General features: G+C 39.2%; 151 protein-coding genes (1 of these 151 cut by a window edge). 53 read left to right on the forward strand and 98 right to left on the reverse strand.

Features of this window, described 5'->3' with window-relative positions:
• Positions 1–92: 92 nt before the first annotated feature.
• Positions 93–287 carry a hypothetical protein gene (locus KNP96_RS13785; protein ID WP_214771191.1) on the reverse strand — a complete coding sequence of 65 codons (195 nt, stop codon included), beginning with the start codon at positions 285–287 and terminating at the stop codon, positions 93–95.
• A gap of 1 nt (position 288) precedes the next feature.
• Positions 289–828 (reverse strand): AAA family ATPase, encoded by a 540-nt coding sequence (locus KNP96_RS13790; RefSeq protein ID WP_214771194.1) that lies wholly within the window; start codon positions 826–828, stop codon positions 289–291.
• Positions 829–1,339: 511 nt separating this feature from the next.
• Here KNP96_RS13790 and KNP96_RS13795 point away from each other — a divergent pair.
• Positions 1,340–2,581, forward strand: coding sequence for a hypothetical protein (locus KNP96_RS13795; protein ID WP_214771196.1), 1,242 nt, complete (start codon positions 1,340–1,342; stop codon positions 2,579–2,581).
• Here KNP96_RS13795 and KNP96_RS13800 read toward each other — a convergent pair.
• Positions 2,484–3,482 (reverse strand): tyrosine-type recombinase/integrase, encoded by a 999-nt coding sequence (locus tag KNP96_RS13800; RefSeq protein ID WP_214771198.1) that lies wholly within the window; start codon positions 3,480–3,482, stop codon positions 2,484–2,486. The two genes, KNP96_RS13795 and KNP96_RS13800, sit on opposite strands and share 98 nt — an antisense overlap.
• A 139-nt stretch (positions 3,483–3,621) precedes the next feature.
• On the opposite strand from KNP96_RS13800, the gene KNP96_RS13805 reads away from it, so the two are divergent.
• From KNP96_RS13805 to KNP96_RS13985, 38 genes are all read left to right on the forward strand, one after another.
• A complete protein-coding gene (locus KNP96_RS13805) occupies positions 3,622–5,850 on the forward strand; it encodes an AAA family ATPase (RefSeq protein WP_214771200.1) in 2,229 nt (742 codons plus the stop codon).
• A 183-nt stretch (positions 5,851–6,033) separates the two neighbouring features.
• A complete protein-coding gene (locus KNP96_RS13810; RefSeq protein ID WP_214771202.1) occupies positions 6,034–7,593 on the forward strand; it encodes a hypothetical protein in 1,560 nt (519 codons plus the stop codon).
• A gap of 132 nt (positions 7,594–7,725) precedes the next feature.
• Positions 7,726–8,031, forward strand: coding sequence for an HU family DNA-binding protein (locus KNP96_RS13815; protein ID WP_214771204.1), 306 nt, complete (start codon positions 7,726–7,728; stop codon positions 8,029–8,031).
• Positions 8,028–9,239 (forward strand): PhoH family protein, encoded by a 1,212-nt coding sequence (locus tag KNP96_RS13820; protein ID WP_214771206.1) that lies wholly within the window; start codon positions 8,028–8,030, stop codon positions 9,237–9,239. Before KNP96_RS13815 ends, KNP96_RS13820 begins: the two co-directional genes overlap by 4 nt.
• Positions 9,240–9,258: 19 nt before the next feature.
• Positions 9,259–9,540, forward strand: coding sequence for a hypothetical protein (locus tag KNP96_RS13825; protein WP_214771208.1), 282 nt, complete (start codon positions 9,259–9,261; stop codon positions 9,538–9,540).
• Positions 9,541–11,201: 1,661 nt separating this feature from the next.
• Entirely contained in the window at positions 11,202–11,402 is a 201-nt protein-coding gene (locus tag KNP96_RS13830) for a hypothetical protein (protein WP_214771211.1), read from the forward strand.
• Positions 11,402–11,596: a YonK family protein gene (locus KNP96_RS13835; protein WP_214771214.1), complete on the forward strand. Its 195-nt coding sequence runs from the start codon at positions 11,402–11,404 to the stop codon at positions 11,594–11,596. Before KNP96_RS13830 ends, KNP96_RS13835 begins: the two co-directional genes overlap by 1 nt.
• A gap of 4 nt (positions 11,597–11,600) precedes the next feature.
• Positions 11,601–12,785 carry a metallophosphoesterase gene (locus KNP96_RS13840; RefSeq protein ID WP_214771218.1) on the forward strand — a complete coding sequence of 395 codons (1,185 nt, stop codon included), beginning with the start codon at positions 11,601–11,603 and terminating at the stop codon, positions 12,783–12,785.
• A gap of 14 nt (positions 12,786–12,799) precedes the next feature.
• On the forward strand, positions 12,800–13,663 hold the full coding sequence (locus tag KNP96_RS13845; protein WP_214771221.1) for a hypothetical protein: 864 nt from the start codon (positions 12,800–12,802) through the stop codon (positions 13,661–13,663).
• On the forward strand, positions 13,663–13,974 hold the full coding sequence (locus KNP96_RS13850) for a hypothetical protein (protein ID WP_214771224.1): 312 nt from the start codon (positions 13,663–13,665) through the stop codon (positions 13,972–13,974). Before KNP96_RS13845 ends, KNP96_RS13850 begins: the two co-directional genes overlap by 1 nt.
• 254 nt (positions 13,975–14,228) lie before the next feature.
• Positions 14,229–14,564: a terminase large subunit domain-containing protein gene (locus KNP96_RS16970; protein WP_353048366.1), complete on the forward strand. Its 336-nt coding sequence runs from the start codon at positions 14,229–14,231 to the stop codon at positions 14,562–14,564.
• Positions 14,565–14,849: 285 nt separating this feature from the next.
• Entirely contained in the window at positions 14,850–16,091 is a 1,242-nt protein-coding gene (locus KNP96_RS13855; protein WP_214771227.1) for a hypothetical protein, read from the forward strand.
• A gap of 15 nt (positions 16,092–16,106) precedes the next feature.
• Positions 16,107–17,651 (forward strand): hypothetical protein, encoded by a 1,545-nt coding sequence (locus KNP96_RS13860; protein ID WP_214771230.1) that lies wholly within the window; start codon positions 16,107–16,109, stop codon positions 17,649–17,651.
• Between the two features lie 19 nt (positions 17,652–17,670).
• Positions 17,671–18,834 (forward strand): hypothetical protein, encoded by a 1,164-nt coding sequence (locus tag KNP96_RS13865; RefSeq protein ID WP_214771233.1) that lies wholly within the window; start codon positions 17,671–17,673, stop codon positions 18,832–18,834.
• 17 nt (positions 18,835–18,851) lie between these two features.
• Positions 18,852–19,310 (forward strand): hypothetical protein, encoded by a 459-nt coding sequence (locus KNP96_RS13870; protein ID WP_214771236.1) that lies wholly within the window; start codon positions 18,852–18,854, stop codon positions 19,308–19,310.
• A 20-nt stretch (positions 19,311–19,330) separates the two neighbouring features.
• On the forward strand, positions 19,331–20,422 hold the full coding sequence (locus KNP96_RS13875) for a hypothetical protein (RefSeq protein WP_214771239.1): 1,092 nt from the start codon (positions 19,331–19,333) through the stop codon (positions 20,420–20,422).
• Positions 20,423–20,473: 51 nt separating this feature from the next.
• A complete protein-coding gene (locus KNP96_RS13880; protein WP_214771241.1) occupies positions 20,474–20,944 on the forward strand; it encodes a hypothetical protein in 471 nt (156 codons plus the stop codon).
• A 16-nt stretch (positions 20,945–20,960) separates the two neighbouring features.
• A complete protein-coding gene (locus tag KNP96_RS13885) occupies positions 20,961–21,350 on the forward strand; it encodes a hypothetical protein (RefSeq protein ID WP_214771243.1) in 390 nt (129 codons plus the stop codon).
• Positions 21,350–22,054, forward strand: coding sequence for a hypothetical protein (locus KNP96_RS13890; protein ID WP_214771245.1), 705 nt, complete (start codon positions 21,350–21,352; stop codon positions 22,052–22,054). Before KNP96_RS13885 ends, KNP96_RS13890 begins: the two co-directional genes overlap by 1 nt.
• Before the next feature lie 10 nt (positions 22,055–22,064).
• Positions 22,065–22,379: a hypothetical protein gene (locus KNP96_RS13895; protein WP_214771247.1), complete on the forward strand. Its 315-nt coding sequence runs from the start codon at positions 22,065–22,067 to the stop codon at positions 22,377–22,379.
• Entirely contained in the window at positions 22,379–22,924 is a 546-nt protein-coding gene (locus KNP96_RS13900) for a hypothetical protein (RefSeq protein WP_214771249.1), read from the forward strand. Before KNP96_RS13895 ends, KNP96_RS13900 begins: the two co-directional genes overlap by 1 nt.
• Positions 22,921–23,688 carry a hypothetical protein gene (locus tag KNP96_RS13905; RefSeq protein ID WP_214771251.1) on the forward strand — a complete coding sequence of 256 codons (768 nt, stop codon included), beginning with the start codon at positions 22,921–22,923 and terminating at the stop codon, positions 23,686–23,688. The genes KNP96_RS13900 and KNP96_RS13905 overlap by 4 nt, the downstream gene beginning before the upstream one ends.
• A 3-nt stretch (positions 23,689–23,691) precedes the next feature.
• Positions 23,692–24,516, forward strand: coding sequence for a hypothetical protein (locus tag KNP96_RS13910; protein WP_214771253.1), 825 nt, complete (start codon positions 23,692–23,694; stop codon positions 24,514–24,516).
• A 77-nt stretch (positions 24,517–24,593) separates the two neighbouring features.
• Positions 24,594–25,121, forward strand: coding sequence for a hypothetical protein (locus KNP96_RS13915; protein ID WP_214771256.1), 528 nt, complete (start codon positions 24,594–24,596; stop codon positions 25,119–25,121).
• The gene (locus tag KNP96_RS13920; protein WP_214771258.1) at positions 25,114–25,629 is read left to right on the forward strand and encodes a hypothetical protein; all 516 of its coding nucleotides are present in this window, start codon (positions 25,114–25,116) and stop codon (positions 25,627–25,629) included. Before KNP96_RS13915 ends, KNP96_RS13920 begins: the two co-directional genes overlap by 8 nt.
• 32 nt (positions 25,630–25,661) lie before the next feature.
• Positions 25,662–26,627, forward strand: a complete 966-nt coding sequence (locus tag KNP96_RS13925) for a tyrosine-type recombinase/integrase (protein ID WP_214771260.1) — start codon at positions 25,662–25,664, stop codon at positions 26,625–26,627.
• 12 nt (positions 26,628–26,639) lie between these two features.
• On the forward strand, positions 26,640–27,077 hold the full coding sequence (locus KNP96_RS13930) for a hypothetical protein (protein WP_214771262.1): 438 nt from the start codon (positions 26,640–26,642) through the stop codon (positions 27,075–27,077).
• 92 nt (positions 27,078–27,169) lie between these two features.
• Entirely contained in the window at positions 27,170–27,877 is a 708-nt protein-coding gene (locus KNP96_RS13935) for a hypothetical protein (protein ID WP_214771264.1), read from the forward strand.
• A gap of 83 nt (positions 27,878–27,960) precedes the next feature.
• Positions 27,961–30,609, forward strand: coding sequence for a phage tail tape measure protein (locus KNP96_RS13940; RefSeq protein WP_214771266.1), 2,649 nt, complete (start codon positions 27,961–27,963; stop codon positions 30,607–30,609).
• A gap of 301 nt (positions 30,610–30,910) precedes the next feature.
• The gene (locus KNP96_RS13945; protein ID WP_214771268.1) at positions 30,911–31,126 is read left to right on the forward strand and encodes a phage tail tape measure protein; all 216 of its coding nucleotides are present in this window, start codon (positions 30,911–30,913) and stop codon (positions 31,124–31,126) included.
• Between the two features lie 289 nt (positions 31,127–31,415).
• On the forward strand, positions 31,416–38,261 hold the full coding sequence (locus KNP96_RS16875; RefSeq protein WP_285801463.1) for a peptidoglycan DD-metalloendopeptidase family protein: 6,846 nt from the start codon (positions 31,416–31,418) through the stop codon (positions 38,259–38,261).
• Positions 38,262–38,329: 68 nt separating this feature from the next.
• A complete protein-coding gene (locus KNP96_RS13955; protein ID WP_214771272.1) occupies positions 38,330–39,082 on the forward strand; it encodes a phage tail family protein in 753 nt (250 codons plus the stop codon).
• Positions 39,083–39,114: 32 nt separating this feature from the next.
• Positions 39,115–41,313, forward strand: coding sequence for a hypothetical protein (locus KNP96_RS13960; RefSeq protein ID WP_214771274.1), 2,199 nt, complete (start codon positions 39,115–39,117; stop codon positions 41,311–41,313).
• Positions 41,314–41,536: 223 nt separating this feature from the next.
• The gene (locus KNP96_RS13965; RefSeq protein ID WP_214771276.1) at positions 41,537–41,683 is read left to right on the forward strand and encodes a hypothetical protein; all 147 of its coding nucleotides are present in this window, start codon (positions 41,537–41,539) and stop codon (positions 41,681–41,683) included.
• A 269-nt stretch (positions 41,684–41,952) separates the two neighbouring features.
• Positions 41,953–45,414: a phage tail protein gene (locus KNP96_RS13970; RefSeq protein WP_214771278.1), complete on the forward strand. Its 3,462-nt coding sequence runs from the start codon at positions 41,953–41,955 to the stop codon at positions 45,412–45,414.
• Positions 45,415–45,503: 89 nt separating this feature from the next.
• Positions 45,504–46,391, forward strand: coding sequence for a M15 family metallopeptidase (locus tag KNP96_RS13975; protein ID WP_214771280.1), 888 nt, complete (start codon positions 45,504–45,506; stop codon positions 46,389–46,391).
• Positions 46,392–46,396: 5 nt separating this feature from the next.
• A complete protein-coding gene (locus tag KNP96_RS13980) occupies positions 46,397–47,014 on the forward strand; it encodes a phage holin family protein (protein ID WP_214771282.1) in 618 nt (205 codons plus the stop codon).
• A gap of 2 nt (positions 47,015–47,016) precedes the next feature.
• Complete coding sequence (locus KNP96_RS13985; RefSeq protein WP_214771285.1) at positions 47,017–47,343, forward strand: hypothetical protein; 327 nt, start codon at positions 47,017–47,019, stop codon at positions 47,341–47,343.
• 52 nt (positions 47,344–47,395) lie between these two features.
• Here KNP96_RS13985 and KNP96_RS13990 read toward each other — a convergent pair whose 3' ends face one another.
• Positions 47,396–48,391: a hypothetical protein gene (locus KNP96_RS13990; RefSeq protein ID WP_214771287.1), complete on the reverse strand. Its 996-nt coding sequence runs from the start codon at positions 48,389–48,391 to the stop codon at positions 47,396–47,398.
• Positions 48,392–48,922: 531 nt separating this feature from the next.
• On the opposite strand from KNP96_RS13990, the gene KNP96_RS13995 reads away from it, so the two are divergent.
• The 4 genes from KNP96_RS13995 to KNP96_RS14010 all read left to right on the forward strand — a co-directional run bounded on the left by KNP96_RS13995 (position 48,923) and on the right by KNP96_RS14010 (position 52,247).
• On the forward strand, positions 48,923–50,254 hold the full coding sequence (locus KNP96_RS13995; RefSeq protein WP_214771290.1) for a recombinase family protein: 1,332 nt from the start codon (positions 48,923–48,925) through the stop codon (positions 50,252–50,254).
• Between the two features lie 131 nt (positions 50,255–50,385).
• Positions 50,386–51,222 carry a ParA family protein gene (locus KNP96_RS14000; RefSeq protein ID WP_214771292.1) on the forward strand — a complete coding sequence of 279 codons (837 nt, stop codon included), beginning with the start codon at positions 50,386–50,388 and terminating at the stop codon, positions 51,220–51,222.
• On the forward strand, positions 51,215–51,751 hold the full coding sequence (locus KNP96_RS14005) for a BrnA antitoxin family protein (protein WP_214771296.1): 537 nt from the start codon (positions 51,215–51,217) through the stop codon (positions 51,749–51,751). Before KNP96_RS14000 ends, KNP96_RS14005 begins: the two co-directional genes overlap by 8 nt.
• Before the next feature lie 205 nt (positions 51,752–51,956).
• A complete protein-coding gene (locus tag KNP96_RS14010) occupies positions 51,957–52,247 on the forward strand; it encodes a hypothetical protein (RefSeq protein ID WP_214771299.1) in 291 nt (96 codons plus the stop codon).
• Positions 52,248–52,262: 15 nt separating this feature from the next.
• Here the strand turns inward: KNP96_RS14010 and KNP96_RS14015 are convergent, their stop codons facing one another.
• From KNP96_RS14015 to KNP96_RS14195, 37 genes are all read right to left on the reverse strand, one after another.
• Complete coding sequence (locus tag KNP96_RS14015; RefSeq protein WP_214771302.1) at positions 52,263–52,697, reverse strand: DUF1064 domain-containing protein; 435 nt, start codon at positions 52,695–52,697, stop codon at positions 52,263–52,265.
• On the reverse strand, positions 52,694–55,891 hold the full coding sequence (locus tag KNP96_RS14020; RefSeq protein ID WP_214771305.1) for a PHP domain-containing protein: 3,198 nt from the start codon (positions 55,889–55,891) through the stop codon (positions 52,694–52,696). Before KNP96_RS14020 ends, KNP96_RS14015 begins: the two co-directional genes overlap by 4 nt.
• Positions 55,892–55,903: 12 nt before the next feature.
• Positions 55,904–56,590, reverse strand: coding sequence for a hypothetical protein (locus tag KNP96_RS14025; protein WP_214771308.1), 687 nt, complete (start codon positions 56,588–56,590; stop codon positions 55,904–55,906).
• A gap of 30 nt (positions 56,591–56,620) precedes the next feature.
• The gene (locus tag KNP96_RS14030; protein WP_214771311.1) at positions 56,621–57,118 is read right to left on the reverse strand and encodes a dihydrofolate reductase; all 498 of its coding nucleotides are present in this window, start codon (positions 57,116–57,118) and stop codon (positions 56,621–56,623) included.
• Positions 57,108–57,278, reverse strand: a complete 171-nt coding sequence (locus KNP96_RS14035; RefSeq protein ID WP_214771315.1) for a hypothetical protein — start codon at positions 57,276–57,278, stop codon at positions 57,108–57,110. Before KNP96_RS14035 ends, KNP96_RS14030 begins: the two co-directional genes overlap by 11 nt.
• The gene (locus tag KNP96_RS14040) at positions 57,275–57,538 is read right to left on the reverse strand and encodes a hypothetical protein (RefSeq protein ID WP_214771317.1); all 264 of its coding nucleotides are present in this window, start codon (positions 57,536–57,538) and stop codon (positions 57,275–57,277) included. Before KNP96_RS14040 ends, KNP96_RS14035 begins: the two co-directional genes overlap by 4 nt.
• Positions 57,539–57,664: 126 nt before the next feature.
• Positions 57,665–57,895, reverse strand: coding sequence for a hypothetical protein (locus KNP96_RS14045; RefSeq protein WP_214771320.1), 231 nt, complete (start codon positions 57,893–57,895; stop codon positions 57,665–57,667).
• Positions 57,896–58,391: 496 nt separating this feature from the next.
• Entirely contained in the window at positions 58,392–59,564 is a 1,173-nt protein-coding gene (locus tag KNP96_RS14050) for an RNA ligase (RefSeq protein ID WP_214771323.1), read from the reverse strand.
• A 44-nt stretch (positions 59,565–59,608) separates the two neighbouring features.
• Positions 59,609–60,061 carry a hypothetical protein gene (locus KNP96_RS14055; protein ID WP_214771326.1) on the reverse strand — a complete coding sequence of 151 codons (453 nt, stop codon included), beginning with the start codon at positions 60,059–60,061 and terminating at the stop codon, positions 59,609–59,611.
• Positions 60,058–60,345 carry a hypothetical protein gene (locus KNP96_RS14060; protein ID WP_214771329.1) on the reverse strand — a complete coding sequence of 96 codons (288 nt, stop codon included), beginning with the start codon at positions 60,343–60,345 and terminating at the stop codon, positions 60,058–60,060. The genes KNP96_RS14055 and KNP96_RS14060 overlap by 4 nt, the downstream gene beginning before the upstream one ends.
• 18 nt (positions 60,346–60,363) lie before the next feature.
• Entirely contained in the window at positions 60,364–60,792 is a 429-nt protein-coding gene (locus KNP96_RS14065) for a hypothetical protein (protein WP_214771332.1), read from the reverse strand.
• Between the two features lie 27 nt (positions 60,793–60,819).
• Positions 60,820–61,260: a YopX family protein gene (locus KNP96_RS14070; protein ID WP_214771335.1), complete on the reverse strand. Its 441-nt coding sequence runs from the start codon at positions 61,258–61,260 to the stop codon at positions 60,820–60,822.
• A gap of 282 nt (positions 61,261–61,542) precedes the next feature.
• Positions 61,543–61,866, reverse strand: a complete 324-nt coding sequence (locus KNP96_RS14075) for a hypothetical protein (protein WP_214771338.1) — start codon at positions 61,864–61,866, stop codon at positions 61,543–61,545.
• 13 nt (positions 61,867–61,879) lie between these two features.
• Positions 61,880–62,140, reverse strand: a complete 261-nt coding sequence (locus tag KNP96_RS14080) for a hypothetical protein (RefSeq protein ID WP_214771340.1) — start codon at positions 62,138–62,140, stop codon at positions 61,880–61,882.
• A gap of 18 nt (positions 62,141–62,158) precedes the next feature.
• Positions 62,159–62,362, reverse strand: coding sequence for a hypothetical protein (locus KNP96_RS14085; RefSeq protein WP_214771342.1), 204 nt, complete (start codon positions 62,360–62,362; stop codon positions 62,159–62,161).
• Positions 62,363–62,532: 170 nt separating this feature from the next.
• Positions 62,533–62,745, reverse strand: coding sequence for a hypothetical protein (locus tag KNP96_RS14090; RefSeq protein ID WP_214771344.1), 213 nt, complete (start codon positions 62,743–62,745; stop codon positions 62,533–62,535).
• A gap of 42 nt (positions 62,746–62,787) precedes the next feature.
• Positions 62,788–63,126: a hypothetical protein gene (locus KNP96_RS14095; protein ID WP_214771347.1), complete on the reverse strand. Its 339-nt coding sequence runs from the start codon at positions 63,124–63,126 to the stop codon at positions 62,788–62,790.
• Between the two features lie 18 nt (positions 63,127–63,144).
• Positions 63,145–63,471: a hypothetical protein gene (locus KNP96_RS14100; protein ID WP_214771350.1), complete on the reverse strand. Its 327-nt coding sequence runs from the start codon at positions 63,469–63,471 to the stop codon at positions 63,145–63,147.
• Positions 63,472–63,674: 203 nt separating this feature from the next.
• Entirely contained in the window at positions 63,675–64,001 is a 327-nt protein-coding gene (locus KNP96_RS14105) for a hypothetical protein (protein ID WP_214771352.1), read from the reverse strand.
• 238 nt (positions 64,002–64,239) lie between these two features.
• On the reverse strand, positions 64,240–65,100 hold the full coding sequence (gene thyA / locus KNP96_RS14110) for a thymidylate synthase (RefSeq protein ID WP_214771354.1): 861 nt from the start codon (positions 65,098–65,100) through the stop codon (positions 64,240–64,242).
• Complete coding sequence (locus KNP96_RS14115) at positions 65,093–65,326, reverse strand: hypothetical protein (RefSeq protein WP_214771356.1); 234 nt, start codon at positions 65,324–65,326, stop codon at positions 65,093–65,095. Before KNP96_RS14115 ends, thyA begins: the two co-directional genes overlap by 8 nt.
• A 107-nt stretch (positions 65,327–65,433) precedes the next feature.
• Positions 65,434–66,459, reverse strand: a complete 1,026-nt coding sequence (locus KNP96_RS14120) for a ribonucleotide-diphosphate reductase subunit beta (protein ID WP_214771358.1) — start codon at positions 66,457–66,459, stop codon at positions 65,434–65,436.
• Positions 66,443–66,901 carry a flavodoxin domain-containing protein gene (locus KNP96_RS14125; RefSeq protein WP_214771359.1) on the reverse strand — a complete coding sequence of 153 codons (459 nt, stop codon included), beginning with the start codon at positions 66,899–66,901 and terminating at the stop codon, positions 66,443–66,445. The genes KNP96_RS14120 and KNP96_RS14125 overlap by 17 nt, the downstream gene beginning before the upstream one ends.
• Positions 66,901–69,204, reverse strand: coding sequence for a ribonucleoside-diphosphate reductase subunit alpha (locus KNP96_RS14130; RefSeq protein WP_214771361.1), 2,304 nt, complete (start codon positions 69,202–69,204; stop codon positions 66,901–66,903). Before KNP96_RS14130 ends, KNP96_RS14125 begins: the two co-directional genes overlap by 1 nt.
• 26 nt (positions 69,205–69,230) lie before the next feature.
• On the reverse strand, positions 69,231–69,689 hold the full coding sequence (locus KNP96_RS14135; protein ID WP_353048369.1) for a dCTP deaminase/dUTPase family protein: 459 nt from the start codon (positions 69,687–69,689) through the stop codon (positions 69,231–69,233).
• Between the two features lie 9 nt (positions 69,690–69,698).
• On the reverse strand, positions 69,699–70,016 hold the full coding sequence (locus tag KNP96_RS14140) for a hypothetical protein (RefSeq protein ID WP_214771364.1): 318 nt from the start codon (positions 70,014–70,016) through the stop codon (positions 69,699–69,701).
• Complete coding sequence (locus KNP96_RS14145) at positions 70,013–70,354, reverse strand: hypothetical protein (RefSeq protein WP_214771366.1); 342 nt, start codon at positions 70,352–70,354, stop codon at positions 70,013–70,015. The genes KNP96_RS14140 and KNP96_RS14145 overlap by 4 nt, the downstream gene beginning before the upstream one ends.
• Positions 70,355–70,588: 234 nt before the next feature.
• On the reverse strand, positions 70,589–70,831 hold the full coding sequence (locus tag KNP96_RS14150; RefSeq protein WP_214771368.1) for a hypothetical protein: 243 nt from the start codon (positions 70,829–70,831) through the stop codon (positions 70,589–70,591).
• 34 nt (positions 70,832–70,865) lie between these two features.
• A complete protein-coding gene (locus tag KNP96_RS14155) occupies positions 70,866–71,138 on the reverse strand; it encodes a hypothetical protein (RefSeq protein WP_214771370.1) in 273 nt (90 codons plus the stop codon).
• Positions 71,139–71,226: 88 nt separating this feature from the next.
• Positions 71,227–71,826: a class I SAM-dependent methyltransferase gene (locus KNP96_RS14160; protein ID WP_214771371.1), complete on the reverse strand. Its 600-nt coding sequence runs from the start codon at positions 71,824–71,826 to the stop codon at positions 71,227–71,229.
• On the reverse strand, positions 71,807–72,298 hold the full coding sequence (locus KNP96_RS14165; protein ID WP_214771372.1) for a hypothetical protein: 492 nt from the start codon (positions 72,296–72,298) through the stop codon (positions 71,807–71,809). The genes KNP96_RS14160 and KNP96_RS14165 overlap by 20 nt, the downstream gene beginning before the upstream one ends.
• A 22-nt stretch (positions 72,299–72,320) precedes the next feature.
• Complete coding sequence (locus KNP96_RS14170) at positions 72,321–72,512, reverse strand: hypothetical protein (protein WP_214771373.1); 192 nt, start codon at positions 72,510–72,512, stop codon at positions 72,321–72,323.
• Positions 72,509–72,970 (reverse strand): hypothetical protein, encoded by a 462-nt coding sequence (locus tag KNP96_RS14175; RefSeq protein WP_214771376.1) that lies wholly within the window; start codon positions 72,968–72,970, stop codon positions 72,509–72,511. The genes KNP96_RS14170 and KNP96_RS14175 overlap by 4 nt, the downstream gene beginning before the upstream one ends.
• Positions 72,971–73,220: 250 nt before the next feature.
• Complete coding sequence (gene rnhA / locus KNP96_RS14180; protein WP_214771379.1) at positions 73,221–73,685, reverse strand: ribonuclease HI; 465 nt, start codon at positions 73,683–73,685, stop codon at positions 73,221–73,223.
• A gap of 206 nt (positions 73,686–73,891) precedes the next feature.
• Positions 73,892–74,125: a hypothetical protein gene (locus KNP96_RS14185; protein WP_214771382.1), complete on the reverse strand. Its 234-nt coding sequence runs from the start codon at positions 74,123–74,125 to the stop codon at positions 73,892–73,894.
• Positions 74,126–74,155: 30 nt separating this feature from the next.
• Positions 74,156–74,380, reverse strand: a complete 225-nt coding sequence (locus KNP96_RS14190; RefSeq protein ID WP_214771385.1) for a hypothetical protein — start codon at positions 74,378–74,380, stop codon at positions 74,156–74,158.
• A 37-nt stretch (positions 74,381–74,417) separates the two neighbouring features.
• Positions 74,418–75,107, reverse strand: a complete 690-nt coding sequence (locus KNP96_RS14195) for a hypothetical protein (RefSeq protein WP_214771388.1) — start codon at positions 75,105–75,107, stop codon at positions 74,418–74,420.
• A 186-nt stretch (positions 75,108–75,293) separates the two neighbouring features.
• Here KNP96_RS14195 and KNP96_RS14200 point away from each other — a divergent pair, with 186 nt between their 5' ends.
• Entirely contained in the window at positions 75,294–76,061 is a 768-nt protein-coding gene (locus KNP96_RS14200) for a hypothetical protein (RefSeq protein ID WP_214771390.1), read from the forward strand.
• A 28-nt stretch (positions 76,062–76,089) separates the two neighbouring features.
• Here KNP96_RS14200 and KNP96_RS14205 read toward each other — a convergent pair whose 3' ends face one another.
• From KNP96_RS14205 to KNP96_RS14315, 24 genes are all read right to left on the reverse strand, one after another.
• Positions 76,090–76,506: a hypothetical protein gene (locus KNP96_RS14205; protein ID WP_214771392.1), complete on the reverse strand. Its 417-nt coding sequence runs from the start codon at positions 76,504–76,506 to the stop codon at positions 76,090–76,092.
• Between the two features lie 18 nt (positions 76,507–76,524).
• Positions 76,525–77,190, reverse strand: a complete 666-nt coding sequence (locus KNP96_RS14210) for a hypothetical protein (RefSeq protein ID WP_214771394.1) — start codon at positions 77,188–77,190, stop codon at positions 76,525–76,527.
• A gap of 32 nt (positions 77,191–77,222) precedes the next feature.
• Entirely contained in the window at positions 77,223–77,567 is a 345-nt protein-coding gene (locus KNP96_RS14215; protein WP_214771396.1) for a hypothetical protein, read from the reverse strand.
• A 29-nt stretch (positions 77,568–77,596) separates the two neighbouring features.
• A complete protein-coding gene (locus KNP96_RS14220) occupies positions 77,597–77,815 on the reverse strand; it encodes a hypothetical protein (RefSeq protein WP_214771398.1) in 219 nt (72 codons plus the stop codon).
• A gap of 15 nt (positions 77,816–77,830) precedes the next feature.
• Positions 77,831–78,226: a hypothetical protein gene (locus KNP96_RS14225; protein ID WP_214771400.1), complete on the reverse strand. Its 396-nt coding sequence runs from the start codon at positions 78,224–78,226 to the stop codon at positions 77,831–77,833.
• Between the two features lie 34 nt (positions 78,227–78,260).
• Positions 78,261–78,455, reverse strand: a complete 195-nt coding sequence (locus KNP96_RS14230; protein ID WP_214771403.1) for a hypothetical protein — start codon at positions 78,453–78,455, stop codon at positions 78,261–78,263.
• Positions 78,456–78,600: 145 nt separating this feature from the next.
• The gene (locus KNP96_RS14235) at positions 78,601–78,861 is read right to left on the reverse strand and encodes a hypothetical protein (protein WP_214771406.1); all 261 of its coding nucleotides are present in this window, start codon (positions 78,859–78,861) and stop codon (positions 78,601–78,603) included.
• A gap of 15 nt (positions 78,862–78,876) precedes the next feature.
• Positions 78,877–79,122: a helix-turn-helix domain-containing protein gene (locus tag KNP96_RS14240; protein ID WP_214771409.1), complete on the reverse strand. Its 246-nt coding sequence runs from the start codon at positions 79,120–79,122 to the stop codon at positions 78,877–78,879.
• A 29-nt stretch (positions 79,123–79,151) separates the two neighbouring features.
• Positions 79,152–79,388, reverse strand: coding sequence for a hypothetical protein (locus tag KNP96_RS14245; protein WP_214771412.1), 237 nt, complete (start codon positions 79,386–79,388; stop codon positions 79,152–79,154).
• Between the two features lie 23 nt (positions 79,389–79,411).
• Complete coding sequence (locus KNP96_RS14250; RefSeq protein WP_214771415.1) at positions 79,412–79,678, reverse strand: hypothetical protein; 267 nt, start codon at positions 79,676–79,678, stop codon at positions 79,412–79,414.
• Between the two features lie 24 nt (positions 79,679–79,702).
• A complete protein-coding gene (locus KNP96_RS16880) occupies positions 79,703–79,837 on the reverse strand; it encodes a hypothetical protein (protein WP_285801461.1) in 135 nt (44 codons plus the stop codon).
• A 43-nt stretch (positions 79,838–79,880) separates the two neighbouring features.
• The gene (locus KNP96_RS14255) at positions 79,881–80,120 is read right to left on the reverse strand and encodes a hypothetical protein (protein WP_214771418.1); all 240 of its coding nucleotides are present in this window, start codon (positions 80,118–80,120) and stop codon (positions 79,881–79,883) included.
• A gap of 35 nt (positions 80,121–80,155) precedes the next feature.
• Positions 80,156–80,515, reverse strand: coding sequence for a YopX family protein (locus KNP96_RS14260; protein ID WP_214771421.1), 360 nt, complete (start codon positions 80,513–80,515; stop codon positions 80,156–80,158).
• Between the two features lie 27 nt (positions 80,516–80,542).
• The gene (locus KNP96_RS14265; protein ID WP_214771424.1) at positions 80,543–80,719 is read right to left on the reverse strand and encodes a hypothetical protein; all 177 of its coding nucleotides are present in this window, start codon (positions 80,717–80,719) and stop codon (positions 80,543–80,545) included.
• Positions 80,720–80,744: 25 nt separating this feature from the next.
• The gene (locus tag KNP96_RS14270; RefSeq protein ID WP_214771426.1) at positions 80,745–81,017 is read right to left on the reverse strand and encodes a hypothetical protein; all 273 of its coding nucleotides are present in this window, start codon (positions 81,015–81,017) and stop codon (positions 80,745–80,747) included.
• On the reverse strand, positions 81,010–81,213 hold the full coding sequence (locus KNP96_RS14275; RefSeq protein ID WP_214771429.1) for a hypothetical protein: 204 nt from the start codon (positions 81,211–81,213) through the stop codon (positions 81,010–81,012). The genes KNP96_RS14270 and KNP96_RS14275 overlap by 8 nt, the downstream gene beginning before the upstream one ends.
• Positions 81,213–81,413, reverse strand: a complete 201-nt coding sequence (locus KNP96_RS14280; protein ID WP_214771431.1) for a hypothetical protein — start codon at positions 81,411–81,413, stop codon at positions 81,213–81,215. The genes KNP96_RS14275 and KNP96_RS14280 overlap by 1 nt, the downstream gene beginning before the upstream one ends.
• Before the next feature lie 13 nt (positions 81,414–81,426).
• Entirely contained in the window at positions 81,427–81,918 is a 492-nt protein-coding gene (locus KNP96_RS14285; protein ID WP_214771434.1) for a macro domain-containing protein, read from the reverse strand.
• Entirely contained in the window at positions 81,905–82,048 is a 144-nt protein-coding gene (locus KNP96_RS14290; RefSeq protein WP_214771439.1) for a hypothetical protein, read from the reverse strand. Before KNP96_RS14290 ends, KNP96_RS14285 begins: the two co-directional genes overlap by 14 nt.
• A gap of 50 nt (positions 82,049–82,098) precedes the next feature.
• The gene (locus tag KNP96_RS14295) at positions 82,099–82,278 is read right to left on the reverse strand and encodes a hypothetical protein (protein WP_214771441.1); all 180 of its coding nucleotides are present in this window, start codon (positions 82,276–82,278) and stop codon (positions 82,099–82,101) included.
• A gap of 41 nt (positions 82,279–82,319) precedes the next feature.
• Positions 82,320–82,544: a hypothetical protein gene (locus KNP96_RS14300; RefSeq protein WP_214771443.1), complete on the reverse strand. Its 225-nt coding sequence runs from the start codon at positions 82,542–82,544 to the stop codon at positions 82,320–82,322.
• Between the two features lie 108 nt (positions 82,545–82,652).
• Positions 82,653–83,117, reverse strand: a complete 465-nt coding sequence (locus tag KNP96_RS14305; protein WP_214771445.1) for a hypothetical protein — start codon at positions 83,115–83,117, stop codon at positions 82,653–82,655.
• 13 nt (positions 83,118–83,130) lie between these two features.
• Positions 83,131–83,316, reverse strand: coding sequence for a hypothetical protein (locus tag KNP96_RS14310; RefSeq protein ID WP_214771447.1), 186 nt, complete (start codon positions 83,314–83,316; stop codon positions 83,131–83,133).
• Positions 83,317–83,495: 179 nt separating this feature from the next.
• Positions 83,496–83,999, reverse strand: coding sequence for a hypothetical protein (locus KNP96_RS14315; protein WP_214771449.1), 504 nt, complete (start codon positions 83,997–83,999; stop codon positions 83,496–83,498).
• A gap of 100 nt (positions 84,000–84,099) precedes the next feature.
• On the opposite strand from KNP96_RS14315, the gene KNP96_RS14320 reads away from it, so the two are divergent.
• Positions 84,100–84,420, forward strand: a complete 321-nt coding sequence (locus KNP96_RS14320; protein ID WP_214771451.1) for a hypothetical protein — start codon at positions 84,100–84,102, stop codon at positions 84,418–84,420.
• Positions 84,421–84,506: 86 nt separating this feature from the next.
• Here KNP96_RS14320 and KNP96_RS14325 read toward each other — a convergent pair whose 3' ends face one another.
• From KNP96_RS14325 to KNP96_RS14485, 33 genes are all read right to left on the reverse strand, one after another.
• Positions 84,507–84,956, reverse strand: a complete 450-nt coding sequence (locus KNP96_RS14325; RefSeq protein ID WP_214771454.1) for a hypothetical protein — start codon at positions 84,954–84,956, stop codon at positions 84,507–84,509.
• Positions 84,943–85,197 carry a DUF1653 domain-containing protein gene (locus KNP96_RS14330; RefSeq protein WP_214771456.1) on the reverse strand — a complete coding sequence of 85 codons (255 nt, stop codon included), beginning with the start codon at positions 85,195–85,197 and terminating at the stop codon, positions 84,943–84,945. Before KNP96_RS14330 ends, KNP96_RS14325 begins: the two co-directional genes overlap by 14 nt.
• Positions 85,198–85,216: 19 nt before the next feature.
• Positions 85,217–85,531: a hypothetical protein gene (locus tag KNP96_RS14335; protein ID WP_214771458.1), complete on the reverse strand. Its 315-nt coding sequence runs from the start codon at positions 85,529–85,531 to the stop codon at positions 85,217–85,219.
• Positions 85,532–85,568: 37 nt separating this feature from the next.
• Entirely contained in the window at positions 85,569–86,021 is a 453-nt protein-coding gene (locus tag KNP96_RS14340) for a hypothetical protein (RefSeq protein ID WP_214771459.1), read from the reverse strand.
• 378 nt (positions 86,022–86,399) lie between these two features.
• Entirely contained in the window at positions 86,400–86,669 is a 270-nt protein-coding gene (locus tag KNP96_RS14345) for a hypothetical protein (RefSeq protein WP_214771461.1), read from the reverse strand.
• A gap of 16 nt (positions 86,670–86,685) precedes the next feature.
• Positions 86,686–87,093, reverse strand: a complete 408-nt coding sequence (locus KNP96_RS14350; protein WP_214771463.1) for a hypothetical protein — start codon at positions 87,091–87,093, stop codon at positions 86,686–86,688.
• 21 nt (positions 87,094–87,114) lie between these two features.
• Complete coding sequence (locus KNP96_RS14355; RefSeq protein ID WP_214771465.1) at positions 87,115–87,981, reverse strand: RNA ligase family protein; 867 nt, start codon at positions 87,979–87,981, stop codon at positions 87,115–87,117.
• 62 nt (positions 87,982–88,043) lie between these two features.
• Positions 88,044–88,781: a hypothetical protein gene (locus KNP96_RS14360; protein ID WP_214771467.1), complete on the reverse strand. Its 738-nt coding sequence runs from the start codon at positions 88,779–88,781 to the stop codon at positions 88,044–88,046.
• Positions 88,782–88,807: 26 nt separating this feature from the next.
• Entirely contained in the window at positions 88,808–89,029 is a 222-nt protein-coding gene (locus KNP96_RS14365) for a hypothetical protein (protein WP_214771470.1), read from the reverse strand.
• A 53-nt stretch (positions 89,030–89,082) separates the two neighbouring features.
• Positions 89,083–89,298 carry a hypothetical protein gene (locus KNP96_RS14370; RefSeq protein WP_214771473.1) on the reverse strand — a complete coding sequence of 72 codons (216 nt, stop codon included), beginning with the start codon at positions 89,296–89,298 and terminating at the stop codon, positions 89,083–89,085.
• Between the two features lie 57 nt (positions 89,299–89,355).
• Positions 89,356–89,835 carry a hypothetical protein gene (locus KNP96_RS14375; protein WP_214771476.1) on the reverse strand — a complete coding sequence of 160 codons (480 nt, stop codon included), beginning with the start codon at positions 89,833–89,835 and terminating at the stop codon, positions 89,356–89,358.
• A gap of 290 nt (positions 89,836–90,125) precedes the next feature.
• Positions 90,126–90,425 (reverse strand): hypothetical protein, encoded by a 300-nt coding sequence (locus tag KNP96_RS14380; RefSeq protein WP_214771479.1) that lies wholly within the window; start codon positions 90,423–90,425, stop codon positions 90,126–90,128.
• Positions 90,426–90,503: 78 nt separating this feature from the next.
• Positions 90,504–90,719, reverse strand: coding sequence for a hypothetical protein (locus tag KNP96_RS14385; RefSeq protein WP_214771482.1), 216 nt, complete (start codon positions 90,717–90,719; stop codon positions 90,504–90,506).
• 150 nt (positions 90,720–90,869) lie between these two features.
• A complete protein-coding gene (locus KNP96_RS14390) occupies positions 90,870–91,082 on the reverse strand; it encodes a hypothetical protein (protein ID WP_214771485.1) in 213 nt (70 codons plus the stop codon).
• A gap of 27 nt (positions 91,083–91,109) precedes the next feature.
• The gene (locus tag KNP96_RS14395) at positions 91,110–91,298 is read right to left on the reverse strand and encodes a hypothetical protein (protein WP_214771488.1); all 189 of its coding nucleotides are present in this window, start codon (positions 91,296–91,298) and stop codon (positions 91,110–91,112) included.
• A gap of 46 nt (positions 91,299–91,344) precedes the next feature.
• Positions 91,345–91,641 (reverse strand): hypothetical protein, encoded by a 297-nt coding sequence (locus KNP96_RS14400; protein WP_214771491.1) that lies wholly within the window; start codon positions 91,639–91,641, stop codon positions 91,345–91,347.
• A 55-nt stretch (positions 91,642–91,696) separates the two neighbouring features.
• Positions 91,697–91,912, reverse strand: coding sequence for a hypothetical protein (locus KNP96_RS14405; RefSeq protein WP_214771494.1), 216 nt, complete (start codon positions 91,910–91,912; stop codon positions 91,697–91,699).
• Between the two features lie 144 nt (positions 91,913–92,056).
• On the reverse strand, positions 92,057–92,494 hold the full coding sequence (locus KNP96_RS14410; protein WP_214771496.1) for a hypothetical protein: 438 nt from the start codon (positions 92,492–92,494) through the stop codon (positions 92,057–92,059).
• Positions 92,495–92,599: 105 nt separating this feature from the next.
• A complete protein-coding gene (locus tag KNP96_RS14415; RefSeq protein WP_214771500.1) occupies positions 92,600–93,364 on the reverse strand; it encodes a deoxycytidylate deaminase in 765 nt (254 codons plus the stop codon).
• A complete protein-coding gene (locus KNP96_RS14420) occupies positions 93,351–94,925 on the reverse strand; it encodes a DHH family phosphoesterase (protein WP_214771503.1) in 1,575 nt (524 codons plus the stop codon). The genes KNP96_RS14415 and KNP96_RS14420 overlap by 14 nt, the downstream gene beginning before the upstream one ends.
• Complete coding sequence (locus tag KNP96_RS14425; protein ID WP_214771506.1) at positions 94,916–95,251, reverse strand: hypothetical protein; 336 nt, start codon at positions 95,249–95,251, stop codon at positions 94,916–94,918. The genes KNP96_RS14420 and KNP96_RS14425 overlap by 10 nt, the downstream gene beginning before the upstream one ends.
• Before the next feature lie 18 nt (positions 95,252–95,269).
• The gene (locus tag KNP96_RS14430; RefSeq protein ID WP_214771509.1) at positions 95,270–96,325 is read right to left on the reverse strand and encodes a hypothetical protein; all 1,056 of its coding nucleotides are present in this window, start codon (positions 96,323–96,325) and stop codon (positions 95,270–95,272) included.
• 60 nt (positions 96,326–96,385) lie between these two features.
• The gene (locus tag KNP96_RS14435) at positions 96,386–97,930 is read right to left on the reverse strand and encodes a hypothetical protein (RefSeq protein ID WP_214771513.1); all 1,545 of its coding nucleotides are present in this window, start codon (positions 97,928–97,930) and stop codon (positions 96,386–96,388) included.
• Positions 97,931–97,940: 10 nt separating this feature from the next.
• A complete protein-coding gene (locus tag KNP96_RS14440) occupies positions 97,941–98,540 on the reverse strand; it encodes a hypothetical protein (protein WP_214771516.1) in 600 nt (199 codons plus the stop codon).
• A gap of 1 nt (position 98,541) precedes the next feature.
• A complete protein-coding gene (locus KNP96_RS14445; RefSeq protein WP_214771519.1) occupies positions 98,542–98,718 on the reverse strand; it encodes a hypothetical protein in 177 nt (58 codons plus the stop codon).
• 27 nt (positions 98,719–98,745) lie between these two features.
• On the reverse strand, positions 98,746–99,003 hold the full coding sequence (locus KNP96_RS14450; protein WP_214771522.1) for a 3D domain-containing protein: 258 nt from the start codon (positions 99,001–99,003) through the stop codon (positions 98,746–98,748).
• A gap of 170 nt (positions 99,004–99,173) precedes the next feature.
• Positions 99,174–99,506: a hypothetical protein gene (locus KNP96_RS14455; RefSeq protein WP_214771524.1), complete on the reverse strand. Its 333-nt coding sequence runs from the start codon at positions 99,504–99,506 to the stop codon at positions 99,174–99,176.
• A 58-nt stretch (positions 99,507–99,564) separates the two neighbouring features.
• The gene (locus KNP96_RS14460; RefSeq protein WP_214771526.1) at positions 99,565–99,885 is read right to left on the reverse strand and encodes a hypothetical protein; all 321 of its coding nucleotides are present in this window, start codon (positions 99,883–99,885) and stop codon (positions 99,565–99,567) included.
• 256 nt (positions 99,886–100,141) lie between these two features.
• Positions 100,142–101,206 carry an ATP-binding protein gene (locus KNP96_RS14465; protein ID WP_214771528.1) on the reverse strand — a complete coding sequence of 355 codons (1,065 nt, stop codon included), beginning with the start codon at positions 101,204–101,206 and terminating at the stop codon, positions 100,142–100,144.
• A gap of 74 nt (positions 101,207–101,280) precedes the next feature.
• Positions 101,281–102,288: a hypothetical protein gene (locus KNP96_RS14470; RefSeq protein WP_214771529.1), complete on the reverse strand. Its 1,008-nt coding sequence runs from the start codon at positions 102,286–102,288 to the stop codon at positions 101,281–101,283.
• A gap of 110 nt (positions 102,289–102,398) precedes the next feature.
• Complete coding sequence (locus KNP96_RS14475; protein ID WP_214771531.1) at positions 102,399–103,025, reverse strand: hypothetical protein; 627 nt, start codon at positions 103,023–103,025, stop codon at positions 102,399–102,401.
• 116 nt (positions 103,026–103,141) lie between these two features.
• Positions 103,142–104,215 (reverse strand): phage lytic cycle repressor MrpR family protein, encoded by a 1,074-nt coding sequence (locus KNP96_RS14480; RefSeq protein WP_214771533.1) that lies wholly within the window; start codon positions 104,213–104,215, stop codon positions 103,142–103,144.
• Positions 104,184–105,428 carry a DNA sulfur modification protein DndB gene (locus tag KNP96_RS14485; protein ID WP_214771536.1) on the reverse strand — a complete coding sequence of 415 codons (1,245 nt, stop codon included), beginning with the start codon at positions 105,426–105,428 and terminating at the stop codon, positions 104,184–104,186. Before KNP96_RS14485 ends, KNP96_RS14480 begins: the two co-directional genes overlap by 32 nt.
• Positions 105,429–105,814: 386 nt before the next feature.
• Between KNP96_RS14485 and KNP96_RS14490 the strand changes: the two genes are divergently transcribed.
• The 8 genes from KNP96_RS14490 to KNP96_RS14525 all read left to right on the forward strand — a co-directional run.
• Positions 105,815–106,426 carry a helix-turn-helix transcriptional regulator gene (locus KNP96_RS14490; RefSeq protein ID WP_214771538.1) on the forward strand — a complete coding sequence of 204 codons (612 nt, stop codon included), beginning with the start codon at positions 105,815–105,817 and terminating at the stop codon, positions 106,424–106,426.
• 98 nt (positions 106,427–106,524) lie between these two features.
• Positions 106,525–106,947, forward strand: a complete 423-nt coding sequence (locus KNP96_RS14495) for a hypothetical protein (protein WP_214771540.1) — start codon at positions 106,525–106,527, stop codon at positions 106,945–106,947.
• Between the two features lie 158 nt (positions 106,948–107,105).
• On the forward strand, positions 107,106–107,366 hold the full coding sequence (locus KNP96_RS14500) for a hypothetical protein (RefSeq protein ID WP_214771542.1): 261 nt from the start codon (positions 107,106–107,108) through the stop codon (positions 107,364–107,366).
• A 795-nt stretch (positions 107,367–108,161) separates the two neighbouring features.
• Positions 108,162–108,716 carry a hypothetical protein gene (locus KNP96_RS14505; RefSeq protein WP_214771544.1) on the forward strand — a complete coding sequence of 185 codons (555 nt, stop codon included), beginning with the start codon at positions 108,162–108,164 and terminating at the stop codon, positions 108,714–108,716.
• A 12-nt stretch (positions 108,717–108,728) separates the two neighbouring features.
• Positions 108,729–108,881 (forward strand): hypothetical protein, encoded by a 153-nt coding sequence (locus tag KNP96_RS14510; RefSeq protein WP_214771546.1) that lies wholly within the window; start codon positions 108,729–108,731, stop codon positions 108,879–108,881.
• Between the two features lie 47 nt (positions 108,882–108,928).
• Complete coding sequence (locus tag KNP96_RS14515; RefSeq protein ID WP_214771548.1) at positions 108,929–109,198, forward strand: hypothetical protein; 270 nt, start codon at positions 108,929–108,931, stop codon at positions 109,196–109,198.
• A 50-nt stretch (positions 109,199–109,248) separates the two neighbouring features.
• Positions 109,249–109,635 carry a hypothetical protein gene (locus tag KNP96_RS14520; RefSeq protein WP_214771550.1) on the forward strand — a complete coding sequence of 129 codons (387 nt, stop codon included), beginning with the start codon at positions 109,249–109,251 and terminating at the stop codon, positions 109,633–109,635.
• 31 nt (positions 109,636–109,666) lie between these two features.
• Positions 109,667–110,158, forward strand: partial view of a hypothetical protein gene (locus tag KNP96_RS14525; RefSeq protein ID WP_214771553.1) — the 5' portion only. It continues 72 nt past the right edge of the window; 492 of the gene's 564 nt are visible here — the first part of the coding sequence; it begins with the start codon at positions 109,667–109,669; the stop codon falls past the right edge of the window.

The following is a 110,158-nucleotide window of genomic DNA, read 5'->3' on the forward strand; positions in this document are numbered from 1 at the left end:
TTTATCTCGATTTTTCAACACGTAGACAACGATTAAACCTACTAGTAGTAAAAGTAATACCCAGACTAGGGTAAACAATACAAGCTCTGTATTCATGCTTCTCGTCCCTTCTGTGAGGCCTTGGAATTGATGTCATCGTATGCTTTCTCAACATCTTTACGAAGCTCATCTAAATAACCCAACGGTCGTGTTCCCATTAGCGTATGTAATTGCTTGATTTCATTCTCACCCAGGAAAAACAGATACTTGTCATTTTCCTCTTGTGCCAACCCGACTAATGTATTCATCTCAAACAACTCCTTTTCGTTTAAATTTAATCGCCTTGCTCATTGTAAGATAAACAGTCAACGGATCGATTTCTCCACTAACCGTATAATCACACTGATATCCATCGATATGCTGCTCAGTCTCATGATTCAAGATTTCATCTGTGACCAACTCACCTTTTGATTCCATTCGTTTCTTTCGAACTTCGTCACTAGTGACTACCTTAACCAAGATGAATCCATTTTCTCTAGCCCACTTATATTCATTAGGCTGTCGAAGATCATCAATCACGATTCGTTTGTATCCATTCTCTTTAATATCTTTCTCAACTTGCTTTACCCAGACATCTGGATCAATCTCTCTCATCTTCTGTCCGAACCCTTGATAGAGCTCTCTAGCTTTGACATCTCCTTCCGGTTGGAATATTTCATGTGCATACTCCTTCAACCGATGACCGAATGACATCTTATGTAAGTCCTGATACCCTGCGAATAAATCAGCCAATGTACTCTTACCACTTCTCATCTTACCGATGAACACAATTCTTAATCCATCTTCCATTAACATCTTCCTTCCTTCATTTGATATTTTAATTGTACTTTTTAATTTAAAGTTAGTCAACTATTCATCTTATTACTTCTGATCAGATGATTGAATCCAATTTGAAGCAAATAATAATCGAGGACACTTCAGCTTGCTGATGTGGACTAACGACAACGAAGCTTTAGCGAGTTGGAGCTGCGAAGCCTACTTCATATTAATTAACCAGTCTATTATCTAATGTGAATTAATCTAATATTTATTCTAAAAAGAGTTGGTATATTCACTAACGTGAATATCCCCTACCTTATGAGCTAACGCTCAACGGTTAATTATTATTTATTTGATGTGTAATTGGATACAATTTCAATGTAAACATAGTTGGTCTATAAGGGTTTATATGTATTAATATTATGCGCAACTATGTTTACATAAATTCTCCTCTGTGCACACTTGCCGTACAGATTGTTTACAAGACCTCTTTAGATGTGTTAAGTTTACACTACTATTTAATTTAAAGGGAGATGTTTATATGATTTTATCCAAGCTAGAAGCAGTTCAGCTTTTTGGTAGCGACAAACAAAAAGCTCATTTTCAGAAATACAATCGATTCGTTAACAGCAATCTTGAGCAATCGCTTTTCAAAACTCTTCAACAAAACTTCGAGACTGTTGATCGTATAAAAAAGGGTCGAGGGTTCGAGTATCAAGTTTTAAATAAAAAAGAACAAATAACTCCAAGATTAACAAAGACTTCTCATAATGGCAGTTGGAGCATTCCTTACACTTTTGATCTAGATAAGATCATGCTGATTCATCTTACTCAAGAGAACATATCGGGAAGTATTGGGAGGGTGGCCTACGACTCTTCTATTTATATTTCGGACAATCAGTTCCAAGTGACACGATCCTTCAAATCTCCATCGGTGATCAAATATATTTTTGGAGAAACCAACCCTTATGTCATTGAGTTCGTCACCAATCATATCAAATCCATCGAACAAGAAGTCTCTCGGTCTTTATCACGATTACATAAATTAGGCTTAATTAATTTAAAAATTTCTTATAGAGCGGTAGATAAGTCTGACAATACTAGCTCAAACTTCGTAGAACTAAACGACGAACTTGCAGATGCCTATCTTCAAAAGCGAAAAGATATTCTTTCAGAACAGAATATTAGTTTGTGGTTCGCCAACAGCTCTCCCTCAGACGATAAATCTAATCAATACCATGAAAAGCATTTAGATTTAGTCAAAAATAAAATATCACCTTTGGCCAAAAAAGATTTTTCAGCTTCATACATTTACAAGCATTATTCCGCATCTCTAGCAAAAGAAGTGAAAGATAATCCCGTCCAAAGATATGAAGATCTGATGAGCCTACAGAGCGACTCTAGAGATATGGCCGAACTCATAGAGAACTTTAGATTAGCCAGAAAGAAGCACCTATTAAAAAAAATGATTTTGAAACTTGAACAAATTGCCGAAAAAGAGAAGCCGGAAGTCGATGAGGATGGAGACGAAATTCCTGTTTTTAGAAACACAAGAAATGACTTAATGGATATCTTTTACGACATGGTGATCGACGGTACTGTTAAAAAATATGTCATTTTGTTTATTGAAAAATTATTCAAAACAGAGATGCAGCAATTTGAAGAGACTAATTCCGACGAGGATGTCACTTCAAACGATTCATCAATTGAATTTGGAATGACCGATCCATCGTTTTTAAAAGACCAATTAGATCCTCCTTCTCCATATCTTCCAATGCAGTAAAATCTAGCTCCTTCCCGATCATAAGGGACGGGGCGTTTTTTAAATCATCATTCTTGTCTAGGTAGCGCTCAGTAGTCGCAATGCTTTGGTGCGCTCCCTGCTTTTGAGCTTTCGCTGTATCGTGACCAGTCATCATATAGACTTCATTGACTCCGCATTTCTTAAGGCTATGGAAGACGATATTACGGTTTTCAGGGATATTCATTTCATCGCAAAGTTTACGAATCATGTTTCGCGTAGTTTGAGCTGTCATTTTGAAGATGGGTTGATTCGCGTCGAATGGCATTACCTCTCTCACAGACGCATACACGTCGTCTGCAATGGCCTTTGTATCACGCTTGCCACCCTTACCTACCGTCGTCACTGTCCACACCCCATCGACCTGTTTAAAGCTGTTCTTCGTGAGATTCAGTAGCGTGTCTACACGGAATGAAGTGACAACAGCCAATCGAATCAAAGCACTCTTAGCTTTGCCGTTTTTGTGGTGTCTTGCAAGTCGAGCCATCTCTTGAGATTCAGCAAACGTTAGTACGCCGTATGACTCTTCTGAAGAGTGAGCCGACTCCGTATCGAAGACCGTCAGATCTAAGCGATATGAACCCGCGCGATTGATGTACTTCATTAGACTTCGAATCGAAGACATCTTCCGGTTGACAGTTCCACCTTTGAATCGATCAGTAATATAGAGATTGTAACGGTCGATCTCCGCTACCGTGAAAACTAAGTCGCTCTCATTCAATTCTTCGAAAGACTTGTTTCGTGTTGCCATGAAAAAATCAGCAGCATCTTTTTTGTAAGCGATCATTGTAGACTCAGACCTAGACGACTTTCGATCTAAAAACATCTGAATATGACTCATTACCGACTTAGTTTGTAATTGAACGACTGCTGATTGTTTCACGTGAAACACTCCCTTTTTGTTTTCTATAATTTTATTATAGCAAATTTATTTATTAAATCAACATAAAAATTATACTTTTTAACTTAAAAATAGTATAATTGAGATATTCCAAAGAAACACGTCGAGAGGATGAAGATGCTTGTCTATCAGAAAAAAAATGACGTTTCGTATTAAAAAGCTAATGTTTTCTTCTCCTAAAGAGGACACAAATTATAAAATATTTATTGGAACAAACAAAGAAGACGGTCAAGAGTATAAGATACCAGCATTCATAGACTATATTGAGACTGGGAAAGAAGTTACTGGGTACTTTACATTTACTAATCACGCTAAATATGGAGATCAATATACGCTAAACTCTTTGCTTGACTACGATATCGAAGAGAGCGAGATAGAAAACGTGTTAAATAATCTTATAGGGAAAGTTGCTACGAAAAATTTATTTGCAAAAGAATCTCGAAAATTAGATGCATATAATGCAATCATACATAATCAATATGATTTAATTTCTCTTAGTGGAATCGGAGAAAATACGGTTAAGAAAATAAATAAAAGAATCGATGAGAAATTAGATTCAATCGTTCTAATGTCAATTTTAAGTGAATACGGAGTTACAGAGAGTATGGCTTCAAAGATTTTAAAATCATCTCCAAGTTTAAAAAAATGCGTAAATATAGTTAAAAATGACCCTTATGAACTGCAAAATATAAAAGGGGTAAGCTTTAAGTCTGCGGATAAAATCGCCGCTTCTGCTAATAAAGACTTACCGCTAGAGGTTCGCGCTAGCGCTGCTGCAGAGGGTTTTATTACGGAATCAATGTCGAATGGTTCTACTTATGTGGGGGTTAAGAATCTACAAAAAATAATTTCAGAAAAAATGAAGATGGAAAATGTTCCAGTCGACCATTTGAAAAACAATCATAAATTCTACGTTGATGAAAAAATCATTGCTCTAAAAAGTAGCTTAGCCTCAGAAAAAACGATTGCCCAAAACTTCTATCGCAAACTTCAAGAAGAACCAAGCTTCCCTATGGATAGAAGTCAGGTTGAAACCTTTATCCTAGGTTATCAAGAGCGTAACGACATTGCCTTCACCGATAGTCAGAGAGAATTCTTACACCTATTCGCAGAAAGCCCAGTCGTCTGTCTGCTTGGATATGCCGGTACAGGAAAATCTGCTATGCAAAAAGCGACAACAGAGATGTGCAAAGCTGTGGGTTGGAACATCATTCAAGCAGCACCTACTGGTCGTGCGGCTCAGGTGATGAAAGAATACACGAAGATTGATTCTTCTACCCTTCATCGAACCTTCGATATCGGATTCTCTGGGGATGACAATAATAAAAAAAATACTGTCAAATCAAAAGGTAGGGAGAACGTCAAGTTAGATACCGAGGTTTTACTTATTGATGAAGGATCAATGATCGACATATTTGTAGGAAGAATTATGTCTGAAGGAATTGAAAAAGTAAAAAAGATTGTTATCGTCGGAGATCCTGAACAACTACCATCTGTTGGAGCGGGTCGATTCCTCCAGGATTTGATTGATGGAGGAGTACCACACGTAGAGTTAAAAGATGTCTTTCGTCAGTCGGAAGGTGGAATCTTAGACATGGCAACCAAAGCGCGACACGGGAAAAATATTGTCCCTTCTGGTTCTAGTAAAGCTGTCAAAATGGGGAAAGACGCTATTTTTCATGAAACAGACAAAGACAACATCGAAAAAGCAATATTGCATTACATGAATTTGCTCACAAAGAAAAATCCTCTTAGCGAAATTACTATCATCACACCCAAGAACGTAGGAGACACGGGAACAGAGAAGTTGAACAGAATCATTCAAAATAAGTTTAATCCGGCGTCGCCAGCGAAAAAAGAATTAAAATTCGAGGAAACAACATTCCGTAAAGGAGACACTGTTATATGTAATGAGAACTCCTCTATGGACAACAAACAGATTAACAATGGAGAATTAGGAATAGTAGAGGATGTAATAGTTGTTGAAAAAGTAAACAAAAAAGGCGAAGCGTATAGTTATTCTTGTTTAAGAATTGACTTCAGTGGCACAGTTGTCCACTTGGCAGAAGGGTCGCTCGGTAAACTGAAACTTGGATATGCTATTACGATTCACAAAATGCAGGGATCTTCCAATAAGACAATTATCATGATTGCAGATAAATCCAGTACGTACATGTTGAATCGACAACTGATTTATACAGGACTCACTCGTCCTCAAAAAAAGTTAGTTCTTCTCGGAGACGCACAGACCATTAACATGGCCGTAAAAAAAGACGGGTCAGCTAAACGAAACACAATGTTAGGAACATATTTAAAACAATTAGTACAAAATAAGGAGATATTACATTGAAACATACATACACTTGCAAGTCTAAACGACTGTACGATTTTTTAAGAGCACAAGGATTCGTTCCAGAACTCATCGCACGAGAATTGCATACGGAGCTGCCTATCAGCCTCTTCGTTAGAAATACAGCTTTTGAATCAGCGCTAAGTCAATGGTCAACACAATACAAAACAGGAGGTGAAGCAAATGCCGTCGCTTAATCGAGAGGATCGTGTATTAGCTTACACAGAAGAAAACAATGTAGTCATGGTAACATTCGAAGAAATTTATGTAGGAGAGAAGTTCCAGTTAGAGGACGGAACACCGGCCATCAAGTTAGACGAGTATACATACAGTGTCGCCCGATTCGACGGCATCCAATCAATTGACAATCCTTATGAGTGTGACGTCGATATCCAAGAGATTCGGAAGTTGGTCAACAAGAACTTCGATTACGATTTAAAGTATGGAGCTGAACGCTCAGCGCTCGTTAAAGAACTAGTGGCTCAAGTAGACTTTATTCCAGATTTGATGTCAACGACACGAATCATTCAAAAGGAGCAGAAAAAGTCTACTTCTCCCCTAGCGGAGAACAGTGCATTAGATAAGACATACGATTCGATTGCTGACTACATCTTATTTACGAAGTATGATGATCAGCAGCATGAATTGGACGAAGATAGCAAATCGCTTGAGAACCCTGTCTACGGAAAGCAGACATATGACAAAGAATACAAGTTCCTGAAAGATCTCAGTAAAGACACACGTCAGATCCTTACTGATTCGATGTCTATGCTAGAACATCAAGGTGTCTTTGCTTCAGAAGAAAAGAAGCTGATTCTCAAGCGTTCTAACTTTAACTTTAAATTCGATAACAGTCGCTTTGATTCAGAGTATTGGAAGCGAACAGTAAAAGGGAATCCTATCCCCTACTACAGTGAGTTGCCAACGAACATCAACAACGAGACGTATGAGTCATTCAAGAACGGCGTCGAATATATGAAAAGTTACTTAGGCCTCAGCGGAACGAAAGAAGAAGTGCAGCAACGCGAGATTGAAATCAAAGAAATCCTTCGTAAGAATGGCGAAGGAAAAGACCTCCCAGAATCATTCGATGTGAATCGTCAGTATACTCTTCTTCGTAAGACGTATAGTGAGTACAAGGGTAACTTTGAAATCATGAAAGAACTACTCTGTAAGCCTGTTACGCTCTCTCCAGAGTCAGGTCGGGCTGTGATTGATATCTATTCAGACACTTGGTACGAAACGTCTGACGGAGAGGTTGTCGAGCTATCTAAGAATCAATTACGAATGGCCGACGTCAATCTCTATAAAGCGATTCTCCCACTGTACGCAGACTTGAAAGACAAGTACGAAGGAAAGTACACGTCGGACTGGTACTGGTTGCTATTCGAAGTCGAACGCTTGATTGAGAAGACAGAGTTTACAGAAGAGGAAGCCCAGATCGTCAAGTTGATCACGACGATGAAGCATACGCAGCAGAACGTTGCTGAACACCTCGACTTGAAACAGCAATATGTTTCTCGCCTACTCTCAACAAGCATTCCTAAGAAGCTCCGCGAGACATACTTAGATGACATGGAAGAATGGGTCTATACATATAAAATTAAAGGAACATACAAAACATGCTCGACATGCGGAGAAGTTAAATTGATTTCGAATGATCGTCACTTCGGAACGAATAAGCAATCTCCTGACGGAAAGAACGCTTCTTGTCGGAAATGTCGGTCAAAATCTAGATATTGATTCCTTTAAAACAAAAAGTGCGTAAAAGTTCTGTTTTATCACCATATATAGTGTAGGGGTGTAAATCCGGTATCTGTCGGCCAACAGGTATTGGGTTTGCACCTATTTTAATTCCAGAGAGGAAGATGATGAATGAATCGCTCAGAATTTGCTGAAATCTTTGCAAAAGATATCGGACAAGACAAGCAAGTCGCAATTGAATTAGTTAGTCTTGTAATGGAACGACTATTGAAAGAAGTTTTGAACAACGGAAAAGTTACCTTCTCTAATTTCGGAGCATTTGAATTAAAGACACGTAAAGCTACCGTCCGTAAGATTCCAAACACTGGAGAGCCAGTTATTGTACCAGAACGTCATACAATCGCCTTTACGCCGTCACGAGAAATCAAACGACGTGTTAACCAACGCCTCAATAAAGCGCCAGGTACGAACGTATGACAAAGAAATTTATAGTTGACACCAATGTATTGTTGAACAATATCTCAGCACTTAACCCAAATGAAGTAGTCATCACGATCATGTTGATGCAAGAAATCGATAAGCATAAGTCGAGTAACAATCCTGACTTGGCGTATCGTGCTCGCGTTGCACAACGTTGGATTCAATCGAACCAAAAGAACCTTACGTTTGATTTCCAACCGTATAGCGAGTTAAAGAAACTTCTCAAGAAAAACAAAGGCTATGATCCACGTTATATCGACAATCACTTTTTAGAGTGTCTATTGCAAAATAAAGAATATGGTCTTATTTCTGAAGACCTCAACTTAGCGCAACAAGCCGAAGCATTCGGCGCTACAGTAAAAAGCATGAAATCAGTTAAGACTGATATTTATAGCTATAAAGGATACCGTAAGCTGGATCCTAACGAAGATGCTGATGTTATCGCTCGTATTTACGAAGGTGATGAGTCGGTAGCTACAGACTTGGGATTACTACTTAACGAATACGTCATTGTATACGATCAGAAGAAATCGTTTGAGAAAACGGTCTTTAAATTTGATGGTGAGATTTTAAATCCAATCACTCTACCTCATCGTTCGATTTTGAGTCCACTTAACGCAGAGCAAGCTTGTGTGTTGGATGCTTTAAACGACGATAGCTTAACAGCGGTATTCGTACTTGGTCTTGCTGGCTCAGGTAAGACAATGATGTCCGTTAAGATGGCACAACATAAGATTCTTCGCGAGGGTACATACACAAAAGCAGCGCTTATTCGTAAAGCAGACTTCTCTAACGTCGGTTTCTTACCTGGTGGTCACGATGAAAAGATGGACGTTTTCTTCGAACCATTTGCTCAACATCTCAATGATCCTCAGAAAGACATGGAGAATATGGTTGCCAACGGACAGCTTACAAAACATGAAGTTGGATTCACGAAGGGTCTCAGTATGAACCACACTCTCCTATTAGTGGATGAGTGTTCTGACTTAAGCATCAAAGAAATCAAAAACTGTGGAACTCGTGTCGGTGAAGAATCGAAGGTTATCTTTACAGGTGACTACGCTCAAACAAATGATTCATTCGTTAAGTCGTCTGGGTTACTTGATTCCGTTGATCGTCTTAAAGGTAAGGAAGGTGTCGCTGTCATCGTATTGACGGAAGATCACCGCTCTCCTACTTGTCGTGTATTTGCTAATAGTTTGTAAGAAGAAGGAGAGAATGAATATGAAAAATGAAGTTGTACAACACTCACATTTCTTAACAGAAGATACAGATGCAATGTATACATATATCGAAGCCATTAAGACGCTAGGTCTAAAACCAGAAGTAGAGTTAAAGTTATCTCAGTCTCACGGACACAAATATGTATTTCATGTAGCAGCATTGAAGCCAGTTGTAGCCAACGGTGTATATATTGATTCTGGTTCTTTCACTTTAAAACCTGGCGCTGACGCAAAAGCTCTTGCTTCCATTATTACTGCTTACTCCGCAGGTTCACGAATTTGACCGTTCAAACAGTTCTTTTATCCGACCTAAGCAAGTCATTAAACTACTTGGTCAACAGCGAACCTTATCGACCTGTTCACGCAATGCAAGCGATCATAGTGATTAAGCGTACTTTAAGCACGCCGCCCATTGCGGTCTTCCATTAAGCAAAGGCCTGCTCCATATGGTCTAAAGGATCTGGGGAGACCCTTTTCCAATGAAACCTGAGCATGTTCGCAAACTACTCGATCTTATGAATGATGCGTGTTGAGAAGTTCAAAACATCAATAGACACGCAGTTTCAATCTGGTGTCAGAGCACCATTAACACTGTAACTTATTGCTGGACATAAGAGCCAGTTTGTTGGCGGGCAACGGAAAAACCCGATACAACTACCGGACTACGTGTGCCGGACGTCGGGCAGCGACATAAAATACTCTGTACTCATGACATATTTGTTGAAAGCTAAATCAACTAAAAAAATTAAGCTTGGTTTTCTGTGTCCATCACACAGATTAGGTGACAAGATTTAGCAGGTGGAATGATTTCACCAACACTCGCTCCTAGTGGGCGGGTTATTTTGTGACCATCCAAGAATCGCTTACGAGCCCCTTGGTCAAATATTTTCAGGTGTCTCAGGACAACCCGCGCTTCTTGAAGTGCAAATTCGGCAAGACATTAGATTTTAGTGGCAGATTCGTTTGTCACGATTCTTCGGAGTCTTACTTGATCTGACCTTGGTAGGTCATAAAACTGCCCTTTTACTTTTCGGTTGTGCGAAAAGGAGCTCCATCGGCAGACTGTGAGAGCTACCCGTGACTGAACACATAAACTTCAGTAATCTCATTGGCTAACAGTGATGATTAATTATTGAGTGAGCAGACGACGCTTGATCCGGTATGGCGGCTCCAGTTTTGATTTGGAGAAAAATAATACCAAGACCGCTATCCCCCTAAAGCCAGCGAGGGGCTTCGTCTATCTTTTTATGAATATGATGGTCATTCGATTCGTTGAATGACAGCTACGAATATCCCGACCTGGACAAGTCGCTAAACTGTAAGGATGCAACACCTCGAAAATCTCAGGGTGGCCTACTGCCGTGATCTCCCTGTATTTTAAACAGGGCTTTCATTCCAGAGGTTACGAGTACATAAGGAGTTGCACATCCTGTATCTTTCGATACAAAATGTGCCCTATAAAATACGCGGTCTATAAAAAATAGCTGCGCAAGTAATCGGTGTGGTGCAGAGGAGCTCCACGTTAAAACAGAAACCCTCATATGGTAGATGTGGTGAAGAGCACTCTCCATGTAAAAAAAAGAAAGCTCATTCGAATTAGACATGAACCCGCCAGGCCTCTTAATAATGCCGACCACGGCGGGTCTTTTTACATGTTCTATTGCAGGTGAAATTGCATGTCTATTTACCACCTTATTAACCTCTTATTACCTTCTTATTTACCATCTTAAAGATGTTAATATTGCTGGTAATGTGCATGTTAATAATAATGGTAATGTTACTATTAATAAACTCGTTAACATTATTGTTAATATTAATGTTAACATCTGAAAAACCCATTGAAATAAGGGTTTTATCTACATATCAAAAAAACTATACCGTTCCATACGGTCTTTTTTTATGCAAAAAAACAAAAAAATTTAACTACGAAAAGGACGATTAAAGATGAAACAAGAATTACTCCATCACCAATTATCAGTATTAGAAGTGTTTGCAAAAGTTAACCAATCAGGACACAAATGCAACACAGAGATCAAAGAGTTAATCGAATCAATTACAAAGACACTCGATGAAGTCGAACTTGAAATTATTGAGTCTCATGAAAAAGATTCTGACAAAGAAGAAGGATACGAGGACGAACTTTAATGGCTGAGGTAAAACACAGTATTTCACTTAAAGGTGTCATTGATGTTGAGGAAATGACAATCACTGAGATCGTAAAAGACGAAGAAAAGACATACAACTTGTTAGAAGTTCTCGGACGATTTGATGGGCAAAACGCAACACTATCTATCGTAGAAAAGGCTTCTCTTGACCCTATCGACGAAGAAGAGGAGTGACTACATGTTTGACTTAAAACGATTAAACGAAGAATCCGCTCAAGAATATCAATATCGTATTTGCGATAACCGCGATAAGTATGGTTTGAACTGGGTGGAAGTAGCAAAAGTTCTTAATAAAGAATTCGATCAGAAGTACGGCGAATCTAAATATCGCAAAGAGTTCGCGGCCTTTAAAGCTGGAGTAGAACATGCAAAAGAGAAAGCCATTAGCACAGACGAAGCTCTATTTGAATTAGAGCAGAAACGAGTCGAAGCAGAAAAAGCAACAGTTCGTCTACGAGATCAACGACGCGAATACAAGAAAGATATTCGTGATGTAGCTCGCGTAGAGAAGATTCATGATGATTTACGTGCAGAGATGCAGCGATTAGCAGAAGTTAAACCAATGATTCGTGACTGGACTCCTTATAAAGCCAGTGACCGCGAAGGTCTTGTCGTCCTATCGGATTGGCACTTTGGTATGACCGCTGATAACTATTGGAATACCTTCAATCCTGAAGTGTTCTATGAGCGCGTCTCTTATTTAAAAGAAAAAGTAATTCAGTACGGCCTAGAAAATAATATCAAGAAATTACATGTCGCCACTTTAGGAGATATGGTATCTGGATTCATCCACGAGACAATCCGCATCGAGAACGCTGAAAATACGGCCGTTCAAACTATGCGTGTCTCAGAAGTCATCTCTGAGTTTGTTAATGCTCTCAGCGAATACTTTGTTATCGAATACTACAACGTTCGAGGAAACCATGATCGAATCACTCCTAAGAAAAATCTTTCTTTGGCGTCCGAAAGTTTCATGGATATTATTCATTGGTACGTTCAATCACGATTAGAAAATAATAAAAACGTTACATTCCATAAGAATGAAATCGACGAAGAAATTTGTACGATTCGCATTTTCGACCAGTTACTCTATGGAGTACATGGACACAAAGATCGCCCACAAAGTGTAGTTGAAAACCTTACGCTTATGACTGGCGTTAAACCTTCAGCAATTCTAATGGCTCACCGCCATCATCACTTCGAGAAAGAAGTTCATGGTGTCGATATCATTCAGAACGGTTGTTTAGGTGGCGTCGAGGAATTTGCGAAAGATATTCGAACAACAAGTAAAGCACATCAAAAGTTCATGGTCTTCGAAAAAGGTATCGGTCGCTTGAGTACGTACAATATCGTCCTCAATTGAAATGAGTGATACATATGGCAAGAAAAACAGATCGTTTTAGTGACTTAAAACAGTCGCTCGGAACAAAGACTTCCAGTAGTGCTGCGACTAAAAAATGCACATGCTGTGAAGAAGATAAGAAATTCAATGAATACTATAAAGTCTTCTCTCCTCTCTTTAAGGACGATTTATTCCCGACATGCAAAATGTGTATTAAAGACCTGGTTGATACCAGTTCTTCTTTATCCATTTATGACATGCTTCGACGAATGGATCGTCCTTTTATTGTGGAGAAGTGGGATGAAGTAAAAGAAAAGAGTCCTGAATCTGACTCTCTATTTGGTCTGTATCTCAAGTCTATCTCTGCGGTTACACAGTTGTCTCTCACATGGGAAGACAGCATGTTCCCGGACGATGATGACGCTGAAAATATCGCAGACCTCAATAGACGTTGGTCAGGGTTTACTTACACAGAAAAAATGATTCTCGAAGAGATGTATCAGGAGATGTTAGGTTCATACGATTCTAGTTCTCCGATTCAGCGAGACATCTATAAGAACATCTGTGTAGCTCGTCATAAATCAAACATCGCTATCGCTAAAAACAACTCAACCGACTTTGAGAGATTTCGGAAGGTTATTAGTAGCTTAATGAACGATGCGAAGATTAAACCGGTTCAAGAGACTGGATTTGATGAGAACTCAACCGCTACATTTGGTCAGTTTATTGAGAAGGTCGAGAATGAAAGACCTATCCCTGAAGCAACTGGTGAATTTAAAGATGCAGACGGAATCAAGAAATACATCAATAAGTGGTTTACGAAACAGATGCAAAGAGCTCTTGATTTGCGAACTAAAAACGATGACATCGAAGAAAAGATAAAAGATGGTGAGTCGTAATGGGCGCATTTCAAGTTAACCGGAACAAAAACAAAAGCGGTGGAAACATCTATACCAGAGAAAAAAAGCAACGTAAAGATATGCCAAAGAGTAAGAATGAACGCCTGAATGAAGGTGTTCTTGTTTGGACTTCTTTCTACAGAGCAAACCCCCACCGTTTCATTAAAGATTACTTCGGTATCGAGTTAAAACTCTTCCAGAAGATATTGATTTACATGATGTTCCACAGTGACACAGTATATTTTATTGCCAGTCGAGGGTTGGGTAGAAATGCCCCGCTACATAGAGATATGTTGAGGACAATCGGGTAATATCGGTGAACGCTAAGTCTTAATCGATAAGTGAATACCGAGATAAAGCACACTTTAAAAGGTGTGGCTCATCGTAACGCGTAGTGGCGAAACTGATTATCAGAATATAAGCCACCAAGAGTATCCGACACCTTGACGTAAAGTCGAAGGTGAAAATGTACGCTGAACTAAGGGTGAATTGACATCCTGTAATGCGAGGAAACTCCTAGAAGGTAGAGATAAAAAGCTCTATCGATAACAAATTGAAATCCTATTTGACTGCGATTTACTGTATTACAAGATCTGTACTCTTTCCGCGAAACAAGACTGCGATTATCTCAGCTACAAAGAATCAGGCCAGGATGATCGTCACAGAAAAGATACAGAAGGAACTCATGCTGTATCCGAATGTGGCCAGGGAAATCAAAGATATAAAAAGTAGTGCCGGGAATACGGACGTATTCTTCCATAATGGTTCTACAATTACAGTCGTTCCAAACAACGATAATGCTCGTGGTATTCGTGCAAACTTATTGATTGCCGATGAAGCGATTCTTTTGAAGGTAATGCTGCCTCGTATATCGAGTGATCGGTATAGGACATGTCTCTAAAACCAGTAACCCCTAAAGCTTATCTACTACAATAACTGATGAAACAAGCAGCTATGAATGTGAGAAATCAGAACAACAGATAAGATGGCATATGGTTAAATCCTAAGTGCTTCTACAATGGGTCTTTGGTCGCCAAGCTTCGAATAGAAGAAGGTCAAACGACTAGATCGCAAGATCGTACACTCAAGCGAGTGGAAATGGGACACTCTCGAAAGAGATGAAGAAATAGTCTGTTCTTATATGAAAATATAAGGTGCTACGGCCGGTAGAAATTAGCGACTTCTATTGAACAAAATACATGCAGAGAATTACGAAAAAATATTTAGACCATTTTTGAACGTATCTCGTACTCCGGGATTCAAAAACAAACCTGAATATAAAGATTATCCAGTCGAGCCAAACGTTGAGATTATTTTAACGTCTGCTCATTACAAGAGTAACTGGGTGTATGACAAGTGGAGATCTTCTGCTAATCAAATGTTCAAGGGTAACTCAGATTACTTTGCCGTCAATCTTGGTTACGAATTATCGATGGAAGAAGGTCTTCTTCCTGAGAAGTTTATTAAGCAAGTCATGGCTGAGGACGACTTCGACCCTATCGGATTCTCGATGGAGTATGAAGCTATCTTCTATGGGTCTTCAGAAAGAGCTTACTTTAAGCTTGAAGACTTGCAAAAATGCCGGACTATCAAGAAACCTCTCGTCGTCTTTGACGAAGGAACACTTAGCAGTGGTGGAAACAAAACAAAATTAAATAAGTTTAAGATTCCAAAAATGACAGGTGAAAAACGAATCCTTAGTGCTGATATCGCCGTTAGTGGCGGAGACGCAAACGATAACTCAATCTTTACCATGACTCGCCTTATTCCAAATGGTGAGGAATACAAACGACAAATCGTTAACATTGTCTCTATGAATGGTGGAACCGGTGCAAAACAAGCATTAACGCTGAAGCGATTATTCCATGACTTTGAGGCTGATTTCATTGCGCTTGACTGTATTGGTGTTGGTATCGCTGTACACGATGAGCTTATTAAGGTTACTCGTGATGATGAGCGTGACGTCGAATACGAACCTTGGAAGGTTTATAACGACGAAGCGTTGGCTGATCGTGCTCCTTCTAATGCTTTGCCTATCATCTTTGCCGTTAAGGGTACTGCTGATCTCAACCATGAGATTGCTATCAAGATGCGTACCGCTATCGAAAACGGAAAGATTGAACTCCTTATCAACGACATTGAAGGTCGGGACTACATGGGAGAAAAGTTCGATTTCGATAAAAAGGACTCATCTTCAGAGATGCAAGCTCGTATGCTCGCTCCATTCTTGCAAACTTCCGCTCTCATCAACGAAATGGTTAACCTTGAATACGAATTAATCAACGGTAAGATTCGTCTTAGAGAGCGTGGGAAGATGCGGAAGGATAGATATTCTTCACTTGCTTACGGGAACTTATTGGCCTCTCGTCTAGAGGAAGACTTAAAAGACAATGAATCCGACTATGACTTCGGACTATTCTTTAACTAAAAGTGAGGTGAAAATATGTCAGAACAAGAAAATAGCCATGAGGTGAACTCCCTATTCGGTTATTCGATGACCGTAGGGGGTTTTTATAATTATGAGGACAATCCAGAGACCGTAAAACGGTATATCAAAGATCCTATGACTTACTACCGTGAGTTGCGCCGCATTTCTCGTAAACTCTATTCAGCGAACGGTGTTTATACGAATGTTGTCGATTATATGACGGCACTCCCTACCCTTGATCGTGTCGTGTTTGCTAAAGAAGGTCGCAAGAAAGCGGCTAAAACAAAAAAGAAAAACAGCGTACAACGAGCAGAGCAGTTCTTGAATCAGATTCGAGATAAGTCCTTTATGCGCGATGTCATCCATGGTGGGAACATCGATGGTGAATATTTTGCTTACCTTCGTATGGAGCAAGTCGATTCATTCGGCAAAACGTTGTCAGATATGGATATCAACCGGATTACGGAAATCAATGAGATTGACCTTGATTTTAATGCTTCTCTCATGCCTCTTCCTGCTGACTATTGCCGAATCGTTGGTCGAAGAAACAGTTCATATGTCGTCGCATTCGATTTAAAGTATTTCGATGGACTTGCAGACAATAAAATTCAAGTTTTAAAGACATACCCGAAAGAGTTTATGTCGGCCTACCTTGACTACAGCAAGTCACGTAAGTCGAGTGGGCAATGGTTAGTCCTTGATTCAGAGAAGACATTCGCAATCAAGCTTCGTGCGAAGGTTAGTGAACAACATGGTCGCCCTATCGGTTTAGCTGCGTTCAAGAATATGACGTACCAAGATACGGTACTCGAAACGAAACAACGCGTACTAGACGAGGTAAACGGTGAATTAGTCGTTCAGACCTTCCCTGAAGGTGATAAGAAAGGTCAATCCGCCCTTTCGTCAGGCCAACAGAAAGCACAGCATGAATTTGTCCGCGATGCCATTGGCTCTAAGCGAACGACAACAGGAACGCGTGTTATTTCGGTTGCTGCTGGAACAAAGATTGAACGTATGAAAACGAACACGGATATCTTAAATGTGGACGAAGATCATATGGGACTTATCGCTTCAGATTTAGGTTTCGCTTCATCTTTACTTAACGGTAAAGATGGAAACTATTCGTCACAGCAAGGAAACAGTTCATTGGTCGCTGCTCAAGTATTTAATATCATCGAGCAAGCCGAATATGAACTCAATAAGTTAATCAATGCGAATGTCATCGATGAAAGTAAGCTTATCGTCAAGGTGAACTACTTACCGATCACACACTTGAACCGTAAGGAACAGGTACAGAACGCAAAAGAACTTTATACGCTTGGTCGCGGTTCTCTAACAGCGTGGATCGCAGCAACAGGCATGAATCCAGATGCGTATATGTCGCTTATGGATTATGAGTTAGAAAATGATTTCGAGAATAAGTATCCGATTCACCAAACCTCATTCACAGCAACGTCAGAGTCTACCGACGGAGATGATAAAGGTGGTCGTCCCGAAGAGGAAGACACAACGAATCCTTCTACCCTCAAGAGTAAAACAAACGGCGCTGGCCAAGAGTGATTGAAGGGAGGTGAACTAATTGAAACAGATCCTCGAATTGTCAGCCGAAGACAAAAAAACGGGGCAACGCAATATTAAGATTGTGTTGCACGAGATTTACGAGTCTGAAGACCGTTATAACCTTAACGGAATCACATGGCTCAACCCTTATGTAGAACAACGGATTGCAACCGCTATCGGTCAACCTTTTGTCGCTGAGTTCTTTGACTCAGAGCAAGACATGCCATTAGGTCATGGAGAACAAAAGATTATCGGTGGTGAGCTACAATTCAAAAACTCGACAGTCGTTGGTTTGATTCAAGACGCTTATGTCGAACGAGTCGATGTGAATGGCAAATCCATTCTAGCTGCAGTCGCTGAAGGTGTCCTTTATGCGAACCGCTATCCGAGCTTCGTCTCGTGGATCGAACAACAACGAGAGAAAGGCCTTCCTATCGAATCGTCGGTAGAGATTGCCCGGATACCTGGTAACACGTATGTCAACTATCGTGATGGCTACAAAGAGACCGGTCGTATCCCTGTTGACTATGAGTATATCGGCCACGCTATCTTAGGGATCACCCCTGCTGATGACAGCGCCGTCTTACTAGAATTGAACTCCCAAAAGAAAGGAGATTTGTTAATGAAAGAACAAATCGAAGCACTTCAAAAAACGGCTGACGAACGCTTGTTAGAAATTAATGAGCTCAAGGCACAAGTTGAAGCTGCAAAAGAGGAAGTCTCCGCTAAGGAAGATGAACTCAAAGAAAAAGACGCGAAAGCGGCTGAAAAAGATAAAGAGAAAGAGGAAGAAATGAATGCCCTCGTTCTCAAAGTAAAAGAACTCGAAACAAAAACAACTGAATTGAATACGGTTAAAGAAGCTGTTGAAGCTGAACTTAACACATTCAAAGAAGTTGAAGCTGCTCAGAAACTTGAGGAATTGAAAGCTGAATTCAACACAAAAACAGCCATCTATTCTGAGGAAGAAAAAGTAACTGCTGAAGCTGAAATCAATGCTTTCGTCGAAGCTCCATCTGTTGAGTTGATGTCTGCTGCAATCAATAAACTTGATTCTGCTGTCGCTCAAAGTATCTTAGCTACACGTACTAACGAATTAAACGCATCTACTAAAACAAAAAGTAAAGGGATCGAAGAAGTAATCTTGCCATCTGGCGAAATTTCTATCGAAGATCTCTACTAATCAGGAGGAACTATCACATGGCGTTCAAGCTACATACAATTGGCGGCTTCAAAGCAGTCAAAAACGACCCTACGACTGTTGCAGACGTAGCACTTTTACAAGGTCACGCAATCATCTTAGACAAACAAGCAGGTAAATCAAAACTTCCAGTTCTCGCTGAAGCAAAAGGTAAAGAACTTCACGTCGTTGCTAACATTGACGATCAACCATCACTCTTCGCTAAAGAAGATGTCGAAGTCGCTAAAGACGCACACGTTCGTGCATTCCGTTTAGCTGATCTTCAAGGCCTCGAAGTTGAACTTGGCGGTAAAGCATTGGCTGACGAAGCTCGCGTTAAAGGTGACAAACTTGTTGCTGACGTAACTGGTAAATGGAAGAAAGCTGCTGACGTAACTGGTTATGCGCTCTATCTCGAAGTAACAGCACTAAATACATTAGCAGGAAAAGGCGTAATCGCGATCGTTCGCGGCGCTTAATTATAGGAGGAATTTTCTAGATGAAACTCACACATGAAATCAACAGCAACATTGCTGCTGACAAGTTTAAGAAAAAAAATAAAGCTGTAATCGTTGAAGTATTCAACTCTATGCTTAAAGGCGATTCACTCGATTCTTTCGGCGAAAAAGCTCCAGTCGCTGAAGCGAAAATCAAAGAACTCTGTGCTTCTGCTGCAGACGGAGACATCATGGCTCGTGCTGAATTTAACGAATTGCTTCGTTGGGTTGTTCAACCTCGTTTGCTCGAACGCCTTGAGTTATTCAACTTCTTAGGTCAATACAAAAAAATCGGTTACACAGACCAACCTGTCGTTCAAACTTACAAACACTCAATCGCTGAAGCACGTAAGCAAGCTTCACAAGGTGATGTAGCGTTCGGTACGCTTGAGAAAAAAGACAGTCTCGTTGGAACAATCACGATTTCTTCTGGTTTCGCTATCAACTACCGCGAAATGCAAAACGGAAACCTCGACAAAATCAATGAGCACGTTGACCAAGTTGTCACTGACCTCTTGAACGCTGCTACTGGTTATGTCATGAACGAATGGTTCACACAATTCAAAGCACTCGGTGGAGTAAAATATTACAAAGAAACTGCTGGTCTTACTAAAGCTGCTCTTGATGAAATCATCCGTGACGTTCAACGTTATGGCCGTGTTAACTTACTTGGTGACTACGCAATGGTTTCTCAGATTGCTGATCACGTTGGTTTCGCTCAAATCGCTGGTACTCCTGGTTCTGCTCGTATTTCTGACGCTATCCTTGAAGAAATCAACCGTACTGGTATGGTCTCTAGCTACAAAGGTGCTGGAATCGTTGAAATCCCGAACGCTTACAACTTCACTAAATTGCTTCCAGACGGCTCGAACTTCGAATTGTACTTACCAGAGAACTTGTTGTTCGCTATCCCACAAGGACAATCAGTACCATTCCATGTTATCCGTCGTGGTGAAGTAACAACAATGTCAGGGAACGACGTTGCAACTGGTCAAGAGTACACTCGTTTCGACCTCGAAATCGGAGCATTGGTTGACCCTTACGCAATCCAAACAGTCGGTGTCATCGCTGATACAAACCTCGAAGGTCTTTGATTTTTAAGTTAATTAGTACATAATATCTTGTGAGTAAAAGGGGAATTTTATATGGAAATTGCAATGGATAAAAAAGTTAAAGTAGAGAACCTTTGTGCATGGCCTGTTTATTTTGCTCGGCAAATCGGGAATGGTGACGTCAAGATCGCTAAAGGGGCTGTCACCCTCCTGACTGTCGAAGAGATTCAAGCACAAGTATTTAGTGGTAATCGTCAGTTTACCGGAGTAGATGGATCTGGAACGAACGCTCGTCTGTTTATTCAAGACGCCGATGTTCGCCAGTTCCTCGACTTCGAGACGAAAGAGAAGCCACAAAAAGTTATGACCGAAAAAGAGATCAAAGCTATTTTAGCTCTTAAGACACAGGATAAATTCGAAGAAAAGATCAACGACAACATTAAGACAGAAGCAGAGAAAACGAAGCTTCTTGAAGTCGCCCAAAAGGTGAAACTTAATGATTATGACAAGATTCAATTTGTCGAAGAATACACTGGAAAGAGCTTTCAGCTAAAAGTTCAATAACAAAGGAGTGGGTGTGATGAACTACCAAAACGTTGTCGAGGTATTTCACTCTCAATTCGACACGCGCTCCCCTATTGATCCAGGCTTACGGCAGCAGTATTTCAACAATGCACTTGCTCGATTCGAAACAGACCTGTATTCATTAAACATCTCGGATACAGGCGAGTTTCTTGACGAGATTAGCAAACAAGAAATCTACTTGCTAGGTCGTATCATGTACCTGGAATATTTGGGTCGAGAACGTGATCGAATTAATAAAATCAATAACATCGTCGGTAAAGACATCTCACTCACATCTATGGGCGACACAAAACGAGTTGTTCAAATGCAATACGAATCTGTCAAATCGGATGTCGAATCATTGATGTCGAAACTACTTCCTACCTCGTATGACGAGGATTACTAATGTTTGAAGTAGAGAATAAATCGTGGTTCGATAATTCGAATAATGACAGCTATGACCAGCTATCAGGCTTTGAGCAAGATGTCTTCTTAAGTCATACACAACAAACGATGACAGAAATAATCGCTATGTCACCTGAAACAAAATCGGTATCTGTTTTGCGTTATGAAAATGGGCAGCCGATTGAATTTGCGACACAGGTCATTATTCAGTCTCAGAAAACAATGTATGACAAGAACGTCTTGTCTGTAATCGGGCAGATCTATATCGGTGACTTACTAGCGAGCAATGGGAACAAGTATTTAATCACCTCTCCTTCGAGAGAGAATCCTTTCTATGAAGCTCATTACGCACGACTGGCAACATCAACGATTGAGATTGAGACGATCACAAAGGTCGATACTGGCAAACGTGGTTCACTGGGTCAACCGATTTATCGAGATGAAAAAGTGAAAAAAAGCGTTCCTATTGCGTTCCATGCGTACAACAAAGAGTCTAGTGAAGATACATCGGTATACGCTCCTATCAATAGTCCGAAAAGCCAATTGCGCTTCATGGTTCAATACACGCAGAACAATGGCTATTTAAAAGACTTGAGTGAGTTTATGTTCATGGGTGTCACTTATATCGTGACCTATCTAGACTATACGAACACAGAAAATGGACAACGAGGAATCGTTACAGTGGAAGCCGAACGGAAAGCGTGAGGTGCAGACGATGCATAAAAAGGTTTATGAAATCTACATAAAGACTTTGATTCCTAAGACATATAAGATACTCCCTCTTTACGAAGAAAAAAACGAAGGTCTTCCTCGACATATCGCTTCTTTAATCCTTGAGATTGAAGGGGCGCTTTATCATATCGAAGACGTATCTGACCAACAAGAGGTCGTTAGTATCATCGCTATTCTTGAGTCTGTTTATGACATCTCACTCTTTGAAGACGTTTTGGTCGAAGATATGAAGTCAGAGGTATTTAAGTGCCTCTCCATAATTAAACGACTAATCAAGCGAACAGAAGGTGACAACTAATGGAGACAAGAGATTTAGCAATTGTAATTGGCCAAGCTTTAACGGGAGACGAAGAACTTCTTCGTATCCTGCATTACGTCCCTGAGTTTGACGGAGACGACCCACTCGATGAATCGAAACCATCATTGCTCGACAATGACGATATCGATGAGAAGTGGGCGCTGATTAATACTCATATTAAGAACACGCCTAAGACGGACGACTTAACGGTCAATCCTATCGGACGTGTTCTTTTCTTTATGGGTAGACGTTCAAATGGCGTCAACAACCCTGATTTTGACGATCAAGACGTTGTATTCGATGTCATCATGCACGAAGACTATGCCATCAACTATCAGCTTGAAATGGCTGTTGATTACCTGATTAAGGCATTCAACGACCGGCAGTTAGGACGGTTCGACCGCCCTTCCGATCAAAAGGTTGGCATTGGACGCTTAAAGTTTGACGGGAGTGAGCCGATTGGCTCGATTTCTCCTGGTTATATTGGTCATCGAATCGTGTTCGTGGCGACACTTCGTGGTAGAGCGAGGGTTCGTTCACGATGAATGAACATATGACCCCCTATGACCGTCTTTGTATTTTGAACGGCAGTTCTTTGAATCGCGGGGGAATTGAGATTCACTACCCTACAATCAATGAAATTGTCGCGATGAGTTACGAACTATATAACTCAATGATGGTCATCTTTATGACGGACACTAAAGAGTTCTTTAAGGATTCCAACATACCGGAAGAAGAATTGGCAGACATCACATTTATCGACGTCGTACTCAGACAAGAAAGTGATTTTAAAGAACCGGCCATGCTTGTTCTAAAGACATATTTCAATCAAGACTTTTCTGAATCCATTTTTCTAAATGAGGATGGAGAAATGCAAGCCAAAGGTATCACGATCCAAGGACAACCTCTCACAAGTGAGTTATGGGAAAGTATTCGTCTTCTCGTCTTAGAGATGAACGATCTTAATACAGCGAGTGAAGTTGAACCAGTTTTCACCCATCCAAAAGCGAAAGAAATTTGGGAAAAACAAAAGAAAGCTGAAGAAGCACGTAACAAAGCCAAGAATGGCGGCGGACAGACTTTTGAAGATGTGCTTTGTGACATCATCTCTGCTGTATGCTCGAAATCCCATACCATCACCTACTCTAATGTAGGCGATCTTAACGTGTATCAACTGAAAGACCACCTTGGGAAGCTTATCGAGATTGAGGCGTATGACCTTAATATGATGTTTGCTGCTCATGGTGCTGAAATTAAAGACAATAAACACTGGTCGGAATCTAAGTCCGACACTACTGGAGGAAAATAAACAATGAACCAACATGCACTTCGCGATATCGTCGATATGACGTTCTGGGAAACAGACGTAACAACAGGTAAAGAATTCCCTGCTTTCGTAATCGACTCACTTAAATCAGCATCAGTAGAGGGATCTGCTGAAGCAACTGACCTTCGTGGCGGCCGTGGGAATGGTCTCTATACAATTTTCGAATCACAACGTGACATCAACATCACATGTACGGATGCTCTCTTGCTTCCTGAATTGTTTGCTGCTCGAATGGGTACATCTTTGAAAAAATTCTCTGCTGGAAACAAAGGTACTATCCGTAAAATCAATAACCTCGCTGCTCCAAAGCAATCGGGAACTGGCGTCTTCAGTATTACTATTGATGGCACTCCTAAAACACCTGCAGATATGCTTGTATATGTAACAATCGCAGGAGAACGAAAAGCGCTTGCTTATACAGCTACGGCTGTGACAGCTACTGATGCTGGCAAATTCTCTTACGATACTGCTTCTAAGTCAATCAAAGTTGCTAACTCTGAGCTTCCTGCTGACGCTAAAGTAACAGTTCACTTCGAGATGGAAGTTACAGTCGGTGAACAAATCGTTGTTTCTGATGATAAGTTTGCTAACAAAACATACCGCGTTACTGGCGATTACTTCACTCGTATCGTCTCAGGTGATCAAGAAGTTGAAGCTCCTGCTCAACTTGAAATTCCACGAGCAAAATTCGACTCTGCTTTCAACCTGGCTTTCGCTCCAGATGGCGAACCAGTAACATTCGAGTTCAAACTTCGTGCTCTTAAACGTCCTGGTTCGAAAGAACTCATGAAAATCACAATGTACCAATAATTAAAACAAGTAGTACATAGGACGGACATCTTTCTAGGTGTCCGTTACTTTTTTTAGAGAATAAGGAGTTGTTGATTATGGCAGCACAAAAACCATTAAATGTCGTTATGACAGATTTCGACAAGCTGAATCAACTATACGATCAAACGGAACGTGTTTGGTTGAAAGAAAATGAGATTTTCATCGACATCCACCCAACATTTTCACCTGCCCGAATCGACAAGATTCTAGGTGAGATTTTTGAGGTCGTAGGACAGATTCAAGAACAAGGTATTGAAGACATGTTAGAACCTGAATTTATGGATCATGTCATTATGGTTCATGTAATCCGAGAGTTCTCTTCTCTTGATTACCCGGAGGAATTCGAATCGTTCACCGTCGATAAACTGATTCAGTTTATGCAGAACTTAACACGTAATGAATATTATGAGAAAATCTCACTTTCTTTCCCTCAAGACGAAATCCAAAAAGTCTATGAACGGATGACCGGTCGATACAAACAAATTGCTGAAATGAGTCACATGCAAAAGATGATTGAAACTATCAATAGTGAGTTGCCGATCTTCAATGAAGAGGTCGCTCGTCTACGATTAGCTAATGCCTGATATTCAGATTCACAACCATAAAGAGTTGATGGCCGCTCTGTCGGACGCACCCTTTAAAGCAATTGTTCAACCGGATAAGTACAAAAAAGTATTAAAACGCATCGCAAGTCAAAGCGTTGAAGAACATGTTTACGAAAGATATAACCCGACACAGTACCAACGGCGCTATTCAAGAACAGTTGGTGGTCGTGGTGGCCTCGCTGCAGAAAGTAGTATCAAGGTCATTTTTGACCCTAAGAAACAAACAGTTACAACAACCAATATGGCGATGGGTCGTGATTACGACTCAGTCCATGGTGTTTATGAAAATAACAACACATACCTGACACCAATCATCGAGACTGGTCAAGGATACACCTGGAAGAAGAGTTGGATTTATCGACACGAACTCCCACGTCCATTCATGAAAGAAGTCCTAGCAGAAGTATCTAAATACTTCCCCACCCTCATCGGGCAGCGTGGATTTAATAACACCGATAACAAAGTCATGAAAGAGAATCCGTTCTAGGGTTCTCTTTTTTATTGGCGGAAAGGAACGTCATGAAACAAGAAAACAAACTCACTATCGTCACAGAGGATATGTGGGAACAGGTTAACGAATTTAACCAAGAAGTAGCCGAACAATTTTTAAATCAGCTTCACTTATCGACGCACACACTTAAGCAGTATCGTAGCGGTGTACGTCAGTTCTTCTGGTGGGTTAAGAAATATTCAGGAAACAAACCTTTGCACAAATTAAAGGCTCGTGATGCTCTTGGGTATCAGAACTTTTTAATCAAACAAGGATTAGGTTCAGCAGCTATTAAATTCAAACGATCAGTCGTCTCAAGTATGTGTGGGTTCGTCGAGTTGTATTATGAAGACGAATATCCATCATTCCGAAATATCTTCTCTCGCGCTATCCCGTCTGTACCTAGTACGAAGATTCACGAGAAGAAACCTTTGACAGTTGATGAACTGCAAAAGTTAAGCGATGAACTCGAACGTCGGGAAGACTGGCAGAAGCTTGCTTATCTCTGGTTTACCTATTCTACGGGTTGCCGTCGTTCAGAATCAGCTCAAGTACGAAAAGAAGTGGTTGATTATGCTCCAGCTAAAGAAGGGGCTAATTATTATAAGACACATGATATTCGTGCTAAAGGCCGTGGCCTCGAAGGAAAGGTTCGTACATTCACATTTGATGAACGCGCAATGGGATATATGAAGAAATGGTTAGAAGTGCGTGGGGAAGATGAAGTAGCAGAATTATTTGTTAGTCGTCGTGGTCAGAAGGTCGCTCCACTTCAACCTGCTGCATTTAACGATTGGTGTCGAGATGTATTCGCTCCTATCGTCGGCCGTCGGGTTCACCCTCACTTATTCCGTTCGAGTCGTGCAACGAACGCTGCAGTACATGAAGGAAAAGATATTAATCAGATTGCTGCCCTACTTGGACACAATGACATTTCAACAACACAAATCTACATCGTAGACGATTCGAAGGACGATGTATCAGATCTATTCTAAGGAGAGTACACGATGAAAGAATTAAAGTTTATGAAAACAGAGCTCGCACCGGTTCGGGACATTCTAGCAAGTTTTAAACTAAAAGGTAAATCAAGCCGTCTCCGTATGCGGTTGCTCGGTGAAGTCGAAAATCATATTGACGCATATGCAAAGGAAGAGCAGCTTCTTTTGAAAGAATATGCACTTGCAGACGAAAATGAAGAGCTTGTTAAAATCAAAGTCGAAGTAGATGGCGAAATGATCGAAACGTATGACTTTGAGGACGAAGAAGCCTTCATGTCTGAGTTAAAGATTCTACGTAGCGAGTCCATTACGATTGATCACGAAAAGTTTAAAGAAGAGTTGGCGATTGTATTAGATGCTATCGACAATTCAGAAATCGAACTTAGTGGCCAAGAGGCAGTCGCGCATTCTCTCTTGTACGACAAAATTGACGAAGCAATTAATTAATTGACGCTCCCCTCTTATTGTAAAATACGGATTTTATGACCTAAAATAAGGGTATAATATTCATATTCAATACAATAGAAGGGGATATTTATATGAATAAGGATGTTAACAATAGGCACTCATTAACAATAACAAGTTTGTTAACAAAAACAAGCACATCAATAGTAACATTAACATTATTATTATCATTAACATTAATGTTACCAAATCAAGCAAATGCAGCCTCAAAGGAATATGAGTCTTATAAACGTATAAAGCTTGGTATGACAGTAACAGATGTTGCGAAATCCATCTATGGCAAGAGTTATAAATCACATCTTAAAGAAGAGAATAACGTTAAAACATTGAATAGCAAGTTTCTTGTAAAAGACATTCAAAAAGATTACAAATACTATCATTTTGTCTATTATCCAAAGAAAAAATCTAAAGGAAACCTTTTTGAGTACCGTATGTCGATCATCATGAAGACTAAGCAAAAGGGAAACACTTTATATGTAGTCGAAAAGAGCTATGAGCCTACAAAACCTTCTTCTAAATCTTTCTATAAAGGGAAGAAGCCAAAAGAAGGAACGACTCTAACGACTGTAGACAAATCAGTCTCAGGAAAAGGACTCGGTGTTTTTGTTAGTCATTACACTCGCGACTATTCGAAAGTCGGAGAAGTGGTCGGCAAAAATAAAGTAGAATATTCCAAGAAAGAAACATGGATTTACTACAATACACAAAGTTCTACTGGTAAGACAAAATATTCTCTTCCTTTTAAATATGATTACAAAAAGAAAGTCTACATTTTAAATTAATAATACTATTAAGCAAAGCACTGACCTTCGGGTTGGTGCTTTTTTATTTATCAAAAATTAATTGAGTAAAAGGCGGTTAGATCATGGCACAAAGTCCATACAATTATTCATTAGTCATGAATTTCGACGTTGACAAAACCGTTACCAAAAGTAACGTCAATGAGGCAATCAAAGAGATTCAGAAACAGGTCTCGAAAGTAAATCTCGTATTTACTGCCGACACGAAAAACTTTGAGGCGATCATGAAGTCGATGACAGAAGACATTGAGGACGCTATTGCCAAGCAAACGAAGAAGATCGTCACTGTATATACGTCAGCACTCAAGGGTGCGCGTCGAGAACATCGGCAAGCTGTAACACAAATGTTGCGAGAAATAGAATCTGCTGCAAAGCAATCTCGCAAAACAATCGAAAACATCTTCAAAGAACCAGTAAAAATCAATACCAATCTCCAAAGTACCCAATCGGTAGGTTCTAATGCTTCGACTCGTAAACCGTCTGAATCACAGCAACCACGACAATCTAGTCGGATTGATACTGGTGCTCAGACTGACCAAATCTATAAAGATATGGCTGAAGTCGAACGGAATATCCAAGCGGCCGGAGGAAGAATCAGAAAGTCGATTGCTAAGAACCTTGGCGATGGAACATTGAATGGTTTTGAAGTTGAGTTTGCCGATGTGTTCGGAAACGTAAAAAAAGAGTTCTATAAGTTTAGCGATATGCTGGACGAATCAAGCCAAGAGATTGTTCAGGTCTTACATAAGTCGAACGAAGTTATTCGTAAGGACTATGACAAAGTAAATAAAGAACAAGAAAAGCTTGTTAAGCGTCAACAGTCCATCAATGAACAAATTGAAAAATATAAGAAAGCACGTTTCAACAATAAAGGTGATCGAACAGAATTAGAATCAGAGATGAAATTCATTCAGAAAATGATGGATAAACTCGATTTCAATAATGCAGATGACTTTGCAAAAATTGAAGAAGCACTTTCTCGTGTCGAAGAGAAAGGCAAGAAATTAGCTGAAGTATTCGACCAAAAACAAATGATGAAAACTGTTCGCAAGGAAGCTGATGAACTAAATAGTTTGATGGCTAACTTGGAACGCTCTGGAGTTAAGTTAGGTAAGAACCGAGCGAAGCTCATGCAAGACCTTGAGAAGCAAATGGAAGGTGCGTCTTCAGTAGACGACAAGAAAGCTATCGAACAAAAGATTCGTGCAATGAAAGCAGCTTTCCAACAGATTCCTGCGGCGTTAGCACGTGTCGATTGGCTAGAGGCACAAGGATTACTACCGGACGCCGAAATCAAGAAGCTTCGTGAGCGGATTCGTAAGTCAGTTACACCTGAAAACAATTCAGCTATCTTCTTCGATATCAATGCGGCAGCGGCTGATATTCGTATCCTAAAAGACGTAGAGCGTTATATGCGTCGAATCAACGATCTTGAGTTACAGGGTGCGTATTCAGGAATCGACCCTGCTAAGATTCAGCAAATGAAGCAACAACTTGCTCAATTGACGTTAGACCCTAATGGATCTGGTATCAACGAGTTCAAGCAAGAGTTCGGTGATTTACTTCGTGGAATGACTGGAACTGAGAAAGAGTTTAGCAGTAAAAAGCAACAAATGGTCAATGGTTTAAATGATATTTACGACAAGCTTAATCTCACTCAACAAGAACTGGGCGAATTAAATAATCTTGAGATTAAAATTAACAACGCTGAGACTCTATCTGAACTTGACGAAATTCGTCGCGAAGTCAAAAAAACAAAGAATGAGATTGAGTCGATTCATTCGGGTGGTACTGGTCAAGTTACGGATGAAAACAAGATTCGCAGCCTCATTGCGAGTCAAGAGTCTGTTCTCGCTGAAATTCGTCAATCATTTAGTCGTGGTCTCAAAGGTAGTCGCAAGAAGCTCTACGATGACCTTCAGCAAGAATTAACTGAAGCAAAACGTCAAATGCAGCATGCAATCGACAACGGGAAACCATTAGTATTCGAAGTGGTTAACGCGGACGGAAACAGACAGCTTGTTTCTTACGCTGACCACCTGGCTCAAATTCGTGCTCGTGCAATTGGATTAAAGAACGAGATTAAAGACCTTCGTGGTGCAACAGATACAGTAGGATACGCGATGCGTACCGCGTTCGAAAAGTTCCCTGTATGGATGGCTGCAAGTACTGCATTTTACGCTCCGATTCAAGCCTTACAATCGATGTATCAAGTTATTATTGAAGTAGACACACAAATGACAAACTTGAAGCGTGTTATGAACGCCGATACAAACTTTGATGAATTACTTCGCGGGAATATTGATTTAGCAAAAGAACTCGGGAAGACAGTTACAGACATCAACTACGCGATGGAAAACCTCGCTAAGTCTGGTGACTATACAATGCAACAACTTCAGGCATTGACTAAGACTGCGACGATCGCATCGAACGTATCTGATTTATCACCAGAAGAAATGTCCGCTACACTCATCACTGGTATGAGTGTGTTTAATGTAAAAGCTGAAGAATCAATGAGCATCATTGATAAAATGAACGAGGTCGATAATTCCTTCAGCACAACTACAAAAGATCTAGCGACTGGTATGGGGAAAGCTGCAGCAGCGGCAAATCTATACGGAGTTAGCATGGATGAATTACTTGGTTATATTTCTGCTATCCAAGAAGTAACACGTGATTCAGGGGCAACAGTCGGTAAACAAAATGCCGCTTAATCGAGTAATCGATTTCGAATAACTCTACTATATCGGGGAAAGCGTTGAGGAACGTAACCCCAAGGGAAGATTGATAGCAAATCCGTTTAACGGTTAGCGAGCAATCAAAACGTTATCATTCCCCTTAACGACTACACGTAGAGCACCGATCCGCATCGGTTGATGATATAGTCTGATCTGCACCAATAACCTTAAAATGAAAGTGCAGAGAGAAGGTCAAGTGTAAAGACACTTTCAAGAAGAACCTTCTCCGCTACCTTCTGGTAGTCAGTAGTATTCGTAAGAATATGAAAGTAACAGAATGAATGCCATGAAAACAATTTTCTCACGTATTACAATGGGTGGTTCGGTAGAAGCACTTAAAGAAATTAATATCGCTGTTTACGAAGCAGATGGTTCGACTCGTAAATTCGGTGACATTATGGGAGACCTATCTAAAAAATGGAATACCCTCTCTAACGCCCAACAACAGGGATTAGGGAAACAACTCGCAGGAGTGCATCAACTGACGCGGTAAACAATATGAGCCGTCTCTTAGGGAAACCTAAGAGTAATAAACTGAACTGATATCGGTAGAAGCCTAGAGATAGGTAATACCGAGGTAACTATTCAATAGAATAGAGCCGTAACGACTAAGCGTTCAGCTCCTTTAAACTGGAGAATCTATAGTCTGAACTGTACGTATAATCTTAAAGAAGGTACAGAGGGAAGGTCGAGTGTAAAGACACTCTTGGAAGAACCTCCTCCGCCATCAACTGATGGTCAGTAATGCTTACGCATGAAAGTAACAGAATGTCGTAGGTTTGATGCAGAACTATGATGCAGCATTAAAAGCAACAACTGTTTCAGAAAATTCGCAAGGGTCAGCATTACAAGAGAATGCCCGATACCTTGAGTCTGCCCAATCTAAAATCAACTCTTTAGAAGTTGCATGGCAAGAGTTTGCAATTACAGCGTCTAAATCATTCATGATGGACGGAATTATCTTAGGTGTAAATGCTCTGAAAGAAATGACAAATGCTCTTAACGCAATTATTAATCTTGATCCTTCTAAAGGAAACTTACTTTTAGGATTAGGGATGGTAACTGCTGCAATGGGAGGATTAGCGACGCTAATGAACCCTACTCTTCGCGGTTTCGCTACGCAAGGTGGAGCATTAGATTACTTAAAAGATAAGCTTCAAGCGGTTACATATGAATACCAGTTCCAACAAGAAGTTCTTAAAGAACAACGTCAATCTACTGCAGGAGTAAACGCTCAATCTGCTCAAACTCTAACCTTTATGGATCGCATGAAATCTGGAGGAAAAACTGCCGGTGCAGGAATGAGAGTTCTTAGTGGTGCTATTGCAGGTGTTGGTAAATCAATCGGTATGATGATGATTACTTCTTTAGGTGTAGGTCTTGCTTTAGCAGGTATTACGGCTGCTATCGGTTGGATCGTTAAGAAGTTCGCTGAAGCTAAGAATGAAGCTGATGCTCTTGAGAAGAAAATGAATAATCAAATCAAGACGTATAGCGACAACAAAGATTCTATCGATGAACTTGTGGATCGCTACGAAGAACTCAAGAGTAAAACGAACAAAACAGCTCAAGAAACAGAACTTTTCTATCAGACCCAGAAACAATTAGGCAACTATATGCCGGAACTTGTAGCGAAAGTTGATGAACAAGGTCGAACTCACTTATCTACTTCTGTCTCAATCAAGAAACACGTCGAACAACTTAAAGAGTTAGAAGCTTTAAAGAGCAAAGAAAAATTACTCAAAAAGAAAGACAATCTGAATGATAGTGAAGAAGAACTTGCTGATATGGAAAAAGCTAAAGAGAGACTTGAAAAAGCTCTTAAGGTAGCTAAGCAAACAAACAAAAGTAAACCGCCAGAAATTTATCTCTCTGCCAAAGACGGTGGGACTCCACAGGTTTCGGAACAAGACCAAGCTAAAAATGCGATCAAAGAAGAGATAAAACGAGCTCAAGCAGAAAGTGCTCGTGCTGAGAAAACCGCTGAAGTTTTAAAACTTAAACAAGATATCTTTGACCTAGAGCGTAAACAAGAAATCGGTTATGACTCTATGAGTAAAGAGCAACGAAAAGTTGTAGACAGCCTACTTGACCAGGTTGACGGGGCAGTTCTCTATAACGATAAAACAGATGAAGGAAAGAAAAAAGTAAAAGAGTTAAAAGATATCCTTGCAGGGATTTCAAAAGATATGGCAGATATGCCGACGATCGACGAGAAAATATTTAGTGCCTCAAGCAAACAAGATCAAGGGTCTCAGTTCAATAGCTTTGTAGAAAATTCAATCTCTAAAATTGAGATTTTAACTGCTAGAAAACGTGAGCTAGAGCAGCAGGGTTCGCTAAGCGATAAAGAATCTCTTGAATACAGTAAGCTAAACACCGAGTTATCATCTATCGCCTCTACTGTTAGCAAGAATATCCCTCTCTTTGATAGCTTTGGCTATAAGGTTTCTGCTGCAGATAAAGAGTTAGTCGATTCTAATATGACTATGGGCGATGCTCAAGTTGCAGCTCTTAATCTAAAAGCAGCACAAATGGAAGCTACAGACGCTATGGGAGAATTTGCGGATGCTGCAGACATGGCTACCGCCGGAGCATCTACTTTAGCCGAACAACTTGGTTACACTGACGACGAGTTCTCTGCTTTCACAGACACGCTAGGTGGATATAATGAGATTCTCTTGGACGCTGCAAATGGACATACGTTTACAGCGGATGAAATGATGAGTCTTGTTAAAAAAATGCCACAATTGGCTAGTGCTTTTAAAGTTGAAAATGGCGTAGTTAAGTTAAACCAGAAAGCAGTTGAAGCTTTACGAGAAGCCCAACTTAAGCAATTCAAAGATAAGGTTGCTCAACAGAAAGTCTCTCTCTTAAATACGCTAACAGAATCTAAGTACTCAGCCTACCTCGCGAATAGCAAGATTAAATCCATCAAAACTGTTGCTCAAGCGGAGCTGATGCTCGTTGAAGTTAAGAAGCAACAAATGCAAGCGTTAATCGAATTGGAGCGTAGCAATCCAGATCCTAATGCTCGTGGTATCATGCACGCTTACGACGTCAACACGCGGACAGACTATAATCCTTACTATCGTGCCCTTGAGAACGTGCTAGGTCAGATCAAAGCATTAGACGCTTCTGCTGCCATCATTACTGAGGGTATGGGGGCATCAATCAAAGACCTTAATAAAGCAAATAAAGCGGCCGAAGAGCAGAATAAGAAAACCACTGAGTCAGAAAAAGATAAACAGGAAACCCTAACTGATTCTACATATCTTACGAATAAATATACTGAAGCTATCGACAAGGCAACACGAGCCTTAGAGAAACAGCAAAGTAGACGTCAAAAGTATGTTAAAGGGTCTAAGGCGTATAGTGAATCGATAAAGAAAGAGATTGACTTACTTAAGAAGCAAATTGAAGCAACAAATGCTTATGAAAAAGCTCTTGAAGATGCGAATAAGAAAAAGAAACTTATCCCTACTACCGGTGTCAGTAATGGCGAAGTTACTTACGTCGTAGATAAAGACGGCAAAATCAAACAAACAACCAAGCCAAAAGATACTACGACATATAAGCCTCCGGCGAGTAGCGGTGGGTCTAAGAGCTCTGGGTCTAGTAGTAGCGGATTTAAGAAGACCGGCTCAAAAGTTCTATCCGGTTGGGGAACAACAAATAGTCCTTACGGTCAGAAGAGAACAATAAATGGTAAAACGTGGGTTCACGAAGGTATTGATTTAAAAGGGTACAACGGAGAACGACTCGATTCACGCGTCAACGGAACGGTAGTTCATGCAGGTGGTACGAACGCTAAGTGGGGAGTTCCTTGGCAATACGGAAACACAGTTGTTATCCAGTCTGGAAGTTATCTTCACTTCCACGCTCATTTAAGCAAGATCACGGTTAAAACTGGGCAAAAGGTCGGTGTTGGTCAGCAGATCGGCTCAATTGGTAGTACTGGAAATTCTACTGGAGCACACTTGCATTATGAAATCAGAAAGATTAACAGTGCTCAAAACGGGCAGAAATCTCAGTGGGGAAAAGGTCTAGTCAACCCTACTTCGTCCGCTAAATCTGCTGAGTCAGGCAAAAAGACAACCTATAAATGGTCTTCTGGCTCAACCAAGGCGTCTGTTTCTTCGATGTCTACATCATCTATATCTTCTAGCGCGGTTAAGACGAGCTCATCATCTAAGTCTCCTCTATCTTACTTGAAAAAGCCTACGAACAAAATCAAGGATGGTTATGCAAGTGGACTGCTAAAAGGTAAAGAAGACCTTTTTGAGAAGTTCGGAAAACAGTATGGTGTTGACCCTGTCCTTGCGATGGCAATTGCGATGGCTGAAACTGGTCGCGGAACCAGCGACGGAATCAAATACAAGCATAACGTCGGTGGAATGATGAGCCCTTCTTCAAATTGGAAGAAGCTTATTCAGTTTGACAATATCAATCAAGGTATTGAGTCGCATATTAAAAACCTTGCAAAAAATTACTCTGATAAAAAAACATTGTCAGCGATTCAAAAAAAATACGCACCTAGAAATGCCGCCAATGACCCTAATGGCCTAAACAAAAACTGGTTAGGCAATGTTGAATTTTTCTATAAAGAGATGTTCGCAAGTTCTGGATCTGGATCATCTAGCTCGAATAAGTCTAAGAGCTCTAACCCTAAAACAGAGTCTGAAGCCAAAAAAAAGGCGGACGCTAAAAAGAAAGCTGCCGAAACGAAAGCTGCTCTTGCTGCTCAAAAACAAGCTGAACGCGACGCAGAAATTTCTTTAAACGAACAAAAAGACGCTTTGTCTCAAGCTTACCTTGAATTGTTTACAAACCGGGCAGACATGGTTCATCAAGCATATGAAGAGTTTGTAAGAGAAGAAGAAGACCTAAGAGCCCGTAGAGAACGCATGAGCGGTTCAACTGAAAGTGGTATTAAAGTTGATGAAATGTTGCTTACAAATGCGAAGAAACAAAGAATCAAAACGGAGCAAGAAATTTCTCAAATCACAGAAGACTTAACTGGCAAGAGTGCAAAATATCTTACCACGGCTCGTCGTGCTGAGCTTCTTCAACGTAAGGCAGACTTAAAACGAGCACTTAAACAAGAGAAATATGAAGAACTTGATGCTCTAGCTGATCTCTTGCGTGATAAAGCTTCTTTACGTGAACGACTCGAACGTGTGCAGGGTAACAAGTATACAGAAAGAAACGCTTACCTTGACCGAAGAAAGTCAGTCTTAGTCGGGGAATCGAATACTGATCAGATTAAGAACTATCGTTACACTGTCGAGCAAGAAGCTAATACGAAGCGTCTCTTTGCAATTAAGAAACGCGCGATGGACTATGAGGTCAAGAAGCTTGCAGAAGTTCAGAAAAAATATGGTCGAACGTCTCAAATGTATAAAGATCAACTTGAACTCGTCCAGAAGTATTCTGAAGAGCTACTCGGTCTCGAACAGTCGATTATAGATCTAAACAATGCCCAACGTGAGATGCTGGCAGGACAAGCAGATAGTATCATCGACACATTGCGTGATGCAATTGAACAACGACGAGATGCCGAGATTAAAGCGATTGAAGAAGTCGAAGAAAAGCGTATGCGTTCTTACGATATCGCACTGAATAAGCAACGGAATGCTCACGAAGAAAAAATGAAGCAGATGGATGACGAGCAAGATAAATACAACAAATTTATCGACGACCGACTGAAAGCAATGGATAAAGAAGATGATTCTCGTTCGAACAAGAAACAAATGGATGAGTTCGCGAAGAACGAAGCAGACATTCGGAAGCAATTGAACGCATTGTCTCTCGACGATTCATACGAGGCGAAAGCGAAGAGAAAAGAATTGCTTAAGCAACTCGAAGACTTAGAGAAAGAACGTTCTGACTACCTCTATGATCGTAATCGCGACAAACAGCGCGAGGCGCTTGAAGACGAACGAGACGCTTACAATGAAAACATGGACAAGAAGAAAGAAGCAGAAGACAAAGCTTTCGATGACTACGAAAAACTCTTAGAGAAACGCCGCGAGGCAGAAGAACAGCTCTACGAAGATATGAAGGAGCAGCTCAACAAGTCTTATGACGAGTTATTGAACGACGAACGTAAATGGGGAGCGATTCGTGACCAGATAATGAAAGGCCATTATGATAACGCTGAGGCAATGGCGAAAGATATGCTCAAAGGGACATCGAAATACTTTAAAGAAGTCTTAGACAACTCAGGAGACACGTTCAAAGGAATCGTCGGTGACATGGCAGAACTTTACGATGAGACTGATCTGAAGACCATTGCGATGTCAGACCATCTCAAGAAAGCTTTGGATAAATTGGCTGCAGACGGCTCTACTGCCTATGACCTTCTTGGGGATTCAATTGAGAACAATATCATTGCCAAACTCAAGGAAGTTCTTGATTTAATGAAGCGAATGAAAGATGAAAATTTCAATACGACAGCCCCTACCCCTTCAGCTGGTGATGACCATTCGAACGATAACGCTGAAGGAGCATACAAGATGTATGCGAATCAAGCTAAAAGCGGACAAGGTATTGACGTAAGGGACTCTGTAAATGGGAAAATTATCGGGTCGCTCATGCATGGTCGTCAGTATGAGGTCATTCGTAAGACAGACTCTCATTCTCAGATAAAGCTTGATAACGGTCAAGTAGGCTGGGTTAAGAATAGTGAGCTGTCTACGACGAACGTTTCGACTAAGTACGGAACAGGATTCGATGACAAACACCAAGATAAGATTCAAGACATGCGTAAAATCATTGATGACTTCCAAGAAGACTACAAGTATAGCAGTAGTGGAGCTAAAGCTCGCTTGTCTAAAGTTAAGGCGGAAGCTGGTCAAGGTGGGTACGATATCTATCTAGAAGCGATGAAAGAAAAAGAGAAGTACATAGACACGATGGAAAATGAAATCACTTCTAAATACAAAAAAGACTTCGAAAATGCAAAGAACGATGATGACCGGTGGAAGGTCGCTTCTCGGTTCACGCAAGCATTAGATGACTTGAGAAGCCAGTCTATCATCTCCCAACGTGAGTTGGACGCCCTGTATAATGACTTGATCAACAAGGTAAAAGATACGAAGACAGGTACTTCAAAAGCTGCAGAAGATGTAGCACTTCGCAAAGATCCTTATTACCTTAAAGACAATGCAATCAAGATGATCGACAAAGGGACGAAAGTTAAAATCCTTGGAGACAAAGGCCTTTACTACCAAGTGGAAGCTGACGGCAAAAAGGGATACGTTCTTAAAGACAAGATTGCTAAGTTCAAAACAGGTGGTATGACTCCGGGTAATATCCCTGAGTCTGGTGCTATGGCTATCCTTCATAAAAAGGAACTCGTCTTGACCGAGCAACAGACTGCGAACTTGTTGAAAACAATTAAGCAAACAGACGCTATGATGAAGCCTATGCAAGCATTGTGGAAGATGATGAACGGTGTGAAGACGAAACCGAACATCGCTCAACGTCGAGACGATGGTGTCATGATTGAGAATATCCATCTGGACTTCTCGAATAACCAAATCAAAGACGGCAAACAAGGTGCAAGAGAGTTTGCAAAAGAACTTATCAACTTGCAGCAAAACAAATTCAACAAACGGTTCTGAGAGTGAGGGTTTCCCCTCCTCTCTTTTCTTATGGATAAAAAGATACTTTTAATGGTGGTGAGAATTATTTGAAACACTTTCTAGGATTTACATATGACGGGATTCCTTCGATGCATTATGGTGTAGTACAGGTTTCGACGGGTGGTGGACTATTTGAAGACTCCTTAATCGCAAGTCGGACGGTTGAATCCGAATCAGTCAAGAATCGAGACTTTAGTCTCTTCAAGTCGATTACGCGAGAGAACATCAACTTCAACATGTCCTTGTATCTTGAACATGGGGTCGATGAAAGGCAACTCGATATCATTCGAAATTGGCTAGACGTCGATTACTATAAACCGTTCTATTTTGACGAACGTCCTGATCGCGTCATCTACGCCATGATTGATGGAGAGCCATCTCTTAAGCATGACGGCTACCAAGGGTACATCGAAGTGTCATTCGTTACCAACTCCCCATATTGGTGGAGTCCGATTCAAGCACTTGATTTTAAGAGTGCGACCACTTTTAGCTTTCAAAATACGGGTACTAGGTCACTCTTCCCACTTATCGAGATTACTGCAAAAGGTAATATTTCGAGCGGAAGTCCAGTCAAAGTGATAAACGTCCGAACAGGACAAACCCTTGAGGTGAAACAAATGGCGTCAGGAGAGGTGTTGATTATAGATTGCCTAAACAAATATCTCGAATCATCACTGCCTGAAACCTATCGTTATGATGTTTGTAACGAGGAATACTTAGAAGTTGAGACTGGTGTCTCTCCTATTCAGCTAGTTGGGAACGCTAGTTTTAAATTTAGATACCGTGAAAAGTATCGTTAATATATAAATAGAGATTTAAGGAGCAATGAACAATGAATTTTCAAACACCTAGTCCATTCTTATATCAATTAAGAGATGGTTCAATGATAGATCCTTATGTAGATAAAGTAGAGACGCTAAAACAAGTTGACGGTCGAGTTGTTTTGTCTGAATTGCCAGTTAAACAAAACGGCGTCTTGGTGGACGGATATTTCGAAATTGACACTAATAACGCTAAAGAAAATGAATTTTTCGTAGATTACACTTATGGAGTCCTGTACTTTTTCAGTGGCTTTAATAATACAGTAATTGTTCGATATAAAGGAAAAGGAAATATCTCTCTTCCTTCGGATCGTATTTATCACAACAAAGATGGAAATCATGAGAGCTTGGATGCTTATATAGATGGTGTAAATAGAAATATTGATTCCTATAATAATCAATTGACAGAGCTACGACATGACGTTGAAAACACATCAAAAGAAATAGAACTAAATTTAAGCAATAGAATTATTAATTCCTCAAAATTGATATGGAAGGAGCCTGTCAATAGCTTTTCTTTGTTATCTACGACCTATCCTTCCGCAGAAGAAGGTTATACTTCAATGGCGCGCGACACAGGAAAAGTATACCGGCAGAATGGTTCGACTTGGGTAGAGATTCAAGACATTGATCCGACAGCTATCAACGCCGTTGAAACACGTGTCACAAATGTTGAGGAAAACCTAAAGGTCGCATCCAGTTCGGAAACAGCGCCGCTCGGAAGTGAGCTGCTCACTCCCGCAGGATGGACTTCTATAGGGTGGACTGGAGACTTCACAAACGGGTTTCAACATGTCACTGGAAACGTATCACCTCTTTCATACCCACTGGCAGCGACAGACGGAAAGCAATATCAAGTCGTGATGACGGTAGAAGATACTGACACTCTCAACAGTGGTTTCAAGTTTAAAGTAACAATCGGAAACTCGGCACCGTTTGAAATGTACCAAGCGGTAGGGAGCTTAATTACGTATTCAAAAGGAATACAATCAATTGGGTCAGGGAATTTAACCATCACGCCGACGACCGACTTTACGGGATTAATTAAAAATATTTCCGTCAAAGAAATTGTGGGTATCGTTCCTGCTACATTTAAAATAAAAAGTAGCACAGGTGAAAATGTACTTGAAATTCGACCAGCTAAAAAAACCTTAAACAATGTATTTTTAGGAAACGCGGCCGGTGAACACAACACCTCAGGTGAGATGAACACGGCTATCGGTCATGGAGCAATGGAAAATAACTTATCAGGTTTCTGGAATGTTGCTATGGGCTATCAATCTCTTTATAAAAACGTGAATGGTTCCCGTAATATTGCGCTTGGTCGCTGGTCTTTATTTGAAAACATTTCAGGAGCGCGAAACGTTGCTATCGGTTCATACGCACTACATCGGTTAACAACAGGGGATTATAACGTTGCTATCGGAGCAGATTCAGGATGGTACACAACAACGGGAAGCTATAATATTTCCATCGGTACAGTTTCTCTCGATAAGAATACAACAGGTAGCTACAATGTTGCCATCGGATATAATGCTTTGCGAGACAACACAACGACAAGCTTTAATGTAGCAATTGGACAACACGCACTCAGACTATCAACACAAAACAACAATACAGCAATAGGAGCATATGCACTAGCATCCAACTTAGATGGAGCAGGATTGACCGCAATTGGTTATCAAGCATTAAACAAATCAACAGGTAGTAATAATACGGCGATAGGTCAACAGGTGTTACTAAATCTTTCAAGTGGAACAGGTAATACTGCTATGGGTCGAACCACTTTACTGAGTTTGGTTTCTGGATCTTCTAATACTATTATTGGTCAAGATAGTATGCGGAATTTGACATCAGGGCAAAAAAATACAGTGATTGGACAAAGTTCAGGTCTTCTACTAACAACGGGTGACAATAATATTCTGGTTGGTCAATCTATCAATACCCCAACCGCGACAACCAGCAACTACATGTCGTTAGGTGATTTAATCTATGGAGACTTGATTAATTTACGTGTTGGAATTGGAATAAACGCACCTTTAGCAAAGCTTCATATTGGAGCTGGTTCGAGTACCGTGGCACCCATTCGGATTAATGCGGGGACACTACTTACAACACCAGCCAATCATTCTATCGAATACGATGGAGCTTTCCTGTACCTTACGTCATCAAGTGGTATACGTCGAAAATTCGCAATGGAGGCGGTCTAATGGAGGGAAGAATGAACTTGTATTTCTTTAAAACTCGCATGTTTTGTGATCTATGTTTTAAGGAAAACAGAATTCCAGGTCAAATGGAAACGACAGGAAAAGTTTTTTTTAGTAATCCCCCTAAATATGAACACAAATGTTCAACATGTGGGTGTAAGGAAAAATATTTAAAACAGTATCCTCATATTAATTATGAAGAAATAAATCATTTGGAGTGGTAACAATGAATTTTACATTTGAACTATCAGAACAACAGGCGCAAAAGGTTTTGAACGCGCTTGTAAAAGAACCTTACGGAGAAGTGGCGGAAGTGATTGATGCTATTCAATGTCAAGCTGTTGAACAAAAAAATCAAACATCGGAGGAATGAAGTGAATGTTAGAGTATTTCATAAGAGATATTACTACGCTAAATGAGGTTTCCTTCTTTTTAAAATACTGGTGGCTATATCTTTGTTTATTATTGATTATATTGATGCCATTTTTGAAAAGTTTGCTTAACGAATCTTTCGACAGTACTACTTGAATTCTAAGCTTAACAAGATGAAGAACAACTGGTCGTGACCAGGAAGACAAACACAAAATATTAACGAGAGGCGTCCTTCGGGGCGTCTTTTTGTATTTAAGGAGAACACACGATATGTATTTTGATGCTCAACCCCCTATTGAACGGCCAGTCCTTCATTTAGCTAGACCAGATAGAAAAGTCATTGCTCGTCTCAGCGAGGTTCAGGACGAGACTGAAAACTTTAACCTTGGACAATTGACGGAACTAACCTTCAGTGTTCCTTTGAAGTACGAAACGTTAGAAGAGAACAAAGTTAATCTCAACGCACAAAAACTATTGGAGCGTATGTTGATTCGTCTTAGCACCGAAGGTGAAGAGCGTTGGTATATCATTAGCAGCCGTAATATTGACGTAGATAGTAAGAAAGCGATGATTACAGCAAAATCAACGGCATACACATTATCTGACATCCCAATCAAATCATTTTCAACAGTTGAGAATACTAATCCAGATGGTCTTGATTATTCTTCATGGACACTCTCTGAAATCATTCGAGAGACCGTTGATCGTGACGAGGATACGATGTGGGCATTAGGGAATGTGGATATTGAGTTTGAACTAAAGCGTCGTGAATTTACGCACGATGGTTCACTAGGAGAATTGGTTGTTGCAGCGGCAGAAAAGTTCGGAGCAATCCCCGTCTATGACGACTTAAATTCAAAAATTCATTTCAAACACCCGGACAAAGTAGGACGCAATCGAGGCTTAAAGCTGACTTACGATAACTATTTGTTATCTATGAGTAAAGATTCTAGCTCAGACAGTCTTGCTACGCAGCTTACTCTGTACGGTTCAGAAGGACTCACAATTCGTGAAATTAACCCTACTGGTTCTACATATATCGAAGACTTTAGCTACTTTCTTTACCCTTACCAAGAAGACACTAATGGAAATGTTATCAAAAGCAGTATGTTCATGTCTGATTCATTGGCTGGATCAATCGTCAAGTATGCGAAAAAAATAGAAGATTTAACTCCCTCATTTCAGACAATTCTTCTTCAGCTTGAGACATATATGAAGCAAATTAGTGATATTGAGACTGAAAAATCTATCGAGGACACGGAGCTAGTCAAGAAGCAAGAGCAAATCGATATTTGGCTCGGTACAAATAATGGTGTTTCGAATCCAACTTATGAAGCTGAAAAGCAAGTCATCGTAGATAAAATTGCTCAGTTTCAGGAGCAAATTGATTCATTGGTCGCTCTCTTATCTGATTTAGCTGGAGATTCATACTACGACACAGGGTATGTTGAGCTCGGTGCTTCAGGTGGACAATTAGGCCTTTTAAAAGAGCAACTATTGATCCGTAATAACTTTACACCAGAACAAATAAAAGAGCGTTCATACTACATCATTCGTAAAGAATGGTCGAACGATTCAATCACAGAAGCGAAGGATTTACTAGAAGAAGGACGTAAGGCATTCAAAGAGTTTAGTAGACCTTCTCTTAATATGAACGTAAGTGTCGTGGACTTCTTATCTTCCCTTGAGACTCCTTTCGCACACAAGCAGCTTTATCTTGGTGACACCGTTCGAACAGAAGATGACTGGGAGCATCGTGTACTAGAAGGTAAGATTCTGGGTATTACACGAAACTACTATGAAAAGTCATTAGACCTACAGATTGCAAACTTTTCTAGCGAAGAGGACTCTGCTGACAAGTTTTTAAAAATGATCTATCAGGCTTCTTTCGCTTCTACAGTCGTAAATGAGAGCAAATATAAGTGGGACTTGAGCGTTGAAAACAATGGGACAATCAACGCTTTGATTAATCAGAACTTCGATGCCGTCGGAAAGAAAGTCACTGGCGGAGCTGCAGGACTAACAGAATTCTCTGCTCGCGGATTGACAAGTCGTGACTACGAAAACAGAAACGAATACCTTGTTATTCAGAATGGTCGTATGGCTATCACAAAAGACGAAGGTGTCTCTTGGAGTGTTGCGATTACACCTCAAGGTATCGTTGGGGAAAGAGTCTTCGGGAAGATTATTGCCGGTGTTAATTTAACCATCGAAGACGAAGATGGGATCGTTCGAATGTTAGGAAATAAGATTTCAATTTCAAATCGTTCAGACGAGGAGGTAATGAAGATCGGTCTACTCTCAAACTCTGGAGACGCTGACCGTTTTGGTTTAGTAGTAGACAATCGTAGAAATCAGGTTGGGATTGTTGATAACGAAGGTTTTTATATCGCTAAGTACGTCGGAGAAAATATTGAGAAGCTTCTTTGGACGGATACGGACGGAAACTTAAACACACAAAAGATTACTGCTACAGATATGAAGATCGTTAACGCAGACTTTAAATCTGGTGTCGTTAAAAACGCAAACGGAGAAAACATTATCCAGTTTGGGACATTCGGCATGAAATTAGATAATGCTTCTTTTGAAATCACAAACGGTGGATTTGGTGTTCGAATGAACAAAACAGAAGGATTCGTAAATGAGAACAACGACTATATCATTTCAATGAACCCTTCGAGCGGATTCAAGATGAGGAACAAGATCACCGCAACAGATGTTTTCTACATAAATACAGAAGGAAAGCTGACACTAAAAAATGTCGTTATCGACGGCGGAGCAATCAACTGGAATAACACAAATAAAATGGCAGTGAACTGGGACGATGTTTCAGGTAAACCTAATGTTCCAAACGGGACATATATTGATCAGTACGGTCTTTACACCGGGACGATTGCAGCTAACCGGATTAGCGCAGGGACAATATCAGGATTAAGTTTTAACACATATGTAAGTACAACTACAGGATGGATCACGTTAGACGGTGGAGAGATGCGGAGTTATAAATATGGCTCAGGATCTGCTGAATTCGCTTCCATCTCAAACGGATTTATCGGTGTCACTGTTTACACTCCAACCACAGGGACAAACCAAACCGTAGGGTTAGATGGCAACTATGGTTTCTACGCACAAAGCACAATGGATACAACCTCTCGATTACGGATGGACGTAATAGAGAGCGAGTCGGCTTGGGGTCGTATGGTTTATCGAATCGCTGCGATTGGAACGAATCCTCGATTAGACATTCAATCTGACTATAAGATGTACTTCTATGCGTATAACGAAATGAAATTTACTTCTCCCAACGGTATTACTTTTATGGATGGACTAGGTATTGGAGGAGCATTTAATAATACTCCAGGTACAAGCAATGTAAGCATTGGTTCAAGCAATATTTATGCTCCTGGGAAGGTTTATGCGTCAGGTGTCGCCCTTACGTCTTCCGTTACTCGCAAGACTAATATCGAAGTATATAACGAGGATGCAATTGATTTTGTTAAATCCGTAAATATTTATACATATCATTATCAGTCGGATGTAGATGAGTTTAATTTCGAAAACAAACAAATCGGAGTTCTCGCAGAAGCTGTACCTATGCTGCTTCGCGGAGGAGAAAGTGACTCTATCAACGTGTACGCTTTAACCTCGATGCTCTGGAAAGCCGTACAACAACAACAGTTAGAGATTGAATCATTACAAAAAGAGATCTCTGATCTTCAGGACGCCATTTAATTTAAGTACAAAGGGAGGGACTACGGTCTCTCCCTTTTTTATATAGATCGCATTACATAATCTCGAAACACAAAAGGGGAAACTTACACATGGCAATCACATTAACTCAATTATTAGAAAAAGCAAACGTTCGTCTTAACAACCCAGGCATGAAGAAAATCGTCGCAGACAAAGTTCGTTACGTCATTACTGAGATGCACAAACAGGGAATCTATGTTGGTGTCGCTCAAGGATATCGCTCAATCGCTGAACAGAATGCTCTTTACGCACAAGGACGCACTACTCCAGGTAGTGTCGTCACGCAAGCGCGTGGTGGACAATCGAACCACAATTTCGGGGTAGCGGTCGATTTCTTCTTATATGATGGCTCAATCACAAAAGCGAAATGGGTCGTTGACGCAGACTTCCGAAAAGTAGTCGCTGAAATGAAAAAACAAGGGTTCGATTGGGGTGGAGATTGGAAGTCGTTCTACGATGCTCCTCACTTTGAGCTGTATGACGCTGTACGCGGTCAGAAACCTTCAGCAGTTGATTTGGCTGTTCAGAAAGCGAAAGCAGTCGTCCAAAACGCGACTGTTAAGAAAGCGGTCAAGAAAGACGCGAAAGATACGTATACAGTCGTTCGTGGAGACAACCTTACTAAGATTGCAATCAAATACAAAGTCACAGTCCGCGATCTCATGACGTGGAATAAATTAAAGTCGGATTCACTTCAAATCGGTGACAAATTAATCGTAAAGGCTCCGGTTATGAAAAAGCCTACACCCAGCAAAGCCAAAGAAGTAACGGCTCTCGCTGACGTCAACATGCGGACGAAACCAGAGATGGGGAAAGATGTCGTCTATGCGGTCATGAAAAAGAATATGACACTCGAATACCTCGCTACGACTTCAGACAAGAACTGGTACAAAGTTAAAAACTCGAAAGGTCAAATCTTCTACGTTTCAGCTAACAAGAAATTGACGAAGTTGACGTAATCTCCATGCGAGAAAAATCGGAAATGGAGATGATGATTTTGTTAAAAGAATTAAGACTCTACAAGGAAGAGGTTATCGATTACATGGCAAGTGCTTGGTTGACCGTCAACCCATATCTAATATGGCTTGGCGGTATTTTTTCGTATATCTGTTTCCCGACAGAGAGTTACCGCACATATGCCATGATCACACTCGGATTACTCATCTTAGACTTAATCACCAAGTATTATGCCATCTCACGCGAGTCAGGTGGCTTTTTTAAAGCAATCCGAACTAAGGCACTATCGAGTCATAAGATGTGGATCGGGACTCGTCGCAAACTACTTTCATACATGATCGTCATCGTATTGGTCGGGTTAGTTTACCGCTTTGAACAGCTTCAGGACGTCGCAGGGTTAGTCGGGACACTTTCATACTGTATCATGTTCCTTCGTGAAGCCCAGTCCGTTCTAGAGAACATGGTTCAAGCGGGTCATAAAGATTTAAGCCCTTGGTTGCTTTGGACACGTCGCAAAACAGAATCGCTTGAGGCGATGCTAGAGAACGCTGAGGAAGCACTCACTGAAAACGCAAACCTCGAAGAAATTGTCGAGGAAGTCCAAGAAGAGAAAGGATTGGATTAAGCATGGCAGACATTTTATTTGAATTGAGTATTGCAGGAGTAGGAGCGTTAGCAGCACTACTCGCACTAGGAGTGAAGAAAATCATGAACAGCAAGAAGTTCTCAGCCTATATCACAGATCAAGAATTATTGGCCATCTTGTTCGAGGCCGCCATCACAGAGGTTGGACGAAAGTATCCAAACCTTAGTGCGGATAATTATGAGGTTACGCTAAAACTATTTTTACACAAAGAAGTACATAAATACTTCGGGTACAGCCTTAACGACAAACAATTAGATCAACTTTTCTTAGCCGCTCGCGAAGCATTAGCAAAACAGCTAAAAGGTTGATTTTACAGGGGAAATAGGAAAAAATAATCCCCTTCCCTTGGTACTTTTTATTTCAGGCAGTCCTATATTGCACCGAAATCAACGCCAACACACTCTCGTACACCTCATGACACCATACAGGACTCCAAAGACGTGCCTGTTCCTCACAAACCGATACATAACACTCCTGCTCGTCGATTGCGTCCAAAACATCTCCAAGGACAAGGTCGACGACTTCTTTTTTCATTTCTTCCCGAAGCAAGTTCCCCAATGTCTTCACGAAATACCCCAACATATTCTTTACCTCCTTTTCCTTCGACACATGAACTGTTCGTGCTACGGCGGACTTCACCAATCCCAAATGATTAAGTACATCAAAATTACGCATGAATGCAGGAAATTCTTTGATTAACATATTGATGAGTGTGCGCTGCAGTGAGCGTGTACCCAACGTATTAAGTAATTCGACCTTCTTTCGTTCTGATAACGCAAGTGGAAGTAATGCACGATGCAAGTCTTCACTTCCCTCGAAAGCTGTCACTGGATTTTCAATTTGAGCATTCGGTGTATCGAATGTTTTAAGATCTAAAGATTTTTGAGAGCCTAAAAGAGAAGAGCTTACTGCTGGGACATTTTGACCGGTTTCTTGTGGGACATCTTCTGAGACATCCTCAATTATTTCATTTACCACATTCACAGTCTTAGTCTCTTTTTGTAATTTCACGAAGCGGATAATACTAGACGTTTGGCGATTATCTGATTTCCGTTTCGCATGAAACACTTCGATCATACTTAAGCTCTTGAACTTCTTATAGGCGCGAAGGACAGTTTTCCGACTGCACCCTACTACCCCAGCAAGCTTATTCATTGAGATATAGGCCACTCCACAATGCTTGACTGCATATTGCGATAAGCGAAAGAATAACTCTTTCTCTGTCTTCGTAAGTAGATCGGCATTCAAATTCAAGTGTTCGTAGTATGATTCATTCAGTTGTTCGATGCTTTCGTGGTTGATGTACGATTTGATAGAGTCGGTATTTAGTACGACGTCGATCCGTTGTTTGGCCATGACGATTCTCCTTTGAGAACATCAAAAAGCGCGTCTCCCAAAGCTACTGTTGGCTCAGTAGAATCTTCGGAAAACACGCTTGGCTTATGTATAAAGTCAGGCTGCCTTTAATCTAAAACAAATTTTGTTTAATAGATTATTGACTTTCACGCTTACCTTCCCTACAATAAGTGTATAAACTTAATGTATGAAAGCCAATGTGAAGTGCGTTTCCGATATCACCTTATCGGGATCGTCTCATAGGATGTCGCCAAACATACCTGTGAGCCGTTGGCTTTTTTCTGTTCAGTTATTTGTTGTTGCTCTTATTTTCGCTTAAATGTGGATAAGTGTCAACAACTTTTTTGTATGTAAATGGAACTTGTGGATAAGTCGATAAATATAAGTAATTCTATGACCTCATATCCTGTTCAGTAAGGTGTTTACAAGTGAAAAATGATTACTACCACATAAACACAATATTATCTAGAGGTTAGTAAATTTTTTATGATATGATAGACGTAAACGTGGGCAAGGAGATGTTGATAAGTTATGAGATTCCCCGAGATAAAAGAAATGAAGGTCGCTATATACCTTAGAAAATCGCGGGCTGACAAGGAAAGAGAGTCGCGGAATTCCGTTTTTCAAAATGTAGAGGACACACTGGATAGACACAGAAAAGAACTTTTAGAGTTCGCTGATGACCACAGATTGAATGTAGTTGCCGTTTTTAAAGAAGTTGTTTCGGGAGAAAACCTATACGAGCGGACACAGATGAATGCTTTGATTGAACAAATGTCGAAGCAAAAGTTTCAAGGTGTCCTCGTAACTGATCTTGATCGCTTAACACGCGGGTCAAAGATTGACCAAGGTATCATCGAACGATCTTTTTTGCGAAGTAACACACTTATTATAACACCAGATCAGGTTTATGACATGAATAATCGTTCAGATTCTTTTTCTGTCGGGTTCAAGACCTATATGAGTCATCTTGAGTTAAACGAAACGGTTCGTCGCTTGCAGCTAGGACGGGTTCGATCCACAAGAGATGGCCGTGACGTCTCTCCTAAACCTCCATACGGTTATATTAAAGACAAAGACAAGCGACTCGTTCCCTCTTCTTCTCAGGCTCACATTGTGCAAGAGATATTTGAGCGTTTCGTGATAGATGAAGAGACCCCGAAAGAGATTGCTGAAGACTTAACAGCTCGTGGCGTTCTTTCTCCTGGCGGAAAACCTGTATGGCATGTCGTCACCGTTCACAATATTTTAAAGAGAGAGAAATATACAGGGACACAGGTTTTTGGTATCAAGCAGCAGTTCAAAGACGATGGAGACCGACAAGGAAAGTATGTTCCAAAGCTTGTTCGAGATAAAGAAAAGTTTGTAAGGTCAGAGAATACGCATGAAGCGCTAATAGATCGAGACACATGGATCAAGGCACAGCTTTACCTTGGAGCGAACAATAAGAAGAAGACATTCGCCAAAACAAATAACCCGTTCAAGGACGTTTTAGTTTGTAGCGAATGCGGAAAAGGTGTTCATGTTCACAGAAGAAAGTCACGTAGCGATGCGTATTATTGTAGAAACAAAGAATGTGAGACCGGCCAAGTATCAGAAGACAGATTGATGCAGCGTTTCTTCGATACCATTAGAGAGAAATTAGAATACATTAAAAAGATGAACGAATTAACCGGAAAAGATTATGATAAATTAGAAGAAAAACTAGAAAGATTAATAGAATATTTTGAGTCAGATGCTACTCATTCTCATAAGAATCAAGTTTTAAAGGAAGCAGTATCTGAAATAAAATATACGAAGAGACCTCACTGGAGAAGGGCTTTCTTTAAGATTGAGATCGTTTTCCGCTATGATTATTTATAATATTACTGAGTGTGTTAATGCTAATGTTATTATTAGTGTTAACACACTTGTTTTTGTTATTAAAAATGTTATCATTAATAATAACAAGTTTAAGTTTAATCATAAAATTAAACTAAAGAGGAGAGATTTGAATGACTGCTAAGGTTATTGCTGTTTCAAGTAATAAGGGTGGTGTTCTAAAAACTTCCGTCACCACGAATCTAGCTGGGGTGATTGCGAACAAAGGGAAGCGTGTTCTGATCATTGACGTCGATTCTCAGTCTAATGTAGCTTTGACTTTCGGACAGAATCCAGATGAGTTCAAGTATAAAGTGAAGCATACGGTGTTTGACTTGCTGACGGCTGATCATACGTCTGAATTCAAGTTAGACCCAGCAGATGCAATCATGACCGTAGACAAGAACATCGATCTGATGGCCACTAATGATGACATGGTGGCATTTGAGTTTACAGTACTTGAAGACCCAAATAAATTCAGCTTCGAACGTCGCTTCTTCTTATTGAAAGAGATTGTCGATGAGCTGCGCGAACTATACGACTTCATCTTAATCGACACACCACCTAATCTTGGGTTGACGCAAGGTAACGTCCTAACGGCTTCAGATGGTATCTTGATTCCCTTCCAACCGGAAACTTATAGTATGCGTTCGCTCATAAAGATTCTAAAGGTTTTCAGAGAGTTTAAAGAGGACAACAATAGTATGCTTGAAATCATTGGTGTCGTCCCAACCATGGTCAAAGAAAACACAATGATCCACCGAAACGTTATTATGATGCTTCGAGATTATGGTCAAATTCATGGTATAAGAATTGCTCGAAATCACATTCCGAATTCAATCCAATATTCAACAAGTGTTGGTTACGATGAAAGACCAATTACAATATCAAAACCTAAAGATAAGTTGTCCAGAGTTTACTTTGAATTAGTGAAAGAATTAGATATAATGAGGGGGAAAAAGAATGTCTAAGAGAGAGAGAAAGCTTCTATCTTCATTTGGTGGAGTAGCTTCTGAATACGAAGAAAGCGTTGGTAATAAAGAAGTTTCAGAAAACGTTGTTACTAATAACAAAGATGTTAATGAAAATGATAATAGTAATGTTAATAATAATGATAACAATAATGAACTTATTAATAATAACAATAATGATAACAAACTTGTTAACAATGACGAAGTATATAACGAAGAGGAAGACCAATTGAATAATGAAGATGTAAATCAAATAGATAACAAAAATGAGCATCAAAAAGATATAGATTCAGTAAATCCAGTTGATAACATCCGCGTGAATGATCCGAAACGAAAATATGCGAAGAAAAAGTCTCTTCTGGACAATATCGTCGATGATAAAAAGACGAAAAAACAGATGGCATTTTACCTCGATCAAGACGTCATAGAGGCTGTCGGGAAGCTCAATACACTAGGCAAAGGCCGCATTAAATCAACGTTTGTTAACGAGGTGTTACGAGAAGCACTAGAACGAGAAGGATTGCTATAAAACAAAGAACCGACCCAATAAGAGGTCGGTTTTCTTATGCCCACAACATTACGCTTATCGTGATAGATGTAACGATGTGGGCTATTGAAACAGAGGTCAAAAGAGGAAGAGAGGAAACGTTGGTAAAAAACTAATGTGTTATAATGTGTACACATAAGTTCTTATGTGTTACCATGGATTCATATCAGAAAGGAAGTGCTTTGAAATGGCAGCAAAATCAGCTCGTGTCGTTGTATTAAATGAAACTCAAGAAACAAAATCAGGTATTCGTGGCGGTTGGACTCTCTGTCTACAATGGTGTATCTATACTTATGACGATGGAACGAATCAACATGGTTATCGTTTCATTTGGCGTCGTCCTGACGGAAAACTTCAGGCAGCTCGTGGTCAAGCACGTATTCCTAATCTCGAAATTGCTATGCGATTAATGCAACAAGCGAAGGACGCAGGTTGGGGAGATCTGTCAAACAACAGCTTAAAAGACGACAATCGCTGATAATTTTAAAGCCCCTCATTTCTGAGAGGCTTTTTTTAGTTTCTTCGCTTTCTTCTTACCTTCTTCATTATCTTCATATGTAATCCATCCACCGGTCTCAGACCCGCGCTTCAAGTTCCTAACGATCCATTTAAGGTCTTTGTCGGGATAACGGTACTCAAACATCTTCCGTTTCAGTTTGGCGTCTGAAGTGGGCATTCCTTTGACATCGATGACCGTCTCTTTGTCTTCGTTATCAATCAGTAAGAAATCTGCCTTATAATTGATTGCTCTCCGCTTCAAACCTTGGTACTCGTATTTCGGCTGCAACTCATAGACTGGTTGTAACTTGAAGTCTTTGAGCTCACCTTTCTCTTTTAATTCTTTCACATAGAGGTAGTACAAGGATTCAACTCGTGAGTCGAATCGAATCCCATCTACTACTGTCTTCTTTGCTCCATATTTACTCATAGGTTCACCACTTTCTCAAAACTGTTCAACCATAGCTCTTTCTCATCTAGCTTCTGCCACTTGCCGTCTACCATCTTTGATTTGTTCTTGCGGACTGTAGAGGTGAACTTAACAACATCTCCAGGAAGTAATCGTGGCGTCCCTTCTTGAGTGAAGTAGTTGTTCTTAGCCATCTTGATCTGTGTTGTTTCTCCGTCCTGCAATCTCATGACTGTCATACGAGGTGAGTATTTGGTATCTACGGCCGTCACTAAAATGGCAGACGGATCAAGAGAGGATAGATCAGACTGGATATACTCAAGAAGTTCTAGCTCTGCTGCAATCTGTTCGTTAAGCGGAAGCGACTCATCTTCGAGTGAACTTTCGAAATCGTGCAGCAGTGGCAAGCGTTTCTCTTTCGTTTTGGCAACGTGCTTCTTGTCGTACTTGTTTTTACCTCCGTCGAATTCCTCATAAATCTTGAGTAGCTTAGCGTTTCCGCCAAATTCACTGAAGAAGTTGAGTTTAATCAGGTTTAAAAGGCTCGTTTTATTCGCCAGAGAGCCCTCAGTTACATCGACAAGTAGGTCAGTGAAGTAGTTGTATTGCCGATCTCTTAGGGCGTACAGGTTATCTCCTGCTGTCGTCTGAACACCTTTGATTGATTTGGTATCTTTAAAGATTTTGCTTGCCTCTTTATCTACTGCATACTTGCTCTTGGCATACCGGAATCTAGGTGGAACGACTGTGATTCCGCGAGACTTGAGATATGCGGTGATTGCTGCAGTCTTCTCTTTGTATCCTTCCTTCGATTCTGTGGCCAAGATTTGAAGCTGTACCGCTCCGAATTCAAGAGGATGATAGTGGCGTAAGTAAGCATTCACATATCCGATATAGCTATATGCTTGAGAGTGGTTGATCGAGAATCCGTAATCAGATGCATCGTGGATAACCTGCAGGAACGATTTAACAAGTTCTTCCGCTTCAGAGATGTCGGTATCATGTTGCTTAACCATAGTGTCGATAAACCGCTCCTTAATCTGAGGAACATAAATATCTAACTGCTCCTTCTGCTTTTTCCCAATGGCTCGACGTACCAAATCTGCCTCACCGCCAGAATAACCACAGAACTCCATTAAGAACTGGATGATTTGCTCCTGAAAGATCATTCGAGATGCCGTAGGAGCCAAGAAGTCATTCAGAGCTTCATGGCCATAATCTACAACTCTCCCCTGTGCTAATGCGTCACGATAAGAGTTCCCCGATGGACGGATGGCAGCATTTCCGATAGAGAACAGATTCATCAAGTCCAGGTTCTCTCCAATAGACTTTTTGAGAGTAGTAATTGTATCTGGATTAAATAATCGTCGGTAATAACTTTCTGCTGTCTCGCTTTCAAACTGAAAGATTGATAGTGTCGTATCAAGCATAGAGTTCCAGACATTCATATCTGAAGCATCGACTGTATCTGGTGTGAGACGATCAATGCCGGCCATTTCGCAAGTGTCGTTTGTCAGCTCAATTGAGCTCAGCCCAAGCATATCCAGTTTCACAAAGTTGAGTCCGTCAATTTCTTTCATATTGATAGCTGAAATGGTTCGCAAACCTGCTTTCTCACGCTTGTCAGAAGTTTTCGGATCTGCAAGAATCGTTCCCATATTCGTATCAAGCTTTACTGGCGACACCACGAAACCACTTGCATGTGAACCAATGTGACTCATTACACCTACTAATCTCTCTGCATACCACATCGCTTCTGGGTAGTTATTACGGTATTTCTTCATGAGCGATTCGAATTGCGCTTCTTTTTTCTCGTCAATTGGCTTTGTGAGAGCATTTACTTCAGCTTCGGCCATTCCGAATTGCTTGAAAATTAATTTGATAGCTCCTTTGATCCCAAAAAGACTATATGTAACAATCTCGGAAAAATAAAAGTTATCTAATTCGTTTTCAAGGGACGCTACATAGTCAATCACTTCTTGCCGTCTTGAAGGACTTATGTCCACGTCAATATCAGCAAGGCTAATTCTTTCCTTACTCATGAATCGAGCAAAGTTTAAATTATGCTTAACGCTGTCCATTTCTGTAATCCCCATTAGATAAGCAACAAGACTTCCTGATACAGATCCGCGACCATAGCCAGGGTAGATTTTCTGATCTTTAGCCCAGTCAATAATCTTCTTCTGCAGCAACATGTAGTCAATTGCTCCAACCTCTTTGTAAACCTGCTTCTCTTCTTTAATACGGGCTTTGTAGATTTCAATCTTCTCTTCCGGCATCTTCTTTAGTCCACGACTATTAATACCTGCCTTGATTGCTTCGTTAAAGTCTTTCTGAGGATCTTTTGACACCTTTGGGTACTTATACGAATAATCTAATTCGAACTCTTCAACCATGTCGGCCATTACGTTAGTGTTTTCGATAGCCTGAAGATAAACCGATTCAGAAAGTTCTCCTTGTTTATCGAACGCTTGAACAAGTTCATCGTAAGACTTAAATGTTAGGTCGAATGAATCCTCGTCACCGTAGCTGATACCTTTCGTCTTCATGAACATCTGACGTACTTTCTGATGCTCCATATTTAACGCGTGAGTATCAGTTCCGGCAATGAGCGGTACATCGGTCTCTTTATGTAAATCGTATAAATAGCGGTTAAATGCTCTCTGATCATCAATGTCGTGATATTGAACTTCAAAGAAACAACGATGTTTATTTTTGGTCATCCACTCGATAAAGGTGTTTGCTGCATCTTCTCGCCCAAGACGAACTCGACCTTTCCAAAGCAAGCTCGCAAGACATGCTGAAGTAACAATGATGTTGTCAGATGTATTCATAACCTCTTCCATACTGAGTCGTGGGTCATAGTAGTAATGGCCATCACGTTGGTATGATCGAGAGGAGAGCTCATTAAGCTCAAGCACTCCGTCATAGTTCTTAGCAATCAGCATCATATGATAGTTGTCACGTTTCTTCTCTTCGAGCGTTTCAGTCATATAAATCTCGTTAGCATGAATGTACTTGAGTCCAGCTTTCTCGACTGTCTGTTTCTTCTTGACCCAACTAAGAATGTTTCCATGTTCAGAGAAAGCAATTGCTTTCATTCCTAGTTCTTTTGCGCGGTTAACGTAGTCTTCAAATTTTGTTACTGAATCCGCTCCAGTTGCGTTGAAGTTACTAAAGTCGCTATGTAAGTGATAAACAACATAATTCTTCATCGTATCTCTCCCTTAAACTTCTTTCATTGCCCAGTGATTGAATTTAACAATCCCATTGTACGGGTGATCAATCTTTTCCATTTTCTTAATTCCGTCAACCTCTACCTTTTTCTCGTGGCTAATCAGGAAGAACTCGCTGAAACATTCTTTGCAATAGTAGTTCTGTTTAGCGGCCGTCAAATCAATGTCATACTTCTCGAAGATTGTTTTAAGTTCTACCGGACTAGAATCTTCATAGGCAGAACTTATGATGTTAATCGTCTTGTGACCGCAACAGGGACACGACGTAATATGATTGATATTCATTTTTTCAATCCCCATCAGAGGCTGATGGCTGTCTAACAGAACTTCCCCAACAAATTCTTCACCGACCATTTTGCGATAGACATCAAGTAATCTGTTGATACAGTTGTACGATAGATTAAACTCACTTCGAAGGAAGCCGTGTCTGACGTACTTCGACATCTTTCCGTACAACTCAATCTCACCCGTTGTCATGCTTCTCTTCTGTGTGACTCGTACAGTCTTACCGGTGTTTCGTGCTTCTTGCCACATGTCTTCGACAATCTTTTGGGTTTCTAGAAGGGATAACCCTCGCAAGTTAGCAATACATTGCATGTCCTCTCCTCGAATATAAGATCGGATTACCTTTTGCTTCGTCTTTTCATCCAACACGTTACTTTTGATTAATGTAGTCATTTTAAATACTCCTTGTTTTAAATAGATTTTTTAGACAGGTGAATAATAGCGAATCGTTGCTGATCTTGTTAATTCAATCTCTTTTGTCACAAACCACTCATCAGTAATCAGGGGGAAGAACGAATCTGCTGCCTCTTCTTTATCGACATGGGTAATGATTAAACGGTCTGCTGTATCCATAAACTGCTCATAGATGGACTGGCCACCGATAATAAAAACTTCCTTCTCTGGGTCATATGTATTCAGGATCTTCTTTAACTCTCGAAGGTCGTCCATTACGATGACTCCATGTAATGCTAACTCAAACTTTTCTACAGATGTATAAGATTGAGACAATACGATGTTAATGCGATTCTTTAGCGGCTTTCCAATCGACTCGTATGTAGTACGCCCCATGATAACAATTGAGTCTCGCGTTGTTTCCCGAAAGAAACGCATATCGTCAGGTAGATTAAATAGCAATTGATTGTCTTTACCGATACCATTATTCTGATCAACACACGCTATTAAAGTGATATTAGAGTCCATCTTGAATCTCCTCCGTATCTGTCAGTTTCTTCATTGCGTCCAAGAAGACACGTAGATGGTGTCGATTAATCTTACGTTTGATAACACGGCGTTTTAACCAAAGCATCCAACTATATATCTCATCAAAACGTGCTGCTTTTTCTTCTGTAGTTAAGTTCATTGTTGTTCGCTCCTTTTTAACTTTTCGACATAAGCTCGATTAAGTTTTTTGATAGTTTGATCTGTAAAAACCTGAACGTCTTGGCGTGTCATATTGTTAAGTTCGACCATCTTCTTCATTGCTCCAACTGCAGTTAGTACCATGCTTTCATCGATTTTCAAGTTCTCTAATGCATCTTTCTCTCTGTCTGAAAGAATTAGACGATTAAAGTAGTCTATTGCTACAACATATGTATCCTCATCAATCACGATCTCCTTCACCTTCTCACCACCTTTAAATATCATGTACTATTTAATTTAATAATAGCATGGGTATCTTCATAAAACAAGCCATTGAACAAATGTTTTTCAACAAATATCCAATGGCTATGGGTTAAAAGCTATCTTTTATTGAGTTTGCTCAAGTTCAAAACTCTCAAGGTTTGTTTTAAGCTGCAGAGAGTTGTTTGAATGAACCTCTTTACCGTCCTGGTAGATGTCGATGACAGGTGCTTGCTTGTAACGACCTCGAAACTCATAAACTAAATCAAACTGATCTCCAGCTTTTAGTCCTTTAAAGAACTCTGCAGATGTTTTCTTTTTAACCTCTTTGACAATAAACGATCCTGTAAGTTTCATTTGTTTTCCTCCTGAATATTTTTTAGTTTCTCTTTTAGTTCTCTGTTGTTCCTCAATATTCGTAAGTCTCGATCCGGTAAGTATTTTGAAGCATATTCAGTGCCATGGAAGAACCCACTGTTAAAGGCCATAATTATCGAGAAGATGTATAAGATTATTAGAGCCGTATCACTCATAAATCTTCTCGTTCTCGCTGCGAATTAATAAGCTCTAGCTTGAAGTATGCTGCGTTCTTCCATAATCCAAGCTGTTGAAATCTGACTGCTAAATAAATCAATCCTTCTAACAACTTATTGATTAGTATTACTAATCCTCTCAGGATAACTAGCGGTGCGAGAAGCACGTATGAAATGAAACGTAAGAGATCTTCTAATGAAGTTAGCAATACATCGTATACAAATTGTTTCCGGCCGAAGTGAGATACATATTGTTCTCGGATCTCTGGGTTAAGCCATTTTTTAAGCAATCTGAACATCGATTTCCCCCCTATATTATTTTATTTAGATACCATCAACTCGTATTCGGCATAGTTGTCTGAGATCTGCTTCTTAATATCAGTCATGACTTCCTCATTTGTTTTACCGTTATTGATATTAAAGAGATGACGACTATCTTTCCCATTGTAGTTCTTTGATACATAAATCCCAAACGCTCGTCTATCCTTGACATCGACAACGCTCGAGATAAACGTATATTGGTTCGTGAGTGTACTTAAACTGATCATCGCTTGTTCATCTAATCGATTCCCGAAGCTTTCTAATTCTGGGCGAAACTCTTCTGGCAGCTGCATGATATAGTCATTCAGTTTATCTTCTGCCCACGTTTTGTACTTAGATTTAACAGACATACCATGCTTGATACGGTGTACAGAGAGATATTCATCTCCCTTAATTTTTAGCCGTTTACCGTTTTTAAAGCGAATAATAAAACCTTCTTCATTGGCGCTCATGGTTGCCTTTAGAGCTAACATGTCGTCCAGGGTATGATTAAATTGTTTGACCAGATTTAGACCTAACGTATCAGCAACTTCTTTCATCTCGCTATAAGAGTAATCCTTATTGCGATCTTTGACTCCAATTAAGATTAGATCTTCAGTTGATCCATAATCCACTACGACACGATTTAATGGATAGATGATTTCAAATAGAAGTGTCGGGAACAAATCACTATACGACTCTAAATATTTCTCTTCTGCATGAGGGTATTTGTTTTTCCAGATATCCAAAGCCTTTTTTGATTGATCAGACCCTAAACTGCCTTTAGTAGAGAAAGCAATCTTGCCATTGTGCAGATAACTAATACCTAGCGATCCGTCTAGTTTCTCTGTAATGGCGTCAACTTCATTCCAGTCGATATCAGCGTCGTATCCTTCGATTTCGTTTAAACCATAGTTGGGGAACTTCTCGAATGGCCACGCAAGTACTTCGACAAAGTTGTCATCCTCCGGCGATTTTAAATCGACGATTAATCCGCGAGCTGTCATAGTGTATTCGTTCCAGTGTTTTTCGTAGACAGTCTTATCAGTGTAATTTAGGATCACTACGTTCTTATCGTTCGGATGCTCGCTAATCTTGATATAACCCTGGTTAGCTTGGTTCACATATTCCGCGTATTCTTCTTTCGTCAGATAGTTCAGTGTCTCTCGAAGTACTTGTTTAAAATCAATCATCATAAATCCTCCTATGTACTATTAGATTAAAAAAACGTTTTTATTCAGCTACCTTCTCTCATGCTGCGGACAACATGTAGCAAATCTTTCTTATAGCTCTCGATCTGATTAGCGTTGTTTCTTCGAGTCTCTTCTAAATCTAAAATGTATTTGTCTGAGTAATCCAAGACACTCTTCTTCTCTTCGAGCTCTTCTTTTATTTTTTCTAATTCTTTTTTTAGGTCTTTGTTCTCGCGCTTTAATCGATCAAATTCTTTCTTCGCTGATTTCATTTTTTTATGGAGTCTATTTACCAAATCATCATCTTCGTCTTCTTTAGTATTATCCTTGTAGTATGCTGCCCAAAAGTCTTCTGGCGTGACTCTACACTGCTCACCTTTCTCTGTAACATATTCAAACATTGTACCTTCGTGATATCCTTGCTCTATACACGCAATAGAAGCATATCGATTTTCATCTGCTTTACTTAGGTATCGAACACCTGATCGAAATATCATTCGCTTTTCTCCTCCGTCTGACTCTCGATAATAGTCACTGTACCTTCCATTACTCCTGCAACTGAATCCTCTTCAAATGTATAAGTCTCAGCCTTTTCACCTTTACGCATGTCGCGCGTAGCGTACCAAAGAGAATCGTCTTTCCAGGTGATCTCAACTAACTTCTTGTTCTCAGGTAAGTTGACAGTGTAGTCTCCACCAAAGTTACGGGCATTGTACTGGCTGCACCCGCTTAAGGCGAGTGCGATCATACCAGTAGCTAGAACGATTTTAAGATTTTTCATATGTAGTCTCCTTTATACTTATTGATTTAATACACCTTCAAAATTAGCAACAGGCTCAATACGGAAGATATTGATACTACTCTCCATACGGAGCGCGATATATGAGTTTTCGTCATTTCGATATGTATACCATTCTGGGTTTAGATGTAGCTGTTCAATGGCTTCTTTTAGGAACGCTAAGTCTGATTGAGAAACTGTTGGTGATTTTACGATCTTGCTTTGTCTAGGTTTGTTGGATTGAGAGTCATTGATTTTTTCACTTAGATCATCTTTTTGAACATAGGTTTTAATAGACCTTCCACTCCTAGAGCTTCCCTGAACAAGGACATATTTGCCGTTAAACCCCTTAGCAATGACTTCTGTTCCAGCCTTTAAATATTCATTGCTTCCTTCATTGACATCATTATTTAATGTATAACGTCCGCCGAACTTAAGACCAATTTTCATCTTTATTCCTCCTTTAAAACTAAGGTTTTATACATTTAACAAATCTGGGTGTTCATAGATGTTTCCGATGACTTCGCATCTATATCCCGCAATTTTTTTATACATCTTTGTTACTTCTGTTTTTTCGTAACTTTCAGAGTGGTGAATGGGGTTTCTTAAACAAGCGCCATTAGAAGCAGTTATTGATACAATGCCTTTATGCCACCCAAAGTCCGTTTCATGGCTCACATATCCCAAACTATCAGGGTCATATTTGACGTCGTAATCGCGTTCGTAATCTTGTTTCAGAATGTCACCTTCATAAATTTCAACGCCATTCTTATCTTTAAGTCCGGTGTATTGCATTACTTCGACTTCACTTTCAAGCCAACGATAGTTAGGTGCAAACGTTTTGACTGCCATAGCATCACGACCGTAAATCATTTTTTTAGAACATTTCTCAAACGTTCGAAACTTAATCTCTCTCATGTTATTTTTTCCTCCTAAAACCAAGATTTTAATGTACATCAGTATTTCAATTGATCATGTCCTTTATCTCAGATACAAAATCAATATAATAGAGTTCTTTTATAGATTTTCTAGTGTATTCTGGATAATCAATGAAGTCTAAGATAGATTTATTTTCATCGATACATTTAACAATTGTCCGATGTTGTGGATTGTTTTTGAGATGTTTGACGTTTACGACATAATAATGACCACGCTTCACTTTCTCACCTCTCAAAATATGCTTAATTTAAAATCAGGATTTTAACCTCGTCTTACCACTACAGGCTTAATGCCTTTTAGGCTAGGCAGCTCTGTCTCTTCATCTTCACTACCGATCAATTCGTTTTTCAACTCAATCCCTGCGGCAAAGTAAGTGTCTCTATCCAGCATCCGAATCGGACGCCCGAAGAAACGAGCATCCTTTATCTTAATCGATTCGTTCCCGATTGCTTCATGATGATCACATAGCTCTCGCCATTCTTTTCGGCCGACATATAGAACTATTTCGTATTCGGAGAGTTTACTGGCGCTCTCAAGAGCTCGAAGCGCCGAGTAGGCTTGAACAATTAGCTCTTTGTATTTCATTCGATCACCCCTCCTAAATTGATGTATACATTATTCTCAACAACACGTTAAACTCTCTTTGCGTCATGTTCAACGCCGTGAATAGCGCCTCGATTTCCGAGAATGGACGAAGATAGTTATCCAAGACATCTTCACCCTCCTCTTGTGATGAGACTGTGCCGGTGACATTGTTCAAATAATCCTCTCGTGTCAGATTCCAGTGCGTCGGACAACCGACGACCGTTGAATACCGACAATACAGTCCGTTCGGTTGTTGTGCGATGAATGATCCCATATCGTCTCTCCTTTCAAATCAAGGTTTTATCGTTGCCTTAAGCAACTCAACATGTTCGCCAGTAAATTCCGAAAGTATCAAGTTGGTCATATGCTCAATCCTTACATTTCGTTCTTGCTCAGACACAAAAGGATATTCTTTGTTAACATGGTTTTGAGCGTGTGTTAACGCCGCACCGAACACGACACCAATCATAAAAATAGGATTTTTCTTCATCTCCACGTTCTTCACCCTCCTAAAATCAAACTTTTATCTGAGCCATTTATGACCGCATCTAGCGCAAGTAAATTCAATGCTGTTCCAAAGAACCGACTTTGTGTGGTTCGAAGGTTTATGCCCGAAAAATTTACACTTCCAATTCTTAAACATAGATTCTTACCTCCCTATAAAATTTACTTTTGATCGGCTGTCATTGCGTTTATTAAACCTTTAGCTTTAGAACACGTAATTGTAAAATCAATTCCACCATGGAATTTTTCAACGAACGTTTCAAACACTTCAATGCCGTCTACGTTCGGATCATCTACCATTCCTAGAAGTGTATCGAGGTTCCGCTGTAATTTCGCAAGTTCTTTCAATGTTTCATTCGCTAGTTTTTTATTCATCTAATTGTCCCCCTAAATAATTTAGTTTTGATTTGTTTATCTTTATACCTTGAGATCAAGGATTTCAGCAATTTTAGTTAAGTTCCCAAAGCTCACTTTATTCCAGTTCACTTCATCGATCTTAGAAATGATCTTTCTCATTTTGAATTCCAATAAAATCTCATCTGTTACTGGGTCGATATCTGCGAAATCCCAACTAGATCCTCTGCCATACTGAGAACCATCAGCGTTAAACCGATGCCCATTTTTAGTGCTAATTCGTCTTGTTTTGGTGATATTTTCAATTGCTGTAATGCTTTTAGTGTGGCGTGTTCGAATATACACCTTATCTCCTACCTGTAATCCATCGAGCCATGCCTGTTTTTCTTCTCGATTTGTCATGTAAGCATCTCCTTTTGTTTACTTTTTAGTTTTTACCAATGTATAAATCTCACCTTCACGATCAACTATCTCATACCCTTTGTCGTGGACTTCATTGAAGTCGGTGATAATTGCTTTGTATTCGTAAACCATTTTGTGATCCAATGACTCATTAAACCCCTGAAACAACATTAGAGAAAATATGACGAGAACCATTGAGGCAAGAAATAAATCGAACCTACCTTCTTTAAATGCTTCGACAATAAAAGCAACTACAGCACACAAAAGAAGCAATCCACAAACTAGACAGATAAATCCGAGTGCTGGGTGAAAATCATAATATTCCTTCTCAGACAAAATTTTCATAGTATGTACCTCCTTAATATGGCCGACCTTGACTACGCTCATGGCAGTCAAAGCACATTTGATCACCCGCTGAATCTGGCGAAGTGTTACCATATTTCAGCTTCGCCTTACAGTTTAAACACTTATCTAAATCCTTTAATCGTTTAAGATTGAACCCTCGTTTAGGTTTTTCCATCTGTCATCTCTCCAATCAAATTGAACTTTTATTTGCTGATACCTAGCAATCGACCAATACTTCCGTAAAATGAAATGACGAACACTAATCCGATACCATCAGCTAATGACACATCGATATTCGATAAGATAATACCTAATCCAATTAAGATTCCTTGCACAGCACTCACTAATGTCTTTTTCCAAGTTGGAATATCGTTCTTAATGTAGTCGATCTTCTTGATGTTCACCCACTCTTTATCGAGATGCAGATCATAGAAACACCGACGAGCTACCTTCTTACTAGATGCTTCAATGAGTTCTGTCTGAACTCCCTTGACGCCTGGAATCATGTAGTAGACTTTATATTTGTTCATATACAAACATCTCCTTAGGATTGATTCTTGAATTGTCCGAGGAATCCACAGATTAAAATTAAAAAGAAAACTGTTAGTCCTTTTGTGCTAAGAAAATCTAAATCGTTAATCGCAAAAATAATTCCAATAAGAACTCCCTGTAATACACTTAAAGTAAAACCATTTCTCAACATTTTTAAATCCTCCAATTCTGATGTACTTTTTGATTTATTGTTGATATTATTCAAATACTTCGGTCTCATAGTGCCAATTCTCCGAACTTAATTTGCTCCTGGGGAGAATAATCCTTGACCTCAAAGTCATCAATCGTAATATCATAAAACCTTTTGCCCGTTGCATTCAGTTGAAGTAATGCTTTATTGTTATTAGCAGTACGTGAAATAATAAGTTCTGCTTGTTCCACTTGGTTGTCGTAGAGGTGAGCGTCTGAAACGAAGTGATTGAATTTACCAACCTTGTATCCAGTTTCGTGAGCAACCATCAGCAGCAATGCGTGATAACCAACGATATTGGACGGTAGGCCAACCAATGTGTCTGCACTTCGTTGCACGAGTGTCATATGTAGTTCGTCTCCTACGACACGCCAAATCGTCTCATAAGCGCATTCTTGGAGTTCTTTGAATTTCTCTTTCTCTGGATCGAACATCGACATAATCATGCGACGATCAGGACTGTTCTTGAGTTTCCATAACAACCAATCCATTTGGTTAAGTGGAGTCATTTTGCCGTCAATCTCTACGCGACGATAACGATTCTGAATTTGCCATCCGTAAGACTTCCCGATGTTTCCTCGTTCGTTAGCCCAAGGACGCCACCATTTGACTCCGTATTTGTTTTCAAGGTCATCTACCTTGTTTGATCGATCCCGATAGATCCAAAGAATTTCTTTAATCGCACTCTTCCATGGAGAGCGTCGAACTGTTAGTAATGTGCTATCGCCGTTTGCGATGTCGTATGTAAAGAGTTTAACGTCCGGTAGCGAACGGAAGTTGATTGTCGATCCGTCTGAGAGCGTTGTACGAGCCTTGTATGAGTTCGGAACACCGGTCTCCAGTAGTTCTTTTGCTGTTTGAATGTAATATGTATCTGCTTTAGTCATTAAAAAGCCACTCCTCTTGCTTGAAAGCTGCGATTAAAACATGGTTTTTATTGTCTTCTAACTCCTCTTTATCGACGATTTCATACTGATACGGGAAGTATCCGTTCTCGATCATCTTCGCGGCCATCTTTTTGAACTTCATTTTGAGTAAGAACTTCGTGTTTGCAGTCAGTCGTTTCGTTATAAATTGATCTTCAGCTTGCTTTGAATATTCTAACGCTGGCATCTTCCTCAATCCCTTCAATTGGTATAAGTTAATAATATACTATTTGCTTTAAAAGAACAAGCACAAAGTGCCAACTTCCCGAAAGAAATTGACACTTTTTTTTAAACTTATAGATCGTCGAAATCTTCATCGACTGCGTTGTAGTTTGTAACTTTACGTTCATGGAAATCTTGTAGCAGCTCGTTAACCGTTTCATCTGAATATGCTTGAATCCATGGCATAGAGTTTTCGTCTGCTCCTTCATAGACTTCATCGAATCCTGTCATACGCAAGAGCTTGTTCCCGAGGTATTTGATGTAACTTTCTAACTGACGCAAGCTGATCCCTTCGATACCTTTTAACGTATCCTTTGCAAATTCAATCTCAAGTTCGCAACCAGTCTTAACAATCTCCTTAGCCCATAATTCAAACTGTCCCTTGTCGTTCAGAGAAGGATTCTCCCGGAGTAGTAATGGAAGTAAAGTATGAGTGATAAAGTACTTGTGAGTACACTCGTCATTTTGAATGAACTGAATCATCTTGGCTGTATCGATCATCTTATTTTCACGATCAAGATTGTAAAAGAACGCAAAGGCTGTATAGAAGTTAATCCCTTCAGTAATACCCGAGACCATCAATCCTTTAGCCATCGTCTCTAGCGTAGGATTTTCTAGGAACTCATTGTAATACTTATCAATCAATTGACTCCGCTTGCGAACGCTAGGTAATTCCTTAGCTTCAGAGAAAGCTTTGATCTGTTCTTGTTGCGACAGAAGTGTCTGGAGAGTATAGCTATATGATTGGTTATGAACAACTTCCTGCTGAGCAATCGTGATTAAGATGTCATGTGCAGCACTGTCAGTGACTTGCTGAGCTACCGCATATAGGAATTTAGCTTGCGGTGAGTCGAGCATAGCCAGCATCGCATTGAACGTCTTATATGCCTCTTGCTCTCGCTTGCTTAACAGATCCCATTTCTTACGGTCATTGGCCATTGATACCTCGTCTGGAATCCAATGGTTCTGAAGAATTGTCTTGTAGATTTGATAGAACTGAGGATACTTTAAGTCATTCCAGTTCGTTACTCCCGAATATGTCCCTCCGTACAATTGTTGTGTTCGAATCGGTTGAGATAGATCAATTACTTTTGTCATTTGTTAGTTCTCCAATCATTTTGTTTGTCCATTGTTTAATGTCTGCAATCTCAGACTGTTTAGGTCTTTGTTCAATTTGAAGCTTCCATTCATAAACATTCCAATCATTTTTTTTGAAGTGGTGTGCTGATTCACGAATAGCTCTGCAGTAGTGCTTAAACTGCTTTTCTCCGGTTCCGAAGATCGCCACCCTGCCTTTTTTGTCAGAAGCAAAGAGTGACTTCAAAAACTTCCGGGTTTCATTAGGTAATGCCCCGTCTCCCCATGTATACGTCCCGAACACTAAAATAGAATTGCTCTGTATTGCATCGAGATAGTTTTTCTCGTATGAGACATTGATTCGCCTAACTGTATAGCCGCACTCAATCAATTCTTCTTCTATAAAATGAGCCACCCTCTCAGTATTACCTGAGAGGGAAGCGTAGATCAGATTGATATTCATTACGAGTGGCAGCCTTCACACTCTTCTTCACTCAACTGATTCTTCGGTGTCCGAGTGTAGTAGATTGTTTTCATACCTGACTCCCAAGCCAACATATGAAGCTCAAGGATTTCAGATGCTTTCATACCTTTTCGGATATAAAGGTTAAAGCTTTGCGACTGGTCGATATGTTTCTGGCGACCTGCATTCTGCAAGATACTCCACTTCTGATCAATGTCGAACGCACCTTTGTAGAACCATTGATTAGAGAAGTTGATTTCTGGAGCCGGGACAACTGTTTTGATTCCCTTCTTCTCCACGATCATTGCCTTAGAAACAAGTGGATCAATCGAAGGTGAACTCCCAGCAACGTGAGCTGTTGTCGAGTTGGGCGCTACGGCGATTAAATATCCGTTTCGGATACCACTTTGATTGATTCGCGCTGCTAGTGTTTTCCACAAGAGACCTTGTGTAGTGTCTGTAAAGTATCCACGACGCTCAAAGTATTCCCCTGTATGCCAATCAGATCCTTCAAACACAGGATACGCGCCTTTCTCTTCCGCTAATTCCATAGAAGAGAGAATCGTTAAGTAAGCAATTTGCTCATAGAGCTTATCAGCGTAATCAACCGCTTCTTGCGACTCCCATTTGAGTCCGTTCTGAGCTAAAAGATGATGCCATCCAAACGTTCCTAGCCCAATCGCACGATACTTGTTGTTAGTGTGAACTGCCTGGAGAACTGGAATCTTATCAGCATTCAACTCGATGACGTTATCGAGCATCCGTACTTGGATAGCAATTAATCGATCCAATACTTTTGCTTTAACAGCGCGTCCAAGATTGATTGATGAAAGGTTACATACTACAAAATCACCTGGAGTCTTCGTGATTACGATATGGCCATCGGAAAGAGTTTGTGATTCTACCGATGTAGCTGACATATTCTGACAAATTTCGACACACAGGTTAGATGAATAAATCATTCCGGTGTGTTTATTTGGATTTGTACGGTTAACTTCGTCCCGGAAGAACATGTACATCGATCCCGTTTCAAGTTGCGCCTTTTGAATTGCTTTATAAATATCGACTGCTGGAACAATCGTCTTACTGATGTTTTCATCTGATAGAAGCTCTTCGTAGCGATCACGGAACGTACCTGCGCCGCGTGTCTCATCATAAGAATCTTGCAAACCCCATCCTTTAACTGCTTTGACTTCATGTGGATCAAATAAAGCCCAGTCTCCGCGAGTCTTAACTTTCTCCATAAACAAATCAGGAATTGAGACTGCCAAGAATAAATCGTGGAATCGTAAACGCTCATCGCCAGTGTTAAGTTTTCCTGCTAGATGATCGAAGATGTCACGGTGGAATACATCTTGAGTAGCAGCAATAGAACCTTGACGAGAACCAAGTTGGTCAACACTAACGGCTGTGTTATTCAACTGTTTGAGCCAAGGAACCGTACCACTTGAAATTCCCTTAATTCCTTTAATATCAGATCCTTTGCTTCGAACGTTGCCCATATAGACACCAATTCCGCCTCCACCTTTCGAAAGGTTAGCAACGTCAGTATTTGAATCGTAGATGCCTTGCAAAGAGTCTTCTACGGTATCGATAAAGCAAGATGACAACTGGCCGTAAGCTTTGCCTGCATTTGCTAATGTCGGCGTTGCAACCGTCATATACAGGTTCGAAAGCGCCCAGTATCCTTCTTTTACTAAACTCATTCGTTTCGATTTGTCTTCATTAATCATCAAAGTCATGATAATCGTCATGAAACGCTCTTGAGGCAATTCGTAAAGATTGTTTTTCTTGTCCTTTGAAAGATAGCTACGATTCAATGTTTCAAGACCAATTAGAGTGAACAGCTTGTCTTTTTCAGAATCGATCATGTTTTCAGCAGCAATGATATCCTCTTTACTGTACTCACGGAGAATATCTGCAGAGTACGTACCTTTAGAGGCCAACGCTTTTTGTAAAGCATAGAACCCACCGTACTTCTTGTCTGAATCATAGTTGCGGTTTGTCGCTGCCTCCTTGTATAACTTCTGAAGATATAAGCGACCTGCCACATATTGATAGTCAGGATTCTTGACTCCTTTATGTAATCCAATTCGATCTTTAGCTGACTGAATGATAATTTTAGAAATCTCTTCTGCTGAGACAGTAGAACGTGATTTGACTTCTTCTTCGATCAGACCAATTAAACTCGCAATATCTAAATCTTTGAAGTCATCTCCTAAAATCCGATTCACATAGCTTTCGATACGCCCTTCTTGATAATCAAGTTGTCGTTTCCCATTGTCTTTTGTTACTGTTGTCATTTGATCAAACACCTCTATGTATAGTTTTATTTACCGCTAGACCCAAATCCGCCACTACGTTCTGCATGAAGAGCATTGTCTTCATCTGCTACCAAGTATTTCGAGAAGACGCCCTGTGCAATCCGCTCGTCTTCAAGAACTTTAACTAGAACGTCAGTCGTATTCTTTAAGCAGATGCCGATATTCCCATCGTTAGACGGATTTGAAAAATATGACGAATCCACGACAGCAACCGAATTCGATAGAACTAATCCCTTTTTAACTCCTACTGATGATCGAATATGTACGTGAAGAACTTCGTCTTGCTGCATGTATGCTTTTACGTCAGTCCAAAAGAGATGCTGTTCTCCTGGTTGAATTGTTACTGTCTCTTTTGAATAGAAATCGTAACCTGCAGATCCGACATCTCCACGCACTGGGAGAATCGTTGGATAGTTCTTTTTCTTATGATCCTTATGTACTTCCTTGAACCCTCGTAACATGATAAAGCCTCCTTAGTTAAAATCTTTATATGTCAAACCAATGATATAAGCATCCTTAGTGTTAAAAGAAACACTATACCCCTTTACTTTTGCTTCTTCTGCCAACTGCCGACCGATTTCAGGAAATCCTCTACATAATTCCGAAATTGGATGAGGATAGCTAAATTTATTCGCATACCATTCTTGCTTATATTCTCTCGCGTTTGCTAGAAGACCGTTGATAACACTTATCTTTTCCAAAATATAAATATCCTTTTCTTTATACCTAATATCAAATGATCTTTTTTCTTGTGAATACTTGTACATATCTGATGCAGTAGGTATCTTCATGAAAAATCTTTCTCCTTTTTGGACTCCCAAGTAAAATTAATAATCCCAGAAACAAACGCTTTAAAAGGAGGGGGATTTGGATTGCCCGGAATAAACTCTACTCCAAAGCCCTTTTCTTTGAATTTTTCAATAACTTTATCCAAAGTTTTTTGCTTTTGGTGAATTTCATTCGTAACGTAGTATCTTAATTTATATTCACCGTATTTCGTAGCTTCACTCATTTCTTTTAAGATACGATTTATCTCTCTGGCTTTTAGCTGCTTTGAAGAGAATTTAATTTGAATTCCTTTACATTGATTTTCAAGATCATATACATCTTTAGCTGCAGGAATATCCATATAAAATCTTCCTTTCATTCCTCTGAATTTGTACTACCATCAAGCTGTCCGGCCTCACCACCTTTAATGGGTTTGACGAAACATAGCTAGTTCAGAAGTATCGCGCTCTAACCGGTCTTGGACTTCTCCGATAAACCGATCAAGAGCGCTTGTATCTACTGTCTGAAGCATTTCAACGTAATCCTGTAAATCTCTCATTGCTATAATTCCACTCTTTCGACTTTTATTTCTCTGTTATTCTCCTAGCAGCTCTCCGTCAAAACGAACGATAACTGGAGTGCGCTCTCCTAGATGAGCTCCGATAATGTTGTAATCGATAAACTCTGCAGCTTCATCTTCTTCCATACCGTCGCGCTTAACCAAGACGTCAACCATCTTTTCGAACGAGTACACTTTTACGTCTTCAAATCCACACCGAACTCCTAGTCCGAGCTCTGCAGATTCGAAACCATCATATGTAATCATGCCTTGCTCCATGATAAATCACCTCTTTTAATATGTATTATTTAATTTAAATACCACTTGAAACTAACTTTTTCTCCAACCGACGGTTCAGTGCAACCCGGTAATCCTGGTCAATCTTTTCCATCTGAATCTTAATCTCACTTAACAGATCGAAAGCATTGTTTACGTCAGTAACATTAGGGTCAGATAAGAGCAATCTGTTTGCCAAGTTCACCGCTAAGTCTGAAACAAGCTGTGCCTTGTTGTGCAGCTTAAGTCGATCAGTCTTACTTACTTCTAGTTGAGGGTTTGTTTCGAGAATCGCTTGTGCCATTTTCATCTTCAGTTCCTCTTCTCATATGTATTCTTATTACTTACTCAGTATACCAAATCTGATTTCTTAAGTCTAATTTATTGTACTATTTGCTTTATTGTTTAGCGAGAGCAATAATAGAGCTGTCTGAAGAGTCGTACCCATCAACGACTTTTAAGCCCGCTTCCTCGGACATCTCAATCAATTCAGCGTTGTTAATCGCTCTCTGAAACGTCTTTACCTTACCGTTGCCCATCAAGTACCCGTCTCGATACGCCTGAGCCGTCTTTGAATTAGCAATATCTTTGCCTGATCGTGTCTCAATAACAGCAATACCGGTATCTTTAAGCAGCTTCTTAATATTCTTCAAGATACTTACCCGATCCTCACGATCAGGAATAACATTCAACACAAATGAACAAAGAATAGCGTCATACGTCTTTGTGATCTTGTTTACGTCATCATAGACAAAACCAACTTCAAAGAAGTCTTCATATCTCCATTTGCTTGTCTGAAGCGGTGTATCTAATACATCGACACAGAAGCCTTTAGAGTTTAGATGCTTGGCATTCCGTAACTTACCGGCTCCGTAGTCCAGGACATCTTTGTATGATGTGCTCCCCATCTCTTCTACTGTCTTACAGCTCATTGATACCCCACGATTGATGGCTGTCTTTTCAACACTGATCACAAAATCATTGTACTGTTTTAACATCTGCTTGCCCCTTATCTTCCAAGAAACCACTTGTCGCATCAGCAATGACGTCCACTCCACGCTTAATCATATAGTCTGGAGTGTCTTTCAACATGTACAAGACCGGACTTTCAACCATTAAGTACCATGCTGCATACCCACCATGCTTCTTAACGAGGTGTCGCATGACCTTTTGAGCGAATAAAACATGACTTTCATCGGTTACTTCTATCTCATTTAATTTACGAACTAGGTCTCGTCGCAAGAAGACCATCGTGACATCCATGTAGTTCTTTTGTGCGTCCTGCTTTATGTAATAGTTCTCGACACCATCAATCAATGTCCGTCGTGCTAGTGGAACTGGCTCACCGAATTCTGCCGTTCGAGACTCAAATACTGTCTGATCCTGTGAGATGTACAATGTAACTTGGCCATACGATTCTTGAATCCATTCTAATGCTTCGTAGTAAAAGTCTTTCGTGACTTCTATCATGTTAAACCTCCTATTATTTAATTTAATAAGCCATCAACGTAACTTCACCTAACTGAAAATGATAGCCTGAGTCAACCGATGTAACGTTTTTTGCATTTTTTGAATAGTTGTTGATCAGTAAATACTTCTGTAAGGCCATCTTCGGGTGAGCATCCACCTTATCTAATTCGATCAGTTTCTTTTTATCCGGGTATTTTGCATATAAGGTTGTCATGATAACTCCTCCCCTGGTACGTCTTCGATTGGGATGCAAGCTTTAATTTCAGTTAAAGACGCCTTATCAATACCTCTTGAAGGAAAGTCTACAACTAAACCTTCGAATTTAAAGGGTTGGGTTACGGCGCACATGTTATGGAGGTTGAGTCCTAATCTCCACCACACACCTTCGTCTTCGTATGCCCCCACCCATTCATCAGGTCTTGCCAACATCTCAGCGCGAACATCGAACGGCTTTTTGACGTACCAAGTTCCTTTTAAAACATCGACTAATGTAATAGGATTTACGTCTTCTTCCCCGTAGTACACCATGCTATCTGATGTCTCGTAAGTATAATCAAGTTGCCCGAAATCAATTTGAATTTTCACTCCGGCACTATTGTAAATATACAATCCACCTGTTAAGCGATCTAGCGCTTCCCGTCCGTCAATTTCATCGTACCGAGCCAAATCCATCAATCTTCCTCCTCATATGTATCCTGACTACCATAGCTCCACGATCCAACTGCCCGTCCGCAGCTTTTACAGTAAGTCGTATATTCAACTAAGTAACCATCTTCATAACACTTGTCTTTCGCACTCAGTGATTCTTGACCACAATCTTTATGTGGACATCGTGCGCCTATCAACTCGATCATCGCATCACCACCTTTTATATATATTAATTATACTTTTTGTTTTAAAAGAATGCAAGATAAAAGATTGCTTAAACATTTATCTCTAATTCGTCCATTGCTAAGTTTACTAACTCGTCAGCACGATTGTTTCCAGCGTTATCACTATGGCCTTTAACTTTCTTCCATGTAATCGATTCAAACTTTTGATTCAATTCATCAAGTTCTTTCCATAGCTCAACGTTCTTGACTGGTTGTTTACCTTTGGTCATCCAACCTTTAGCTTTCCAACCACTAATCCATGATGTAATGCCATTCAGCACATAAGCAGAATCAACATGAATCTCAACCGGTATATGTGTTTTCTTTAGCTGCTTAAGAGCATTAATCGCACCCTTCAACTCCTGGATGTTATTCGTTGTCTCTCGCTCCGCTCCCGAAAACTCTTTAATCTGTCCTTTATACGACATGACGGCCGCCCAAGAGCCAATGCTGTTGGGCTTTCCATTCCCGCGACATCCCCCATCACAATATACCTGAATCGCTTCCCTATTCATTGATAACGATCCTCGTAGAAGTAATCGCATGACCCGTCTTTATATAAACTATCATCTTTTTTCATTACAAAATAACTCTGACATGGATCATCTTCTGATGTATAACGGTAGCATAACTCTTTAATCGGACAGTTGAACCCCTCGCATTTAGTAATATCGGCCATAAGAAGACCTCCTTTCTCGAATAAAATCTAGTTTTGATCGGGTTACATTTTGATATTCATAACCTTCTCGTACAAATCTTTTGTTCGCTCTCCGCTTTCGTAACGTAATGCAAGTGGCCTAACCTTAAATTTAAAGATTAATTTATCCCTGATATTGCCGTTACTATAAACAAATTCAGCAGTCTTTAATTGGTCAGCAACCTCAACCCATTGCTCTTTCTCATTAACATACATCCAAAAAGTTAGATCTTCTGAGGAATTGATTTCTTTATACAACGGCTCCACACTCCCTATCAAAGTAAACTTTTAGTTGTTAATCACCGCAGATTTAGCTTTATCAATCATCGGCAGAAATTCATCATAGTAATCCATTTCAATAATGTCATCACTATGATGATCATGTTTGTTGATTAATCCTGTTAGATCGACCAAGTAATCGTATTCATCATGCGAGATGACTACTTTATTGATTTCTCCAGTTGCCGACTGACTAGTAATATCTGCATTTTGATAAATAGCTTGTACGTTCATTGTATTTTCCTCCTTATAAAATTCAGATATTATCGGGTTACTTCAGTGACTCTTTATACATTCTCCAAACGTCATCCGCGTACATCGACGGCTTAAAGTATCCTGCGTTCTTAATCTTATCTCTAAAACCTGGATGTTCAATCAGTAGTTGCTTGATATACTTCATTCTTAGACCGTGATTTGTACACTTATGGAATTCTGTATCGGATAAGATTAATGTGGTAGCCTCTTTTAGATCTTCATCAGCTTTCCTGCTTATCTCAAGTCGGATTTCTTTGATCTTCTTTTCATCATAAATCTCAAGAACATCGGCTTCAATCCGCGCGAACGCATCTTCTGATCTTTCCATGCCTTCATATCGACTATTGTATGCAGCATAGCTGACCGTGATACCTTCGTGAACAAAGTACACATAAAAAACCCATGGTTCAGAGAAATCTATCTTATTGATCGCTTGATTGTGCTTTTCGATTCGCTTGTTTAATTCCTCTTTGATTTCTTCAATCATGGTCTGACTTTCGACGGCATCGACCTCATATAAGTCTGCTCCCAACAAAATCGTCTTCCCGAAGAGAAGTTTCGTCTGTGACTTTTTGTAGGCCTTCTCAAATTCACTCAAGTCAAACAACGTGATCCCTTTATCGAGTTGATCGTAGTCGATGTTCGAATGGAATAGATTATCTTCGTTTCTTTGCATCCAAATACCTAATTCTTCAAAGTCAGTCATGGCTCCTCCTTATGGTCGTTGTTCACCGTACCGAAATGACATGCAACGTGAAAGTATTGTTTTAGCTATTAATCGTTTACAATTGGGATATGTAATTCTTTCCCTGAATTGATTATCGCACACCCATTTGACATACACAAGTAAAATATGTACTATTTGATTTATAAAAGTGAAGGGATTGATTTAATGACCATAGATCGCGAAGAACACACACCTGATATCCGTAGTCAAATAACTGCTCGCGCCATTCTTAGAACGATACGTTCTAGTAATCCTTCTGGTGCGTTATCGTTAGAACATATTACCGAACACATGCCTTTGTTTAAAGGTTATTTTGAAGCTCTAAAAAAATTCCAAGAAGAACACGGTGTCCAATATATCCAAGTTCTGTTAGAAGAGATTTATCGACATGGGTTAATGGAGCCAGACCGCATCGATTCTTTGGCTGATGCTCTTGACGACCATGACGGTGTTAAGTTGTATTTGAGCTATGCCAGTGACGCAGCGGAAAAGTCATTCTCCAAGAGAGCAAAAGCTATGTTGGCAATATATAGTGGACGAGTTATTGGCGATCCCGGATTATTGTCTAAATCTGAATCTGCAGTAATGTTAGAAATATTGTCATCTGTAAATGATTTTGACCTTATGAGCTTTGAACGTTTGTTTAAGTATATTTTTGAATATCAAGATTTTCAACCAGATTCGCATAACACCTATTATAGAATTGCTGATAAATATGGTGTTCCAGCTAGTCAACATGAAGAAGGATTGCTTTCTTTTGATTCAAGCTTGAGGAAACTAATTAACGTTCAAGCGATAAACATCGTTACAGGAAACAGCGGTACTGGAAGTAGGTTGTTAGTGAAGTTGTCTCCATATAGTCAAAAACTTGGCGAGCTGTGCGCTGAATACGAAGAATTTTATAACAGAACACAAGAAGAGCCCTCTGAATGAGAGCTCTTTTCTCTTTAAAACTAATCATTTATTTGCTCAATGCCATCAGATTAGATTCTGACTTCGACAATCGATCAGTCCACTCATGAACTTTATACTTAGCATATTCGATATCGTATTGAGCTCGCAGCAACTCCTGTTCTTCCTCAATGCTCTCCAGGTAATCAACAAGATTTTGAATCTCCTGTTTCCCAGAATGAATCCAATAACCATCAAAAACATCTTTAATCCATAGAGCTAAGTCTAAAATGTTTTCCTGTTTTGGGTTGTAGTCATAGTCTTTGTCAATATCAATTGAATAGCTTAATCGAAATCCTTTTTCTTTTGCAATCTCTCGATCAATACCTTTGATAATATACTGAGCAGACACTTCGCTAGAGTCCAATAGATTATACTTACCTTCTGTCCGATAATATGTAATAAAGTTTTCTTGTGGTTTCTTCATCCATATCTCTCCCTTTGTTTAAACTGATCGACCCTTCTCTGTGCCATCTCCATAGAAATGGTTCACTCTAACTACCGACTCAATATCTCCTACCGTTCGACCTAAAATATAATCAGGTCGTCTTTGATCCGGTTGCGGACATACAGCCAAAATACGATACCCTTCTTGCAGTCGTTCTTGAAGTGATTCAGTACAGTAATCTGTCGCGTAAGCTAGGTTATTTACATTTAGCAACCCTAAGTTTGGAACATGAACCTCGCAGCGCTGATTAAATTCAACCTGCTTGTCAAATCGACTCGTTGCTTCCTCAATTTTTTCAGCCATTTCTTGCATCATGTTCATGACATCTAACTCTGAGTTAGAAACAGATTTAGGAATGCCTTTCATTGAGAATTGCACATTAGGGAATTCCTTCATAAGCAACGAGACGTCTGCAAGATAGTCACCACTATCATAGAGCTTAATGAAATCGGATTTTTGAACCAGTGTGTAGTCAGATTCTTTTTCAGATAGATCTGGATTGAATGTCTCCTTCCAAGGCTTTTCGGAATACCCCTGCTTATTTTCAATATCTTTCTTGAGATATTCGTGTTCGATTGTTTCTCCGAAAAAATTGCACAGACGTTCGAAATCATTCTTATGTAAATAGTTTTTGCTAGTTGAAAAACTGATTCGTGCGATCATCGTCATCTCTCCTCTAAAATGAAAGTTTTATATTATTTAATTAAATAACCTTTAACTCCTTGGATGCTAAGACTTTCCCGGTTAATCGTTGCTTTGATAAATATTTTTTTATCATTTTTATTTAACTCAATAAGATTGAACAGTTTTTCTCCAACGCTTTCTTCGCATGATACAGGTACTAAACTGTCTTCGTCGATTATTACAGGAGTATACGTGATCTTGTCGTATCCTTTTGTTCTATCTACTTGTTTCACTTCATATAGACTCCATGTTCCCATCTTGGGAAAAACTTTAAAAAGAAGATCATATAACAACATGATCGAAAAAATCAAAATCAACGAAATAGCAACGAATGCTGCAATTCCTGCTAATAACAAAATGATCTCCCAGAAAGGTGAATTGGTCATTAATAATTATCCTCACAATCTACTTTAAATTGATTCATCAATTCCTCTCGATCACCGTTGAATCGGTCAACTAGGTAATCTACAAAATTATCAAGTTCTACAATCTTGTCTTCCGCAAACTCTAGTGATTCTTCAACCTGAACCAGTAGATTTTGAGTTCCACTTAATGTTCGCGTATTTAATTTCTCTCGTAACGACATCAGTTTTTGCAATGACATATGTATTCCTCCTTTTTAGTAACGCTCTAGTGTATAGAGATTTGACCGATAACCAAGCTCTGACTTCATCGTAACAATATAAGGGATCATCCCAAATCTCTTATGAACTTTTCCTAGCTGAAGATAATCTTTAAACGGTTTCGCTTTTGTATATGATCCATCTTTGCGTTGGTATCGAACATAGTTATCAGGATAAATACTTGTCTTACTTTTTTTGTGCCTCTCTAGCGTATACACGGTTTCACCTGTTTGATAATCTTCCGACTTGCTAGTAACGATGTAAAAGCGATTGCCCTTCATAGTAATCTGCTTAACAAACATCGATTCATATATCTTTTTCTTAGAAGTCAATGATCCGTCTTTTTTAACATACTGCTTATAATAAGTCTGCCGCTTGATAAATGAAGTCATTTCGTTCTCCCGTCAAATGATTATTTTACTCGATTTAAAATTTTTCCCCTTCAATTTCTTCAAGCAAATCTTCATAAATAGATAACTTACCTTCCCAGTATCCCAAGTTCCATCCTCCGTGAAAGTTTTTAATCTCAGAAGATCTCTTGCTATTGTTGTACTTAAGTTTTTGAATATGCTCTTGAACATGATTAATTCTCTTTTTAATAAAATCACTTGTGTATTTCATGTTGCATCTCCTCATAAATGTGTTCTTTTATTCTTCGCATTCGCAGGTTTCATTAGAGTAGGAATCATCGCTGTAAACTGGACACCCACAAGACCAACATAAACCCTCATCATCATCGCACTGTAGCGACTCCCACTTCTCATGTTTATTCATAGTGATACTCTATAAGCTCCTTCTGATCTCTGACTTCGACATTAATTTCAAAATATGTTCCGTCTTCAATATTATTAAAACTATTAGGATCAAATTCTTTAGGAATATCGCAGCCGTTAGATTTGATGTCTTCAGCAAGCGATTTTTTTAAGAAAACAGTTGTTAGAGCATTGTTGCAGTCACCAGAGTAACTTATTTTTTGATTAGTCCATTCATTGTTTATTGATTCTAATATCCCACTAAGCAAATCCATGCTGATCATCTCCGATCAAATTGTTATTTTATCCGCCTTGTCAGACACTTCACGATACAATTCAATCTCAATATCTAAATTGCATGATTCTAAATTTAGGAAAGTTTCAAAATTAACATTCAACTTTTGAGCAAATTGTTTTTGGTCTAAATTTGATTCAATGCGTTTTCGTATGATATTTTTAGAGTAAGGATATCTTTCGTCATTAAGCGTGTCAGAAAAACTAGGGTCAATCTCTAAAAGCAAATCCAATAATCTCATTACATTCACCTCATAAAATAGTGTTCACTTTAATATTTGTCATTCCATCGTTCATAATCTAGTGCATACCATCCATATTCATCATATTTTTGTATCAAATTTTTCACTTTTTCTAATGCCTCATCTAAACTACCAAACACCTTTACCGAATCCCAATCAGTGTAGGTTGTAAGAATATGACTGTCACCGTTAGATACAAAATACTTTTGAAATTTAGTACCCACCATTTCTTCACCATGTCTAGCTAAGATATATTTTTCTCTCAAACTATAACATCTCCTTCATAAAATCATAATTTTGTCTCTTTATTCACCTTATAAATATCTGCTCTCTCAATAATTCCATCTCGCAACAAATCCATTTGGATTGTGTCCAATATTAGAAGTCGTCTAATATTGATTAGTTCGTTAAGACCAAACATTACATTGGCTTCTTTCTTACCATTTTCAAATGATTCGATTGCATCTTGAATCTTTCTCATTCCTAAGATTTTATAAGAATCTTCTTTAATCAAAATTGAATCACTGTCGTAATCAAATCTCTTCTCGACACCCATATTTTCATCTCCTAGTGATAAAAGTTATATTTTAGATTTAATTTCATCAATCATTTTTTGATTTTCTAATATTTTAATGGCATAAACAAAATCAAGTGCATTTTCACTTTCTTTGTTTTTCTTTAGTTCTTCTCTTAAAAACTCAATTACTTTATCCATTACCAATCGCTCTCCTTAGTAATAAAATTTATATTTTAGATTATTATTTATTTGAAGCGTGTTTCTTTAAAATTTTAGACGATACTAGGTTGATAATGTTCACCATTTCAATCTCTGAGACAACTTCAAATGCGTCTAAAACTTTTTCGTCAATCGCAGAATAGAACTCTTCAATTTCCGTCAGAACGGTTACTAGGTTACTACCATCATCGTTAACGCTTTTGAGGATATAGTTGTAAACAGTTTTTTCACTTTCGTTCAATTCTTTCAACTTCTTAACCATCTAATCGTCTCTCCTTTAGTGATAAAATTTATCTTTTAGTTTTGATCAAACAAATTTGGATTCTCATAAATATTTCCGATAACTTCCATGTCCCATGTTAATTGGTTTACAGGCTTGCTATAACCGTTATTCAGCACACCAATGAACTGCCCATGCTCGAATTTGACGATCCGGTTATTGATACGATCTTTGTATTCAGGGCAATAGAGAATGTCTCCTTCACAAATTTCCACACCTTTCATATCTTTAACTCCCGTGTACTCTACAAGATCAATCTCATCAAATGTTCGCCACGCACCTCTTGCGTTGATGATTTTTGTTTCAAAGTTAATATTATGAACTGGAATCATCTCTTTAAGAGCTCGTTCCCATGCGCGAAATTTTGGTACTCTCATCTTCTTCATCCTCCTAAAATTACTTTTTTATTCGTAATCAGTATGATCAAAAGCTTGTTGTAACCATTGGGTATTATATTCACTATATTCTTCAACAGTAAATGCTCCATGATAATCCTCATGGCCTAGAGATAAACCATGCTTCTTACTAACTTCTTCAACCTCTTTTAGAAACTCCAATACCTTCTTACTCTGCTCTTCCATATGTATTCCTCCTAAAAGTTACTTTTTATTCGATTTCCTCAAGAGTTACTTTCATTTTTCCACAAGGTACTCGCTTTACGACTCTCCAGTGAGAGTATTCTTCGCCTAAATATAGATCTGTTCCACTGATATTTTTATCGCTGCCACCATTAATACTAATGATTCCGACACCCTGGTTGACGATTCCCCAGAAGTCTAGTGCACCTGGTTTAGCTTCACAGAACACAAAGTCTCCTTGTCTGAGTAAGTTCTCCTTTTTAGGAGTAGGTAGACTCCCAATAAACTCAATCTTAGCCATCAACGGCACTCCCCTTATGTCCTAAGTATTCTTCTACATCAACTGGCTTTAGTTCTCCTAAAATCTCATCACCGTCTGTAACTAACAATCTGCCGGTTCCCGGCTCTCCAAATGAATATTCAATTCCTTCTTCATCATAAAACTTGAGCATTCGATCCAACGCTGCATCCATATCTTTAGTGAGATTTAATTCCATCAGCCGTACATCTCTTTGTATCCGTCGTATGGAACATAATCGTCTTCTACTAACTCTAAATAGTCCTGGCAGTTCCCGTTCCAATGCTCATTTTGCCACGCCTTAACAAGCTCTTTTCCGTAATGTTCATTGACATTTTCAGCGACAACTGTTTCTAAATAAACATCGAGATCAAAATTAGATTTCTTAACGATCTTCATTTTTCTCATCCTTTCATTTTCTATAATGATAGAAACAGACATCAACGTCTGATCCTTCAAACACTGCTTCAATCAGTGGCTTAATCTCTTTCCAATCTCCCCCGGCCAACCCGCAGCCGATGTATGTAGGGATTGCCACGCTGTAACCTCGTTCAGTAGCAACCTTCTTAACTATTTGTATTCCATTCATCAGTGCTGCGGTATCAGTGAAAACTCGGTTATCACTTTGACCTCTGCGTATATCTACTTGACCAAAGATGTTTACGACGTACTTGTGATTGCCGACCTTCACTGGATTAACCAATCCTAGTAAGTCCTTTTCAGCCAAAGATCCCTCTAGCATCCTGTTTCGATAACTCTGATACTCTTTCTTTAGATGCTTAAATCTCCAGGTCAATTGAAGTGCTAAACCCGCTCCCATCACGCCTTTACAATTCACCTGTTGAACTATAATGTTTCTGTCTGTCTTAGTGATGTCGGCCTCTATCGTTTTAATCATCATCATGCTCTAATTCCTTAGCATTTTCGCAGCTTGCAAACTTAGGATTTTCCATTTTGAATAAAACTTCTCCATCTTCGTTTTTGAAGACCACCGACTCGATATTCTTCATTTCATACGTTTTCTCTTTTTTCAAAAAGCCCCACCCCTTCGGTATTTCTCAAACTCCTATTTCCGCTAAAATGTTCATTTTAGTACTTTCGTAGACATAAATATCTCAGACAGCAACCCATGAATCGCTCCGATATCATCAGCCACTCGATCCAAGTCACTGATTGCGATTATGCTTCTATCTACCATAATTGCTAAAGCGACTGTAAGCGTCTCTTTTGTGAGAGTGTAACGATATTGATCATCACGATTCATTTAATCACATCCAATGTATTATTTTATTTAAAAGTAGAATTTTAATTGCTTTCAACAAGTCCGCGTGAAGTTACTGTTACACTATTTAGATTAATCACATCATAACAATCAATTCCGTCTTCAAGATCAATCTTTAAAAGGTTCTCACGAGGAGCTTTGACTACATAATCAAACTCGCTCTGCATTTCTGTACTCGCCGCAAAGTCTTTCCCCGCCTTAAATAACTGATATCCATTTTTGCATGTATAAAGCGTTACTTTACTCATCTCGATCATCCCTTCAAATCTATATTTTAGTCCGTTTCAACATCTTTCCAACATGCTACTGTCACCACAATGAAAATCATTAATCCCGTTACTGTGAAAAACATTCCTTCACCCCCGAACAAATTGTTTTCTTTCTACTTCTAACCAATTCTTCCATTCACCACTTTTTCGCAACTGACTGATCTTAAACGTCATAGCCCAAGGTGTTCTACCGTATTGCATTGCCAAGTCTGTCACGCTTCCTTGCGGAGCTCGCTTATGTACTGCAATCTTAGACATCAAAATCAGTTCTTCTGCACTGTATTCTTTTCCTTCATTCACTAATGCCCAACTAACTCCGTACCTATTGCGATCAGGACGATTCCCACCGCTCCCGATGCTTTCGTTGTAGATTGACTTATAGCTTCGCTTTAACCTTTTTGCGACATCAATTGTCTCTATCTGTCGTTGCAGCGTTCCGCGCTTATAAAGGTTCAGCGCTCGTATTATCAGTTTCTCCGCTTCAGTAAATTTATCCATCTCATTGCTCGTATCCCATGTTACTTCAATCTTCTCAAACATGTTCTTTCTCATCATTATTTCCTCCTTATACGGCCATTTGTTTTTCATGTGCGTCAAGGTAAAACTGGTACTGCTTCATCTTCCGTAGGTAATTCACTTGTTGTTTGACTGCTTTTTGTGATCGTTCATACTGATAAGCAAAATCAGAAATCATTCCGTACGGAGACCGCTCATGCTTTGCAATCTTCGATAACAAAATCATTTCTTCCATTGTGTACGGCTCTCCATTTCGTCTCACACCCATTTTATTCACCTCGTATTATTTAATTTAATGACGTATTTTGCGTTGCTTTGTATCTCTTGTACTTAATATACCACCCTTCAAAACATATGTAAACAATAAATACTATTTGTTTTAAAAGAATATAAAAGACAGGTTTCCCTGTCTAATTAGAATCTGTCCGAGTACATTGAAAACTTCTTCTCTACGAACTTAACAGCGTCTTCGTCATTACTGACTCTCATAAAGTTTTTTGCATCTGAATCGACACCCTTGGCCATCTCTTTAATCACCACTAATTGATTGGCTCCAATATCTTCAGATCCATTATTGCTAGAGAATGACTCAATCGTCATGATATTGCCGACTAAAGATGAGCAAATAGAGTCTACCGCTTTGCTTTCTTCGTCGCCAGAACTGTTTTCTTTCAAATCCAGACAAACCTTAACCCACTCGTCCTGCATAGCAACGGCCTTGTCTCTCGTCATATATTCTGAGACATACTTCCCATTGATCTTTTCAGACATCTCATCCAGCTTATTAAGTCCGGCCATTAATTCCTCGTGAGCAATTCTTTCCTTGTATGCCGGAGTGTTCGGAACATACCCTTTGACATATCCAGCTCCACCAAGAACAATAAGAATAGTAATCAATCCAATTAACACTTTTTTCATAAGAACACCTCTATTTTTGTATTATTTATTTCATTGTCTCAAATATTTAATACAAATTCTTACAGTTATTTGCTAAAGAGGTCAATGTGAGGAGCTATTTATGAGACGAAAACACTTCGAGCAGGTCATGAATAATGAAAATATACCAAGGCAATACAAAATGTTCATTGAGGATCAGTATAATCAACAGCTTAAATATGGCCTCGTAGATTCAATGCCTTTAAAACAGGTGGAATGGAGACTGAATACGGCTTACGAGCAAAGTCTTTACGTCTCAATCATCTATCGAGATAGAGATACAGTAAATGATGTAATTGGCGTGGTTATAGAAAATAGCCCATCTAGCTGCAAAGTGAAGACTACGAAAGACACTATCTATATTCTATCTACTCAGATATTAGATATCCAGGAAGCACAATAAAGAGCGACCGCAATGGCCGCTCCTAAATAAAAAAGTCTCAAGGGAAGGGGATTATTTTTTCCTATTTACCCTGTAAATTCTGCTTTTTATACCTTATCCAAGACGTCAGAAAGATACTGGCCTTTCTTTAAAGAGATTAACTTGGGTTTTATTTCTCTTTCAATTTCATTAATAAATGATTCATAGTTCGATTCCAATAATTTTACGAATTCTTCGTTGTTCCCTCGATCAATATATCTCTGAATATATTCTTCTTTAATTTTCTTTGAAGGATAAACAATAGTATAATCAAGCCCCTCTCTGTTTAGCGCTTCCCGAACTACATCATGGGAAGAGACAAATACAAAATCCAACTTCCCGATTAGACTCTTAATATGGTTGATGTAATTCCCAGGAAAGTCCGGGTGACGTACACCTGGCTCAATCCAAGAGAACATGCTGCTATCTGAGTCAGAGATTAGAATGTCTTCTTGTTGTTTAAATAGAGTACTCTTCCCAACACCAGGGAATCCTGAGATGATCTTAGTTTGTTTCATAATTATTCTCCCCCTCTAATAGTTCAAATCGATACTTCTGCCCCGTAGGATTGACAACATATTCATCTACCTCTGACAAAAATTCTTCTTTCCGTCGAACCCAAGTTTCCGTGTCTTCATCTAATGCGTGATATACCACCAGTTCTGACAAATCATCTGTGCTTTGTGCTTCTCCCATTACATAATACAATCCACCCTTATAGTGCTTATAGACACTGCAATGTTTTAGTTCTCGGTTCATGAATATACCTCCCTGTTTGTTAAATTGTTGCCTTTAGAATTAAAAGAATGACAAAGACGATTGACACCAAAACAACTCGACCAATAATGATGCTTAACCCAGATTCAAACAAGTCGTTTTTATTCATTCTATTGTTCTCATAATGATGATCTACTAATGTTCGATTCATTCCAGATACAAGAGATAAAGTGAGTGTTAATGCCATTGTTAAACCATAACCGAGAGTAGGCACATCAAACGTTGGGGATACAAACCAATTAAATGCTTTCATGAATACAAATGTTTGATAGAGCCCGGATAACGTGCTCACTGTTAATAAGATAAATGTTCTCATATGTATTACCTCCAATAAATTTTATGTTTTATTTTATTTATTTCAAATTCAATGCTAGCTCTTCACTTTGATCAAGAGGAACTGCTTTATTTAAATCGTGTTTGTTTAGCAACCATGCGCTTTTGATAAAAGACACTTCGGCGTTAATATCAGTTTCTGCAACTATAGACATTTCCTTCGTATCAAATCCAATATATTCCCATCGATCCATGTCTTCGCTGTAATACTTTGCCACCCATTTTCCTGGACGTTTAAGTAATTCTTCTCGAACATCAAATACCGGCTCTGCATACCATTCATTGTTTGGACTCAGATATTCTGCCAATAACATTCGCGATTCTTCCCAGAGAATCCCGTCATAACTAAGCTCTAGTTTGTTATCATTGATCCGTCTCATGACTCCTGCTGGAGAATATGTGAGCTTGCCTTTTACCATATGGTCAATCGCCGTTAAACCAGAAATTTTCTCTTGATTGTCTTTGATGTACATTTAAAAATCACGTTCCCTTCGGTATTTTTTATTATTCATTTCCCACTAAAACCAATCTTTTAGTTGATCTCTAGCACAACTGCGAACTTAGATAGAAACATCTCGATCTTATCTTTTTTTAGTTCAATTTGGAATTTGATGCTCTTCTTATTTTTACTATTGATCCATCCATCGTGAGCATACGAAATTCTAAGGCCTATCTTTCTGACATGCAGGTGTACTGTGTCCACAATGTCTTTAGGATCTCCGTAATAGTGACTTAAAAATAAAGCCATGTATTTATTAAAAAAAATCGTTTTAAATTGAATTTCATGTCCATCAATTACTGCTGTTTTCTCGTAGATACAAATTTCTCCTCTCCGCTAAATCTTAGTTTTATTACTTGCGTACACATTCAATTTCGAATCGATCAGTCTTATAGGCATCTAATGCATATTTCTCAAAACCAATCCTTAAACACTCTTTAGAACAGTAATCTTTTTCTTTATTACTTTCATAGCTATCATTTCCCCAGAGAGAATGTCCTGTTTGAACCTCAAAGTAAAGATTATCTTCGGACTCGCTGATGTCTTTCTTACATTCATCACATAAAACTTTGTATAAGGTTTCTTTTTTTACAGTGATCTCTTCTGTTTTATATCTTTTCATACTTCGCCCCCTCTGTTTAAACCACGCTATATGTATTAATGATTGTATCTCTTCCTACTCGCATCCAAGTACTATCCGGTAGCGCATCTACCTTCCAAACCACTTGTCTTCCGTGACTCTCAGCTTTCTCAAAATCTCCTGATAAGCTGCTATATTGATAAGTCTCGCCTAGCTCGTTCTTGAAGTGCATGTATGGCTCCAGCATCATGCATGACGCAGCCTGACTAGTATCTAGCAGTATGTATTCCTCAATAGAGGGAAATGCTACCGACTTCCCATTAACCCTCATTAGGCCATTCTTTGTCGGTAGCATAATTGTTTCACCGTTCTGCAGCTTGGTTCGCCACATGACAGCTTGTACGAAAGGACAATCTTTTGACTCTAACTGTTTACCATTCTTGAGTGATACGACTAGCTTTGGCATTTAGTCATCCCCTTATATGGTTTATGCTCGACCTTCCGCTACTAAGACTTTCTTAACTACGACCGGTACATTGCGACTCAATTTCTTGCGGAGCGTCTTAAATAACTGATCTTGCTCTTCTTTCATGATGTCTTCGAATACTGAATTACCAAGACTTTTTAAAATCGTTCCCATGTCTTCGATAGCGTAGTCTTCAGAAATCTTACCTTCGTCAACGAGTTTCCCGATAAGCTTAGATACTCGACTCTCTGTGAGAGTTGCGTTAATGAAGTCCTGGAGTGAATCTCCGCTGTTCTTTGGTTTATCTTGCTTCGAGAAATGAGCTTCTTTAAAGTAGTCAGATACAAACTTCAGATACACGTTTCCACCATGACGATCAACGTATACTGGATTCTTAACTACTACACCCTCTCCAACTTCTCCTAGCTTGCTTTGACCAACAAACGACTGAATATGTTCAACTGATTGAAACTCTCCGCGATAGAATAATGGTGCTGTCTGTAGTCCTAATAGCTTTGCTACTTCCGAAACCGTATCAAAATCTGCGTACTTCTCAGTCTGAAGATCAAATACATCGAACAAGAAGAATTTATGATGATGCTCCCCATAATTCAGCTTATGAGGTGCTGTCCATTCACCGAAATAAACCTTTCCTTCCTGGAGCTTTGTTGGATCGATGTTAGCTTGAGTCCACTGATAGAATCCTCGAAGCCCTTCTGATTCACTGAGCTGCATGTTACGAGAGAATGCGAATACCTCACCATCAACAAGTTCGAAGCTGGCATTTGCGCCATCAATCTTTTCTTGAATCATAATTGTTGGATTTCCTTCTAATACTGCATGTGTTTCGCGTTTACCGTAGCGTAAGATCGAATCGTACTTTTTCATGTTTTAAATATCCCCATCCTATATGTATTTTTTAATTAGTAAAATCCTATAAAAACAGATTTTTATTCCTCTTCTTCATCTTCAAAAACAACTTCTTGTCTACTTACTTTCGTCTTTAGATTTCTTTGATTAACTAAGTCACATGCTTTTTGGCATAACTCTTCTGTTTCGAAGAGTTTTCCATAAAGACGATCTTCGATATTAAATTCATCTAGTGATCGAATCATTTTATCTCCATTGATTGAGTCTTCGTAATAATTGAGATATTCATCTCGTGTGTCTTCGTATTTAACTTGATACCAGACTCGGATTTCATTGTTGGATTTTAAATTCATTGTCACCAATGGAATTTTAACTGGCCCATATTGAGAAACCGACTTATCGCAATCGCATCTCTCGGAAGCATCGTTCCCTAAAGGAGTTTTGTAATAAATACGACGATCGTTGTTACATTTATTACATTTCTCTAGTAATTTTTTATTACTGTGTCCGACAGTATATGCCATAACTTTGATACTATCCATCAATTTAGAAAGATGCTCTCGTCGTACCTGGTTCTCTAAATTTTGCTTTTTGACATTTAAGTCTCGCTCTTTACGTTCATAGTTCTCCTTGATTGATTTGAGATTACTCTTAACCTCTTGCAGCTCCGCGTTTTCCTTGCGTAAATTCTCCATTTCTTCAAGAAATTCTGCTTTGACGCCCTTCATCAGAGATTCTTTAAACTCGTCTACTTGCCGATCAAACTCACTGGCCTCTGTGTAGAAATCAGTATCATCATAAAAATCTGGGTAGCTCATCATATTCACTCCTATGTATTTATTTTTTACTCAGTAATTACAATATTTTCAGTGCTTTCCTTAATCTTTTTTTCTAGAGCGCGATATTCGACATCTAATCCATTAATAAAATCTGCGATTACACTCCAAAGTTCTTTGTTTTTTGGTGAATCTGTTGATTCAAATACCTGCTTGAAATGCCACCGGCTAATTTCTTCAATATCCTTTTTCAGTTCGTCTCGTCTTTCAAGAGCTTCGAAAAGATTCATTTCAGCACCTCTTCATATGTACTATTTTGTTTTTAAAATAATCAAGTAGATTTTTATTCTTTTGATTTGTTAATTTCTGTTGTGATTTTAATTGTTGCGAGACTAGAATCTCCTTTAACCCAAAGAACTTGATTAAGGGTAAACAGTCCAACTAAGATTAAAATCCAAAGACTATCGATACTAACGAAACCGCCCTTAGAGTGTGTTAAGATTGCCGCCAATACAAACCCTTGCAATAATACTTTGCCTACCGTGATTAGTTTTTTCATTTTTATTATCTCCTTTTATATGTATTATTTAATTTGTAACAAACTAAAACCGACTTTTTATTTGATGCTGCCTACTAATCCTAATGCCTCAACGTCTTCAACATTAGACCAGTTAGCCTCATTGTCTTTCCCTGGGACATGGACTCGGACTGCAGGTTTATTAAACTCATCTAATTCGCTAACCACTCCAACATCTCCAATAGAGTTAATACTTCCTTCCCTGTTTCCAGTGATTTGAACAATATCACCAATTTCAAAGATATCACTATTTTCAGTTTCGTTAATTTCCTCTGATTTGTTATCCTCGATCTTAGTGCCTTTCGTTTCTTTTTTAACTCGCTTAAGATCTTCGATGCTAAATTGCCACTGAATCATGTATTTATCTGAAGTTGAATATGCAATCACCTGATCTCCATTAATCGATACGACTTTTAGAATCTCTCCAGTTTTAGGCATATCTTCATTGTATGAGAATTCTTTCTCTGTTTGATTAGTTTTAAACAACACGGCTTTTTTACCTACTTTAATTTTCTTCATCTCATTTTCCTCCTTTTATTTTTACCAAGGGATGGCACTTTTTTTAATCGATTTCCCCTCTAAAATCAAAGTTTTATACCCATTCAAAATATTTCATGTCGAGATAAAGGATGTCTCCGTAGTCGTCCAACAAATAGTATCCACTTAACCCATGGTTAACATTGTAGACAAGGCCAACAGTTGTTATCTCTTTGTTGTTTTCTACGAAGGATCGAATACATTTCGCTCTCATTTTCATTTGATCAACCTCTTTTAAATTTTTCTTAATTGTATCATCTTCGAATTGATTGTTATTCTGCAGCTTTTTCATATGTCGCTTCAAAGATATCGGGCTTACACGGATAGAATTCTCCTTGGACTCCCTTAATAATGTAGTCGCCGAATTTAGCAAACATATTTCCTTCGAGCGTTTCAATTGAGAAGCCACCATCTTCTTTGACGCTCCTTACAGTGCTATTCATTCCCCATTCGCTAGTCTCCATACCAATCGAATAAACAAACTCGATGGATTCTACAATCGACTTATACTCGTCCTCTAATTTAACAGCTTCAATCACCACAGGTTTTTTCCGGTATTTCTCTACGCTCATTTCTACCAATCCCTTCGGTCTTTTTTAAATTTTTCAATCAGCTAAAATTAGACTTTTATCGGTTATTTTCGTAATTCATTAATCTTTTCCTAACAATTTAAAGAGTTCTGCCACTGACAGATCACTTAATCGGACGTCTTTTAATGAGATTTCTTCAACATTCACAATTTTATTAATAGATGTTTCTCCTACGTAATCTTTTGCGCTTTGTTCATTTTCGGCAAATACGCGCTGCGTTCTTTTCCCGGTGTTATATTTACTCATACGCTCATTAGTTACTAAAAATGCTTTCATCGTTTTGTCTCCTCTGTTTAAATTGTTTTTTAAGACTCGTACATGTCCGTATGACACGTTTGACACATCTCATTATATTGAGAGTCAGGAGAAGTATTGCTCGACTTCAACTGCTCTCCGCAAGCTTTGCAATATTCATCAGTAACACCATCAAACATTATCTTCACAGCTTTCGTTCCTAATATGAACTTTCGAAATACTGACATTCCACGAGGATTCACATTTATCACATTCAATTGCGTGAAGCCACAACCCTAACTGCGGATCAAAATCTGATGACCCGCCTAAATCAAAGACATCACCCATTTGTTTTTCAAATTTTACTTTTACCCCGCAAGTAGGACAGTCCCAATGCATATTCATTCAAACTCCTCCTAAAATTGATTATTATTAGTTTTGAATATCTACAGGATCAACAAGTGAAATTGCTCCACCGTCCAGGAACTTAATCGTATGATACTCACCAAGGTTCTCTTCCCCACACTCGATGTACTCTCGAACACTACTAGCAATCACAAGCTCATCTGTTCTGTGACTAAATAAAAACATGTTGTCGCTTAGTTCTGATAATCTCTTCATCTCATTATCTCTCCTTATCAAATTGACCATCGGCCGTTCGACCACATTAAGGTTTGAGGACACCGTCTTTTGTAATGCCAAGTTCACGATTCTTTCCGCGAACCTCTGTGAAATCATAAAGATCAATGTCTTCATTCAAGACAAACGTGAGAGCGTTAATCTGATTTCTTAAGCCGTAGATGCACGACATAACGTAAGTACGTTCTGCTTTTTCGGTTTCAGTAATCTGTTCTTTCCATTTTGCTTTATTGTCGTATCCTCGAATGTCTTTTACGGTCTCAAACTCTCTAAGAGTTTCCATAAGCGCATCTCTTTGATTTTTCACCACTTCTAGACTTCTCATTTTTACCGACCCCCTCGGCATTTTTTAAGTTTCCCAATCTGATAAAATTGACTATTTATTCGCTACACATCTGAGTTCCATCAGCGTTCATTCGTGGAACCATAGCTCCACTGTTGTATCCATCGTAAATGATATACTGACAGTTTGTTGATTGATCTACGTAAAACTCAATATCACTTTTTGACGTTGTTGATTCTTCTGAATCAGAACCACAAGCTCCTAAAAAGATTGCAGTAGATAAAGATCCAGCAATAAATAGTTTTTTCATCATATATTAACCTCCATTATTTATTATTTGTTTTATTAAGTTGACCCAAAACATCATTTAATAACTTCAATATGGCTAGATCTGCTTTAGCCCGACCCTCTTGCTTCTTAATTCTCTCTTGTTTGTATGTATTGAAGTTTACGACATTCATGCTTTCACCTCATGTCTAGAGATAATCTCTTCTTCATTTTGTGCCTTGTAACTTGTAAACTCTCGTAAGACATATCTACTCTGACCCAAACGAATCTTAGTACGTTTGAATTTATCTGTTGCGTTTGTGGCATCTTTCTTGATGTTGTTTAGGTGATTTTTAATTGAATCATATTCTTCGATTCGTTTCTTGATGTCACGGCGCTTGTTGCGAATCTTCTTTAAATTGGATGCTTGCTGCATAATTTTTGATGCGTTTAAATTATCCAATTCGATAATATGTAATACGTCTTCTTGCAGTCGATCTATCTTACTAAGTTGCGATACTAAAGAATCTTGATCTTTCTTTGCTTCTCTCAGTAAGTTATCCAATGCCTCACCGTAATCAAAATTGCTTACAGTGATCTCGCTGAGTATCTGATCTACCGATTTCATCGTTCTTCCTCCTAATCAAAAATGATATGGGACACTATCTACCAGAGCATTTCTAGCTCCTGTAAATAATATACCATATCATTTATCACTTGTATACTTTTTGTTTTAAAGAATTTTAAACTTTTCTAACTTTGTCCCGGACATCGTAAACAGATCTCCACTTGAACTCTTTGAATACGACTCTTTAAACACTACACGTTCCACACCTGACTGGATTAACGCTAACGCGCAGTTGCGACATGGACTCAATGTAACGTAGGCCACAGATCCCTTTGCGCTCTCCGCGCTTGCAGCGAGCTTTGCTAAAGCATTGATCTCTGCATGAACTTCATTTTGCTTTGACCATTCATGATGAACCATCTTATCAGGGTGCGTCAGCCAAATCTCAAATAGACTCTTAACCGTCCGCTTTGCTAAGTCTAGTTCACGTTCACGTCTTAATTCTTCTGTGAAGTGACGAGAAATACCTAAATTGTTCTCTCGATATGTACGTCGGATCAACTTCGAATTTAATTCAGCAATCTTATATGTCTCTGCCTGGTCGAAACCTTGCTTATCTAGTCGTGTATGTAACTTCGAGATGAACCCCGATAAATCCATTAAGTCTAAATGTGTTTCCATGTAAACATCTAGAAACTCTTCGTACAATTTCTTATCCTCGATGACGTCCATACGTACTTTAAACTGACCACCTGACTGCTTTTCGAACAACTCATTACAGTTTAGCGTCCCTGAAATCGTTCCGTTATACCCGATACTGATTGGTTTGCCGTCTTTTACGATGACACAGGCTACTTGCTTGCTTGCACATTTACTATGGTCTTCAGCAATCCTTGTCGCAAACTCCATCCATGTTTTATCCCAACTCAATCTTATGCACCTCATCGATTAGAATTTGATGGTCAACGATAACTTTCTTTTGTCCGCCATGATACCACCGGTTAACAGATGGCTCTCCAATGACTTCTACCGTATCTCCTGGCTTAATCTCGTTGATCGCATCACCCTCGGAAACGAAGAACTTAACCGCGATAAAATCTTCAATCGATAGACGGCCATGATTCTTATCTGCTCCGAACAATTCGTATTGATGTACCGGAGAATTTAACTTCACTTTAATCGATTCAAAGCTGTTTCCTGTCACCTTATTCAATGCAGAAATCTCTGCAATCATTTCGGCCGTTAGTTCATTTACTTCTAGATCATAACGAACAACCTTCTCAAGAATAACCCAATTATCTTTGATGTATTGTAAAATCTTGTCCAAGTTTTCTTTCTCGAACCGGATACCTGCTGCTTGTGCGTGACCAGAGACGAAAATGAATAATCCTGATTCAATTAAGTATTCTCGTAAGTCAAATCCACTGTATGAACGTAACGATCCGCCGTAGCATGTATTGTTCTCACTAATTAAGATGGCAGGGCGCTTGTGCTCTGAAGCAAGTTTTTGAGCAATAACACCGTTCAGCGATGAATTATTCGCCTTATCGCTAGGCATCAATCCTACGATTACGTTCTCACTCGATAACAGTTCGACATCATCTAACGCTTTAGTCAACGCTTCTTTGCGTTTTCGTGCCTGTAAGAACAATGAATTTGAAATCTTCCGAGCCACCGCAGAATCTTCTTCTAGGAATAAATCAAAAACCTTTTCTTCTTCGTCGTACCGTAAGGCTGAGTTAATCGCTGGAATAATATTAAAGGCAATATCAGAAGACTTCAATGACTGAGAGAAAGCGTTCTTCTTACGAACCATCTCTGACAACCCGACATTTTGAATGTTGTCTAAGCCCTTCTTAACGATAGCGCGATTACTCTTCTTTTTCATATTTACAACATCGGCAATCATACCTAGCATTGTCAAATCGACAATCTGATCAGCGAACCAGTCCTCGTATGCTTCATCAAACAATTGAATCAAATGATAGACGACCGTAGCTGCACTGATATGTTTGTTTTTATATCCGCAACCACGTTGCTGAGGGTTAACGAGCAGCACATGAGGATTCTTTTCTTCAACTTCGTGGTGGTCAAGGATAATAATGTCCATCCAGTCGGACAATTCTTCGCACGTATCGACATCGTTTGTAGATGAATCACAGATAATCAACAAGTCTTCTCCGTCAATCTGCTCTGCCTGATACTTGATACCATGCCCCTTACCCCGTGAATGTCGAAGGATTCGAACATTCTCTTCTTTTGCTCCGAAGTGTAAGAGTCCCTTATAAAGAGAAACCGACGAAGTAACTCCGTCGGGATCAATATCTGCTGAAATTGCAATCTTCTCACCTTTTTTAATCGCTTTATCAATGCGCTTGAATGCTTTGTCTAAGTTGAGCATCGTCTTAGGGTCAAGAATATCACTTTCGTCATACTCGAACCATGTCTCGTCAATGCGACGCTTCTTTAAAATCTGTTTAATTAATTCCATTCTTTATCTTCACCCTTCTTCCAGAGATGTGTTTCGTCTGACTCAAGAGCTCCTAGCTCATAAAACCCTGCATAGGCCGCTTCTACATCATTGCTTGATGATAATTCTTGCTGAATTTCATTTTTTAATTGATTTAATGTTTCAGAAATCAATTCCTCGGGCATATTAGTATTATCAACACCAGATAATTTATATGTATTATTTAACTTATTTACTTGCTCATCAGACAAGTAATCCAGTTCATCCTGTTTGAAAGTGACTTTGATTTCACCTTTTTGAGCTTGTTTAAGTGCTGAAGCGACGTATATTTTGGCTAGAGTTTTCATGGATGATTTTCCCCTTTGTTATGAAGCGAGAACTCGCTTACGATAGATTTTTTTGGTCTGCAGCAGTTTTTCGAAAGCCATCTTACCTAAATCAAACGGTGCTCTTTTATGAGATTTATCTCCAAGCACATTGTCAGTGTCAATGAGATAGCTAATCTTCCGCATACCAATCGCTTCAGCCATCTTTGCTACATACTCTTCGTCTTTGTCCGCGTCGAGCGCAAGAATGATCTCAACGTCTAACGGTAAACCTAGCAACAACGATACTTGTCCTGGTTGAATTGAATCACCTTCTATGGCCATTACGTTGTAATAACCCAGTGAATCAGCCAACATCGTTGACTTTGCACCCTCAACTACGATCAACTCGCTTCGCTCTGTCGCACTATCGAATGCTCGATGAAAGTTGAACAGCTCAATCGATTTGTTACATGAATGGAGATACAGGTACTTGTACGCATCGTCGTCCATCCAGTCGTCCAACATTCTCCCTTTGACCCCAATCAAATCCCCATCGCTGTTATGAACCGGAAAAACGACTCGCTTTGAGTCAATGTCCATCGCTACACCGAACTTATGTTGCGTTTGAATTGATATCCCCTCATCAATCCATTTCTGATACGGCGCATGGATGTATTCGTTCATGATCGACAGCGGCAATTTTTCATTCGTTAACGATGATCGAATCGACTTGATTTCCTTTAACCAACTGTTTGTCTTAAGTTTTTGTTTTCGTTCCCCTGAATCTTCAATCCCCAGTTCTTCTAAAATCCACTGAGCGCTCCTGCCGCTACACTCCGATTGACTCTCTCGATCCCACTTGTCATAAATGAGAGCAGCGACTAAATTGAATATGTCACCGCTCACATCACGATTTCGAATGTTTGAATACAGTCCCTTGACGTTCTTTACCTGTACCGCTCGTCTATTTCGACTCTCATACTCGTCCGGGAGTCGCGCTACATAGAGAGAACCACCCTGCTCAGGCTTAATGGCCTCACATTTCAGCTTTTCGAGCAGTTTTGGGATCAATTCATGCTGATAAATGTACGCTTTTATCTCCTTGAAATCCATCTTTTGATGCCACCTTTAAGGTAACAATTGGAATGTTACCGACTTTATGGATTATTTAACTTACTTTCTGGCATATGAATCGCTAGTTTTAGCAACATATGTATAACCGATTTCTCTAAATGTGTTTCCGTTAAAGTATGGCTCGACAACGATTACTTCTTGTCCACCGTCATTTGTTGATCCAAATCGATTCTTCGATACGAATTTCAGGAAGTACTGTTTTGATGCCGACATTTTGAATGTCTTCTTGAACGGCTTATCATTGAATTCGTCTGGTGCAACCCATTTCCAACACTCAAGTTCATTCTTTCCGCCCTCTTTCTCGTCGTCGAACACGTTGCGGAACATCATAACGACCGCAGCTTCATCTTTTGCTGCCTTACCTTCACCGATACAATCATTGTCCAGGTATTTACGACCTTTGGTATGTTCGGCTAACTGGAAGTTCAAGAAGACTCGTAGGTTATATCCACCGGCATCGGCACGAGCTAACTTGTAATACTCTTTCGTATCATCTACGAACTGTGCGGCACGATTGTCTCCAGTCTTCTTATCGCTAACTTTGTGCGTATCGATCAAGAAGTTGATGTACCCTCGTGCGACATAGTGCTGAATCATTGTTTTAACGTCTTCGATGACATAGCTTTGAAGGAATACGATTTGAACTAAACGATCATCGCCATTTAATAGCTCGTTTGTCTTAGCGACGATTTGACGAATAACTTCCTTGTCTTCTTCCGTCAATCCACTTCGTACTAACTTCTTACGATCAAACTTCAGTTCTTTAAGGCAGTGCGTCTTAATCGTCATTGAGAGCTTATCTTGCCATGCCTTACGGTCTTCCTCATTCGCTAGGATAACAATCTTCTCTCCTGCTTCGATACAGGCCATCACGACATCTTCTGTTGCGATGGATGACTTACCAGTATTTCCGTATCCACCATGCATGAATACGTTACCGCGAACCCAACCTGCTACTGCTTTGTTTGTTAATTTTGCGTTGTAGAACGGAAGTACACCTTCAGATTGCTTTTCAATCTCTTCGATATACTTCTCTGCGTCTAACAGTAAGGGAGACGAATCAAAGATATTCTCGCTTGCTGCCATGTGAATCAGATTCATCTTGTCTTTCCAGTAGAGCGTTAATTGTTCCGCTCTCATCTTGTATGGATCATACTTGCCCTCTTTAACAAACACCTTGTCTCCGAACATCATCTTAAGCTGCTTGATAATGTGATTCCAGCGAATACCACGCTTGTAGTCATCGAAGTTGTCAGTAGAGACACCGACCTTACGGACAATCTGATTAATCGGTTCGTACCCACCATGCTTGTCAAACTCGCTCTGTATACCATACTCTTTAACTTTTTTTAATATGATGACATCATCGAACGTTCTGATACCGTCCTGGAACATGTTACGGCCAAACTCGAACAAGAACCGCCATTCAGGATGTAAGAACATCTCTCCGTGAAGGTCGTCTTTCGTGAAGGTCGCGTAGTGGTTCGGATTCTCGAACAGTGTCGAGACTAGATATCCTTCCTCAATCTCTGCTTTCGATTTGATCTTGTCGATGTTTTCTTTTGATACGCTTGCTTTAGCCAAACCTTTCACCTCAATCTAAGAAGTCGGTAATATCTAAGTCTTCTTTGTCTTTCTTTTTGAAGTTGTTTGCGTCAGGCGCAATTTCCTTCTGTAAACCTGCTTTCGCAATCTTACGGGCTTGCTTCTCGGCTCGATCCCGGTCACGTGCCATTTTCAATTTATCTCGAACGATTGCTAGACCGTACTTTAACTCTCCGAGAGTAGTATCGAATGATTTTTTAAGTTTCTGCCACTTGATATCACTCTCCGCTAGTAAATATGCTTTCTCGATGATTCGATACTCCGTACCACTCTTGTAGTTCTTTCGTTGGCGGCCGATCATGTTGCCGTTTCGAATGTCTTGCAGCAACTGATAGAAGTGACGCGGGAAATCTTCGGGACGAATGCCGTGAATTTCCATGATCGTATCTCGTAATGAATCCAGTTGTTTTTGTTCACGCTCTTTGAAAGCTTTATCGTCAAAGTAAGCGTCCACGCACTTATCGTGAAGATAAGTACGTAAAACTTTCTGCTTACCACTTTTCAACTTTTCTTTCGTTTGCTTCTCAATGACGAACGCTGACTCTTTTTCGACCTTCTCTTCGCACCACTTACACTTAACTAGAGCCATATTACCAACCTCGTTCCTGGCGCGACATGAGCGTTCGCAACACATCTACGGCCTTTGGCTTGAATCGATTCTCCATCGTGTCTACTCGACTCGATAGTTCTTCGATATACAGCTTGTCGTTTTGATCTGTGGTTTGAATGTGGTTTTCAATGAGTTTCATTAGTCGCTCGTCATTCATTTTGATACACTCCTTTTAATGTACTTTTTAATTTAAAACTGATACATAAACCGTCTGACGACCGAATTGGATCGCTTCTGACTGGTTGTTAAAGTAAATGTCTAAGATGTTGCCTTGAATTGCTCCACCGGTATCTTCTACCGTATATGTACCGTTCACAGATGGATAACCCGGACAATTAATTTGAACGACAGTTCCTAGTGGGAGAAGCGTTGTATCTGCGGCAATTGTTCGCCCTTGCTGGACAATCTTACCACTCGCTGTCTTTCCTCCGTTGTTAGGCATTCCCGCATCACCTAACGTATATGCTGTCGCTTGATACTGCACCGCTGAACTGCTGACCTGTTTGACAACTTTTTTAGTTGACTCCTTTTGTTTTAAAGGCGTACTATTAAGTTCTGTCTGATCAGATTTATTAGCTTTCTTTAACTCAGACCGTTTCAGATCTTCATTCTTCAGTCTAATTTTTTCTTCAGTTCTTGCGATTGATTGCTCAACGATGCTAATTTCTTTTTTAAATCGCTTACCTCACTCTTGTAGCTCTTCTGTTTGTGCTTACTTTCTTTCAACTCTTTGACCTTCTGCTCGTAAGCAGTGCTTACATCTCCAAACTCTTGTCTCTCAATCTCACGATAAGCCGAAACTGTTCTTAAAGTCTTTGATGTCTGCGCTTGTTTTTTATCTAATTGTTCAATCATGATGTCTTTTTCTCGTAGTTCGTGTGTGCCGTATGCAATCCCGGTCAGCGCAGCGACAACCAAAGCCCCCTTAAAGATGTTATTTTTCATTGTTTTCACCTAAAATTAAGAGGCCAAACACTTGTAAGACCTCTCAACCCTTTTGTTTTTATTGTTTTACTTGCTGTCGTTTTGCGACAGTGAGGAATGAATGAACACCGAACCCTCCGAATCCACCTTGAGCGTCACTCATATGTAATGAGTAGCATCCTATGAATTCTTCTTCAGACAATTTGCTTTTGACTTGATCCAAGAATCGTCGATAGCAACCACTAGAGCATTCTTTCTGGAATAATGTCTCAACGTCTTCTTTCGATGATCGTCGGTACAATTCAGCGACTCTGTCAGGTTTTTCTAAAAGATTCTCCAAAAACTTTTTCTTCACATTGTCAGCTAATATTAAATCTTCAAAACCCTTATTGTCACTCAATCGCGTCCGCCCCTTAGCATGTTTTATATATCGATTCGATCGGTTAATTGATTTTCGAATTGTCAACATTACCTATCTTACGATATATCTTTGGAATTTTCTAGTCTAAATTTAGAAATTATAAAGAAATTATGACGACATTATTCGACATTTAATGACATTGTACCCATATATTGTTCTGCTATAAATGGGTACAATGATTCATCTTTTAAGTAATTTCTTTTCTGAGAACTCACGTTCGTATTTCTTGTTCTTATTATAGACTATCAATCTTGTTTTGAATAGCCAAATATTTCTCGACTTCAGAAATATCTGGAAGCTTTGTCGATCCGAACTCTTCTTCCAGGAAAGATTTTAGCTCTTTTTTCCCTGCTGCGTCCAAATCTTTGATAGACGCTTTGATTTCTTTTGGATCGATTGTGTTTGTTTCTTCTGTTTCTTCTGTATGTACTTCTTCTACTGTGTCCGATTCATTTAACTCATCGTCTCCCTGTTCTGTCGGAGGTGGTGATTGAGTTACTACGCTGCCTTTGTATCCTTTATTGGTCTCTGTTACTGCTTCTTTGAAGACATCAAGAAAATTCTTTGCACCCCACTCAACCTTCTCTGGGACACTCTTGAAGCGTGATCCCGCTCGGAACGTTGTATCTGACCGGAAGTACATGTATCGATTCGTTTCGTTCTTGCCATTCACTTTCTCAACTTCGATGTTAATGAAGACGATGAAATCTGACATGTTCTCGATACCTTCAGATAACGTCTTAGACAATGATAATGTAGTAACATCATATGCCTGACCGACTTTAGGCTCCATTTTCTTCTCTTTGTCGTGAGTGATAGCACAAATCCCGTATCCTGCTTTATGAAGCTGTTTAATGACAGGCATGATTTCTTTACGTACCGCAGATGTTCCGCGACCAAAACCAACGTCATCAACGTTCTTGTATTGCTTGCCATCCAACTTAGAGAGTCGTGGTAATACTACTTTTGCTGCCATTTCAGCCATTTCGTCAATTGTGTCAAGAATCAGGAATTGGAATTGAGAATTATCTCGATTGTCCTCTTTGTCTTCGATAAGATCATCTACGAGATCCTTAAAGTCTGACCAGTCTTTGATTGACTCGGCCATTACTCCAGGTAACGCCTTGTAACCATCTTCGAATCCAATCAATAATGATTTTTCTGTTGTTCCATACATTTCAACGCCCAAGTTGTGAGCCAGTGTCGTCTTACCCGACTTCGGAACACCGAAGAGGGTAATGACGTAATCCTTAAGGTCTGCTTGTGGTACGTTAGGTTTGATCTTCTTTAGTCGTGACATCTAATCATCCTATTCTTATTATAATTTATTTTAAACTGTATGTATACTATTTGTTTTAATATGTATTGATAAAATTATGCCCAGTCGTCATCGTCATCGTCATCGAAGTCGAGCGCATCTTCTTCGTTGAATGGGTCAACCTCGAAGTCCTCTTCGTTGTATTTCCCTTTACCTGGTGGAATACCTTTAGAATCGTCGCCGTCTTTCCAGTAGTCCTGATCGAAATGAACGATATCCATCGAACGTTTGTATGTAGTGATTGGCTTACCGTATCCGGCTACTTCCTCTGAACCCCACTCGTCCTCTTCTTCGTCTTCTACCTCTACCTCGATAGCTTCGTTCCGTAACAGGCCTTTGACTTTGATCTCATCGCCCCATTTGAGCGCCTTTTTGAAGGCTTTAGACATTTTCGTTTTGCGTTCAGGAACTTGGAAGTCTGTGTCAACGAACGTTCCGTCCTTCTTTGTTACTACGCGAGCTGTTACATCGTCGTAACTTGAGCCGCCCTCTTCTTTTACTTTGTCGATATCCAAGAAGATAAACGTGCCTTCGAATGAAGAAACTTCTTTAAAGTCTTCTTTGTCGAAGTCGATAGGTTCGTTGAACTTCGTAATACGATTAATCGAGTACGATTTTTGAACGATTGTTTCGTCTTCTTTTTCGTAAGAAGAGTATTCTACTTGACCAGTGATCTGAACTGAATCACCATCGGCAAAGTTTTCCATGATTGCTTCTACTGCGTCGTACTTATGTAAGTTCTCTAATCCGTCTTTTGTCCCTTTGTGGTTAACTCCTACGCCCATCATGTGAGCGTCTTTGACACCTTTCGGCTTGTTGTGACGATCCTCGTAATCTACTTTGAATGACTGACCTTTTTCTTTACTCCAGAAGAACGCATCACCTTTGTAGCCGAACAGTTCGACCGGAACTTCATTTGTTTTACTTGTTTTAATACCAAATCGGATTCGTTGCCACATTCCCTGGTTTTCATCTTCTGCGTATCCTCGATCTCCTAGTCGAGTGATAATTCCTCGAACCTTAAAGTTAATTCGATTCGGTTTAAACTCTGTCTTCTTTGCCATGCTGTGAAGCACATCCTTTTCTTATGTATTTGGTACATTTCCTACTATATCACCCATTAACAGCAAAGTCTAATTTTTTGTATTATTTAATTTAAATGAAAAAGAAACCCTTATTCGGGTCTCTTGATTTTCAATTCTACGGTCATCATTCCACCGGTGTTCTCGATGGCCAGTGCCACTGATTCAAGTAGGTTAGATATCTTCTTCCCACTACCGTCTCCAGTGAGCTCAACAGTCATATCATTGTCTAGCATGTTCATTTCGAGCTTCAATTGATCGATTTCCTCTGTATCATCGATATCTCTTTTTTGTCTAGCTGCCATATCATCTACCCGTTTCTTCTCTAATTCTTCAAGTTTTCTCTTGCTTGCATAAATTAAATTATACGCCCTTTTCACTTCTATGCCAAGACACTCCGCTAAAATACCTGTTTTACCCTCGACCATTTCGTGGTAGTGCATGATGATTCTCGCTCGATCTTCTGAGTGCAGTGCTTTTAACTGGTCATAAGTTAGCATATCTAGACTTTTACCCATTTCAGATAATTCTTTCGTTTCATGATTAGAATCCATCCCGTACTCCTTCTTTCTAATTAAGTCCATCTGAATGTTAAATATGTCCATTGCGCTCTTATGCCAGTGCGCTGCAATCTCACCTATTTCATATGTATTCATGTAGCTAATCAATAAACTCAACTTCTCTTCTTCGCCCAAGGACTGAAATGTAGAGAAAGTCATCATCTAACCTCACACCCGTTCTCGTTATTAACTCTAGTATATTTTAACCTATTTCAATTATTTGGAAAACATTTATTTAGGTATTAAGACTTAAAAAAGAGACCTATTATGGCCTCTTAATAGTATTTAATCATATTATCGATTGAAATTAACTCTTTAGATTTTTGGTCGTGAACATAAATGAATTTCTCGCATACTTTCCGTCTAATGGATAACCAGTTCACTTTGTTATAGATTTCTTCTCTCTCCTCTTTCGTACAAGCCCCAAGGAGTCCTTCTGCGTATTCCAGATCAATGATTCTATATGCTTCATATAGCGCCCCGGATTGATATAAATTACCGAACTTCATATAGTCTCCATCGATACCTTGGAATTCTTCATAATCCATGATTCGTTTAACTCTCAAGTAGAGGCCATGATATGAGATCGAAGCTTCTTCATCGCTTGCGTTTCTTCCAATCTTAGAACGCTTTAAGACATAACCGCTATCAATAAGATCTTGTTCATCGCCTCGTCTATGGGCGACATTTTCATTCACTTCTCGGCCATTATTTAATAAGTAAGTCTCTTGATCTGCTGCATTCTTGCAAAGATAATATAGATTCTCAGTAATTCTAATTGTTCTATTATTTTTTTCTGAACTATTAATATCAATAAAGAATTGTGTTCTTCCATCTAATTGTTTCTCATAAACTTCATTAGGTTTTAAGTTTCTAAGTTCTGATAGTTTATCTCCTCTTAGTCCTTCAAAGAGAAGTCTAAAAATTACTTTATCTTGGTGGTTTACGCAGTTATTAATGATAGCATCAAGCTGATTTAATGTAATAAATGTACGTGCATTTTGAGGAACAAATTTATCAGCATATTCCGGCGAATTTTCAATAAGAATAATATTGGATTTTTTAACACCTAATTCAGCAGCGAACCTCATGTAACGCACTACATAACCGATACCCTTATAACTTGTCTTGTTTGTAAGTGGAGCTAAAGAGAATAAAAAACTTTCGATATTAGAAGTAGTCTGATCGTACAACGGTTCATCAACGACCTTCTCATGTTCGCTCATTTTTTTCATCAGGAACATAGCATAAGTTTTCTGACTTTCGGAGATATTATCTAAATACTTCTCTTTAACCTCAAAATCATACCATTCTGGGTCAGCTACGTAGTTTTCTTTCGATTGTACCAAGTGTTCTCTCCTCCTCTGGATCTAATAGAATATTCTTAATATCTAATTGAATTGTCTCTTCATCTGAGTCTACAAATTCTTTCGCATGTTTCATGATTTCTAACATTGCATTCTCAATAGAGAAAATGGAGTTTTCATAAGGGATATCCGATTCAATATATAAGCCAACTAACTCGTCGAAATAAACTGTCAGTTTAGAAATAAGCCGCATTGCTTCACGTTTTGATTGAATATTGAATACCTTCGCAATCGCGTCTGTTAGTTTCTTGATAGACGTTACTTGTCTACCTGTCTTGATACTCATGCTGCCACGTTGACTGACACGATCCTTGAGCTCTGAGCGAGCCATAAGTTCTGTCACAACGAAATCCTCATGTGTATCCATCTTGAGCTGCTGGACATACTGTTTGGGCATGACGTTCACTGTATTTGTCTGTCCGACGAACTGGCGAGCCTTCCTCGCATCATAATTCTTTACCTGTAACGGGAATACGATGTCTAAGTCAGGATTAAGCTTATAGGCCTCTCTGATTGCGTTAAGGCGGTGGAATCCATCTAGGATATCAATAGAAACTCCCTCGTGTACGATGAGCTCGTTCTTCTTCGTATTATACGTAAGCTCTTCTCCATCTTTCCCCGTTCCTACTAATAGGTTGAGAGTTAATGTATCAGGAATATAAGTCCCTTTAATTAATAGATTAGTAATTTCTTCTACACTTTTCTTATTTACGTTTGCAACTCTTACAATAGAACCGTTATTCATTTTCTTTAGTTTTGCGTCTCTTTGCGTATCAAAGTTATAAACAATAAGGCCACTCTCATACATTTTATATAAAGTTCTAATATGAATTGTCGTAACATACTCTCCATAACCAACTTGAAGAACATTTTCTAGAGCTAAAGGCAATTTCATTTTTGTTTCTTTATCTTCGAAATGCTGCAGAGCAACGTTGATCTCCTGGTCTGTATAATATTCTGTCGGATTAAGTTCACCCTTCGTAAACCCGTCGTCAGTTAGATATTTAGCAATTAAAATACTCTCAACAGAGCTTAATTTTTTATGATTCCCATTATCGTAAGTAATCTCTATAATTTCGCCTTTCGAATATCCGTGTGAAGACATTCGTTTTGACAGTTTATTGATCATCTCTTCGTCTCTTTTATGTGAGAATAAATAAGATGAAACCTTCTCTTCTAATCCTTCTTTTCTCATCACTTAAACACCCCTTTATCGATGTCTCTCTAAATTCAAGATATTCTCTCTATTTTGAAGATCATTTCTATAACATTTCTTCACTTTTTACCTATACATATATTTTATAAGGTCATTTTCCTCTACATTAAGGATAAACTAAAATAGTATGCAGTTACAATGAAATAATGGCTTTTCACATGGTTATTTATGCTAATAATTGCTATATGAATATTTGATGAATCGTGAAAATGGCTTTATATCAACGTCGATTGAACATATATTCCATATAAATCATTGATAATAATTCTCTTTAATTAAACAAAAAATATGTTTACAAACGATAAAAACGTGATATAGTTTAGATATAAATCAAATACTATTTGTTTTAGAAAGGATGAAATAAGATGAAACTAACATTATGCACGTTCAAAAATGACGTCTTTGCTTTCGTAGACGATAGCATGAACGCACGAACTGATTATTTCTTCAAAGAAGATATTGAAGAGTTCTTCGACCTAAAAATTAAAGATCCTGGCGAAGTAGATTGGATTGACTGGAAACGATTCCTTATTGAAACGAAACGAGATGTTCAAATCATCGATGAAGTCAAGCACTGTGTTAATTCCCTGGTTCAACTAGAATTAAACCTTTACGACGGAGATATTTACTTCTCGATGGCCGATGCAGCAAAAATGATTGGCATTAGTCGGCAGTTATTAAAGAAATACGTCAATAATGGAAAGTTCCCTTCCCCGGATGCGACCCAACATGAAACGCGCGAACTATGGTTAAAAAAGAATATTCATTTTTATCAGCGTGGCCTCCATCGTAAAAACCTAGGTGAGATGGTTGCTGCCTACCCTTTACACCACTTCAACAACGTCAAAGGGCTTTTACGCAAGTATCCCTTCACGTATGTTGAAGCCGGTACGAACGATCTATATGTTCTAATGAGTAAAGAAGACAGAGAGCCAGTTAAAGTATACGATTATTGGAAAGAATCAATTTTAAATTAAATAGTATAAAATAATAATAATTATATAAAATCGCTACTTCGCTACCACATCAATATTTCATCTATAATAGACATATCAACTCAAGGAGGCATATTAATTTGAATAAACAAAATGAGATAGAGAGTTTCTATAACTCACTGATTCGAAGCGACAACATCTCGGTGACTGATCGCACGAGAGCTGATAACTTAGTTAAGATGGGTGTATCAAACGGTGTTAACGTTAAATACGACATCATCGGAGACAAATACCAAGAAAGATACGAAGTTTATATCGATAAGAAACAAATTTCCCCACGTTTTGACCGCCTTAGATATGAAAAAGACTCTATTAATTACAGTGTTAAGCTTGATCCTCGTAATGAAGCACTTGCTAGAGCCCTGATTAATCATAAAGATGTTGACGCTACTGACATCGAGACGATCTTAAAAGACGCACTATTCTCTTATGCTTACCGAGAACTTGGGAAAGATCAAATCGACAAAATCTCAGAATCAATAAACGAAGAATATATAGACTAATAGTAAAAGTTATCCACAGATTTAGCGTATATCATACAGATATGCGCTTATTTGTCATGAATTAAAACAAAAAGTATTTACTTATCCACAATCACGTGTTATTATTGGTTTATAGACAGAGAGAACAATCAGTCAATTAGCCACTAGGGGGAAGTAACATGGCACATGCTATCGTAATCGATATTTTTAACGACGTAGAACAGTCAACTAAGTTAGTCAATACAAACGAATACACAGGAGTCGTAAACTACGGAAGCACGATCATTCCTTGCTTACCTCCAGAAGAAATCTACAATATGTACGCTACAGGATACACAGAAATGAATGATAACAAAAAGAAAATCATTTACTTAGACAATAAAAAAACAAATAAAAGACCTCTTCGTTCAAGCGCTAGAGGCTGCTGGAAGACTCGCTAATATGTGGGTCTTTTTTTGTTATACATATTTTGATTGAAACTATACCGTTCCCTTGGTGATTTTTAAAAGTATTATGCAAAAATCTAAAAAAAATATTATTTTTTTGGCCAAGAATAGTGGGTGATATATAAGCGTTTCTGTTATACACATTTTCACTGATCGTATATAGCTCCCTATAATGATATGGCCGTGTTGGTCAAGAAGGCCGGTCTGAAGAAAGAAAAATCTTTGGCCGAGCGGAGCGGCCTACGGCTATATTTTGTGCTATTTATTATTGCCGTTGCTGCTTATCTGTTAAACGATCAATCTTTCATTGATCCTATCTATTGACGTGATCGACACGCAAGACGTACCAGATCGACGCGAGCGCGGTTAAATCATGCCCTCTGTACGTGATCGGCAACTAATTAATAGGATAAGTCCCCGTTTATGTCGTTTAAATCGTCCTAAAAGAGTGTTTTTATCGGAAAGTTTTATAATTCCTTTATATAGAAGAAACACGTCAAAAAAGCATGTTCAAACATTTAAAACAAATAATATTTAATTTGGTGTTTACAAGTGATAAAAGACTATGCTATATTTATTCCAGAAAGAAAAACCGCACAACACCAGCGGTTAAAACACTTTAAAATCTTTAAAACAAATAATACAATAAAGTGTTTACAAATGAAAAATAGGTGGTATAATTAAGTTAAGAAAGCAAGGCAAGCACATTGACAACTTCATAAAAACGTTGATCCCAAACAGTTTCGGGAAGATCAAAACGAACCTACTACACTTAAAGGAGTGTTTAATATGAAAGCAGCACTATTGAAAAATGTTGTCTTATCTGATGAATCGAGGCAGACCATCTTGAATATTAATAAAGAGCTTAAAACCGCAGAAGGTGAATACAAAGAATTTCTTCTAACTTCTTTAGAGCGTGAAACACCAGGATTTGTAATTGTAAAATGCCTTAAAGATGAAAGTGAGAAAGAAATGACTTTCCGAATTAAACGGAACGGTCAAACCTTTTATCATACTTTCTTCTTAAATGAAAGTGACGAATTAGCTTGTGTTGTCTTTAATGAACGGGCTCAAATCTGTAATGATGAAAATCCTCAGTTAGCGTTAGCAGAAGCGTTATGTAAAGAATGTATCGTTAACGGGAAAAATCAAAACTTAGAAGTTACCTTTGGTTGTCCTTTTGTTGTTCCTAATTCAAAGGAATCATGCACGAAACAAACGATTACGGAATTTCAAGCAGAGGAACTGACGTATGAGACTGGCAAAACATACGCGGAAATCGAAAAGGAATACAACATTGTTGACGTATCGGATTACATGAATCACGGTGAAGAATCTTATTAAGGAGGAGTTAACATGATGGAATTTTTAATCACACTGTTTACAGGGATCGGCATCGGATCGCTTTTAACCATGCTGCCTAAAGCCCACAGAAAAGCAGAAAAAAAGTATTGGGACGAACTAGAAAAACCGCGCTATGAAGCGTTAGAAAAATATCGTGTTAACTGATTTAAATTAAAAAGTATAAAAAAATAAACTAAAAGGTGGTTTTTATAATGCAAACATTCGAAAAAGGACAATTAACATTACATGTAGAGCGTACAGGAAACGACATCTACGGTAACCCTCTATACCGCTTATCTCCATCGATGGCAATGGTTTCACAATATCGTAACTTCTTTTTCCAAGATAAGAAGATGCCTTTATATCGTCGCTACTTCTCAAAAAATTATGCGCTCATACAGTCTTACAACATCGGCTGGGACGTCGAAAACATCTTGAACGTTTGGGACGAACGACTTAAAGAAAGCAATCTTGCATACTAATAAAGACTTTATAGGGTCAATCAAAAAATAAGATTAAGGGAGTTTTAACAATGACAAAAGTTAACACGAATACAAAAGAGTTTCGCTTAAAAATGGTAGAGCACGTTCTTTCATTCCAGGTTGACGCAAAAACAAAAGAAGAGAAGCGCGACGCTTTAGCATTGAACGCGAACGCTGCTTACCATTATCAACCGTTCAACGCTTGGAACGCTGGAAAAGTCCTTGCTGAAGCTGGAGAGTTTCTTGTTTATCATCATGAAATCGAAAAATTTATGAAAGACGAATTAGGTTTAACAGATGATAAATATAAAAATGAAGATAAGAATGTAGATCATCGCTGGAACCTTTATATCGGACTTTGCGGTAAAGCGGTTCGGGACGCGGTTGAAAATACTAATAAACTTTTCGATAACGCCAAACTTGAAAGCATGAACTAATTAAAATAAACATTTGATAGGAGAACTTACAATGATAATACAAACGATCACAAAGCCAGATGACACGGCTGTTACGTTAGAAGTAAACGGAAAAGGATTACTGTATTACTCACAGATCACGCCAAACGTTTACGAGTGCATGGTATATCCAGACTACTCTTTCGATGACTATATCCACCAGGAAGCCCACACGCTTAAAAACGTTCTTTTTGATCCCGATGAAGAAGAAAATGAAGACTTAGACAAAATTATTTTTAGTAAAGATTATTACGAAAAGAGCTTTGTTATTAAGTCAAACAACATTGAAGAATCGTTAAAAGAATTGATTCAAGAAGTCTTTCAGAATATACAGGGATCGGCTGGTGATCCTTCTATTAAATTGATTAATAGCGATGTTGTGATTGATGGTTATGACGTCGGTCACGTCGGAATGAACGGCTTTGAACCTTATACAGACATGGCATATGGATCAGTAATTGATTACTATCTTAGCAATACAAAGCAGCTTAAACGCGGTCTAGAT

The sequence above is a fragment of the Exiguobacterium sp. s133 genome, assembly GCF_018618595.1.
Lineage (GTDB): Bacteria > Bacillota > Bacilli > Exiguobacteriales > Exiguobacteriaceae > Exiguobacterium_A > Exiguobacterium_A oxidotolerans.

What these genes read in the sequence shown, in the direction of transcription:
- KNP96_RS14490 (WP_214771538.1), top strand. Translation starts at nt 105,815, where the DNA reads ATGAAACTAACATTATGCACGTTCAAAAATGACGTCTTTGCTTTCGTA.
- KNP96_RS14200 (WP_214771390.1), top strand. Translation starts at nt 75,294, where the DNA reads ATGACCATAGATCGCGAAGAACACACACCTGATATCCGTAGTCAAATA.
- KNP96_RS14235 (WP_214771406.1), bottom strand. Translation starts at nt 78,861, where the DNA reads ATGGATTTGCTTAGTGGGATATTAGAATCAATAAACAATGAATGGACT.
- KNP96_RS14500 (WP_214771542.1), top strand. Translation starts at nt 107,106, where the DNA reads ATGGCACATGCTATCGTAATCGATATTTTTAACGACGTAGAACAGTCA.
- KNP96_RS14320 (WP_214771451.1), top strand. Translation starts at nt 84,100, where the DNA reads ATGAGACGAAAACACTTCGAGCAGGTCATGAATAATGAAAATATACCA.
- KNP96_RS14305 (WP_214771445.1), bottom strand. Translation starts at nt 83,117, where the DNA reads ATGAGAAAGAACATGTTTGAGAAGATTGAAGTAACATGGGATACGAGC.
- thyA (WP_214771354.1), bottom strand. Translation starts at nt 65,100, where the DNA reads ATGACTAAAGCAGATACATATTACATTCAAACAGCAAAAGAACTACTG.
- KNP96_RS14210 (WP_214771394.1), bottom strand. Translation starts at nt 77,190, where the DNA reads ATGATCGCACGAATCAGTTTTTCAACTAGCAAAAACTATTTACATAAG.
- KNP96_RS13895 (WP_214771247.1), top strand. Translation starts at nt 22,065, where the DNA reads ATGCATAAAAAGGTTTATGAAATCTACATAAAGACTTTGATTCCTAAG.
- KNP96_RS14095 (WP_214771347.1), bottom strand. Translation starts at nt 63,126, where the DNA reads ATGACAAATCGAGAAGAAAAACAGGCATGGCTCGATGGATTACAGGTA.
- KNP96_RS13930 (WP_214771262.1), top strand. Translation starts at nt 26,640, where the DNA reads ATGAAAGAATTAAAGTTTATGAAAACAGAGCTCGCACCGGTTCGGGAC.
- KNP96_RS14250 (WP_214771415.1), bottom strand. Translation starts at nt 79,678, where the DNA reads ATGGGTGTCGAGAAGAGATTTGATTACGACAGTGATTCAATTTTGATT.
- KNP96_RS14175 (WP_214771376.1), bottom strand. Translation starts at nt 72,970, where the DNA reads ATGGATTTGGCTCGGTACGATGAAATTGACGGACGGGAAGCGCTAGAT.
- KNP96_RS14325 (WP_214771454.1), bottom strand. Translation starts at nt 84,956, where the DNA reads ATGAAACAAACTAAGATCATCTCAGGATTCCCTGGTGTTGGGAAGAGT.
- KNP96_RS13940 (WP_214771266.1), top strand. Translation starts at nt 27,961, where the DNA reads ATGGCACAAAGTCCATACAATTATTCATTAGTCATGAATTTCGACGTT.
- KNP96_RS13960 (WP_214771274.1), top strand. Translation starts at nt 39,115, where the DNA reads ATGAATTTTCAAACACCTAGTCCATTCTTATATCAATTAAGAGATGGT.
- KNP96_RS16875 (WP_285801463.1), top strand. Translation starts at nt 31,416, where the DNA reads ATGCAGAACTATGATGCAGCATTAAAAGCAACAACTGTTTCAGAAAAT.
- KNP96_RS14410 (WP_214771496.1), bottom strand. Translation starts at nt 92,494, where the DNA reads ATGAAATCGGTAGATCAGATACTCAGCGAGATCACTGTAAGCAATTTT.
- KNP96_RS14260 (WP_214771421.1), bottom strand. Translation starts at nt 80,515, where the DNA reads ATGAGAGTACCAAAATTTCGCGCATGGGAACGAGCTCTTAAAGAGATG.
- KNP96_RS14075 (WP_214771338.1), bottom strand. Translation starts at nt 61,866, where the DNA reads ATGAAATACAAAGAGCTAATTGTTCAAGCCTACTCGGCGCTTCGAGCT.
- KNP96_RS14255 (WP_214771418.1), bottom strand. Translation starts at nt 80,120, where the DNA reads ATGGTTAAGAAGTTGAAAGAATTGAACGAAAGTGAAAAAACTGTTTAC.
- KNP96_RS13795 (WP_214771196.1), top strand. Translation starts at nt 1,340, where the DNA reads ATGATTTTATCCAAGCTAGAAGCAGTTCAGCTTTTTGGTAGCGACAAA.
- KNP96_RS14365 (WP_214771470.1), bottom strand. Translation starts at nt 89,029, where the DNA reads ATGAATCTTTTCGAAGCTCTTGAAAGACGAGACGAACTGAAAAAGGAT.
- KNP96_RS14070 (WP_214771335.1), bottom strand. Translation starts at nt 61,260, where the DNA reads ATGAGAGAGATTAAGTTTCGAACGTTTGAGAAATGTTCTAAAAAAATG.
- KNP96_RS13835 (WP_214771214.1), top strand. Translation starts at nt 11,402, where the DNA reads ATGGCTGAGGTAAAACACAGTATTTCACTTAAAGGTGTCATTGATGTT.
- KNP96_RS13830 (WP_214771211.1), top strand. Translation starts at nt 11,202, where the DNA reads ATGAAACAAGAATTACTCCATCACCAATTATCAGTATTAGAAGTGTTT.
- KNP96_RS13910 (WP_214771253.1), top strand. Translation starts at nt 23,692, where the DNA reads ATGAACCAACATGCACTTCGCGATATCGTCGATATGACGTTCTGGGAA.
- KNP96_RS14170 (WP_214771373.1), bottom strand. Translation starts at nt 72,512, where the DNA reads ATGACAACCTTATATGCAAAATACCCGGATAAAAAGAAACTGATCGAA.
- KNP96_RS14265 (WP_214771424.1), bottom strand. Translation starts at nt 80,719, where the DNA reads ATGGAAGAGCAGAGTAAGAAGGTATTGGAGTTTCTAAAAGAGGTTGAA.
- KNP96_RS14370 (WP_214771473.1), bottom strand. Translation starts at nt 89,298, where the DNA reads ATGAAAAAACTAATCACGGTAGGCAAAGTATTATTGCAAGGGTTTGTA.
- KNP96_RS14190 (WP_214771385.1), bottom strand. Translation starts at nt 74,380, where the DNA reads ATGAACGTACAAGCTATTTATCAAAATGCAGATATTACTAGTCAGTCG.
- KNP96_RS14010 (WP_214771299.1), top strand. Translation starts at nt 51,957, where the DNA reads ATGGCAGCAAAATCAGCTCGTGTCGTTGTATTAAATGAAACTCAAGAA.
- KNP96_RS13815 (WP_214771204.1), top strand. Translation starts at nt 7,726, where the DNA reads ATGAATCGCTCAGAATTTGCTGAAATCTTTGCAAAAGATATCGGACAA.
- KNP96_RS14430 (WP_214771509.1), bottom strand. Translation starts at nt 96,325, where the DNA reads ATGGATTTCAAGGAGATAAAAGCGTACATTTATCAGCATGAATTGATC.
- KNP96_RS14000 (WP_214771292.1), top strand. Translation starts at nt 50,386, where the DNA reads ATGACTGCTAAGGTTATTGCTGTTTCAAGTAATAAGGGTGGTGTTCTA.
- KNP96_RS14025 (WP_214771308.1), bottom strand. Translation starts at nt 56,590, where the DNA reads ATGACTACATTAATCAAAAGTAACGTGTTGGATGAAAAGACGAAGCAA.
- KNP96_RS16880 (WP_285801461.1), bottom strand. Translation starts at nt 79,837, where the DNA reads ATGGATAAAGTAATTGAGTTTTTAAGAGAAGAACTAAAGAAAAACAAA.
- KNP96_RS14120 (WP_214771358.1), bottom strand. Translation starts at nt 66,459, where the DNA reads ATGACAAAAGTAATTGATCTATCTCAACCGATTCGAACACAACAATTG.
- KNP96_RS14080 (WP_214771340.1), bottom strand. Translation starts at nt 62,140, where the DNA reads ATGGGATCATTCATCGCACAACAACCGAACGGACTGTATTGTCGGTAT.
- KNP96_RS14100 (WP_214771350.1), bottom strand. Translation starts at nt 63,471, where the DNA reads ATGAAAATTTTGTCTGAGAAGGAATATTATGATTTTCACCCAGCACTC.
- KNP96_RS14455 (WP_214771524.1), bottom strand. Translation starts at nt 99,506, where the DNA reads ATGAAAAATAACATCTTTAAGGGGGCTTTGGTTGTCGCTGCGCTGACC.
- KNP96_RS13900 (WP_214771249.1), top strand. Translation starts at nt 22,379, where the DNA reads ATGGAGACAAGAGATTTAGCAATTGTAATTGGCCAAGCTTTAACGGGA.
- KNP96_RS14375 (WP_214771476.1), bottom strand. Translation starts at nt 89,835, where the DNA reads ATGAAGAAAATTAAAGTAGGTAAAAAAGCCGTGTTGTTTAAAACTAAT.
- KNP96_RS14150 (WP_214771368.1), bottom strand. Translation starts at nt 70,831, where the DNA reads ATGGAGCAAGGCATGATTACATATGATGGTTTCGAATCTGCAGAGCTC.
- KNP96_RS14155 (WP_214771370.1), bottom strand. Translation starts at nt 71,138, where the DNA reads ATGAAAATGGCACAAGCGATTCTCGAAACAAACCCTCAACTAGAAGTA.
- KNP96_RS13995 (WP_214771290.1), top strand. Translation starts at nt 48,923, where the DNA reads ATGAGATTCCCCGAGATAAAAGAAATGAAGGTCGCTATATACCTTAGA.
- KNP96_RS13870 (WP_214771236.1), top strand. Translation starts at nt 18,852, where the DNA reads ATGGCGTTCAAGCTACATACAATTGGCGGCTTCAAAGCAGTCAAAAAC.
- KNP96_RS13990 (WP_214771287.1), bottom strand. Translation starts at nt 48,391, where the DNA reads ATGGCCAAACAACGGATCGACGTCGTACTAAATACCGACTCTATCAAA.
- KNP96_RS14420 (WP_214771503.1), bottom strand. Translation starts at nt 94,925, where the DNA reads ATGGAATTAATTAAACAGATTTTAAAGAAGCGTCGCATTGACGAGACA.
- KNP96_RS14295 (WP_214771441.1), bottom strand. Translation starts at nt 82,278, where the DNA reads ATGAATCGTGATGATCAATATCGTTACACTCTCACAAAAGAGACGCTT.
- KNP96_RS14380 (WP_214771479.1), bottom strand. Translation starts at nt 90,425, where the DNA reads ATGAGCGTAGAGAAATACCGGAAAAAACCTGTGGTGATTGAAGCTGTT.
- KNP96_RS13980 (WP_214771282.1), top strand. Translation starts at nt 46,397, where the DNA reads ATGCGAGAAAAATCGGAAATGGAGATGATGATTTTGTTAAAAGAATTA.
- KNP96_RS14505 (WP_214771544.1), top strand. Translation starts at nt 108,162, where the DNA reads ATGAAAGCAGCACTATTGAAAAATGTTGTCTTATCTGATGAATCGAGG.
- KNP96_RS14065 (WP_214771332.1), bottom strand. Translation starts at nt 60,792, where the DNA reads ATGAAAATTGGTCTTAAGTTCGGCGGACGTTATACATTAAATAATGAT.
- KNP96_RS14225 (WP_214771400.1), bottom strand. Translation starts at nt 78,226, where the DNA reads ATGACTTCATTTATCAAGCGGCAGACTTATTATAAGCAGTATGTTAAA.
- KNP96_RS13790 (WP_214771194.1), bottom strand. Translation starts at nt 828, where the DNA reads ATGGAAGATGGATTAAGAATTGTGTTCATCGGTAAGATGAGAAGTGGT.
- KNP96_RS14195 (WP_214771388.1), bottom strand. Translation starts at nt 75,107, where the DNA reads ATGACTGACTTTGAAGAATTAGGTATTTGGATGCAAAGAAACGAAGAT.
- KNP96_RS14240 (WP_214771409.1), bottom strand. Translation starts at nt 79,122, where the DNA reads ATGAGATTATTGGATTTGCTTTTAGAGATTGACCCTAGTTTTTCTGAC.
- KNP96_RS14140 (WP_214771364.1), bottom strand. Translation starts at nt 70,016, where the DNA reads ATGAAGATACCTACTGCATCAGATATGTACAAGTATTCACAAGAAAAA.
- KNP96_RS13850 (WP_214771224.1), top strand. Translation starts at nt 13,663, where the DNA reads ATGGGCGCATTTCAAGTTAACCGGAACAAAAACAAAAGCGGTGGAAAC.
- KNP96_RS13810 (WP_214771202.1), top strand. Translation starts at nt 6,034, where the DNA reads ATGCCGTCGCTTAATCGAGAGGATCGTGTATTAGCTTACACAGAAGAA.
- KNP96_RS14450 (WP_214771522.1), bottom strand. Translation starts at nt 99,003, where the DNA reads ATGCCTAACAACGGAGGAAAGACAGCGAGTGGTAAGATTGTCCAGCAA.
- KNP96_RS14045 (WP_214771320.1), bottom strand. Translation starts at nt 57,895, where the DNA reads ATGAAACTTACAGGATCGTTTATTGTCAAAGAGGTTAAAAAGAAAACA.
- KNP96_RS14160 (WP_214771371.1), bottom strand. Translation starts at nt 71,826, where the DNA reads ATGTTAAAACAGTACAATGATTTTGTGATCAGTGTTGAAAAGACAGCC.
- KNP96_RS13945 (WP_214771268.1), top strand. Translation starts at nt 30,911, where the DNA reads ATGAATGCCATGAAAACAATTTTCTCACGTATTACAATGGGTGGTTCG.
- KNP96_RS13935 (WP_214771264.1), top strand. Translation starts at nt 27,170, where the DNA reads ATGAATAAGGATGTTAACAATAGGCACTCATTAACAATAACAAGTTTG.
- KNP96_RS14360 (WP_214771467.1), bottom strand. Translation starts at nt 88,781, where the DNA reads ATGAGCTACCCAGATTTTTATGATGATACTGATTTCTACACAGAGGCC.
- KNP96_RS13825 (WP_214771208.1), top strand. Translation starts at nt 9,259, where the DNA reads ATGAAAAATGAAGTTGTACAACACTCACATTTCTTAACAGAAGATACA.
- KNP96_RS13925 (WP_214771260.1), top strand. Translation starts at nt 25,662, where the DNA reads ATGAAACAAGAAAACAAACTCACTATCGTCACAGAGGATATGTGGGAA.
- KNP96_RS14035 (WP_214771315.1), bottom strand. Translation starts at nt 57,278, where the DNA reads ATGAACTTAACTACAGAAGAAAAAGCAGCACGTTTTGATGAGATATAT.
- KNP96_RS14475 (WP_214771531.1), bottom strand. Translation starts at nt 103,025, where the DNA reads ATGACTTTCTCTACATTTCAGTCCTTGGGCGAAGAAGAGAAGTTGAGT.
- KNP96_RS13915 (WP_214771256.1), top strand. Translation starts at nt 24,594, where the DNA reads ATGGCAGCACAAAAACCATTAAATGTCGTTATGACAGATTTCGACAAG.
- KNP96_RS13860 (WP_214771230.1), top strand. Translation starts at nt 16,107, where the DNA reads ATGTCAGAACAAGAAAATAGCCATGAGGTGAACTCCCTATTCGGTTAT.
- KNP96_RS13985 (WP_214771285.1), top strand. Translation starts at nt 47,017, where the DNA reads ATGGCAGACATTTTATTTGAATTGAGTATTGCAGGAGTAGGAGCGTTA.
- KNP96_RS14220 (WP_214771398.1), bottom strand. Translation starts at nt 77,815, where the DNA reads ATGTCATTGCAAAAACTGATGTCGTTACGAGAGAAATTAAATACGCGA.
- KNP96_RS13975 (WP_214771280.1), top strand. Translation starts at nt 45,504, where the DNA reads ATGGCAATCACATTAACTCAATTATTAGAAAAAGCAAACGTTCGTCTT.
- KNP96_RS14330 (WP_214771456.1), bottom strand. Translation starts at nt 85,197, where the DNA reads ATGAACCGAGAACTAAAACATTGCAGTGTCTATAAGCACTATAAGGGT.
- KNP96_RS13875 (WP_214771239.1), top strand. Translation starts at nt 19,331, where the DNA reads ATGAAACTCACACATGAAATCAACAGCAACATTGCTGCTGACAAGTTT.
- KNP96_RS14105 (WP_214771352.1), bottom strand. Translation starts at nt 64,001, where the DNA reads ATGAACAAATATAAAGTCTACTACATGATTCCAGGCGTCAAGGGAGTT.
- KNP96_RS13845 (WP_214771221.1), top strand. Translation starts at nt 12,800, where the DNA reads ATGGCAAGAAAAACAGATCGTTTTAGTGACTTAAAACAGTCGCTCGGA.
- KNP96_RS13905 (WP_214771251.1), top strand. Translation starts at nt 22,921, where the DNA reads ATGAATGAACATATGACCCCCTATGACCGTCTTTGTATTTTGAACGGC.
- KNP96_RS14340 (WP_214771459.1), bottom strand. Translation starts at nt 86,021, where the DNA reads ATGTACATCAAAGACAATCAAGAGAAAATTTCTGGTTTAACGGCGATT.
- KNP96_RS14465 (WP_214771528.1), bottom strand. Translation starts at nt 101,206, where the DNA reads ATGTCACGACTAAAGAAGATCAAACCTAACGTACCACAAGCAGACCTT.
- KNP96_RS14515 (WP_214771548.1), top strand. Translation starts at nt 108,929, where the DNA reads ATGCAAACATTCGAAAAAGGACAATTAACATTACATGTAGAGCGTACA.
- KNP96_RS13885 (WP_214771243.1), top strand. Translation starts at nt 20,961, where the DNA reads ATGAACTACCAAAACGTTGTCGAGGTATTTCACTCTCAATTCGACACG.
- KNP96_RS13965 (WP_214771276.1), top strand. Translation starts at nt 41,537, where the DNA reads ATGAATTTTACATTTGAACTATCAGAACAACAGGCGCAAAAGGTTTTG.
- KNP96_RS14050 (WP_214771323.1), bottom strand. Translation starts at nt 59,564, where the DNA reads ATGATTGATTTTAAACAAGTACTTCGAGAGACACTGAACTATCTGACG.
- KNP96_RS14280 (WP_214771431.1), bottom strand. Translation starts at nt 81,413, where the DNA reads ATGAAGATCGTTAAGAAATCTAATTTTGATCTCGATGTTTATTTAGAA.
- KNP96_RS14270 (WP_214771426.1), bottom strand. Translation starts at nt 81,017, where the DNA reads ATGGCTAAGATTGAGTTTATTGGGAGTCTACCTACTCCTAAAAAGGAG.
- KNP96_RS14310 (WP_214771447.1), bottom strand. Translation starts at nt 83,316, where the DNA reads ATGGAAGAAATGATTTTGTTATCGAAGATTGCAAAGCATGAGCGGTCT.
- rnhA (WP_214771379.1), bottom strand. Translation starts at nt 73,685, where the DNA reads ATGAATAGGGAAGCGATTCAGGTATATTGTGATGGGGGATGTCGCGGG.
- KNP96_RS14335 (WP_214771458.1), bottom strand. Translation starts at nt 85,531, where the DNA reads ATGAGAACATTTATCTTATTAACAGTGAGCACGTTATCCGGGCTCTAT.
- KNP96_RS13890 (WP_214771245.1), top strand. Translation starts at nt 21,350, where the DNA reads ATGTTTGAAGTAGAGAATAAATCGTGGTTCGATAATTCGAATAATGAC.
- KNP96_RS14390 (WP_214771485.1), bottom strand. Translation starts at nt 91,082, where the DNA reads ATGAATATGCATTGGGACTGTCCTACTTGCGGGGTAAAAGTAAAATTT.
- KNP96_RS14060 (WP_214771329.1), bottom strand. Translation starts at nt 60,345, where the DNA reads ATGAAAAATCTTAAAATCGTTCTAGCTACTGGTATGATCGCACTCGCC.
- KNP96_RS14425 (WP_214771506.1), bottom strand. Translation starts at nt 95,251, where the DNA reads ATGAAAACTCTAGCCAAAATATACGTCGCTTCAGCACTTAAACAAGCT.
- KNP96_RS14015 (WP_214771302.1), bottom strand. Translation starts at nt 52,697, where the DNA reads ATGAGTAAATATGGAGCAAAGAAGACAGTAGTAGATGGGATTCGATTC.
- KNP96_RS14130 (WP_214771361.1), bottom strand. Translation starts at nt 69,204, where the DNA reads ATGACAACAGTAACAAAAGACAATGGGAAACGACAACTTGATTATCAA.
- KNP96_RS14005 (WP_214771296.1), top strand. Translation starts at nt 51,215, where the DNA reads ATGTCTAAGAGAGAGAGAAAGCTTCTATCTTCATTTGGTGGAGTAGCT.
- KNP96_RS13820 (WP_214771206.1), top strand. Translation starts at nt 8,028, where the DNA reads ATGACAAAGAAATTTATAGTTGACACCAATGTATTGTTGAACAATATC.
- KNP96_RS13785 (WP_214771191.1), bottom strand. Translation starts at nt 287, where the DNA reads ATGAATACATTAGTCGGGTTGGCACAAGAGGAAAATGACAAGTATCTG.
- KNP96_RS14165 (WP_214771372.1), bottom strand. Translation starts at nt 72,298, where the DNA reads ATGATAGAAGTCACGAAAGACTTTTACTACGAAGCATTAGAATGGATT.
- KNP96_RS14145 (WP_214771366.1), bottom strand. Translation starts at nt 70,354, where the DNA reads ATGGATATTCCTGCAGCTAAAGATGTATATGATCTTGAAAATCAATGT.
- KNP96_RS14300 (WP_214771443.1), bottom strand. Translation starts at nt 82,544, where the DNA reads ATGAGTAAAGTAACGCTTTATACATGCAAAAATGGATATCAGTTATTT.
- KNP96_RS13840 (WP_214771218.1), top strand. Translation starts at nt 11,601, where the DNA reads ATGTTTGACTTAAAACGATTAAACGAAGAATCCGCTCAAGAATATCAA.
- KNP96_RS14230 (WP_214771403.1), bottom strand. Translation starts at nt 78,455, where the DNA reads ATGAAATACACAAGTGATTTTATTAAAAAGAGAATTAATCATGTTCAA.
- KNP96_RS14405 (WP_214771494.1), bottom strand. Translation starts at nt 91,912, where the DNA reads ATGATGAAAAAACTATTTATTGCTGGATCTTTATCTACTGCAATCTTT.
- KNP96_RS14055 (WP_214771326.1), bottom strand. Translation starts at nt 60,061, where the DNA reads ATGATATTTCGATCAGGTGTTCGATACCTAAGTAAAGCAGATGAAAAT.
- KNP96_RS13970 (WP_214771278.1), top strand. Translation starts at nt 41,953, where the DNA reads ATGTATTTTGATGCTCAACCCCCTATTGAACGGCCAGTCCTTCATTTA.
- KNP96_RS14205 (WP_214771392.1), bottom strand. Translation starts at nt 76,506, where the DNA reads ATGAAGAAACCACAAGAAAACTTTATTACATATTATCGGACAGAAGGT.
- KNP96_RS14285 (WP_214771434.1), bottom strand. Translation starts at nt 81,918, where the DNA reads ATGATGATGATTAAAACGATAGAGGCCGACATCACTAAGACAGACAGA.
- KNP96_RS14030 (WP_214771311.1), bottom strand. Translation starts at nt 57,118, where the DNA reads ATGGACTCTAATATCACTTTAATAGCGTGTGTTGATCAGAATAATGGT.
- KNP96_RS14445 (WP_214771519.1), bottom strand. Translation starts at nt 98,718, where the DNA reads ATGAATGACGAGCGACTAATGAAACTCATTGAAAACCACATTCAAACC.
- KNP96_RS14315 (WP_214771449.1), bottom strand. Translation starts at nt 83,999, where the DNA reads ATGAAAAAAGTGTTAATTGGATTGATTACTATTCTTATTGTTCTTGGT.
- KNP96_RS13880 (WP_214771241.1), top strand. Translation starts at nt 20,474, where the DNA reads ATGGAAATTGCAATGGATAAAAAAGTTAAAGTAGAGAACCTTTGTGCA.
- KNP96_RS14275 (WP_214771429.1), bottom strand. Translation starts at nt 81,213, where the DNA reads ATGGAATTAAATCTCACTAAAGATATGGATGCAGCGTTGGATCGAATG.
- KNP96_RS14125 (WP_214771359.1), bottom strand. Translation starts at nt 66,901, where the DNA reads ATGAATATCAATCTGATCTACGCTTCCCTCTCAGGTAATACTGAGAGG.
- KNP96_RS14355 (WP_214771465.1), bottom strand. Translation starts at nt 87,981, where the DNA reads ATGAAAAAGTACGATTCGATCTTACGCTACGGTAAACGCGAAACACAT.
- KNP96_RS14510 (WP_214771546.1), top strand. Translation starts at nt 108,729, where the DNA reads ATGATGGAATTTTTAATCACACTGTTTACAGGGATCGGCATCGGATCG.
- KNP96_RS14470 (WP_214771529.1), bottom strand. Translation starts at nt 102,288, where the DNA reads ATGGCAAAGAAGACAGAGTTTAAACCGAATCGAATTAACTTTAAGGTT.
- KNP96_RS14385 (WP_214771482.1), bottom strand. Translation starts at nt 90,719, where the DNA reads ATGAAAGCATTTTTAGTAACTAATGAGCGTATGAGTAAATATAACACC.
- KNP96_RS14395 (WP_214771488.1), bottom strand. Translation starts at nt 91,298, where the DNA reads ATGAAGAGATTATCAGAACTAAGCGACAACATGTTTTTATTTAGTCAC.
- KNP96_RS14400 (WP_214771491.1), bottom strand. Translation starts at nt 91,641, where the DNA reads ATGAGAAGTCTAGAAGTGGTGAAAAATCAAAGAGATGCGCTTATGGAA.
- KNP96_RS13920 (WP_214771258.1), top strand. Translation starts at nt 25,114, where the DNA reads ATGCCTGATATTCAGATTCACAACCATAAAGAGTTGATGGCCGCTCTG.
- KNP96_RS14350 (WP_214771463.1), bottom strand. Translation starts at nt 87,093, where the DNA reads ATGCCAAAGCTAGTCGTATCACTCAAGAATGGTAAACAGTTAGAGTCA.
- KNP96_RS14345 (WP_214771461.1), bottom strand. Translation starts at nt 86,669, where the DNA reads ATGAAAAGATATAAAACAGAAGAGATCACTGTAAAAAAAGAAACCTTA.
- KNP96_RS14440 (WP_214771516.1), bottom strand. Translation starts at nt 98,540, where the DNA reads ATGGCTCTAGTTAAGTGTAAGTGGTGCGAAGAGAAGGTCGAAAAAGAG.
- KNP96_RS14485 (WP_214771536.1), bottom strand. Translation starts at nt 105,428, where the DNA reads ATGAGAAAAGAAGGATTAGAAGAGAAGGTTTCATCTTATTTATTCTCA.
- KNP96_RS14115 (WP_214771356.1), bottom strand. Translation starts at nt 65,326, where the DNA reads ATGCCAGCGTTAGAATATTCAAAGCAAGCTGAAGATCAATTTATAACG.
- KNP96_RS14520 (WP_214771550.1), top strand. Translation starts at nt 109,249, where the DNA reads ATGACAAAAGTTAACACGAATACAAAAGAGTTTCGCTTAAAAATGGTA.
- KNP96_RS14020 (WP_214771305.1), bottom strand. Translation starts at nt 55,891, where the DNA reads ATGAAGAATTATGTTGTTTATCACTTACATAGCGACTTTAGTAACTTC.
- KNP96_RS14090 (WP_214771344.1), bottom strand. Translation starts at nt 62,745, where the DNA reads ATGAATAAAAAACTAGCGAATGAAACATTGAAAGAACTTGCGAAATTA.